At 69.2% G+C, this 108471-nt stretch carries 97 protein-coding genes; 45 read left to right on the forward strand and 52 right to left on the reverse strand.

What is annotated here, in order from left to right:
* Nucleotides 1–1694: multicopper oxidase family protein (locus tag Air01nite_RS17575; RefSeq protein WP_203703595.1), on the reverse strand; the 1694-nt coding region annotated here is incomplete at its 3' end.
* The gene (locus tag Air01nite_RS17580; RefSeq protein WP_203703596.1) at nucleotides 1691–2194 is read right to left on the reverse strand and encodes a DUF6220 domain-containing protein; all 504 of its coding nucleotides are present in this window, start codon (nucleotides 2192–2194) and stop codon (nucleotides 1691–1693) included. The genes Air01nite_RS17575 and Air01nite_RS17580, both read right to left, overlap by 4 nt.
* Nucleotides 2195–2372: 178 nt before the next feature.
* Here Air01nite_RS17580 and Air01nite_RS17585 point away from each other — a divergent pair, with 178 nt between their 5' ends.
* Nucleotides 2373–4475 carry a sensor histidine kinase gene (locus Air01nite_RS17585; RefSeq protein ID WP_203703597.1) on the forward strand — a complete coding sequence of 701 codons (2103 nt, stop codon included), beginning with the start codon at nucleotides 2373–2375 and terminating at the stop codon, nucleotides 4473–4475.
* Nucleotides 4468–5163 (forward strand): response regulator, encoded by a 696-nt coding sequence (locus Air01nite_RS17590; protein ID WP_239090769.1) that lies wholly within the window; start codon nucleotides 4468–4470, stop codon nucleotides 5161–5163. Before Air01nite_RS17585 ends, Air01nite_RS17590 begins: the two co-directional genes overlap by 8 nt.
* On the opposite strand, the gene Air01nite_RS17595 is transcribed toward Air01nite_RS17590, so the two are convergent.
* Entirely contained in the window at nucleotides 5087–5887 is an 801-nt protein-coding gene (locus tag Air01nite_RS17595; RefSeq protein ID WP_203703598.1) for a MerR family transcriptional regulator, read from the reverse strand. The genes Air01nite_RS17590 and Air01nite_RS17595 overlap by 77 nt on opposite strands.
* A gap of 115 nt (nucleotides 5888–6002) precedes the next feature.
* On the opposite strand from Air01nite_RS17595, the gene Air01nite_RS17600 reads away from it, so the two are divergent.
* Nucleotides 6003–6611 (forward strand): TetR/AcrR family transcriptional regulator, encoded by a 609-nt coding sequence (locus tag Air01nite_RS17600; protein ID WP_203703599.1) that lies wholly within the window; start codon nucleotides 6003–6005, stop codon nucleotides 6609–6611.
* On the opposite strand, the gene Air01nite_RS17605 is transcribed toward Air01nite_RS17600, so the two are convergent.
* From Air01nite_RS17605 to Air01nite_RS17615, 3 genes are read right to left on the reverse strand one after another with little or no spacing between them, the layout of a single operon-like run.
* Nucleotides 6612–7025: a Rid family hydrolase gene (locus tag Air01nite_RS17605; RefSeq protein WP_203703601.1), complete on the reverse strand. Its 414-nt coding sequence runs from the start codon at nucleotides 7023–7025 to the stop codon at nucleotides 6612–6614.
* 15 nt (nucleotides 7026–7040) lie between these two features.
* Nucleotides 7041–7595 (reverse strand): NADPH-dependent F420 reductase, encoded by a 555-nt coding sequence (locus Air01nite_RS17610; RefSeq protein WP_203703602.1) that lies wholly within the window; start codon nucleotides 7593–7595, stop codon nucleotides 7041–7043.
* 34 nt (nucleotides 7596–7629) lie between these two features.
* A complete protein-coding gene (locus Air01nite_RS17615; protein WP_203703604.1) occupies nucleotides 7630–8598 on the reverse strand; it encodes an aldo/keto reductase in 969 nt (322 codons plus the stop codon).
* Nucleotides 8599–8849: 251 nt separating this feature from the next.
* On the opposite strand from Air01nite_RS17615, the gene Air01nite_RS17620 reads away from it, so the two are divergent.
* Nucleotides 8850–9569 carry a GOLPH3/VPS74 family protein gene (locus Air01nite_RS17620; protein WP_203703607.1) on the forward strand — a complete coding sequence of 240 codons (720 nt, stop codon included), beginning with the start codon at nucleotides 8850–8852 and terminating at the stop codon, nucleotides 9567–9569.
* A 62-nt stretch (nucleotides 9570–9631) separates the two neighbouring features.
* Here the strand turns inward: Air01nite_RS17620 and Air01nite_RS17625 are convergent, their stop codons facing one another.
* A complete protein-coding gene (locus Air01nite_RS17625) occupies nucleotides 9632–11101 on the reverse strand; it encodes an alpha/beta hydrolase (RefSeq protein ID WP_203703609.1) in 1470 nt (489 codons plus the stop codon).
* A gap of 30 nt (nucleotides 11102–11131) precedes the next feature.
* Between Air01nite_RS17625 and Air01nite_RS41595 the strand changes: the two genes are divergently transcribed.
* Nucleotides 11132–11404, forward strand: a complete 273-nt coding sequence (locus Air01nite_RS41595; protein ID WP_275408207.1) for an ester cyclase — start codon at nucleotides 11132–11134, stop codon at nucleotides 11402–11404.
* 18 nt (nucleotides 11405–11422) lie between these two features.
* Here the strand turns inward: Air01nite_RS41595 and Air01nite_RS17635 are convergent, their stop codons facing one another.
* The 4 genes from Air01nite_RS17635 to Air01nite_RS17650 form a co-directional block, all read right to left on the reverse strand.
* The gene (locus Air01nite_RS17635; protein ID WP_203703612.1) at nucleotides 11423–14656 is read right to left on the reverse strand and encodes an NACHT domain-containing protein; all 3234 of its coding nucleotides are present in this window, start codon (nucleotides 14654–14656) and stop codon (nucleotides 11423–11425) included.
* A 140-nt stretch (nucleotides 14657–14796) separates the two neighbouring features.
* The gene (locus Air01nite_RS17640) at nucleotides 14797–16422 is read right to left on the reverse strand and encodes a S9 family peptidase (RefSeq protein WP_203703614.1); all 1626 of its coding nucleotides are present in this window, start codon (nucleotides 16420–16422) and stop codon (nucleotides 14797–14799) included.
* Between the two features lie 232 nt (nucleotides 16423–16654).
* Nucleotides 16655–17335, reverse strand: coding sequence for a response regulator (locus Air01nite_RS17645; protein ID WP_203703615.1), 681 nt, complete (start codon nucleotides 17333–17335; stop codon nucleotides 16655–16657).
* Nucleotides 17332–18492, reverse strand: coding sequence for a sensor histidine kinase (locus Air01nite_RS17650; protein ID WP_203703617.1), 1161 nt, complete (start codon nucleotides 18490–18492; stop codon nucleotides 17332–17334). The genes Air01nite_RS17645 and Air01nite_RS17650 overlap by 4 nt, the downstream gene beginning before the upstream one ends.
* A 170-nt stretch (nucleotides 18493–18662) precedes the next feature.
* Here Air01nite_RS17650 and Air01nite_RS17655 point away from each other — a divergent pair, with 170 nt between their 5' ends.
* From Air01nite_RS17655 to Air01nite_RS17670, 4 genes are all read left to right on the forward strand, one after another.
* Complete coding sequence (locus Air01nite_RS17655; RefSeq protein ID WP_203703619.1) at nucleotides 18663–19079, forward strand: hypothetical protein; 417 nt, start codon at nucleotides 18663–18665, stop codon at nucleotides 19077–19079.
* Nucleotides 19076–20611, forward strand: coding sequence for a multicopper oxidase family protein (locus Air01nite_RS17660; protein WP_203703621.1), 1536 nt, complete (start codon nucleotides 19076–19078; stop codon nucleotides 20609–20611). Before Air01nite_RS17655 ends, Air01nite_RS17660 begins: the two co-directional genes overlap by 4 nt.
* Nucleotides 20612–21406: 795 nt before the next feature.
* The gene (locus Air01nite_RS17665) at nucleotides 21407–24709 is read left to right on the forward strand and encodes a glycosyl hydrolase (RefSeq protein WP_203703622.1); all 3303 of its coding nucleotides are present in this window, start codon (nucleotides 21407–21409) and stop codon (nucleotides 24707–24709) included.
* A gap of 551 nt (nucleotides 24710–25260) precedes the next feature.
* Nucleotides 25261–26970, forward strand: coding sequence for a glycosyltransferase family 2 protein (locus Air01nite_RS17670; protein ID WP_203703624.1), 1710 nt, complete (start codon nucleotides 25261–25263; stop codon nucleotides 26968–26970).
* A 608-nt stretch (nucleotides 26971–27578) separates the two neighbouring features.
* On the opposite strand, the gene Air01nite_RS17675 is transcribed toward Air01nite_RS17670, so the two are convergent.
* Complete coding sequence (locus Air01nite_RS17675; protein WP_203703626.1) at nucleotides 27579–28148, reverse strand: hypothetical protein; 570 nt, start codon at nucleotides 28146–28148, stop codon at nucleotides 27579–27581.
* Nucleotides 28149–28238: 90 nt separating this feature from the next.
* Between Air01nite_RS17675 and Air01nite_RS17680 the strand changes: the two genes are divergently transcribed.
* From Air01nite_RS17680 to Air01nite_RS17700, 5 genes are all read left to right on the forward strand, one after another.
* Nucleotides 28239–28649, forward strand: a complete 411-nt coding sequence (locus Air01nite_RS17680) for a TIGR03618 family F420-dependent PPOX class oxidoreductase (RefSeq protein ID WP_203703628.1) — start codon at nucleotides 28239–28241, stop codon at nucleotides 28647–28649.
* 80 nt (nucleotides 28650–28729) lie between these two features.
* Nucleotides 28730–29464: a hypothetical protein gene (locus Air01nite_RS17685; protein ID WP_203703630.1), complete on the forward strand. Its 735-nt coding sequence runs from the start codon at nucleotides 28730–28732 to the stop codon at nucleotides 29462–29464.
* A 508-nt stretch (nucleotides 29465–29972) separates the two neighbouring features.
* A complete protein-coding gene (locus Air01nite_RS17690) occupies nucleotides 29973–30992 on the forward strand; it encodes a PDDEXK family nuclease (RefSeq protein ID WP_203703632.1) in 1020 nt (339 codons plus the stop codon).
* 125 nt (nucleotides 30993–31117) lie between these two features.
* Nucleotides 31118–33454 carry a hypothetical protein gene (locus Air01nite_RS17695; RefSeq protein ID WP_203703634.1) on the forward strand — a complete coding sequence of 779 codons (2337 nt, stop codon included), beginning with the start codon at nucleotides 31118–31120 and terminating at the stop codon, nucleotides 33452–33454.
* A gap of 217 nt (nucleotides 33455–33671) precedes the next feature.
* Nucleotides 33672–33881 (forward strand): hypothetical protein, encoded by a 210-nt coding sequence (locus Air01nite_RS17700; protein WP_203703636.1) that lies wholly within the window; start codon nucleotides 33672–33674, stop codon nucleotides 33879–33881.
* Here Air01nite_RS17700 and Air01nite_RS41600 read toward each other — a convergent pair.
* Together Air01nite_RS41600 and Air01nite_RS17705 are read right to left on the reverse strand one after the other, a co-directional pair.
* Nucleotides 33868–34002, reverse strand: a complete 135-nt coding sequence (locus tag Air01nite_RS41600) for an HflX-like GTP-binding protein (protein WP_275408208.1) — start codon at nucleotides 34000–34002, stop codon at nucleotides 33868–33870. The genes Air01nite_RS17700 and Air01nite_RS41600 overlap by 14 nt on opposite strands.
* A 260-nt stretch (nucleotides 34003–34262) precedes the next feature.
* Nucleotides 34263–35156 carry a helix-turn-helix transcriptional regulator gene (locus Air01nite_RS17705; RefSeq protein ID WP_203703638.1) on the reverse strand — a complete coding sequence of 298 codons (894 nt, stop codon included), beginning with the start codon at nucleotides 35154–35156 and terminating at the stop codon, nucleotides 34263–34265.
* A 101-nt stretch (nucleotides 35157–35257) separates the two neighbouring features.
* Here Air01nite_RS17705 and Air01nite_RS17710 point away from each other — a divergent pair, with 101 nt between their 5' ends.
* Both Air01nite_RS17710 and Air01nite_RS17715 read left to right on the forward strand, forming a co-directional pair.
* The gene (locus Air01nite_RS17710) at nucleotides 35258–36115 is read left to right on the forward strand and encodes an aldo/keto reductase (RefSeq protein ID WP_203703640.1); all 858 of its coding nucleotides are present in this window, start codon (nucleotides 35258–35260) and stop codon (nucleotides 36113–36115) included.
* Between the two features lie 16 nt (nucleotides 36116–36131).
* Nucleotides 36132–36743: a flavodoxin gene (locus Air01nite_RS17715; protein ID WP_203703641.1), complete on the forward strand. Its 612-nt coding sequence runs from the start codon at nucleotides 36132–36134 to the stop codon at nucleotides 36741–36743.
* 143 nt (nucleotides 36744–36886) lie between these two features.
* On the opposite strand, the gene Air01nite_RS17720 is transcribed toward Air01nite_RS17715, so the two are convergent.
* The 6 genes from Air01nite_RS17720 to Air01nite_RS17745 all read right to left on the reverse strand — a co-directional run bounded on the left by Air01nite_RS17720 (nucleotide 36887) and on the right by Air01nite_RS17745 (nucleotide 46959).
* Complete coding sequence (locus Air01nite_RS17720; RefSeq protein ID WP_239090770.1) at nucleotides 36887–39961, reverse strand: alpha-L-rhamnosidase; 3075 nt, start codon at nucleotides 39959–39961, stop codon at nucleotides 36887–36889.
* A gap of 155 nt (nucleotides 39962–40116) precedes the next feature.
* Nucleotides 40117–41331 (reverse strand): glycoside hydrolase family 1 protein, encoded by a 1215-nt coding sequence (locus Air01nite_RS17725; protein WP_239090771.1) that lies wholly within the window; start codon nucleotides 41329–41331, stop codon nucleotides 40117–40119.
* A gap of 1 nt (nucleotide 41332) precedes the next feature.
* Nucleotides 41333–42601 carry an ABC transporter substrate-binding protein gene (locus Air01nite_RS17730; protein ID WP_203703643.1) on the reverse strand — a complete coding sequence of 423 codons (1269 nt, stop codon included), beginning with the start codon at nucleotides 42599–42601 and terminating at the stop codon, nucleotides 41333–41335.
* 25 nt (nucleotides 42602–42626) lie between these two features.
* Complete coding sequence (locus Air01nite_RS17735; protein WP_203703645.1) at nucleotides 42627–45314, reverse strand: alpha-L-rhamnosidase; 2688 nt, start codon at nucleotides 45312–45314, stop codon at nucleotides 42627–42629.
* Nucleotides 45311–46132 (reverse strand): carbohydrate ABC transporter permease, encoded by an 822-nt coding sequence (locus Air01nite_RS17740; protein WP_203703647.1) that lies wholly within the window; start codon nucleotides 46130–46132, stop codon nucleotides 45311–45313. Before Air01nite_RS17740 ends, Air01nite_RS17735 begins: the two co-directional genes overlap by 4 nt.
* On the reverse strand, nucleotides 46129–46959 hold the full coding sequence (locus Air01nite_RS17745; protein WP_239090772.1) for a carbohydrate ABC transporter permease: 831 nt from the start codon (nucleotides 46957–46959) through the stop codon (nucleotides 46129–46131). Before Air01nite_RS17745 ends, Air01nite_RS17740 begins: the two co-directional genes overlap by 4 nt.
* Before the next feature lie 383 nt (nucleotides 46960–47342).
* On the opposite strand from Air01nite_RS17745, the gene Air01nite_RS17750 reads away from it, so the two are divergent.
* Nucleotides 47343–48383, forward strand: a complete 1041-nt coding sequence (locus tag Air01nite_RS17750; RefSeq protein WP_203703651.1) for a LacI family DNA-binding transcriptional regulator — start codon at nucleotides 47343–47345, stop codon at nucleotides 48381–48383.
* Nucleotides 48384–48400: 17 nt separating this feature from the next.
* Here Air01nite_RS17750 and Air01nite_RS17755 read toward each other — a convergent pair whose 3' ends face one another.
* The gene (locus Air01nite_RS17755) at nucleotides 48401–49120 is read right to left on the reverse strand and encodes a cyclophilin-like fold protein (RefSeq protein ID WP_203703654.1); all 720 of its coding nucleotides are present in this window, start codon (nucleotides 49118–49120) and stop codon (nucleotides 48401–48403) included.
* Nucleotides 49121–49221: 101 nt separating this feature from the next.
* On the opposite strand from Air01nite_RS17755, the gene Air01nite_RS17760 reads away from it, so the two are divergent.
* Both Air01nite_RS17760 and Air01nite_RS17765 read left to right on the forward strand, forming a co-directional pair.
* Nucleotides 49222–50103 (forward strand): helix-turn-helix transcriptional regulator, encoded by an 882-nt coding sequence (locus Air01nite_RS17760; RefSeq protein ID WP_203703656.1) that lies wholly within the window; start codon nucleotides 49222–49224, stop codon nucleotides 50101–50103.
* A gap of 204 nt (nucleotides 50104–50307) precedes the next feature.
* Nucleotides 50308–50580 (forward strand): Rossmann-fold NAD(P)-binding domain-containing protein, encoded by a 273-nt coding sequence (locus Air01nite_RS17765; protein WP_203703658.1) that lies wholly within the window; start codon nucleotides 50308–50310, stop codon nucleotides 50578–50580.
* Nucleotides 50581–51362: 782 nt separating this feature from the next.
* Here the strand turns inward: Air01nite_RS17765 and Air01nite_RS17770 are convergent.
* The 3 genes from Air01nite_RS17770 to Air01nite_RS17780 all read right to left on the reverse strand — a co-directional run bounded on the left by Air01nite_RS17770 (nucleotide 51363) and on the right by Air01nite_RS17780 (nucleotide 52936).
* Nucleotides 51363–52250, reverse strand: coding sequence for a GNAT family N-acetyltransferase (locus Air01nite_RS17770; RefSeq protein WP_203703729.1), 888 nt, complete (start codon nucleotides 52248–52250; stop codon nucleotides 51363–51365).
* 7 nt (nucleotides 52251–52257) lie between these two features.
* Nucleotides 52258–52653, reverse strand: a complete 396-nt coding sequence (locus Air01nite_RS17775; RefSeq protein WP_203703659.1) for a YciI family protein — start codon at nucleotides 52651–52653, stop codon at nucleotides 52258–52260.
* Nucleotides 52654–52762: 109 nt separating this feature from the next.
* Nucleotides 52763–52936 (reverse strand): hypothetical protein, encoded by a 174-nt coding sequence (locus Air01nite_RS17780; protein ID WP_203703660.1) that lies wholly within the window; start codon nucleotides 52934–52936, stop codon nucleotides 52763–52765.
* A 162-nt stretch (nucleotides 52937–53098) separates the two neighbouring features.
* Here Air01nite_RS17780 and Air01nite_RS17785 point away from each other — a divergent pair, with 162 nt between their 5' ends.
* From Air01nite_RS17785 to Air01nite_RS17825, 10 genes are all read left to right on the forward strand, one after another.
* On the forward strand, nucleotides 53099–53290 hold the full coding sequence (locus tag Air01nite_RS17785; RefSeq protein ID WP_203703730.1) for a hypothetical protein: 192 nt from the start codon (nucleotides 53099–53101) through the stop codon (nucleotides 53288–53290).
* Nucleotides 53287–53829, forward strand: a complete 543-nt coding sequence (locus tag Air01nite_RS17790) for a response regulator (protein ID WP_308439971.1) — start codon at nucleotides 53287–53289, stop codon at nucleotides 53827–53829. The genes Air01nite_RS17785 and Air01nite_RS17790 overlap by 4 nt, the downstream gene beginning before the upstream one ends.
* Before the next feature lie 23 nt (nucleotides 53830–53852).
* A complete protein-coding gene (locus Air01nite_RS41785; protein WP_308439972.1) occupies nucleotides 53853–53936 on the forward strand; it encodes a hypothetical protein in 84 nt (27 codons plus the stop codon).
* A gap of 188 nt (nucleotides 53937–54124) precedes the next feature.
* The gene (locus Air01nite_RS17795; protein WP_203703661.1) at nucleotides 54125–54868 is read left to right on the forward strand and encodes an SAM-dependent methyltransferase; all 744 of its coding nucleotides are present in this window, start codon (nucleotides 54125–54127) and stop codon (nucleotides 54866–54868) included.
* Between the two features lie 496 nt (nucleotides 54869–55364).
* Entirely contained in the window at nucleotides 55365–57080 is a 1716-nt protein-coding gene (locus Air01nite_RS17800) for an AfsR/SARP family transcriptional regulator (RefSeq protein ID WP_203703662.1), read from the forward strand.
* Nucleotides 57081–57178: 98 nt separating this feature from the next.
* On the forward strand, nucleotides 57179–58324 hold the full coding sequence (locus Air01nite_RS17805) for a HesA/MoeB/ThiF family protein (protein WP_203703664.1): 1146 nt from the start codon (nucleotides 57179–57181) through the stop codon (nucleotides 58322–58324).
* A 228-nt stretch (nucleotides 58325–58552) separates the two neighbouring features.
* Entirely contained in the window at nucleotides 58553–59758 is a 1206-nt protein-coding gene (locus Air01nite_RS17810; RefSeq protein WP_203703665.1) for a hypothetical protein, read from the forward strand.
* The gene (locus Air01nite_RS17815; RefSeq protein ID WP_203703666.1) at nucleotides 59758–60312 is read left to right on the forward strand and encodes a DUF3105 domain-containing protein; all 555 of its coding nucleotides are present in this window, start codon (nucleotides 59758–59760) and stop codon (nucleotides 60310–60312) included. The genes Air01nite_RS17810 and Air01nite_RS17815 overlap by 1 nt, the downstream gene beginning before the upstream one ends.
* Nucleotides 60313–60471: 159 nt before the next feature.
* The gene (locus Air01nite_RS17820) at nucleotides 60472–61002 is read left to right on the forward strand and encodes a glycine-rich domain-containing protein (protein ID WP_203703667.1); all 531 of its coding nucleotides are present in this window, start codon (nucleotides 60472–60474) and stop codon (nucleotides 61000–61002) included.
* Between the two features lie 108 nt (nucleotides 61003–61110).
* A complete protein-coding gene (locus tag Air01nite_RS17825) occupies nucleotides 61111–62481 on the forward strand; it encodes an FAD/NAD(P)-binding protein (RefSeq protein ID WP_203703668.1) in 1371 nt (456 codons plus the stop codon).
* A 3-nt stretch (nucleotides 62482–62484) separates the two neighbouring features.
* On the opposite strand, the gene Air01nite_RS17830 is transcribed toward Air01nite_RS17825, so the two are convergent.
* Genes Air01nite_RS17830 through Air01nite_RS17850 form a run of 5 tightly spaced genes read right to left on the reverse strand, consistent with a single transcriptional unit; the run spans nucleotide 62485 to nucleotide 66385 of the window.
* Nucleotides 62485–63468: a threonine ammonia-lyase gene (locus tag Air01nite_RS17830; protein WP_203703669.1), complete on the reverse strand. Its 984-nt coding sequence runs from the start codon at nucleotides 63466–63468 to the stop codon at nucleotides 62485–62487.
* Nucleotides 63446–64297, reverse strand: a complete 852-nt coding sequence (locus Air01nite_RS17835) for a metallophosphoesterase (protein ID WP_203703671.1) — start codon at nucleotides 64295–64297, stop codon at nucleotides 63446–63448. Before Air01nite_RS17835 ends, Air01nite_RS17830 begins: the two co-directional genes overlap by 23 nt.
* On the reverse strand, nucleotides 64294–64926 hold the full coding sequence (locus Air01nite_RS17840) for an HAD family hydrolase (RefSeq protein WP_203703673.1): 633 nt from the start codon (nucleotides 64924–64926) through the stop codon (nucleotides 64294–64296). Before Air01nite_RS17840 ends, Air01nite_RS17835 begins: the two co-directional genes overlap by 4 nt.
* Before the next feature lie 23 nt (nucleotides 64927–64949).
* Entirely contained in the window at nucleotides 64950–65849 is a 900-nt protein-coding gene (locus Air01nite_RS17845; RefSeq protein WP_203703675.1) for an NAD(P)-dependent oxidoreductase, read from the reverse strand.
* Nucleotides 65849–66385, reverse strand: a complete 537-nt coding sequence (locus tag Air01nite_RS17850; RefSeq protein ID WP_239090773.1) for a peroxiredoxin — start codon at nucleotides 66383–66385, stop codon at nucleotides 65849–65851. Before Air01nite_RS17850 ends, Air01nite_RS17845 begins: the two co-directional genes overlap by 1 nt.
* A 269-nt stretch (nucleotides 66386–66654) precedes the next feature.
* On the opposite strand from Air01nite_RS17850, the gene Air01nite_RS17855 reads away from it, so the two are divergent.
* The 7 genes from Air01nite_RS17855 to Air01nite_RS17885 all read left to right on the forward strand — a co-directional run bounded on the left by Air01nite_RS17855 (nucleotide 66655) and on the right by Air01nite_RS17885 (nucleotide 75783).
* A complete protein-coding gene (locus Air01nite_RS17855) occupies nucleotides 66655–67953 on the forward strand; it encodes an RNA polymerase sigma factor (RefSeq protein ID WP_239090774.1) in 1299 nt (432 codons plus the stop codon).
* Nucleotides 67917–69473 (forward strand): MFS transporter, encoded by a 1557-nt coding sequence (locus Air01nite_RS17860; protein WP_203703677.1) that lies wholly within the window; start codon nucleotides 67917–67919, stop codon nucleotides 69471–69473. The genes Air01nite_RS17855 and Air01nite_RS17860 overlap by 37 nt, the downstream gene beginning before the upstream one ends.
* 136 nt (nucleotides 69474–69609) lie before the next feature.
* The gene (locus Air01nite_RS17865) at nucleotides 69610–70131 is read left to right on the forward strand and encodes a dihydrofolate reductase family protein (protein ID WP_275408209.1); all 522 of its coding nucleotides are present in this window, start codon (nucleotides 69610–69612) and stop codon (nucleotides 70129–70131) included.
* A gap of 115 nt (nucleotides 70132–70246) precedes the next feature.
* Nucleotides 70247–71398 (forward strand): alanine racemase, encoded by a 1152-nt coding sequence (gene alr / locus Air01nite_RS17870; protein ID WP_203703679.1) that lies wholly within the window; start codon nucleotides 70247–70249, stop codon nucleotides 71396–71398.
* Between the two features lie 584 nt (nucleotides 71399–71982).
* Nucleotides 71983–73014, forward strand: coding sequence for an enoyl-CoA hydratase/isomerase family protein (locus Air01nite_RS17875; protein ID WP_203703680.1), 1032 nt, complete (start codon nucleotides 71983–71985; stop codon nucleotides 73012–73014).
* Nucleotides 73007–74389 carry a CoA transferase gene (locus Air01nite_RS17880; RefSeq protein WP_203703681.1) on the forward strand — a complete coding sequence of 461 codons (1383 nt, stop codon included), beginning with the start codon at nucleotides 73007–73009 and terminating at the stop codon, nucleotides 74387–74389. Before Air01nite_RS17875 ends, Air01nite_RS17880 begins: the two co-directional genes overlap by 8 nt.
* The gene (locus tag Air01nite_RS17885) at nucleotides 74386–75783 is read left to right on the forward strand and encodes an amidohydrolase family protein (RefSeq protein ID WP_203703682.1); all 1398 of its coding nucleotides are present in this window, start codon (nucleotides 74386–74388) and stop codon (nucleotides 75781–75783) included. Before Air01nite_RS17880 ends, Air01nite_RS17885 begins: the two co-directional genes overlap by 4 nt.
* Here the strand turns inward: Air01nite_RS17885 and Air01nite_RS17890 are convergent.
* Genes Air01nite_RS17890 through Air01nite_RS17900 form a run of 3 tightly spaced genes read right to left on the reverse strand, consistent with a single transcriptional unit; the run spans nucleotide 75778 to nucleotide 78812 of the window.
* Complete coding sequence (locus tag Air01nite_RS17890; RefSeq protein WP_203703683.1) at nucleotides 75778–76650, reverse strand: enoyl-CoA hydratase; 873 nt, start codon at nucleotides 76648–76650, stop codon at nucleotides 75778–75780. The genes Air01nite_RS17885 and Air01nite_RS17890 overlap by 6 nt on opposite strands.
* 17 nt (nucleotides 76651–76667) lie before the next feature.
* Nucleotides 76668–77666, reverse strand: a complete 999-nt coding sequence (locus Air01nite_RS17895; RefSeq protein WP_203703684.1) for an acyl-CoA dehydrogenase family protein — start codon at nucleotides 77664–77666, stop codon at nucleotides 76668–76670.
* A gap of 6 nt (nucleotides 77667–77672) precedes the next feature.
* A complete protein-coding gene (locus Air01nite_RS17900; RefSeq protein ID WP_239090775.1) occupies nucleotides 77673–78812 on the reverse strand; it encodes an acyl-CoA dehydrogenase family protein in 1140 nt (379 codons plus the stop codon).
* Between the two features lie 169 nt (nucleotides 78813–78981).
* Between Air01nite_RS17900 and Air01nite_RS17905 the strand changes: the two genes are divergently transcribed.
* Genes Air01nite_RS17905 through Air01nite_RS17935 form a run of 7 tightly spaced genes read left to right on the forward strand, consistent with a single transcriptional unit; the run spans nucleotide 78982 to nucleotide 86923 of the window.
* Nucleotides 78982–80148 (forward strand): acyl-CoA dehydrogenase family protein, encoded by a 1167-nt coding sequence (locus tag Air01nite_RS17905; RefSeq protein WP_203703685.1) that lies wholly within the window; start codon nucleotides 78982–78984, stop codon nucleotides 80146–80148.
* A 27-nt stretch (nucleotides 80149–80175) separates the two neighbouring features.
* Complete coding sequence (locus Air01nite_RS17910; RefSeq protein ID WP_239090777.1) at nucleotides 80176–81339, forward strand: thiolase C-terminal domain-containing protein; 1164 nt, start codon at nucleotides 80176–80178, stop codon at nucleotides 81337–81339.
* On the forward strand, nucleotides 81336–81770 hold the full coding sequence (locus Air01nite_RS17915) for a Zn-ribbon domain-containing OB-fold protein (protein ID WP_203703687.1): 435 nt from the start codon (nucleotides 81336–81338) through the stop codon (nucleotides 81768–81770). The genes Air01nite_RS17910 and Air01nite_RS17915 overlap by 4 nt, the downstream gene beginning before the upstream one ends.
* Entirely contained in the window at nucleotides 81767–83224 is a 1458-nt protein-coding gene (locus Air01nite_RS17920) for a class I adenylate-forming enzyme family protein (RefSeq protein ID WP_203703688.1), read from the forward strand. Before Air01nite_RS17915 ends, Air01nite_RS17920 begins: the two co-directional genes overlap by 4 nt.
* Nucleotides 83221–84246: an MBL fold metallo-hydrolase gene (locus tag Air01nite_RS17925; RefSeq protein WP_203703689.1), complete on the forward strand. Its 1026-nt coding sequence runs from the start codon at nucleotides 83221–83223 to the stop codon at nucleotides 84244–84246. Before Air01nite_RS17920 ends, Air01nite_RS17925 begins: the two co-directional genes overlap by 4 nt.
* On the forward strand, nucleotides 84243–85259 hold the full coding sequence (locus tag Air01nite_RS17930) for a ketopantoate reductase family protein (RefSeq protein WP_203703690.1): 1017 nt from the start codon (nucleotides 84243–84245) through the stop codon (nucleotides 85257–85259). The genes Air01nite_RS17925 and Air01nite_RS17930 overlap by 4 nt, the downstream gene beginning before the upstream one ends.
* On the forward strand, nucleotides 85256–86923 hold the full coding sequence (locus Air01nite_RS17935; RefSeq protein ID WP_203703691.1) for a thiamine pyrophosphate-binding protein: 1668 nt from the start codon (nucleotides 85256–85258) through the stop codon (nucleotides 86921–86923). The genes Air01nite_RS17930 and Air01nite_RS17935 overlap by 4 nt, the downstream gene beginning before the upstream one ends.
* On the opposite strand, the gene Air01nite_RS17940 is transcribed toward Air01nite_RS17935, so the two are convergent.
* On the reverse strand, nucleotides 86904–87743 hold the full coding sequence (locus tag Air01nite_RS17940; protein ID WP_203703692.1) for a TIGR03619 family F420-dependent LLM class oxidoreductase: 840 nt from the start codon (nucleotides 87741–87743) through the stop codon (nucleotides 86904–86906). The two genes, Air01nite_RS17935 and Air01nite_RS17940, sit on opposite strands and share 20 nt — an antisense overlap.
* Entirely contained in the window at nucleotides 87740–89224 is a 1485-nt protein-coding gene (locus Air01nite_RS17945; RefSeq protein ID WP_203703693.1) for a class I adenylate-forming enzyme family protein, read from the reverse strand. Before Air01nite_RS17945 ends, Air01nite_RS17940 begins: the two co-directional genes overlap by 4 nt.
* 140 nt (nucleotides 89225–89364) lie before the next feature.
* Between Air01nite_RS17945 and Air01nite_RS17950 the strand changes: the two genes are divergently transcribed.
* Nucleotides 89365–90207: an IclR family transcriptional regulator gene (locus Air01nite_RS17950; protein ID WP_203703694.1), complete on the forward strand. Its 843-nt coding sequence runs from the start codon at nucleotides 89365–89367 to the stop codon at nucleotides 90205–90207.
* An 8-nt stretch (nucleotides 90208–90215) separates the two neighbouring features.
* Here the strand turns inward: Air01nite_RS17950 and Air01nite_RS17955 are convergent, their stop codons facing one another.
* The 16 genes from Air01nite_RS17955 to Air01nite_RS18030 form a co-directional block, all read right to left on the reverse strand.
* Nucleotides 90216–90356 carry a hypothetical protein gene (locus tag Air01nite_RS17955; RefSeq protein ID WP_203703695.1) on the reverse strand — a complete coding sequence of 47 codons (141 nt, stop codon included), beginning with the start codon at nucleotides 90354–90356 and terminating at the stop codon, nucleotides 90216–90218.
* Entirely contained in the window at nucleotides 90353–90511 is a 159-nt protein-coding gene (locus tag Air01nite_RS17960; RefSeq protein ID WP_203703697.1) for a hypothetical protein, read from the reverse strand. The genes Air01nite_RS17955 and Air01nite_RS17960 overlap by 4 nt, the downstream gene beginning before the upstream one ends.
* On the reverse strand, nucleotides 90495–91775 hold the full coding sequence (locus tag Air01nite_RS17965) for a CaiB/BaiF CoA transferase family protein (RefSeq protein WP_203703699.1): 1281 nt from the start codon (nucleotides 91773–91775) through the stop codon (nucleotides 90495–90497). Before Air01nite_RS17965 ends, Air01nite_RS17960 begins: the two co-directional genes overlap by 17 nt.
* Complete coding sequence (locus tag Air01nite_RS17970; protein ID WP_203703701.1) at nucleotides 91768–92868, reverse strand: CoA transferase; 1101 nt, start codon at nucleotides 92866–92868, stop codon at nucleotides 91768–91770. The genes Air01nite_RS17965 and Air01nite_RS17970 overlap by 8 nt, the downstream gene beginning before the upstream one ends.
* Entirely contained in the window at nucleotides 92861–93688 is an 828-nt protein-coding gene (locus Air01nite_RS17975) for an ABC transporter ATP-binding protein (RefSeq protein WP_203703702.1), read from the reverse strand. Before Air01nite_RS17975 ends, Air01nite_RS17970 begins: the two co-directional genes overlap by 8 nt.
* Before the next feature lie 27 nt (nucleotides 93689–93715).
* Complete coding sequence (locus Air01nite_RS17980) at nucleotides 93716–94912, reverse strand: amidohydrolase family protein (RefSeq protein ID WP_203703703.1); 1197 nt, start codon at nucleotides 94910–94912, stop codon at nucleotides 93716–93718.
* Nucleotides 94913–94923: 11 nt separating this feature from the next.
* Entirely contained in the window at nucleotides 94924–95784 is an 861-nt protein-coding gene (locus Air01nite_RS17985; RefSeq protein ID WP_203703704.1) for an ABC transporter permease, read from the reverse strand.
* A gap of 104 nt (nucleotides 95785–95888) precedes the next feature.
* Nucleotides 95889–96830, reverse strand: a complete 942-nt coding sequence (locus Air01nite_RS17990; RefSeq protein ID WP_203703731.1) for an SDR family NAD(P)-dependent oxidoreductase — start codon at nucleotides 96828–96830, stop codon at nucleotides 95889–95891.
* Nucleotides 96827–98494 (reverse strand): AMP-binding protein, encoded by a 1668-nt coding sequence (locus tag Air01nite_RS17995; protein WP_203703705.1) that lies wholly within the window; start codon nucleotides 98492–98494, stop codon nucleotides 96827–96829. The genes Air01nite_RS17990 and Air01nite_RS17995 overlap by 4 nt, the downstream gene beginning before the upstream one ends.
* Nucleotides 98491–100653, reverse strand: a complete 2163-nt coding sequence (locus Air01nite_RS18000) for an acyl-CoA dehydrogenase family protein (protein ID WP_203703706.1) — start codon at nucleotides 100651–100653, stop codon at nucleotides 98491–98493. The genes Air01nite_RS17995 and Air01nite_RS18000 overlap by 4 nt, the downstream gene beginning before the upstream one ends.
* Nucleotides 100653–101789 (reverse strand): steroid 3-ketoacyl-CoA thiolase, encoded by a 1137-nt coding sequence (locus Air01nite_RS18005; RefSeq protein WP_203703707.1) that lies wholly within the window; start codon nucleotides 101787–101789, stop codon nucleotides 100653–100655. Before Air01nite_RS18005 ends, Air01nite_RS18000 begins: the two co-directional genes overlap by 1 nt.
* 76 nt (nucleotides 101790–101865) lie before the next feature.
* Nucleotides 101866–103011 carry an ABC transporter substrate-binding protein gene (locus tag Air01nite_RS18010; protein ID WP_203703709.1) on the reverse strand — a complete coding sequence of 382 codons (1146 nt, stop codon included), beginning with the start codon at nucleotides 103009–103011 and terminating at the stop codon, nucleotides 101866–101868.
* A gap of 91 nt (nucleotides 103012–103102) precedes the next feature.
* Nucleotides 103103–103516: a MaoC/PaaZ C-terminal domain-containing protein gene (locus Air01nite_RS18015; RefSeq protein ID WP_239090776.1), complete on the reverse strand. Its 414-nt coding sequence runs from the start codon at nucleotides 103514–103516 to the stop codon at nucleotides 103103–103105.
* The gene (locus tag Air01nite_RS18020) at nucleotides 103513–104628 is read right to left on the reverse strand and encodes an acyl-CoA dehydrogenase family protein (RefSeq protein WP_203703710.1); all 1116 of its coding nucleotides are present in this window, start codon (nucleotides 104626–104628) and stop codon (nucleotides 103513–103515) included. The genes Air01nite_RS18015 and Air01nite_RS18020 overlap by 4 nt, the downstream gene beginning before the upstream one ends.
* Nucleotides 104628–105173: a MaoC family dehydratase gene (locus tag Air01nite_RS18025; RefSeq protein ID WP_203703712.1), complete on the reverse strand. Its 546-nt coding sequence runs from the start codon at nucleotides 105171–105173 to the stop codon at nucleotides 104628–104630. Before Air01nite_RS18025 ends, Air01nite_RS18020 begins: the two co-directional genes overlap by 1 nt.
* Nucleotides 105170–106363: an acyl-CoA dehydrogenase family protein gene (locus Air01nite_RS18030; RefSeq protein WP_203703714.1), complete on the reverse strand. Its 1194-nt coding sequence runs from the start codon at nucleotides 106361–106363 to the stop codon at nucleotides 105170–105172. The genes Air01nite_RS18025 and Air01nite_RS18030 overlap by 4 nt, the downstream gene beginning before the upstream one ends.
* 107 nt (nucleotides 106364–106470) lie before the next feature.
* Here Air01nite_RS18030 and Air01nite_RS18035 point away from each other — a divergent pair, with 107 nt between their 5' ends.
* On the forward strand, nucleotides 106471–107229 hold the full coding sequence (locus Air01nite_RS18035) for an enoyl-CoA hydratase/isomerase family protein (protein WP_203703716.1): 759 nt from the start codon (nucleotides 106471–106473) through the stop codon (nucleotides 107227–107229).
* A gap of 3 nt (nucleotides 107230–107232) precedes the next feature.
* Here the strand turns inward: Air01nite_RS18035 and Air01nite_RS18040 are convergent, their stop codons facing one another.
* Nucleotides 107233–107874 (reverse strand): hypothetical protein, encoded by a 642-nt coding sequence (locus Air01nite_RS18040; RefSeq protein ID WP_203703717.1) that lies wholly within the window; start codon nucleotides 107872–107874, stop codon nucleotides 107233–107235.
* Between the two features lie 35 nt (nucleotides 107875–107909).
* Nucleotides 107910–108471 (reverse strand): thiolase family protein (locus Air01nite_RS18045; RefSeq protein WP_505606720.1); only part of this gene is annotated, 562 nt, incomplete at its 5' end.

Consider the following 108471-nt stretch of genomic DNA (forward strand, 5'->3'; position numbering starts at 1 on the left):
AACGTGTCCAGCCATAGTGGACTGCCGGTTGGTGGCCTCCCGTCGCGGGACAGCACCAGCACGTGATGACCGTGCGGGTGCATGGGGTGGGTTTCGACGCCGCGGTTGACCACGGTGATCCGGATCAGGTCGCCCGCTCGCACGGTCAGCGGCGGCACCTCTGGGAACACGCGGCCGTTGACCGTGTACGCGTAACGGAACCCGCCATTGACGAACCGCATCTGGCGATCCAGGACCAGCGTGTAGTCGCGGTCGAACGTAGTGGGCAGCTCGCCTGGCGACCCGTAGCCGAGCGGATCGAAGACCGGCGCGTCGGCGTACGCGACCCCGGATGCCGAGACTCCCTGCGGCTGGAGGGCAAGGCCGCTCGAGGGTGCGCTCTCCACAGCGAGCCCGACCTGTTGGTTGGGCATGGTGAAGGCGAGGTCGTAGCGGCCACCGGCGGGCACCCGTAGCACCTCGCCGGACACCTCGGTCGGCGCCGAGATGTCGCGGCCGTCCATCGCCACGACGCGGAAGGCCACGCCGCCCAGGGAGAACCGGTGCGGAGTCTGGTCGGTGTTGACCAGGCGCAGCCGCACCGGGGTTCCGGCCGCGACCGTCGTGTGCTCCAGCCGGTCGCTCGCGCCGACCAGCACGGCACCGTCGATTGTGTGCACGGGAACGGTCAGGTCAACGCCGGCACCCGCGGCCCGCGACACGACGAGTGTCCCGAACAGACCGCGGCGGACCGCATCGGCCGACTGTTGGTGGCTGTGATACCAGTACGTGCCCGCGTCCTCGGCGCGAAACCGGTACGTGAACGACTGGCCGGGCATGATCGCGTCCTGGGTCACGCCGGCCACCCCGTCTTCCCCGTTGGGCACGTCGTAGCCGTGCCAGTGCAGGCTCACACCGGCATCGATGTCGGCGTTGCGCAGCATCACCTCGACGAGGTCGCCCTGGGTCGCGGTCAGCGCCGGGCCGGGCAGCGAGCCGAACGTCCACGCGCGCACGACGCGCCCGGACGGCAGCACGACCTTCTGCTGGCGGGCGGTGAGTTCGAAGCGGCGAACGGCACCGCTCGATCCGGCGGGGGTACGCAGTGACGTCACCGACACGCTTCCGTGCCGCTGGGTCTCCTCGCCGCCGGAGGCCGCCGCGGCGACCGGCGCCGCGGCGACGAGCACGCACACCACCGCGAGCGCGCCCACCGCCGCGGGCCGCCCCCGCCGCCCGACGACAAGCCAGGTGATCACGGCCAGCACGGCGAGGATCGTGGCGATCGACGCCACCGCGGTCGCCCTCGCCGGGTAGCCGACCACGAGTGTCGACGCGATCCCTGCCGCGCCCGCGTACCCGGTCGTCAACAGGGCAGACCGCGCGAACGGTGACGGCTGCGCACCACACCTCGCGGCCGCGACGAGCGCCGGCCCGGCAGTCGGCGCCGCGACCAGGACCGCCACGAGCAGCAGCGGCAGCGCCAACACCACCTTCTCCTGGACGAACCACCAGCCCCGGCCCGCGAGCACCGCGACGACGACGATCCGGGCCGCGGTAGCGGTCACAGCGGCGCCGGCCAGGGACACCGCGAGCATCCCGCGCCGCCGCTGACCTTCCACGAGGCCGCCCGCGACGACGCCGGCGCCGACCCAGAGGGCCGCGATCAGGACCGTCAAGGCCAGGTCGACGGCCAGGAGCTGGTGCGTCTTCACCGCTGCCCGGCCAGATCGGATTCCCGGTCGGCGACGGCGGCGGCCCGGCCGGCGCGGGCGAAGGCTCGGGCGCGGCGGAGCAGGACGATGCTGGTCCACAGGATGGCCAAACCGTTGAGCGCGTGGAATCCGAGGACGATCTGGCCGCCCACGTTGGTGCGCTCCGGCGAGGAACCGGTGAGCGCGGCCAGGAGGAACAGGATCGTCTGGCCGGCGATGAGGGCTATCGGCAGTGCGGTGAACCCGATCAGGCGGCCGGGTGCCCGGGCCAGGGCGGCGCCGGCGACCGCCAGGATCATCAGCGCGGGCAGCACCATCCGCCCGTTGACCAGGTGCAGCACGAACTGCGACTCGTGCTCTCTCGCGGGCGCGGTGAAGACGCCGAACGCGGCGAGGTAGAACTGGACCACCACGGCGGCGAGCAGCAACGCGCAGACGACGACGTACGCCTGCCGTATGACGCCGGGCCTGCCCCGACGGTCCACCTGGTCCTCGGTCATGTGAGCCTCCAGAATGCCGGAAGGGCGCCGGCGGGTCGGCGCCCTGTTCACCGACGCTACGAAGCACTCGAGCGGTGCGGAATCAGGCGGCCCACCGCCTCGGGGCGCGGTTTTCCTCCACCCGTACCGGTGGCAGACCTCCTGGCCACCCACGCCGCGTGCCCCGACAATGAACCTCGTGCGGCCGATATCCTGGGTGTTCGCGCTGGCCGGTGCGGCCGCGCTCGGGTCGGCGGTCGTCCTCGACCTGGTGTGGGGCGATCCCGCACACGCGCTCTGGGCCCTTTCCGGGCCGGCGCCGTTCTATCTGGTCGGGCTGCTCGCTTCCTGGCACCGACCCGATCATCTGGCGGTGCGGTGGCTGCTCGCGACCGGCACCCTGTTCGCCTTCGACATCTGCCTCGGCGAAAGCCTGCTCGGGCTGGTGATCTCGACGCCGGCCGCGCCGGTGATCGTGTTGCTCCGGCTCTGGGTCGGGCTGGGGGCCACCGCGGCCGGCATGGGACTCATCGGCCTTTTCCCCAGCGGCCGGCCCGAGAACGCGACAGAGCGCGCCGTGCTCTGGACGGTCGGCGCGCAGGTGGCGCTGCTGCCGTTATTCGCCGCGGTGACCAACCCTGACCTGCTGCGCGGTGTCTATCCGGAGCCGGGACAGCTAAGGATCCCCAGCCCGGTCTACGTCGAGGAGCTCGCGCGGCTCGGCCCGGCCGCCGACTGGCTCCTGCTCAACTTCGCACTGTGGACGGCCGTGGGCTTCGCGATGCTGGCGTTGCGGTACCGGCGGTCCGCGCCCGCTCGCCGGCGCCAGATCCGGTGGCTGCTGGTCGGCGGCGCCGCCGGGTTCGTCGCGTGGTGGGCGCAGGTTTACCTCCTCTTGTGGCTGGGCCCGGACTCGGTCGCCGTCCAGGTCGGCGAGCTGGTGTTGTGGCCGTTGACCGTCGCGATGGTGCTTGGTTCGCTCCTCGTCGCGCTGTTCTACGACGGCGTGTTCGGCATCGACCGGCCGGCTCGACGGCGGCTCGCCTACCGCCTGTCGTGGACGTTGATCGGCGTGGCACATGTCTGTGCAGCCGCCGGGCTCGGCCTGCTGGCCGCCCGACTGTCGACGGCGGAGACGGCCGTCCTGGTCGCCGTCGCCGCGTCCCTCGCCCTCCTGCCGGTGCGTGGGCGCCTGCAACAGGTGGCGGACCGCTGGGTCTTCGGAGCGCGGCTGGACGGGTACGAGCTGCTCACCCGGTTCGGCGCGTCGCTGGACCAGTCGCCAGGGCCGGCGCGGCTGCTGCAGACGCTGGCCGAGACGGTCCGCCGCGGGCTGGACCTGACGTGGACCCGGGTGCGTCTGACGGCCGACCCCGCCACCGGTGCGGCGCCCGCCGGTGCCGACGCCACCGGCTTCGCCGGGACGGTGATCGCCGCGGCGGAAGAGCCCGCGCTCACGGTCGTGATCCGCCACGGGGACACCGAGCTGGGACGCATCGAGTGCGGGCCGCGCCAGGACGGCAACGTCCTGGTCGAGGAGGATCGACGCCTGCTGGGTTACCTCGCCGGCCAGGCGGCGGCCGCCGTGCACAACCTCCACCTCGCCGCCGAACTGTCCGTGCGACTGGGCCAGATCCGGCGGCAGGCGGCCGAGCTGTCCGCATCGCGGCAACGGGTCGTCGCCGGCCAGGACGCTGAGCGCCGCCGGATCCAGCGGGACCTGCACGACGGCGTCCAGCAACACGTGGTCGCGGCGACCGCCAAGCTGGGCCTGGCGCGCCAGCGGATCGGCCGCGGCGACCCGCGCGGCGAGCAGCTGCTCGCAGAGCTGTACCACGATCTCGGCCAGTTGCTGAACGAGCTGCGCGACGTCGCGTACGCGATCCACCCGCCGGTCCTGAGCGATCGCGGGTTGCTGGAGGCCGTCGAGGCACAGGCGGCGCGGCTGCCGGTGCCGATGGCCGTCCGCGCCGACCCGGCGCTGCGCGCCGTCCGCTATCCACCGGCGATCGAGGCCACGGCCTGGTACGCGCTGGCCGAAGCACTGTCCAACGTGGTCAAGCACGCCAACGCCGTCCAGGTCGACGTGTCCCTGCTCCAGCGCGGGGACCGGTTGCAGCTGACCGTCCGCGACGACGGTTGCGGGTTCGACCCGGCCGGCGCCCGTGGGCTCGGGCTGGCCGGACTGACCGACCGGCTCGACGTGCTCGGCGGAACGTTGAGCGTCGACAGTGCGGCCGGCCGTGGTACCACACTGAGCATGGAAATTCCCTTGGACAACCCGGACCCGGCCGATGCGTGAGCCGTTGGGGATCGTCCTCGCGGACGACAACTACCTCGTCCGCGAGGGCGTGCGCCGGCTACTCGAGGACTCCGGCGAGGCGGTCGTACGGGCCGCCGTCGGTTCGGCGCCGGAGTTGCTCGACGCGGTGCGCCGCATGCGCCCGGACGCCGTCCTCACCGACATCCGCATGCCGTCGCCCGGGCACGACGGCGAACGGTCCATGGAGGGCATCGACGCGGCACACGCCATCAAGGCCGATCATCCGGAGACCGGCGTGGTGATCCTGTCGCAGTACGCGGACGAGTCCTACGCGTTCGCGCTGTTCCGCGACGGCACCGCCGGACTGGCGTACCTGCTCAAGGACCGGATCGGGGACGTGCACCGGCTGCTGTCCGCGTTGCGCGAGGTCGCTGCCGGAGGTTCGGTCGTCGACCCGCTCATCGTCGAGGTGCTGGTCGCCCGCCGAGCCCGGCTGCGCGAGTCGCCGCTGTCCCGGCTCACCCCGCGCGAACTGGAAGTGCTGCGGACCATGGCGCAGGGGCGGGGCAACGCGGGCATTGCCGCCGAGCTGCGCCTGTCCGAGTCCTCTGTGGAGAAACATGTGAACGCCATCTTCGCCAAGCTCGGCCTCACGTCGGAGCAGCTCGTGCACCGCCGGGTGACGGCCGTGCTGACGTTCCTGCGGGAAACGGGCCTGAGTCAGTAGCGCCGCGCAGTTGCTCCTGGGCGAGGGCACTGGCCCGGCCGAGCACGTCGATCTGTGCGGTGTTGTAGAGCGCGACCACGGCGTCGACGAACGTCTGCTGGGTGACACGCTCGCTTTTGGACAGACGTCCGGCCGGATCGCTGAGCCACGGATAGTCGACGAGGTGCTGCGCCAGGATCGGGGCGAGCTTCTCGGCAAGGCTCTGCCGGGTCGCCTCGTCCGCGTCGGCGGGCAGCGCGTCGATGTCCGCGTTGATGGGGTCGGTGTCGGCCTCGACCAGGCGCCGCAGATCCTTCAACGCGTCGTCGTCGTACAGCTGGGTGAAGACGTGGATGAGGGCGGTGTCGGACTCGGACAGGCGTGGCGCGACAGACTCGAAGCCCGCCGGCGCGTCGGCCGGGGCGCCGTTGCGCAGAATGACGGCGATGTCGGAACGGGCCTTCCGCAATCGCTCGACCTCCGCCGACAGATCGGCGTCGATCTGACGCAGCACCTCCGTGGGGACGTCGCCGTCCGACCCGATCGCGCCGATCTGGGAAAGCGGCACCCGCAGCTCCACGAGCCGCCGGATACGCAGCAGGCAGACGAGGTGCTGGACGCCGTACTGCTTGTATCCGTTGTACCGGCGTTCCGGCTCCTCGAGCAGACCGAGCCGGTGGTAGTGCCGCACCGTGTTAACCGTGGTGCCGGCGAGCTCGGCGAGCTCCCGGGTGCTCCAGGCCACGTCGGCCCCCTCCAGCTGTCAGGCGAACCGCGACGACTTCTGTACCGATCGGTCTTCTTCTCGGCCACGCTAGCACATCTGATCCGTTCGGTACAGAAGGAGTACGCTGTCGCCCATGGAGAGCACCAGCCAGGCCAAGATCGGTCGACCGAGGGGTTTCGACGCGGACGAGGCCCTGGAACGCGCGCTGCTGGTCTTCTGGGAGCGAGGCTACGACGGCACCAGCCTCACCGACCTGACCAATGCCATGGGCATCGCCCGCACCAGCATGTACGCCGCCTTCGGCGACAAGGAAGCCCTGTTCCGGGCAGCGCTCGCCCGGTACGCGGAGGGTCCCGCCGCCTACGCGGCCCGAGCCCTCGACGAACCGACGGCGCGGGAGGTGGCGTCCGCCCTGCTGCACGGCGCCGTCCGCACCACCACCCACCCCGGTCGGCCCGCCGGCTGCCTCCAGGTCCAGGGCGCCCTCGCTGCCAGCACATCCGCGAAATCCGCCCGCGACGCCGCCGCCCAATGGCGCAACGACGGGACCACCCGCCTGCGCGAGCGGCTCCAGCGCGCCCAGGACGAAGGCGACCTGCCGCCGGACACGGACGTGGCCCTGCTGGCCCGCTACCTCATGACCGTCGGCAACGGGATCGCCGTCCAGGCCGCCGGCGGAGCCACCAGCGACGACCTGCACCGCGTCGCCGACGCCGCACTGGCCAACTGGCCGCCGGCGTAGTCAGCTGACGATTGCGGTGACACGGATCTCGACGCGCATCTTCGGTGCGCCGAGAGCCGCAACACCGATCTCGGTCCAGATGGGCGCGCGGTCGCCCATGTGCTTGCGGAACTGTTCCACCATGACGCGGTTGTGGACCGCACCGATGAAATCCGGGGAGCCGGGAATGTGGTACGAGTCCACGGCGACCACGTCGCGCCAGGTCGCCCCGGCCGTGGCCAGGGTGCGTGCGACGTTGTCGAAGGCCCGGACGATTTCGTCCTCGAGATCCTCGGGAAAGTTCCAGTCGTCGTCCCACCCGCCCTGCCCCGAGATCTCGACCCGGTCGCCGATCCGGACGGCCTGCTGGTAGTGCATGTTCGCTAGCTGCGTCTCCCCGTACCCGGGAGTGGCGAAGAATTGTGGCGCATTCATACCTGTCTCCTTGAACTACTCGCTGCGGGTCGCCCGGCGCAGGTTGCGGATGAGCTCCGCGCGGCTCTGGCCGTGCACATGGTGTTGCCACATAGGCGTGCCTGGGGAACTCCGCCAGGATTCGCTCAGCGGGCTGTTGTCGACGGTGTCGAATCCGAACTGGTCGTACAACCTGGTGACCAGCTCGACGGCCTCGGGATAGTCGCTCGAGACCGCCAGCGCCAACCGATCGTGCGCGCCTGCGGGCCGGGCCAGCGCGAACAGGCTGGGTGCCTGGATGTGGGTGAACGCCTTGGCGATCTTCGACCTGGGTAGCTGTTCCTGGCGCAGCTCGTGAACCGTCTTGCGACCGGAGTCGATCAGCGGAAAGTTGCCGTCGCGCCAGACCATGTAGTTGTTCGTGTCCAACACGATCTTGCCAGCGATCGCCTCGACCGGCAGAGGATCCAAGGGCTTGTACGGGTACGCGATGATCGCGAAGTCGCCCGCCGCCGCGGCGCCGGCGGCGTCGGCGGCGCGCGCGATCTGGCTTCCGACCTCGCCGGCGCCGATGATCCCGATGGTTGTCACAGGTGCTCCCGGTCGGAGATGGTGACGAGAGCGGTCAGCGGTCGATGGCGGCCATGTTGGCCGTGTCGAAACGATCGCCCGAGGCCGGGGAAAGCCTGTTCAGGCGGGCGATCTGGTCGGTGGTGAGCGTGACGCCGCCCGCGGCGGCGTTCTCCTCCAGCCGGTCGATCCGCGTGGTGCCCGGGATGGGCGCGATGTCGTCGCCCTGGGCGAGCAGCCAGGCCAGGGCGACCTGCGCGGGTGTCGCTTCGACCTGCGTGGCAACGGCTCGGACCTCGTCGACGATGCGGAGGTTGCGGGTGAGGTTGTCACCGGTGAAGCGCGGGTTGGTGCGGCGCCAGTCGTCGGCGTCGAGGCCGTCGAGGGAGCGGATGTTTCCAGTGAGGAAGCCGTGCCCGAGAGGCGAGTACGGCACGAAGCCGATCCCCAGTGCGCGCGTGGCGGGCAGGATCTCGGCCTCGGGGTCGCGAGTCCACAGCGAGTACTCGGTCTGGACAGCTGTCACCGGATGCACGGCGTGCGCCCGCCGGATCGTAGCCGCGGCCGCCTCCGACAGTCCGATGTGGCGGAGCTTGCCCTCGGCCACGAGTTCGGCCAGCGCACCCACGGTCTCCTCGATGGGCGTGTCAGGGTCCACCCGGTGCTGGTAGTAGAGATCGATGTAGTCGGTCTCCAGGCGCTTCAGCGATCCCTCGACGGCGAGGCGGATGTTGGCCGGGGTGCTGTCCGGCCCGGAGCGCCCGGTGTGGGAGACGAGGCCGAACTTGGTCGCCAGCACGACCTCGTCCCGGCGACCCCGCACGGCACGACCCACCAGTTCCTCGTTCGTGAAGGGGCCGTACAGCTCAGCGGTGTCGATGTGGGTGACTCCGAGATCGAGGGCACGCCGGATCGTGCGGATCGACTCGTCGATCCGGCCCGCACCGGTGTAGAACGCCGACATCCCCATGGCCCCGAGGCCGATTCGAGAGATCTCGAGGCGGCCGAACGAAGCGATCTTCATAGTGCGAACTCCCCCACTGCTGGTCGCGGACAGGGCCAAGTAGAGACCGTGTTGTCGGAACACAGGCAAGGCCACAGAGACGACCGTCACGCGCAGCCGTCGCCGAGCGCGGGCACGGTCTGTCTCCGTGCTGCGCGCCGTGTCCGCGAGCTTGACCCTGTGGTGGGGACAGGGTGTCGACTCCGTTCGACACGCGACCTTCGACCACGGGGTCAGCGTGTGACCCTGGCCGGATCGAGAGGACAGCGACGATGGCTCAGCGACCAGGCGATGCTCGCCTCGAATCCGCCACCCTGGCGGAAGATCTCCTGCTGCTCCTGTTCCAGCCGAACTCCGGCATGCGGGGCACCGGTGTCATCGCCGGTGAGAACACGCTGTACTACGTTCTGGCGGGAGCGGTTCTCGCCGATCTCGGTCTCGGCGGGCACGTGCGCACCCTCCCCGGCTGGGGCGGATCGACCCGGGTGGAGGCCGTCGCCGACAATCCCCCCGCGGACGAGGTCCTGCGGTACGCGTGGGAGTACGTCGCCGAGAAGCCTCGGGGTCTCCAGGCGACGCTCGCCACGATCGGGCCGAGCCTGCGGAGCCTGGTGCTCGACAGGCTCGTTCGACGCGGCGACATCCGTGAGTCGAGCCGCAAGGCACTCGGCCTGTTCGACATGAAGGTGCTCGAGGACGGCGGAACGGACAGGCGGGCCGGGCTGCTCTCCGCCGTACGCGAGGTGCTCGTCGACGGCGTCGAGCCGCAACCCCGGGTCGCCGCGCTTGCGGCATTGTTGTCAGGAAGCGGCACGCTGCCGCAGTTCCACCCCGGCATACCTTGGACCTCCCCCGTCATCGCCCGCGCCAAGGAGCTCGAGCGAGGCAACTGGGGAGCCGAAGCCGCCGCCGAGGCGGTCGCCCGCACCGTGACCGCGACCATCGTCAGCAACGTCGTCGTCGCGGCGGCTGTCCTCCCGCCGCCGCAGTAGAGCATTGGCCAGCGGCGGATGGGTGATCCCCGCGCTCCACCCACCCGCCGCTCCCGATCTGGTCAGCCGGCCGGCTCGGCCGGGCAGGCGAGGTCGTGGTGCGGGCGCCGGCCGGTGGTCAGAAAGGTGGTCACGGCGTCATTCGCGCACGTGTTCCCGGCGAGCACCAGGTAGGCGCCGTGTCCGCCCTGGTCGGCGGTCACCATCCTGGCCCGGTCACCGAATGCCTTTCGGAGTTCCTGTGCGCCGGACAGCGGCGTACCGGGATCGCGGAGGTTCTGCACCATGAGCACGTTCGACGGCCCTCGGTCGCCGATGCGTACCGGCCTCTCGACGGGGCTCGGCCAGTAGGCGCACGGCGTGATGTTCGCCGTGGCCGCGCCGATCAACGGGTAGGCGACCCGGTGCTCCGCGACGTCGCGCTGGTAGCCGCGGACGGACTTCGGCCAGGGCGAGTCGCCACAGATCACGTGATGCCTGCTGGACAGGATGTTGTCGGCCTTCGCCGGCGGCGGTGCGGGAGGCATCGGCTGGCCGGCGTCGAGCGCCTTCCAGATCGCGGCCAGCGTCGGCATGCCCAGGTCGCTGTAGAGGTATTCGAAGGTGATCCCGCGGAACAGTGAACCGTCGACTCCCTGGATCGGCGTCCTGTCCAGCCTGGCGGCAAGGTCGAAGTACTTCGCGCGTACCTGGCCGGGTGTGGTGCCCAATCCGTACTGCGGGTTGGCCGCGGCGAACGTCGCGAAGTCGGGAAAGCGTTCCTCCATGCCGACGGCCAGGCGCTGAAACGCGGTTCGGTCGTAGCCGCCAGACCCCAGACTGCTGTCCAGCACGATCCGATCGCTGCGCGCGGGGAACAGCGTCGTGTAGACCGCCCCGAGATAGGTGCCGTAGGAGGCGCCGAGGTATGAGATCTTCGGCTCGCCCAGCGCCTCCCGGATGCGGTCCATGTCGCGCGCCGTGTTCGCGGTGGTGATGTGGGGCAGCAGCGCGGCCGTCTCGGACGTCAGGCACTGCTGGGCGATCGTCTTGGAGATCGTGGCGTCGCGGACCACATCGGCCGCGTTGTTCGGGTACGGCAGGTTGAGCCGCGCGATCTGGTCCGGTGTCAGATCACACGTCACCGGCGCGCTGTGGTCCACGCCGCGAGGATCGAAGCCGATCACGTCGTACCGGTCGCGAACGCTCTGCGGCAGTGGATGCGGCAGAACAGGGTTGGTGAGCAGGGCCGGATAGGCCAGACCGGCGCCGCCAGGGCCGCCCGGATTGGTCAGCAGCACGCCCCGGCGCTGCGCCGGGTCCGAGCTCACCAGACGGGAGACGGCGATGTCGATCTGCCGCCCCTTCGGTTCGCGATAGTCCAGCGGCACCTGGACGATCGTGCATTCGAGCGTGGCTGCTGCGACGTCCGCCGGGCACGGCCCCCACTGCAACGCGCTCGGCCTGGTCGCTGCGGACGTCGCAGGGACTGAAGCGGTCGTCACCGCCGCGACGGCCAAGGCGAGCGCCACGTACAACGTCTTTCTTCGCATCTGACTTCCTCACTCCACAAGGACTGGTGGATGAGGGCTAGTCGAAACCATGTCGCCACCACACGGTCAAGCACGGAGTTACGCTCGCCTCGCCGACAGGGGGAGCGGCACGCTCACGGCGACCGTGTGGCAGCCCGTCTGTTCAACAAGGGCACGCACACGAAGGAATGGCTCGCCGTGCCCCCCACCGGCACGACCTTGGAGTTTGCCGAGTACTCCTTCCACAGGGTCCGTGACGGGCGCTTCTACGAGATGAACTACCTGATCGACGCCCAAGCGGTGCAGCGCCAGCTCGGCAACTGACGCACAATCATGACCACCTCACCGGTGCCGTCCGCCCTGAGCCAGGCGACCTTGCAGACGCTCGTGGCGGAACTGGTAGACGGCGCCGTTTCGGCGTAAGACGCCGCGGATGGTGTAGGCGTCGTCCAGGAACGCCTGCAGTCGCCACGGAAGTTTCTGGTCGGCCGCCAGCCACAGCCGGCTGGCGCTGTAGTGCCCATACCGACATTGCGCGGCGGCGACGACGAGCCCAGCTGACACACCGTAGGTGGCCGTCGTGCTGATCGTCGCGAGAACCGCCGCGGCCGGTCCGTAGACCGCCATCGTCCATGTGCCCGCGGCCAGACCCACGGTGACCGCCAGCCCGACCGTGGTGCGCAGGAAGGCCCACCGATCGAGGTCCAGGAGTCGACGGGGCGACAGGACCAGGTTCTCGGGCGCCGGCTTTCCTTCGGTGCCAAAGGCAACGATGGCGGCCGCCGCGCTCGTGACCCCGATGAGAAGTGCCCACTGTGGACCGATGCGGCTGAAGCTCGCACCGAAGGCGACCATGCTTCCCAGGACCGCTCCGCCGAGCACGCCGGCACGCGATGCCCGAAGGCCGGTCGACGGCCGTCGTCGTGCGTGGATCTCGAGAGACACTTTGACAGCCAGAGCCGACGTCACGCCGTACACGATCGCGTAGGCGAACCCGGCCACGACGCCGACGAGAACGGTGACGACGACGCCGACCTCTTCCGGACGGATCGCCCAATGGGCGGGACCACGGTGGCCGGTCGCGTCCGGCGTGCGGCGGCGCCACAGGTCCGAGCGGCGGTAGGAGCCGTAAAGGACGATGGCGCAGCCGGCGACGCCGTACGCCACACCCGCTGCGCCCGCGGAGAGCACGTCCAGCGCGCCGACCAGCACGCCGACCACGATCGCCGGGCCGGCGAAGCGCGTCCCGTCGAGCAGTCCGACGGGCCGGTGGTCGCTGGCGGTGTCGGGCCGGAGCCGCGGCGGGGCGACCAGGAACCAGGTGAGAAGCCCGAAGAGGACCGCGTCCGCGAGCGCGTTCGCCCATGGGTTCGGCACGTCGGATCGACCGTTGAGCGCGAGAAAGCTGAACAGTCCGGCGCTCACGCCGATCAGGACGCTCCGGGTGAGGGGAAGGCTTGCTCCGGCACGGCGGACGCCCACGCGCGCTGACCACGTCGCCAGATACCAGATCAGGAAGCCGACCGCGAATCCGTCCGCGGGCGCCAGCATCCAGCCGTGCACGACGTCGTCCTGATGGCCGTCGGCGAGCAGTCCCAGGATCATGACGAGAACGCCGACGACAACTGCGGTGGCTCCCGGTGAGGTCGTCCTCCATCGCGCGAACAGGTGGAACGGCCGGTCGACGGCGCACGGCGACCGAGGGAACAGCCGCGTGGCGATCCAGGTCATGGACACGGCGATCGCGTAGATGCCGATGAAGCCGTTCCAGTCCGGATCCCAGCGGTTGACCCATCCGTCGGCGAAGCCCCCTCCAAAGCCTTGGACGAGGGACCGCTCCGGCCGCAGCGCGCTGAGGCCGTCGACGACTCGGATCAACACGGGCGGCGCCGCCACCACCGCGCCGACGGTCAGGGCGGGCCGCAGCCCGGTGCGCACGAGTCGCAGCGGTTGCCAGCACAGCCCGGCAGCGAGGCCGGCGACGACGGCGAGGTCGTAGCTGCCGCTCATGATGCCGGCGATGTACGCGCCGAGCACAGCGACCAGCGCGGCCCGGTAGTTCCGCGAGAGATAGAGCAAGGCCGCGTAGACGGCCACCGCGGCGAGCCCGATCCGGGCCGCGTTCGTCAGGCCCCGGTTGAGGTCGTTCAAGAGCAAGCTGTACATCAGCGCTGCTGAGACCGCGGTCCAGGTCAGCGCCAACAAGGGCGTGACCACGTACGTGAGTCGCTCCCGCGTGCGCTTGCTCGCGGGCGCGACGGGCAGGTCCCACCAGGCGAGGTTCACCGAGTCCGGCCGAACGAGGCTCTCGGCGGCGAGGTAGCCCAACCACCGCCTGACGTCGCTCACCGACCAGCGCTGATGGTCGTCGTCGGGATATCGGAGGTTGAGAAACCCGTCGAGCAGGCGATCTTCGATGGCCGCAGCGTCGGTCTCGGCGAGCAGCTCGGCTGGTCCTGGCCGGCCCTGGTCGTTGTAGATGGCGTCGACCAACATCACCATCAGCGGTGTCCGCAGCACGTCGGCGATCGCCTCGCGTTGACGGACAGCGGCCGCTACCGGGTCCCATCGTTGGGTATTGCCGTCTGACCGGCGCGCGAGGTAGTCGAGCACCTGCTCGGGGTCCTGCGCGTCGAGAACGACGCCGACCGCGCCGTCGAGCGGTCCGTCGGCCACGGCGGCGAAGTACGGGTCGTGCCTGCTGCTGACCAGGAGGTATTGACCGGGTCGCAGCTCGCTGCTCAGGCGTTCGACCGCTTTGGCGGCGAGCGCCGCGGGCAGTTCGTCGAGGCCGTCGACGATGATCGCCACCCGTCCCTCGTCCAGCAGCGCCCGAGCGAGGGTCCGCCGACTGCTTCCTGGCGCCGGCACACTCAGGAAGGAATAGCTGGTGGCAAGCCATTCGGCCACCCAACTCGCGAAGTCGGTCGCGCTCGGATCCCACGAGCTCGCCGGCAACAGGACCGGAACCAGCTGACCGCTCTCGGGCTCTCGCTCGTCGAAGATCTGGTTGATCAGCGTGATCAGGAGCTCGGTCTTCCCGGACCCGACCTCGCCGAGAACCACCAGACGACGGGATGGAACCCGGCGCAGCCAGATCCGGGCAAGGTCCGGACCACTGCCGCGCAGTCCCGTGTACGAGAGAGCCCAGTGCGCGGGATCCGGTCGGTGTCGCGATGCCGCGTGGCCACCGACCTCCAGCACCCGCGCCCACGACGAGAACCCGTCGGACGGGGTCGAGGTCCAGGAGATCGGCAGGCGCCTGGCGGCCGGGTAGAGCTGCAACCGGATTCCCTCGGCCCGCCATTGATCCGCGACCGCGGCGGAGAGATCAATTGTCGCGAGATCCAGAACCTCCTGGAGTGTCCCGACTGGACGCTCGAGGGTTCGCTCTCGCGCGTCGACGACGACCGACGCCGCTCCGAAGACCACCAGGAGCGCGATCCAGACCCAGGCGGGAACCGCGACGGGAGCCTTGCTGCTGACGAGGTTGATCAGCAATGCGACGGCAGACGTCAGTGCGAAGCTGCGCAAGGCGATGACGAGCGGTGAGCCGAGGCCGCGATCCTCGCGCACGGCTCACCTCCACCCGCACACGACGTGGTCCCGAGATCGCCGAGAGTACAGAGTTCGGCCATTCGACGAAACACACGAACGAGCTACGGCCGCGACGGGCCGATGCGAATTCTCGTCATTCGCGGCGGGCGGTGCTGAAGCTAGCCGGTCAGATGCTTGATCAGGAATTCGCCGGCGTCGGAGTACGCCTTCTCCTGGTTCTTCCTCCGGATGAAACTGTGACCCTCGTCCGGGAAGACTTCGTATTGGACTTCTACTCCACGGTCGCGCAGTCGCGCCACGATCTGGTCGCTCTCGTCCTTCGGAACTCGCGGATCGTTCGCACCCTGGATGACCAGCAACGGCGCCCGGATCTGGTCCGCGTGCGTCACGGGCGACCGGTTGAGCAGGCGGGGCGCTTCTGCGTCGGGGTCGCCGATCACTGCGGTGACCAGCGACTTCCACGTCGGGGGTGCCGCCTTGGCCAGGGTGACGAGGTTGCTGGGTCCGCAGATGTCGACGCCGGCGGCCCAGTCCAGTTCCGGTAGCCGGCTCAGGCAGGACAGCACGGCGAACCCGCCGTACGAGCCGCCCATGACGGAGATGCGCGCCGGATCGACCCAATGCAGGCCACGCAGGAAGGCCACCGCGTCGGCGAGGTCGAGCAGGTCGCCACCGCCCCAGTCGCGGTTCACCTGGTCCGAGTAGGCGCGGCCGTATCCGAGCGATCCCCGCACGTTGGGTGCGAGCACCGCGATGCCGTGGCCGGCCAGGTATTGGTAGAACCCGTCGTACTGGTAACCGGGGCGCTCTTGCCACGCCGGCCCACCGTGGACCATGAGGAGCGCACCGGCCTGCCCCTCACGCATCGGCCGGTAGAGGTAGCCGGCAACGAGTTGGCCGTCCCGGGTCGGGTAGCGGATCAGCGTCGGCTCGACGAAGGTGCGCGGGTCGGCCGCAACCGGACGCGCGTCACTCAGCCATCTGAACTCTCCGAGGTCGAGGTCGATCACGGCGAGGTTCCATGGCCGCGTCGGCGTGGACATGCGCATTACCACGGAGCGGCCATCCGGGGAGATTGTCAGATCGGTTGCCGTCCCACCCGGCAGATCGGGGACGGCGATGTCCTCGCCGGTGGCAAGGTCGCGTGCGCGCAGTTGCGAGTAGCCGTCGACGTTGACGTTCCACACGAGAATTCGGCCGTCGGCCGACAGCGACACCTCTTCGACGTCCCATTCCGGATCGTCTATCCAGGACAGCTGGCCGGTCCCCGCGTCCATCCGTGCCAGCCCGGTGAACTGTCGTCCAGCGTTGGTCAGCACCAGGAAGCTGCCGCCGTCGGGCAGCCACGGCCCCAACCAGTACGTCGCCACCTCATCCCGCGGCGTGAGAAGCGTCGCCGGACCACCGTCGGTCGGGACGACGTAGACCAGGTGGTCGCTGTTGGTGGTGCGCCATTCGGAGACGGTCAGCCGGGCGCCATCCGGTGACCAGTAACAAGGAAAGACGCGCCCACCAGCCACGTCGAGCCGCCGGGAGTCACCAGTCAGCGTATTCAGCACCAGCACGTCCTGGTCGGCCGGGTTGCGCTCGTTTCCGCAGTAGGCGACCGAATCTCCGTCGGGAGAAAACGGATCGCCGAGCGCGAGGGCGTACTGCACGCCAGGGCTGTTCGTGAGGCTGAGTGGCTCGCCGCCGTCGGTGCCCACCCGGTAGAGCTGGGTCAACTCGTTGCCATTGTCGTCCGCCGTGAAAAGCAGCCACTCCCCGGACGGGTGCCACGCCACGCGACGGACCGCGGAGTCACCGTACCGCGTGAGCCGACGCGTACGGTTCTCGGAAATCCGCCGGACAGCGAGGTTGAACTGACCGTCGTCGCTGTCGTCGACGAAGGCGATCTGATCATTGTCCGACGCTATCGACAGAGCCGGCAGGAACCGGATCCCAGGCAGGTAGTCACGGTAGGAAGGCACGAACGCATCCTAGAGACACTTAGGACTCCGACCCGGACCTGCGCCTTCAGCCGTCACGGCGACTTGACGCTGCGGTGCGGGCGGCCAGCAATCCGGCCTGGGTCCGGTTGTCGCAGCCCAGCTTGGCGAGGACCTGCGACACGTAGCCCTTGACGGTCGCCTCGCTGAGCCGCAAACGCGCGGCGATCTGGGCGTTGGACAGTCCCTCGCCGAGACAGCCGAGCACGTCGGTTTCCCGCGCGGTGAGTGAGCGGATGAGGGCGAGGCGCCTGTCGTCCACGGCGAGTCGGTCGACGGCCGGCGCGAGCAGGGGGCGCGTCGCGGCCGGGGAGAGCACGGTGTGTCCTTTGGCCGCTACCCGTACCAATCCGGAGAGATCCTCTGGTGGTGTTGATTTGAGCAGGTAGCCGACGGCTCCGGCGCGCATCGCGCGGATGACGTACTCGTCGGCGTCGAACGTGGTGAGCGCGACGACGACGGGTGGGTTCGTGCGGGCGTTGATCTCCTCGGTGGCGGCGAGCCCGTCGACTCCCGGCATGCGTAGGTCCATGAGGACGAGGTCGGGTTGGTGTCGGACGACGGACTCGACCGCTGCCGCGCCGTCGTATGCCTCGTCGATCACGTCGATGTCGTGGGCGGCGCCGAGGATGGTCCGCAGGTGCGCGCACACCATCGGGTCGTCGTCGACGACGAGCACCCGGATGGGGCGGTCGCCGGGGCGGGTCATCGGGGCCGCTCGGGGCTGGCCGGCAGTGCGGCGTCGACGCGGAACCCGCCGTCGGGTCGTGGTCCGGTGTGGATGGTGCCGCCGACGAGGGTGATGCGCCGGCGCAGCCCTTCCAGCCCGTGGCCGCCGCCGGCGTCGGACAGCCCGGGGTCGCCCGGGTTTGGTGAGGCCGTGTTGTCGATGGTGAGCCGCAGGCCGTCGGGCCGGTAGCGGACGTGAACGCGGGCTTGCGCGCCGTGGGCATGCTTGCGCACGTTGGTCAGTGCCTCCTGGACGATCCGGTACGCGGTGCGGCCGATCACCGGCGACGTATGGATCGGTTGTCCGTCCTGCACCAGGTCGACGCGTACGCCGACGGACTCGGACGCGGCTACCAGTTCCGCCAGGTCCGGTGCGGGCACCCGCGCGTCGGGGCGCTCGACCACACCGCCCTCCTCTCCATGACTGGGAGCGTGCAGGAGCCGTACCACCTCACGCAGCTCGGCCAGCGCCTGCCAGCCGTTCGCTCGTACCTCTTCGGCCGCCTTCCTGGTGGCTTCGTCCGTCGCCGTGACCTCGAGCGCTCCAGCCTGCAGCACGATCAGGCTCACCCGGTGCGACACCACGTCGTGCATCTCCGTCGCCAACCGGGAGCGTTGCTCGGCCAGCGCGCGCTCGGCGATCATGTGCCGCTCTCGTTCGGCGGTCGCGACGTACGTGCCGAGAAGGGCCGCGCTCGCGGTGAACGCCAGGTTGCGTGAACCGAGCGCGCCGGACTGCGCCCACGGCACCGCCGAAAGTCCGATGAGGACCGCCACGGGTGGGACGGCGGCACGTGCGCGATTCGCGAACGCCAACGCTGCGTACGCGGCGAAAGGTGCCGTCGGCGGAAGCCACGGCACAGCGTTGAGGTCCGCACCGGTGCGCAGGATGGTGCCGGGCACCGCGACCTCCACCGCCGTCGCCAGCCCCGTCGCCGTCACCGTGAGCCAGACCGTGGCCAGCGGCGCCCGGCGGCGCCACCACAGCGACACCGCGAGGGCCAGCAATACCACCGCCGTCGCTCCGTGGTGCTGGCGCACGACCGGGGTCGGCGATCCCCACAGCGTCACGGCGCCGACGGCCACGGCGACCGACACTGCCGCCACGTCGTAAAGGATCTGCCGCTCGGTCCGCACCACACCACGGTAGGCCGCGGGCGCGGGGCGCAGTAGTCCTGGCGCACCGGACCACCAACCTTCGTCGGTGTCCGACCCCGACGTTCTCCGCTGCCGGCGGCCGGCGGTGACCGGTCGAATGAGGGAGAGCCGGCAGCGCGTGCCGGAAGGGGACAGCCGGAAGGGAGAGCATGTCCGACGACGAGCCGGCGGGCGCCCGTCATCGCCGGGAGCGGCGCTGGGCCTACCTGCCGTACCGGATCCTCATCAGCGTCGCCGCGGTCCTGGTGTTTCTCCAGCCGGTGCTCGCCGGACAATTCCTGTCCGGCACGTTCGGGTCGCTTCAGCGACACCAGAACGTCGCTGCGCTCGTCGACATGGTGCTGATCGTCGCCGCGCCCGCGGCGGTCCTGATCAAATGGCCCGGCGGCGGACCGATCTGGCCGAGCATCGCGACCGCCGCGATGCTCGGCGTGACGGCGTTGCAGAACTGGGCAGGGTTCAACCGGATACTCGGCCTGCACGTCCCGCTCGGCGTCACGATCGTCGTCCTCGTGCTGGCATTGGCGATCTGGGCGTGGCGCCCGCAGGCCGGGCGGCGACGATGACGAGGCTGAGCCGGCGCGCGTTGCTCGGCGGGGCCGTCGGGGCGGCGGTCGCGGGCACGGTGGGGGTGCCGCTGGTGTCGGGCCTGGCCGGGTCCAGCTCGACCGGGACGCTGCTGACCAGCCGGGTGCCGCTGCCTCGGCCGTTCACGGCGCCGCTTCCGGTCCCGCCCGTGCTCGCGCCCGTACGCGCCGACGCCGACACCGACTTCTACGAGATCGTCCAGCGCCCGGCGACGGTCGAGATCCTCCCGGGCGTCCCGACCACGATCTGGGGTTACAACGGCATCTTCCCCGGCCCGACCCTCGTCTCCCGCAGCGGCCGCACAACCATCGTGCGGCACCGCAACGAACTGCCTGTGCCGGTGGTGGTCCACCTGCATGGCGGGCACACCCCACCGCAACACGACGGCTACCCGACCGACCTGATCCTGCCGACCGGCACGCTCACGGGCCACCCGGACCCGTCCGGTGTCGTCGCGCGCGGCCAGCGCGACTACGAATACCCGCTGCTCCAGCGAGCCGCCACGCTCTGGTACCACGACCACCGGATGGACTTCACCGGTCCCGCCGTGTGGCGCGGCCTCGCCGGCTTCCACCTCGTCCACGACTCCGAAGAGGACACCCTGCCGTTGCCCCGCGGCGAACTCGACCTGCCGCTCATGATCGCCGACCGGTCGTTCGACGCCGACGGCTCGCTGCGCTATCCGAGCCTGGACCCCACGTTGCTGCATCGCCCGGGTGTCCAGGAGCCGTACCACGCCGGGGTACTCGGCGACGTGATCCTGGTCAACGGCGCGCCCTGGCCCATCGCTGACGTGCCGGCGGTCCGGCACCGGCTCCGCCTACTCAACGCGTCGAACGCCCGCCGCTACCGGCTATCGCTCGATCCCCCACCGCCGGGCGGCGGGGCACTGGTGCAAATCGGGGCCGATGGCGGCCTGCTCGACCGGCCCGTCGTGCATGACACCATCGAAATCGCGCCGGCCCAACGCTACGACGTGATCGTCGACTTCGGCCGGTACCGGACAGGCCAGGAGGTCACCTTGGTCAACGGCTTCGGCAGCGGTACGGCGGCCCGCGTGATGCGTTTCCGGATAGGCGCGCGCGTCCCCGACGACACCGCGATTCCAGAACGACTCTCGGAGACCGTCCCGCTGCGCCGCCTTGATGCCGTCGTCACCCGCACCATGGTGTTCCAATCGACCGGGGCGGGCTGGACAATCAACGGACAGCCGTTCGACCCGCAACATGCGGACGTGCGTCCACAGCTCGGCAGCGTCGAAATCTGGCGGCTGATCTCGGACTTCCACCACCCCGTCCACCTGCACCTGTCCGCGTTCCAGGTGCTGTCCCGCGGCACCGGCGGCCCGGGCCCCTATGACCACGGGTGGAAGGACACCGTCGACCTGCGACCCGCCGAAGAGGTCTCGGTCATCGTTAGATTCGAGAGGTACGCGGGCAGGTATGTCTTCCACTGCCACAACCTCGAACACGAGGACATGATGATGATGGGCAACTTCCAGACCCGATGAGCCACTTGGTGGTCGGCGGTGCGACGCCCTTCGATCGCATCGTCGACGACGAGGCCGGCGAGCAGTCCGTCGCGCACCGAGGCCGGCAGGCATCGCGCCCGGTCGGTGTCACTCGCCTTCTCGGCCCGCACGACGAACTATGCGAGCGATGCGCGGAACTCCCCTCGCTCGGACCCACTGGCCAGGATCGGTGTCGCCGAGGGACCACCGCAGCGACTCAACGAGATCAAATCGCTGCGATCATGGAGGAGTTGGTGGACTGCTCGCGATCTTCAATCGCGCCGACCCGCTTTCGTGCTGGGCGGACCAGGTGATCTTGAGGCTCAGGAACACCGTCCTCGGCAGACTCTAGGTCGCCGTCCCTCCGCAGGCGAGACACGTTCGAGGACGCGCAATGTGGTGTCGCGATGGGGCGTGAGGGTTCGGCACTGAGCACGCGAACACACCGTGCCAGGTCAACCAGATCCACTGTGTACGGACGCATGGTTCAGGCGAGGACTCGCTTGCCCCGCAGGCCCCGGAAACCCCGGCGCAACGTGCGAGAAACCCTTGACCAATCGCAGATGCGGCACCTACTGTCGCAGATAGAAGATCTTAAAACGTTTCAAGATCCAAAGAGTCGCAGCCACGCAGCCGATCGGCGCGCGCTGCTCCGCTGCCGCGGGCCCAGAGCGCATGGAGAACTCCGGGTCAAAACTGCTTCGCTCTGAAACGTTTCACACCTAGCGGAAGGGTAGTGCGTTGAGCGATACAACTAAGGATGCGCCGAGATTCGACAGTTCCATCTCTCGCCGGGTGGTGCTGCGTGGAGTCGCCGCAGCCGGTGCGTTGGCGGTCGCCGGGAGGGTCATTGGATCCGACCCGGCCAGTGCGGCGGAGCCGTCCGCGGATGTCGGGACCGCCTCGAGCACCAAGCATCCGGCTTTCGCACGCTTTCTGGAGGGCAAGTACGTCGACCCGGACCGTGTCTTCAGCGGCGAGGTGCGGTGGTGGCTGGGTGATGCGGCGCACACCGACGAGACCCTGCTGGAGCAGATCCAGGCTATGTACGACGGCGGGTTCCGGGGTGTGGAGCTCTGCATGCAGAACGACACCGGCGCGCCCGACGCTGTCTACGCGTACGGCTCCGCGATGTGGGCTCACAAGTGGAACTTGATGATGAACAAGCTCCTCGACCTGGGCATGAGCGTCCACCTCACCTCCGGCACCCACTGGGCGACCTCCAACGTGCCCGGCTTGGACCCGGACAGCCAGGCAGCCATGCAGAACCTCACCTTGGGCACCAGCACGGTGGACGCCGGCCAGAGCCTGACCGCTCTGCCTGCGCCCGGGGCCAACGTGCGGCGCACGGGAGCGCGATTCGTCACCGCTTACGCGTACAAGGTGGTCTCCGGCAACGCGGTCGATGCCGCGACCCGAGTCGACCTGCCGGTAACGCAGGGCGCGGACGTGTGGACACAGACCTTGAACTGGACGGTGCCCGCCGACGGGACCTACCGGGTCTTCGCGATCTGGACCCAGGGGACGTATCAGGCTTCCACCCCGGCAGCGGAGCCGAGCTACGCCACCAACTACTTCGACGTACGCGGCGTGGCGGCGCTCAGGGAGTTCTGGGAGGAGCACTACCTGGCCGATCCCGCGCTGCGGCGGAAGATCCTGCACGGCGACGTGCAGCTGTTCATGGACTCGCTCGAGATCACCCCCGGCTCGTCCGGAATCACGTGGTGGGCCGAGGACATGGCCGCGGAGTTCCGGAGGCGCAAGGGCTACGACATCATGCCCTACGTATTCCTCATGTATGGCTTGCCTCAGGTCAACGCTGTCTACAACGCGTACATCGATCGCGCCAAGGGGACCTACGACCTCGCTGGTGAGGCGAGTCGGCGCGAGAAGATCATCAATGATTTCCTCGATGTTCTCACCGACCTGTTGGCGGAGAGGATGCTGACGCCGCTGAAGGAGTGGCTCAACTCCGTGGGCATCGAGACCCGTGCCCAGATCTCCTACGGCCGCTCCTTTGAGATCTCCGAACCGATCATGGCCGTGGACTACCCGGAGGCGGAGAACTTCAACCAGTACAACCAGGTGGACATCTTCCGGCTCTGGACGGGCGGCGCCAAGCTCACGAACAAGGTGCTCTCCAGTGAGTCGGGAGCCCAGTTGCCGCAGTACGCGACGCGTCAACTGCAGGTGAAGGACTTCTACCGAACCTACGCCGCCGGCTTCCAGCGAATGATCTGGCATGTGTGGGCCGCGGAGTTCGCGTACGGCAACTACAACTGGCCCGGGTGGAGCCGCAACTTCTTCCACCCCGGCACTCGACACCCCAGTGCGCGCGACTACGACGAGTACAACGCGCACCTGGGTCGCGTCCAGCAGCTGATGCAGACCGGCAAGGCACGTTCCGACGTCGGCTTCATCCACAACAACTGGAACCAGGGCATGGCCTTCCGGGCGGAGAACAACGGAAGCAATCCCGTGGTCTCGCAGATGAACTGGCAGCAAGCCCACATGGGCGTCTACTACCGCGCCACCGAGTTGCAGGACAACGGGTACACCTACGACTACTTCAGCCCCGCGTTCCTGTTCGACGACGGCGTCTCCTTCGACCACAAGACCAAGACCATCGAACCGGCCGGCTACAAGGCGATCGTCCTTTACCAGGATTGGCTGGACGTCGCCGGCGCCAAGAAGCTCCTGGACTGGGCCAGGAAGGGCCTCAAGGTCGTCATCCTGGGCGATGCCGCCTCGCGGACGCCGTTCAACGACGACAAGGACGCCGAGCTCAAGAAAACCATCGACGCGTTGAAGAAGCTGCACACCGTCCGGACCGCGACCGTGTTCGACCCGATCGACGACTACTTCAGCGCCACCCCCGGCGGCTACCACGACGACGTCATGGCCAAGCTGCAGGAACTGGGCGTGTACCCCTACGTCGGGTACGCGCAGGAGAACCAGCAACTGCTCACCCAGACGCGCCAGGACGAGGACGGCAACCGCTACGTCTACCTCTACAACTACGACAACGGTTCCTACCGCGACCAGAGCCTTCGGCCGGAGGTCCGTGACGCACCCAACCCCGGCACGAACATCAAGACCGACATCAAGATGGACGGCGAGTTCGTCCCGTACGCCATCGATGCCTGGACGGGCGAAGTGACCCAGCTCGCGACCTACACGTGGGAGAAGGGCCGCACCGTGGTGCCCGTCGACCTCGACTACAACAACATCGCCCTGCTGGCGTTCGAGAAGGTGAATCCGGGGCAGTCGCACAAGCAGTTGCGCATCGCCTCCACCGACGCCGACTCGGCATACGCCGTCCCCGACGCGGTGATCGTCCGCGCCACTACCAGCGGGAACGTGACGACGAAGCTGAGCAACGGCAAGCAGTACCGGAGCACTGTCACCGTGCCGGCGGCCTATGACATCACCGGCTGGGACCTGACGGTCGAATCCTGGCGGCCCAACAGCACCGAGAGGGACCTGGTCCGCACAGAGACCATCGGCGATCTCACGACCGTGAATCGCCTGACGTCAACGGTCAAGACACCCATCAACGTCCACCTGGACACGCTGACCACCTGGAACAACATCCCAAGCGTCGGCAAGGCAGTCTCGGGCACCGCTCACTACGAGGCCAGCTTCCATTGGGACGCCAGGAAGGCCAGCGGCGCCTACCTCGACTTTGGCGACTCGCTGAACGAAAGCATGAAGGTCTGGATCAACGGCCGGAAGGTCGGCGGCCACGTCTCCACCAACCCGACCAAGGTCAAGAAGGACGTCGGCGGCGTCGGGAAGGCGACCATCGACGACGGCACCGGCCACCAGGTCCCCCTGGTGGGCAAGGACGAGTACACCGGCGGCATCAGCCTGACCAAGCCGGTCGTCGATGTCAGCCCCTACCTCAAGGACGGCGTCAACCAGATCGTCATCGACTACAGCTCGACTCTCCAAAATCTCCAACTCGACAGGGGCGTCATCCCCGAGCAGGTCACGCTCAGAAACTGGTGGGAAAACGATCAGGTCTACCTTGACTACGGGCCGAAGCAGGCGAAGATCGTGCCCTTCGTCGAAGTGAAGTACTCCAGCAAGCCATGAGGCGCGCTGAGCGGCGGCGGCGATGACACGACGCCAAGGTCCTCGGGCCCAGGTCTGGAAGACCCTCAGGTGGTCGATCGGCTCGTAGCCGAGGCCACGACGTTGTGCGGCTGCCGAGCTCGACCTACGCACCACCAGTTCGGGCTAAAACGAGCCGGCGCCTCGATGACCGCCGTCACCGAGGCGACGGCTCGACCTCCCGCGCCTGGCTGGTTTCGCGGTGTCGAGCCCGCCCAGTACTCGATGAGTCGATGCTCAGGCCGGTCTCATGCTGGACTCACGCACGATCGGCAGGGTCGGGGGCGTCAAGTTGCCCACGTACGGACAGGATCTCGATGGAGACCGCTCCCTCCCCTGCTCTTCTCTACGAACCTGCCGACCTGGTCGATACGGCGCCCCCGGTCCGGCAGCCGACGGATGCCCCCGTACCCGCGTCTCGCTCGTGGTCCTCTCTGTTGCCGGTCCGGCTCGAACAGACGACACAGCCGCCGCGGCGACCTTCCTGGCGGGCTCGCCTGGCAACCTGGTTCCGCTGGTGGATGCCGGGTTTGATGGTGCTGGCGTTGGCCGTAGGGCTCCTGCTGTATTCGGTTAGGTCTGCCCGCGACGTCGGTGGGGGCGAGGCCGGCGGTACGGGCTGGTGGGCGGTGGTAATCGTCGCGCATCTGCCGCTGGTTGCGATTCTGGCTTTGCTGGTCGGCGGGTTGGTCGAGCGCCTTGGTTACTTCCGGTATGGGCGGCGGCCGGTGCGCCCTGGTCGGCTGCCGGCGCTGCTTCCGACGGTGTGCGTACAACTGCCGATGTTCAACGAGCACGCGGTGGCCCGGCGGGTCATCACCGCCGCCTGCGCCCTGACCTGGCCGACGGACCGACTCACCGTGCAGGTCCTCGACGACTCCACCGACGCCGATACTCGCGCACTGGTCGAGGGGATCTGCGCCGAGTTGCGGACGGCCACCGGCGTCAAATGCACCGTGCTGCACCGCGCCGATCGGCAGGGGTACAAGGCCGGCGCGCTCGAGGCGGGACGCGGGCGTACCGACGCGGAGTTCCTGGCGATCCTCGACGCTGACTTCGTGCCGCCGCCGGACTACCTGCTGCGCGCGATGCCCCACTTCTACTTGGCCGACGGTCGGCCGGACGACGGGCTCGCGCTGGTCCAGGCGCAGTGGGGGCACCTGAACCACGACGAGTCGGCGCTGACCCAGGCCCAGTCGCTCTGGGTTGACGACCACCACACGCTGCAAATGTCGTGGCGGTCGGCGAGATGGCGGTTTGTGAACTTCACCGGCACCGCCGGGGTCTGGCGGGCGTCCGCCATCGAGGCCACCGGCGGTTGGCGGGCGGCGAGCTTGGTCGAGGACTGCGAGCTGAGCTTCCGCAGCCTGTTCGCCGGGTACCGCACCACATTCGTCAAGGAGATCGTGGTTCCGGCCGAACTGCCGGCGACGTACACGGCGTACAAAGCACAGCAGCGGCGCTGGACCCAGGGCTGGGTGCAGTTGCAGCGGCTGCACCTCGGAACGCTCGTATTCCGATTTCAATGCTCATGGGTCCGGCGAATCCATTTGCTCTACCACATGTGCACCGCTTGGCGGTGGCCCGCCTGGCTTCTCTGGATCACGCTGCTGCCCTTCCTGATCGTCCACGATCTCTGGTTCGGGGTGTTCGGTACCGCAGTGGGCGTTGGCGTCTACCTGCTGCCCACCGCGCTCTGTGGCGTGGTGGCGGCGACCGTCGCGAGCCTCGAAACGAGGCACACCTACCCTGGGCGGCGCACGCCGTCGATCCTGGCCCGGCGGGTCGGTCGGATCGTGCCGCACCTGGTGATCAACGCCGGAATGCTGCCGCATCAGTTCAGTGCGTTCTGCGAAGGGTTGTTCGGCTCCCTGTACGGCGAGTTCGAGCGGACTCCGAAGGCCGCAACCGTCATGGCGTCCACGGGCATGCCGGCCGGGGTCGAGACGAGGAGGTCCACCACTGCGAGGCGTTACGACGTCAAGGTTCACTGGCCGTACGTGCTGGCGGAGGCGTGCTTCGTCGCCCTCCATCTGGCCTGGGCGGCGTTCTTCGCCGTCCAGGGGTTGATCCTGTGCGCGCTGGGCGCGGTGGTCATGGCCGCCTGCGTTCTCGCCGTGGCCTACTTTTACGGCGATCACGCGGGCAAGGTCTGCTTTTTTGTTGACGAGAGCGCGGCAGCCGCCCGCCTCCGCGCCGCGATCCGGAAACTGCCGATTGAGCGGAGTTGCACGCGGAGCTGAGGAGTCCTGCGGCCGGAGCACCGGGCCTGGTGTGGCGGCCCGATTGCTCTTCGATGCGCACCAGCGCGGGAGAATCTGTGTCCGAGGGGCGACACGAACCGATACCCAACCCGGGTATCTGCTGGCAGGCACGATTTTGCTTCCCGACTAATGGCGCCGTCAACGTCTTGGTCCTCCGCGGACCGCACCCAAGGCCTTAAGGTCCGGTCGCTATGGTTCAGAGCGCCGGGCAGACCCACACCCGAGGTGAGTGTCCGTTGCCCCGTTGTGCTGACCATTCCTCCGCTGAGGATCGTGGCCCGTTGACGATCGCTGTGCGGCAGCAACGACGTTTGCGTTCTACGGCCGGGTCTCGACAGGAGACCACCAGGACCTGCATCTCCAGGTAGTGGCAACTGGCTCGAGAGCTAGACCTCATCGGTCCCTGCGGTGGACGCGTCGTGCCCCAGTTCCTCTACGTCGCGGTCTCGCGACCTTTGCCTTGGAAACGGCGCCCACAAGCGGCGCGACTCTTGAACGAGGCCCGGTCGGCTGTCAGGTCGAACCTGACAGCCGACCGCCTCCACGCGCCTCCCGCGCGGCCAACAGCAAGCTCGGCCAGACCGTAGTCACCCGCCGCGGAAGGCGTAGACGTAGACGCGGAGCTCAGCCGAGTTGGGAACGTGCTGCACCAGCGCGGTCACCGCGTACTGCGTTGGCAAACCCACACCGAATTCCTGGAACTTCTCCGCTGGCCCCAGCTGCCAACCCATCTTCGCTACTACCTCGTCATCCATCCAGCTGCGGCGGAAGGCGAGCGGCTTATCCTCCGAGGCGTCGCCGACGCGGGTTTTCTCAGGAACCCGGGTCATGCCGTTGCCGACCACGAGTTCGTCCATGCAGTCCACCGAACCGGTGGCGGCCAGGAACACCTTGTAGTAATAACCGAAGCCGTCATCGACAAGCGCGTACTTGAGCGAAGGGCCGAGGCACGACGGGACCGAGAGTGCCGCTCGCTCGAGACCGGTCTCAAGCAACACCCTTCCATCGTCGATCTCGTACGCCCGCGGATCACGTACCCCATCGCCGCCCCTGGCGGAGCTGCACCCAGCCGAGGCCACCACAACGGCGACACACACGGCAGCGACAACCGCCCAGCCGAGACGCGCCTTCGCCGCACGAAGCGACACCTTGTTCACCACTCCCCTGGAGGCAATCGGAGGTACAAACTACTCGGGCCCGGTCACCGACCGTTCGCCCGAGCGGATCTTGCGCTCTAGGGTGTCCTCATGCCTTCCACACCGCTACCGGCACGGGTCGTCGATCTGTTGCGGCTACCGAACCCCGCGGTCATGGCCACGGTCGCCGCAGACGGCCGCCCCGTGACCGTGGCCACCTGGTACCTGCTCGAAGAAGACGGCCACGTGACGCTGGGCCTGGACGCCAAGCGGGCGCGGCTCAAGCACCTGCACGCCGATCCGCGGGTCTCGTTGACCGTGCTCGCACGCGACGACTGGTACAGCCACGTCAGCCTGCAAGGCCGGGTCCTGTCCATCACCGACGACGTCGGCCTGCGTGACATCGACCGTCTAGCGCGGCACTACACCGGCGACGCGTACACGAATCGTGAGCGCGCCCGCGTGACCGCACAGGTCGAGATCGAACGGTGGCACGTGTGGGGCAAGCTCCGAGACCTGTGACCGGCATTCGCCACCCCACCCGTAAGACGATGTCGTTGCGGCGCTAGCTGAGCGGTTTTCGGCCGCCGGTTCACGCCTCCGTGCTTGTCGAAGCGACACCCTGGCTGGATGACCCGCTGTTCTGGCCGTTCTTCCTGCACTCGGTTGGTGGTTCTGAGACCGCAGCAGTTGCCTTCGACGCGGATCCCGCTGATGTCGAACAGTACGCGGCGGACCTCCACCACCCCGACAGCTGGCCCTTCATCGCCGTGCGACTCAGCCGTGGCCACCGCCTGTACATCCTGTTCCGCAACCACGAAGACGACGCGGGATGGGACTACCTGCTCCGCCCAGCCGGCTCCGATGACGTCACCACGTTCGCCGCGCTGGACGGAGGCTTCCAAGGACCAGGCCTCTCATGGCCGGAACTCCTCACGGCAGATGCTCAGCCGGACCCCGCACGGACCCGCTCGGAACGCCTCCTACTGCTGCTACCCACCCTGGGCGACGCCAGCGTGCCGCACGACGCCGACGAACTGATCGCCTCGGCGTTCACCGCCGTCGGCGGCCTGCCGCAGCACCGGTACAAGGTTGCCAGCGAACTACTGACCGCGAGCCGCCGTTTCTGGGGCGCTCCCGAATGGATCGAGCACGCAGACCGTCGGGTCTGCCTCGCCCGCCACAGCCCACGAGGGCCCGAGGCACCCCTGGATCGTCTTGCCCCTGACGGCCGAAGCCCTCAGCCCCGGGAACTGATTCGAGGCCTAGCCGGGCCCGCGGCTCGGCGGTCGAGTGGTGCTGGAATCATCCACCCTGACGCTGAAGGATCACGATGACTAGGTCGGGCCAAATCAGAGCGATCGATCTTATTTGCTGACAGGGCGTTCCGAGCTCGGGTCACCGCGCGGTGGTTCGCCTTGCTCGCGATGTCGGGCGCTACCTGGGTGCACCTCGTGAGCAAGCGCGGGGTGCGATGGTCGGCTTACCGTCGCGGACCGGGCGGGGACGGCCGGTGCAGCCCGGCGGAAGTCCATGCCGTAAGCCGAAGCGTGGGGGGTTCAACTCGATAACGGGCAGACGCGCTCTGAGCTGCCGTTGGGTATGGGTTCATATCGAGGGGCGACACGAACCGATACCCAGCCGGGGTATCGGCTGGCAGGCACGATTTTGCTGCCTGAATGACCGCGCCGTCAAACGCCGTTGCCACCGGGGTTCGGTATGCAGCTCAGCAACGGGTCAGGTCAGAGTCCGCCGCATACCGGCGAGTCGCGCGATCCCATCGCAGCCATGGCAAAGCGTACGGCGGAGTGACGTCTGGCGTGGACGGTCCTACAGTGACTCGCCATGGGAAGCGAGACGGTGTTCACTGTCGACGGTGTGACCTCAGCCCTGGCCACGTCGGTGACGATGGCCAGCGAAGAGCTCCAGGAACGCAAGCACCTACAGCAGTGGATCATCGATCATCCCGAGGTTCTCGGCTTGGACATCAAGGTCGTGACCATGGAATACGACAAGTGGGTGACCGCCGGTGGGGCTAAGGCCCTAGATCGTCTAGACGTCCTAGCCGTCGACCGCGGCGGCCGCCTGGTCGTGGTCGAGCTGAAAAGGGATCGCGCGGAGGCTGCCGTGACCATGCAGGCCATCAACTATGCAGCGATGGCGAGCCGGTTCAGCTTGGACAATCTCGCCGATGCCCACGCCGCCTTCCTGGGTTCTGAGATCTCTCGGCAAGAAGCGCTGCAGCAGCTTGTCGATTGGGCGGACACGATTAACGACGACACCCTTGCCCCTCCCCGCATCGTCCTGGTTGCCGGCGACTTTGGCCCATCGATCACAAACACCGCACTGTTCCTCCACAGCCAGGGCCTCGATATTCGGTTGATCAAGTACCAGCTGTACCGGCTGGCGTCGGGCCATCTGGTCTGCACCACCTCACAGCTGATCCCGGTCCCTAACGCCGAGGATTACATGGTCCGCCCACGCTCCAGCGACATCAGCAAGGCCGTCGCCACGGCAGCGCAGACCCGCAAGGAGGAGATCTGCAAACGCCTGGTCGACGCGAACGCCTTCGCCCTGGGCGCAACGTTGTCCATCGTCGTCCCAGACAAGGTCGGCGAGGACCGCCAGACAGTCAAGGAATGGCTAGCGGAGAAGCCCACTCGATCGGTCGTCCACTGGACGCAGGACCCGAAGCTGCCGGTGAAATGGGCCGAGGACGGCGAGCCCTATAACTGCACCACGCTGATCCGGAAGATCATCGAGGCAGCTACCGACAGCCCTCCCCAGACCTACCCGTGGGGCGTTCGCTGGATCTGCGACTCCACGGGCAAGAGCCTCAACCAGCTAGCCGATGTCTTGCCCTGAGCACCATTACTGCGCTGGACGGCGACGCTTGGGTGCGCGACCAGCCGGCAGGGCCGGATCACGCCAGAGCTCCGCCACCCAGCCGACAACCTGCGCCACCGCCTGAACCCACGGAGGCTGGGATCGTGATGAACCAGGTCGCCCCGGTTACGCAGTTTGACCCGCGACGGGACGCGAAAGAGCAGCTCCTCGAGGCGTCACTCAACCGCCGAGTCCTCGACTGCCGCTCGGCCGGCCAACGGCATCGACTCGCTGCGGACGACATTCGGAGCGCCTGCCTCCAGGCCGACAACCTTGACCCTTTCGGCCTGCGAGTAGCCCACGCCAGCATCGACGGGGCACTGGATCTCCGAGGTACTCAGATCAAGGTGGGGCTCTGGTTCACCTCATGCGTCTTCGCCCAGCCCGTGCGGCTCGACGGAGCCGAGCTGCACGAGTTGGTCATCGCCGACGACCTTGGCGACCGACCCTTCGTCGGATCACCGTACCGATCAGAACTCCCCGGACTCCTGGCCAACGGCGTGCGCATCCGCCGAGACCTAATCCTGTCCGGCACCGTGATCACCGGCGCGCACCGCACCTCGGCCTCGCTTACCCGCAGCTCCGCGATCTGGCTGACCGAAGCTGACATCGGCGGCCGGCTTCTGGCCATCGGTACTACCATCAACGCCACTGGTGACCGGGCGATCCAGGCAGACCGGACCCGAGTCGGTGGTGACGTCCGGCTCGTCCGAGGTTTCACCGCTACCGGCGAGGTCCGCCTGCTTGCCGTGCAACTCAACGGTTCGCTCGATCTAACGGCCTCTTCGTTCCTACCCCGAGACGGCCGGGCACTCGACATCGCCGAAGCCAGCATCGGCGGCAGTCTCTTCCTCCTCGACGACCCAGACTTGAACCTCCGGCCACGGATCCACGGCCGCCTGGAACTGGGCCGAACCACCATCGGCGGACGCCTGCACATCCGCAACGCGGACCTACGCGCACCAGCTCGCGGCGTCGGCCTGCACGACTACAACAACGTGGAGACCTACGGACAGGTCGCCATCCTCGGCCAAGGACTCGCCGTGGCCGGAACCACGAGGATCGAGGGAGACACGATCATCCGCGGGGCTGTCGCGCTACACGGCGCCGACCTCAAAGGCGGACTGCACGTCGGCCACGCCGAGATATGGAACCCCGGTGACATCGCGCTCGACCTTGCCCAAGCAACCATTGGTGCCGGCGTAGCCGCACCTGGACTGTCGCTTCAGGGAACCGCGCAACTCGCCAACGCCACGATCCGCGGACCGCTCAATCTGGACGATGCTGAGCTGAGCCACCCGTACGACCGTCGCTGCGTCGTCGCCGTCGGTGCACGCATCGACGGCGACGTGACATTACGCCGTGCCAAAGCCAGCACCGGATACCTCAACCTGCGCGGATCCTCCATCGCAGGGGTCCTCGACGCCCAAGGTGCAATTCTCGACAACCCCGGCGACAAGACCATCAACCTCCATCAAGCCCGCGTAGCCGGCAGCGTCCGCCTCTGCGCGGGCTTCTCGTCCTCCGGCCTGGTAGTTCTCAACCGCGCCACCATCGACGGGCGCCTGCGCTGCGGCGACGGAACATTCGCCTGGTCGCGAACCGCTCCGACGGTTCCCGGCTCAGAACCAAACCCTCGCAACTCTGCCTTCGAAGCGATCTCCGCCGTCGTCAGGGGCGGCATCGATCTGCGATGGCGCGTCACCGCCGGCGCCGTCGACTTCACCAACGCGCAAACCAGCTTCCTCGCCGACGACCCAGCCACCGACTGGCCCCCAGAGACATACCTCGGCGGCTTCGTGTACGAGAGCTTCGCGCCAACTGATTGGCGCCGCGGCCACGGCGAGTGGGATCCCGACGTCCGAGCCCGATGGCTCGCAACACTCACCCCCGACGACCCCCAACCGTGGAAGCAAGTAGCGCGAGTCCTGCGAGCTAACGGCAACCCCAGCGGCGCCGAACGAGTCCTCATAGCGCAACGCCGTCACGCACGGCGCCGTCTCGTCGCCAAACACGGCTGGCGGGGACGGACCCTGCTCGACCTACTCGCTGACGCCACCGTCCGATACGGGCACCGGCCACACCGCGCCATCCTCGCCGTCATCGGCCTCATCGCCGCCGTGGCAATAACCCTCACCCCAGCCACAGCACGAAGCTGGATGGTCACGACCCGCCCCGCCCAAACAGCAACCATCATCGACGCCAACTACGCCCGGACCGCCGCAGCCCGATCGCCGTGCTCCGCCGCCGGGGCCTGCTTTCAGCCGATCCTCTACGCCATCGACACCGTCATACCCATCCTCGACCTCAAACAACGCTCGGCCTGGCAGCCGAGCCGCCACGTCGCGTGGCTCCAACTCGGGCTGGACGCTGCGGCCATTCTCGGCTGGATCGCCTTCACAGTCTTCGCCCTGTCATTCACACGCCTAGGACGCCAATGAGCATGGCATCCTGCCAGCACGTATGTGGAGCGCCCAACAGTGCCTGGAGCGAGTTGAAGTATTCGACCACTGAAATGGGTGGAGTCACCTGGAGTGAGATCCGGTTCCTCCTTGGCGCGCCTGAGTTTATCGTTCCGTTCTTTGGTGCTTCATGATGAAGTGGTGTTGTTACATATTCGAAGATCTTGCCACATGTGCTGGCAAGGCTGGTCTGTCCGTGATCGTCGTCGCGCTAGGTGATCAAGATTCGTTCATGCTGCAAGCGAGGGCTGTGGACGCGGGTACGCAGATGCCAAATGTGCCTATCAAAATCTACACAATGACGCAGCAGGCGATCTTCCATTGCCCGGGCTGTGGGGTGCGCCTCGACAAGTACTACAAGAAATCGACAGAACAGCTAAGAAGGGAAGATCTCAACAAGCGTTAACATGGTCGCTCAGGTAGTTGATGAAAACGACGGCGTCGGCGTTGGTATCCACGCAGGTTTTGGCGATCTCTTCCAGCTTGCCCGAACCGACGAGATAGCGATGAGACAGAGGTGCCGTCATCAAATGCACTCCGCCGTCGGAGACGCCTCTCGCGCTGGACATGCCGCTGGACCACGTGTCCGCCTAGTTGCGCGACCCGTTGCTCCAGGGTGTCGAGACGAGCCTGATGATCACGTTCTCTGGCCGAGAACAGGCCGACCAGGACGACGTGGCGGATGGCGGTCACCTCGCCAGCTTCGCAGGGCAGCGTCTTGAGCCGAAACAGGGGATCAAAGGCCTAAACGCCCATGGGTCCGCGGCACGACCGGGACACCACCTGGCTAGTTCGCGGTCCGGTGCTGTTCGTCGGTCGCGGTTTCCGACCGGGGGCTCCAGCTCGCGAGGAAACCGATCGCCTCTGCGGTCGGGCTGGCGGGTTCGTAGGTGTAGGTGATGATGGTGAGCCCGGGATCGCCGGGCAGGTGGAGCGCTTCGCCGGTGAGCTCGAGCTCACCGGCGACCGGGTGGTGCAGTCTCTTCGTGGCGGTGTGGTGCAGCTTCACGTTGTGGGTGGCCCACCACGTGCGAAACTCCTCGCTACGGGTGCTGAGCTCGCCGACCAGGTCGATCAGGCCGCGGTCGTAGGGGTTGCGGCCGGCCTCGGTGCGCAAGGCGGCGACGCAGTCGGCGGCGACGGTCTGCCATTCGGCGTAGAAGTCCCGTGAGCGTGGGTCGAGGAAAAGATACCGGGCCAGGTTGACCGCCCGGCCTTCCGGAAAGGCGCCGGTGAACAGGGCACGGCCCAGCCGGTTGGTGGCCAGGATGTCCATGCGCCCGTTGCGGACGTAAGCGGGGGTGTGGATGGTGTCGAGGATGCGCCGCACCCCGAGACGCACGCCGGTGCGGTTCGCAGTGTGTCGCGACGCCGCTGCCGGGGCCCGGCCCGCGGCGGTGTTAGCTGTATCGGCCAGGTCGAACAGGTGCGTGCGCTCGGCCTCGTCGAGTCGCAGCGCCCCCGCGAGGCTTTCCAGTACGGAGTTGGAGACGCCGGTCAGGTTCCCGCGTTCGAGGCGGGTGTAGTAGTCGGTGCTCATCCCGGCGAGCATCGCGACCTCTTCCCGGCGCAGGCCCTTGACCCGCCGCCTGCCCCCGAAGAGCGGCAATCCGGCCTGCTCAGGGGTGAGGCGTGCGCGGCGGGTGGTGAGGAAGTCGCGTACCTCGTCCCGGTTGTCCACGAGATCGACCGTACGGCGCGGACGCCGCCACAGGGAGGGTCTGGCATTACCGGGGAAGCCCGCCACTGCCTCCGGCACAGAAAGTGGGGTTTCGTGATCCCATGACCTCACCCGACCACTTGATCACGCTTAATAATGGCGTACGGATGCCGATCCTCGGATTCGGAGTGTTCCAAGTTCCCGAGGAGCTGACAGAGCAGGTCGTGTCCGACGCCCTCGCCGCCGGCTACCGCTCCGTCGACACCGCCGCCAGCTACGGCAACGAGGCGGCGGTCGGGCGAGCGATCGCCGAGAGCGGGATCCCGCGCGGCGAGCTGTTCGTCACGACCAAGATGTGGATCCAGCACACCGGCGAGGTCACCGCCCGGCGGGAATTCGACAAGTCGCTCGAGCGCCTCGGCCTGGATTACGTCGACCTGTACCTGATCCACCAGCCCCTCGGGGACTATTACAGCTCCTGGCACGCGATGGAGAAGCTGCACGGCGAGGGACTGGCCAGGGCGATCGGCGTGTCGAACTTCCATTCCGACCGGCTCGTCGACCTCATCACGCACAACGAGATCGTCCCTGCGGTCAACCAGATCGAGACGCACCCGTTCTTTCAGCGGCGGGCCGACCAGGACGTCATGCGCGAGCACGGGGTGCAGATCGAATCGTGGGGCCCGTTCGCCGAAGGGAAGAACGACCTTTTCGACAACCCCACGCTGGCGGCGATCGCCGACGCGCATGGCAGTTCGGTCGCCCAGGTGGTCCTGCGCTGGCTCATCCAGCGTGGCGTCGTCGTCATTCCGAAGTCCGTCCGCCGTGACCGCATGGCCGAGAACCTCGACGTCTTCGGCTTCACCCTCACCGACGACGAGATGACCCGCATCGCCGCCCTGGACACGGGCCGGACCGCATTCTTCGACCATCGCGACCCCGCCATGGTGACCTGGCTCGGCGGCCGCCGTGTCGACTGACCTGCCGCGCAGGGCGGTGCTCGCCGGTGCCGTGCTGACCGCGTTGAGCGGCTGCCGCTCGTCCCGCCAGCCAGGCAGTGAACCCGGCCCGGAACGGCGCGGCCCGCGGTCCGTTCTGGTCGCGTACTTCTCACGGGCCGGCGAGAACTACTGGAATGGCGGCCGCCGGCGCTTGACGATCGGCAACACGCAGGTCGTCGCCGAGACCATCGGCGAACTGATCGGTACCGACGTGCACCGCATCGACGCCGCTGATCCGTACCCCGACGCCTACGACCCCACGGTCGAGCGAAACGTGCGGGAACAGCGAGACGACGCCAAGCCGGCGATCGCGAACCTGCTGGCCTCCATAGACCGCTACGACACCGTGCTGTTGGGCAGCCCGATCTGGAACGTCCGCGCGCCAATGATCATGTCGACGTTCACCGAAGGCCTCGACTTCACCGGCAAAATCGTGCACCCGTTCACCACGTACGCGATGAGCGGCCTCGGCACGACCGAACGCGACTACGCCGCGACATGCCCGGGCGCTACCCTCGGCGAAGGCCTGGCTGTCCGCGGCGAGGAGGCTACCGCCGCTGGCCCTGCCGCCGAGGCGTGGCTGCGCCGCATCGGCCTCAAACCCTAAGCAGAACAGAGATCGCCAAGCGGCCGGACTTGGTCGTACGGCAGTCGAGCCGCTGCGCTGACTAGCAGCCGGGGCGGTTGCCGGCGAGATCCCGTCCATCAGCGACCTCACCGGCAACCGCCGGTCTGTTACGTCACCGGCACCTATGCGGCGGTGAAGGTGAACTGTCCGGAGGGAACGGTGAAGACGGTGTAGCCACCGTCGACCCGTTCGAACCGGGCCCGGGCCGGTGTGCGGACGGACTGCCCGTCTCCGGTCGGCACCCATACCTCCGCTGTGGTGTTCGTCGGAACGGTGATCTTCAGTTCGAACAGCCGGTCGGATTTCGTCCAGGCGCTACGGGCGAAGCCCTTGGCGGTCTTGTAGGTGCCCTTGGCGTAAGTCAGGTCACCGACCGCCTTCGGTTGGAATACCAGCTTGTCGTAGGCCACTGAGCCGGTCGCGGACCGGATCCCGGCGATACCTGACTGGAACCACTCCTCGATCTGCGCAAGGATCATGTGGTTCTTAGAGCTTCCCCGCGTCCATCGCTCGCCGATCGTGGTGAAACCGCCGGGGTTCTCCGGTGTGGACGCCATGAAGTAGCCGTAGCTCGGGTAGTCGTCCTCCTGAAGGAGGTCCCAGAGCACGTCGTCTCGGCCTGCCGCCGCGAGGCTGCGGACGATCGGTGACATGCCGATGGTGCCGCCGCTGAAATGCGGGCCATTTCCTTCGGGGTGGAACGCGTAGACGTTGTCGACCAAGTAGTCGACGACGCTCTGGCGCCTGTCCGCCGGCACGAGTCCGGCATCGAGCGCGAGTGCCTGCGCAGCCTGCGTCGCGCCGGCGGTGCCGGCATTGCCGGTCGCGGTGTAATGCCCGACCGTGTCGTTGAAGAACGCCACGTTGAACGCGTCCTTGATCTGCCCGGCCAGTGCGGTGTACTCCGCGGCGTCGGCGGTGTGACCGGTCAGCTCGGCCATCGTCGCCATCTTGGTGATCATGACGTAGTAGCCCCACGTACCGGTGATCCGGCCCGAGGTGTCCTCCGCCGAAACCCAGTCGGTGAGGGCGGCGTCGACGATGTGGGCGTTCTCGCCGGTGCCGACTTTCTGCCGCTGGATGTAGTCGACGAACTTGGTCATCTGGTCGTAGTACGTCGCCATCGTCTGTGTGTCGCCGTACAGCTCGTACAACATGGCCGGCACCAGGATGATCGCGTTACCCCAGTTGATCTCGTCCCCGAACCGGCCTGTGTAGCCCCAGTCGTAAACCGGGGTCTTCAACGCCACGTTGCCGGCCATCGTGGTGTCGGCGATCGACTGTCCTTCGACGAGGTGGTGCATCGAGGTGCGCAGGTAGGCGCCGACCTCGTAGTTGCGGTGGATTGAGCCCATCGGCATGGTGTAGTCGGCCGGGTAGGACAGCTTCTCGCGGCCGGGGCAGTCGGTGAAGACCGACATCATGTTGCCGGCGAACGAGTAGCGGGCCATCGTGTGGATACGGTTGATCCGCGCGTTTGAGGTGGTGAACTCGCTAGCCGCCGGCGTGGACGCCTGGAGCCGGACGCCGGTGACCAGGTCGCGCGTCGGAACGTATCCCTCAGGTAGGCCGGTGACCTGGACCCATTGCATGCCGAAGTAGTTGAACAGGGGATGCCATTTCTCGCCCTTGGGGGCGCCATAGGCGGTATAGGTGTTGAACAGGTCGCTGCCACGTCCGCCCGGCCCGAGCGAACCCTGGTTGACAGTGCCGTCGGCGTTGAGTGACTCCGCCGGTGCCACCTTGATGGTGGTACCCGCTGGCATTTCGGCGAGCTTGATCTCGGGCCAGCCGACGATGTTCTGGCCGAAGTCGAACACCCACGTGCCGGGTACGGGGTTGGTGACGGAGACCGGCTTGAACCGCTCGTGTTCGACGACCGGTTCGGCGGCCCGGGCGACCAGTCGCGTGGCCAGGTTGGGCGGCGGGGCGATGCCGGCGCTGACCCATTCCGTGGGGGTGCCGTCGCGCCGCTTGGCGGTCGGGCCGAGGTTCGATCCCGCCTCGTTCCAGCCGGGCTGTTCGCGCCGGGCGTCGTAGTCGGCGCCCGAGTACCAGGCGTCGGTGACAAGCGCACCGAACGAGGTCCGCCACGACCGGTCGGTGACGATCTCCGAGCGGGTGCCGTCGGTGTACGTGATCTCCAGCCGGCCGATGAACCGTGGCGTCACGGCCGCGCCGGCCGACGCGTCGCTTGCGGCTATGTTGTTGCCCGAACCCGTGACCTTTGACCCGGTGGCGTGGACGGTCGAGAGGCCAGGGGTGAACGAAATTCCTGTGCCGTCGGCGCCGGCGGTCCCGATCCCGGTGATGATGCGGGACTCGAGGCGGTCACCGCCGCCACCGGTGTCGACGTTGACGGTCCCGCCGACGTGGTAGCCGGTAACGCTGGAGACCTTGACCGTGGTAGCGCCGGCGGGCGCGTCGGCGACGAGAAGGCCGTTGCCCTTGAGCTGGCTCTGCCACCACGAGTACGGCGAGGTCCGCCCGACCGTCGGGTTGGTAACGCTGCGCCGCACATACGCCGTCCCGTTGCCGAGCTCGACGCCGATCGTGTTGGCGCCGTCCCGAAGGGCCTTCGTGACGTCGTAGGTGCGGAATTCGCTGGATAGCTGGTAGTTCGAGTTGCCTGGGGCGAGCACCTCGTCAGTGATCTCGCGGCCGTTGACGGTCGCGTGGTGCAGGCCCACACCGGAGAGGTACAGCTGGGCGTCGGCGACTCTCTTGCCGCGCGGCACAGAGAACTGCCGGGCGAACACGGGCAGCGGCTGGTTCTCCGCCCGGTCGGGGTAGTCGATCCACCGAGCGCCGCCCCAGTCGCTCTGGCTCAGCAGCCCCATCGACCACGTGGCCGGCTGCGACCAGTCCGACAGGCGCCGGCCGGCATCCCAGACCCGCACCCGCCAAGCGACGGTGGCCCGGGAACGCAGCTCCTCGCCGAACACCGCGCGCTGCTCCGCGCTGTTGACCTTGCCAGACGCCCAGATCAGCTTCCCGGCCTCGAGCTTGCCCGCGTCGGAGGCGGCCTGGATCTCGTAGCTGGTCTGCCGGTCGCCTGGGCAGGCCACTGTCGCGCGCGGGCGGTAGCAGGGGTGCGCCGCGGCGCGCCGGGTCTCGGCGATCTGCCAGGTCAGTGTCGGCCTGGGGTTGTCCAGCCCCAGGGGTGAGTCGTATCGGCCGTCAACGGCGAGGTTCACGACCTCGACGTCGCCGGAACTCGCGTGCGCGGACGCCCCCATGGTGAATGGGGGCGCTACGAGGGTCAAGGCTAGACAAGCACCTACCACCGCGGTCGCCGTACGTCTGTTGATTGGCACCCGTTCTCCCTTCCTTGCCGGTCGGTTCTGAACAGTCAGGCGGTACTCGGCTCGCGCAGCGCGGCGAGCCGTCCGGTGGCCGCGACCCGAGCCAGCGCATAGGCGCTGGGCTTGGGCACGCGCGCGAAGTCGTCGGCCCTGTCAACGGCGACAAGGCCGAACGTGGGTCGGTAGCCCTCGCTCCACTCGAAGTTGTCGAAGGCGGACCAGTGCAGGTAGCCGCGGACGTCGACGCCTTCAGCAAGGGCTTGGGCGACGGCACGCAGATGACCCTCGATGTAGTCGATGCGTTCGCGGTCGTCGCCCGTGGCGATGCCGTTCTCCGTGACGAACAACGGCAGCCCGGTCCGCTTGGCGGCATGGTGGAGCACCTGCCGCAGCCCGTCGGGGTGGACCGCCCAGCCCATCTGGGTCAGCGCGAACTCCGGTGGTGGCGCGGCGAACCACGTCGGTGAGCCCGGGTCGACCCACTGCTTGCGGTAGTACTGGACTCCCAGCCAGTCACCAGTGAGCCCGTCGAGGTAGCGGTCGACGATCTCGTACTGCATGAGCTCGTGCAACGCGTGGCAGGCGGGGTCGTCGCGGATGGGCGCCAGCAGCGGCAGCTGCACGCACAGGCCGGGGCTTGCGGTAGGGGCCACCGCACGGATCGCGTTGACCGCTTCGTGGTGCGCGTCCACCAGTACGCCACCGACCCGCTTCCACAGCGCTGGGTTTGCGACGGCCGGCGGGTGGTAGCCCTCGAGATAGCCGTGCAGGGCCACCATCTGCGGCTCGTTGATGGTGCAGACGAAGGGCATGAGATCGCCGAGCGCCGCGGCGACCTCCCGGCAGTAGCGGCCGAACACCTCGACCGCGTCCGGTGCCAGCCACCCGCCCCGCGCGGCGAACCAGCGGGGCAGGGTGAAGTGATGCAGGGTCGCGAAGGGTGTCAGGCCGACGTCGAGCAGCGCCGTGAGGACGCGCCGGTAATGGGCCAGCGCAGCGACGCTGAACTCCCCCGCCGCCGGCTCGATCCGCGACCACTCCACCGAGAGCCGGTGGGTGTTGTGGCCCAGCGAGTGCAGCAGCACGAAATCCTCGGCGTACCGGTGGTAGTGGTCGATCGCGTCACCGGACGACTCGACCGCCGCCGATCCAGGATCGTGTTCGAAGTCCCACCAGTCGCAGTTGACGTTGCCACCCTCCACCTGGTGCGCCGCGGTCGCGGCGCCCCAGTGGAAGTCGGCGGGGAAGTCAGCGTCGCTCACGTCAGGAGCCGGCCTTGTAGTCGCTATCCATCGCGGCCAACACCTTGTCCGGTGTGGACTGTTTGCTGAAGATCTCCTGCAGGCCGCTGAGCATGGTCTGCTGGACCTTGGCGTTAGGCCAGAGCTGGTCCATGAACGGCACTGTGCGGTTCTTGTTGATGAAGTCCGCCAGCTCCGTCAGCGACGGGTCGAGGGCGAACCCGGTGTCGGCGAGGGCCGGCACGCCGCCCTGCTGCTTGACGTAGAGGTTCATGCCCTCGGGAGACATGACGAAGTTGACGAACTTGAGTGCCAGGTCTTTGTTCTTCGCCTTGGCGTTGACGCCGTACCCGGCGCCGGCGGCGGCGGGCATCACGAAGCTGGCCGGGTTGTCGGTGGCGGGCAGCGGCTTGATGGTGAACTTGCCGTTCGGGTTTTTCTTCTTGAGCAACGCGATTACCCAGTTGCCCTGCACGAGGCCCAAGGTCCTGCCGGTCGCGGCAAGCTCCTGGCTGGCCTCGTAGCTGGTGCCCAGCGGGTTCTTCTGGAAGCAGCCCGCCTTGTCCATGTCCTGGTACTTGGCCATCGCCGTGGTCCACGGCGAGTTGGCGAAGGTCGCCTGGCCGGCCTGCATCTTCTTGTCGAAGTCGCGGTCGTCGGCGTAGACGGTCGTGGCGACCAGAGCGTAGAGGACGAGTTGGGTGACCCAGTTGTCCTGGATGCCAAGTGCGAACGCCGGCGTGCCCTTGCCTGCCGCCGCCCGGCAGAAGTCGAGCAGCTGGGTCCACGTCTGCGGCGCGGTGAGGCCAGCCTTGCTCAGCGCCTCTTCGTTGTAGACCGCGCCGATCCCGTTGAGGCCGAAGATCGCGTTGTACGTCTTCCCGTCGTACTGCGCGACGCTCTTGACAGCGTCGGGGTACTTCGCGGCCCATGCCTGGTCGGATAGGTCCAGCAGATAGCCGGGCTTGGCCAGGACGTAGGTGGCGCCGGGGTTCCCGTTGCCGGGCCACACCGACAGCACATCCGGTGCGGTGCCCGACGCGAGCTGGGTGCGGATCTGCTGCTGGTACTGGTCAGCGCCGCTGGTCGTGAAGTTGACCTTGACTCCAGGGTTCTTCGCTTCGAAGGCCTTGATGACCTCTTCGACCGATCCCTGGTCGACGGAGGCGAGGGTCAGGGTGTTGTCCTGAGCCTTGTCGCCCGAGGCGGCGTTGGTGCCGCCACTACACGCGGCCGCCAGCGTGAGGGAGACTGTCGCCGCGGTCAGGGCCGCCAATTTCGATCTTTTCATCTGCTCTCCCGTTATGCCCGTTCACTCAGTGGTTGAGGGACTCGGCGCCCTGGTACGCGGCGCTGAAGGTGTAGCGCCCCGACGCCAACTGCACGGCTACTCCCGCGGCTGACGGCTGGACTGTGCGTACGCCCGGCTGGTCGGCGGCCGGGCGGCCGCCTTCCTTGACGGTGGCCGGGTCAGAGGTGGGAATTTCGAGGATTGCGGTGCTGCCAGGCGGGACCGCGACGGTCACCGTGATCCGGCCGTTCCTGGTCGACCAACCACAGGCGACCGTGCCGCGGACCGTCTCCTGCTGGGCGCGCGCCCAGCTGAGCCGGCCGCCGGGAAGGGGTCGCAACAACAGCTCCCGGTAGCCGACGGACGTGGATGTCTGGTCGATCCCGGCGACCCTGCCGTAGAGCCAGTCGCCGACGCTGCCGAGGCTGTAGTGGTTGAACGAGTTCATTGCCGGCGACTGGAAGCCCCCGTGCTGGGTCCAGCCGTCCCAGCGCTCCCAGATCGTCGTGGCGCCGTTCCGGATGGAGTAGCCCCAGCTGGGGAACTCCTCCTGGTGCAAAAGCGCGTACGCCAGGTCCGCCCGACCGTGGTCGGCCAGCACCGGGCACAACAAAGCCACTCCCAGAAAACCGGTGGTCAGCCGCATTTCGCGTTTCTCGATGTCGGCCGCGAGGTGGTCGACTGCGGCCCGGACGAGGTTCGCTGGGAGCAGGTCGAACGCGAGGGCGAGCAGATACCCGGTCTGGGTGCTGCCATCGACGGTCCCGTCGTCGCCGACGTAGGAGTCGATGAAAGCGGCGCGGATCGCGCCGCGCAGCCCGCGGTACTCGGTGGCGACGTCGTGATGTCCGAGCACCTCGGCCGCGTCCGCGACGATCTCAGCGCTGCGGGCGAAGTAGGCCGTCGACAGGACGTCGCGTGGTGTGGTCGCGTCGACCTGGAGCCAGTCGCCATACGAGTTGCCGGTGCGATGCCGCCAGCGCAGGTCCGGGTTGTGCCGCCGGATGTGGTCGACCCAGGCCACCATCGACGGAAACGAGCGTTCCAGCGCCACACGGTCGCCGTAGCAGCGCCACAGATGCCAGGGAATGATCACTCCGGCGTCGCCCCAGGCGGGTGCGGCCTCGCGGTCCAGGGCCATCACCGGTGCCACGTCGCGGAAGGCGCCGTCAGCGTCCTGCCCGTCGACGACGTCGCGCAGCCAGCGGGCGAAGAATCCGGAGACGTCGGCGTTGCGGCTGGCGGTGGGCGCGAAGATCTGGGCGTCGGCGAGCCAGCCGAGCCGCTCGTCGCGCTGCGGGCAGTCGCTCGGGACGGCCAGGAAGTTGCCGCGCTGCCCCCACGTGATGTTCGACTGGAGCTGGTTGACCAGGGAGTCCGAGCATTCGAAGGTGCCATCGAACGGGGTGTCGTTGTGCAGCACCCGGGCCACGACCTCGGGATCGCCCGCGAGGTTGTTGATCTCGACGTAGCGGAACCCGTGCACCGTGAACCGTGGTTCGAACACCTCCGTTCCACCGCCCGCGGCGACGTAGACGTCGGTCGCGTCGGCGCGCCGCAGGTTGTCGAGATACAGCTCCCCGTTGTCGAGCACCTCGGCGTGCCGGACGACGATCGCTTGTCCGGCGGCGGCGGCGCGGACGGTCAGCCTGATCCGGCCGACCAGGTTCTGTCCGAAGTCGACGATCGTGCGGCCCGAGGTCCGGTGATGGTTTGCGACCGGCCGGATCTCACGGGTGACACGGATCGGCTGATCCGGCTCCGCCACCAGCGGGCCAGGCTCGGTGTCGTCGACGATGACCGGGGCGAACCCGGTGTTCGACCCCGTCGGCGCGTCCCAGCCCGGGACGGCGTGGCGGGCGTCGACGTACTCTCCCATCAGCAGGTCCGCGGCACGGATCTCGCCGGGGCGCTCGACCCAGCCGGCGTCCGTGGCGATCACCTGTCGCGATCCGTCGGCGAAGTCGACGACGAGCTGGGCCAGGAAGCTCGGGTGATCGCCGTAGTGCTGGGCGGGGCGCCGCGCGTCGAACCCGACGTAGCCAGACCACCATCCGTCGGCCACGACCGCACCCAGGACGTTACGCCCGCCACGGAGCAGGTCGGTCACGTCGTAGGTCTGGTACTGGATCCGGTGGTGGTACTCGGTCCAGCCAGGTGACAGTTCCAGGTCGCCGACCCGCCCGCCGTTGAGCCGGGGCTCGTAGACGCCACGGGCGGTGGCGTAGAGGCGGCCGCGGACCGGGACACTGTCGAGGTCGAACTCGCGGCGCAGCTGCAACGGCGGACGGCTTGGCTCGTCGTCGTCGGTGGGCGGGTCGACCTGCGGCAGCCGGGCCGGATCGCGGCCGATCCACACAGCGCTCCAGTCGCCCCGGTGCAGCAGACCCGTCTCGAACCAGCTCTGCGCCGACGCCGGGCCTTCCCCACGCTCGTCCCAGATCTCGACGCGCCAGTGGTAGCGGGTCGCTGACTGCAGGGCCGGCCCGTCCCAGGTCGCCTCGAGGTCCTCCCCCGTGCGCCGGCCGGTGTCCCAGAGCAACCGGCGCGGGTCGTCGAGGTCGCTCGGGTGAGCGGCAACGGTGAGCCGGTAGGCGCCTTGGGCCGCGGCGCGCCGGTCGGCGCGCAGCTTCCAGGACAGCCGCGGATAGGCGGCGTCCAGTCCGAGCGGTTCAGCGCGGTGTTCGGTCCGCAGACCGTAGGGGTGCGTCATCCCTTGAGCCCTCCGGCGAAGCCGTTGATGATGCTGCGTTGCAGCGCGAAGTAGACGATCAAGATCGGGATCATGCTGATCAGCAGCGCGGCGAAGATCAGGTTCCAGTCGGAGACGTACTGGCCGACGAAGCCGGAGATGGCCACCGGGACGGTCTGCTGCGTGCTGCCCGACAGGTACAGCAGTGGCGTGAAGAAGTCGTTCCAGATGCTGACCGCGTTGAGCACGATGGCGGTGACGGTGATCGGCTTGAGCATCGGGAAAACGACGTGGCGGAAGCACTCCCAGGACGTGCAGCCGTCGATCGACGCGGCGTCCTCGAAGTCGCGTGGCAGGGCGCGTAGAAAGCCGATGTACAGGAACGTCGTGAACGGCACCTGCAGGCCCGAATAGAACAGAACCAGCGCCCACGCACTGCCGAGCAGACCGAGATCACGCATCGTCTGGTAGAGCGGGAGCGCGGCGAGCTGGAAGGGCAGCATCAGCCCCAGCATGATCAGGAGGAAGACACCGCGGGACCAGCGCGCGGTGACCCGCGCGAGGGGGTACGCGGCCAGCGACGAGATCGCGACGACGATCAGGACGCTGACGACGGTGACCAGGGCGCTGTTGGACAGCGCGCCGCCGAGCGCGCCCTGCTGCCAGGCCTGGGTGAAGTTGTCGAGGGTCGGTGCCAGCGTCGGCCGCAGCGGTGACGACGTGTCCGAGGGTGGGCGGACGGCGAGGTTGACCAACACGTACACCGGGAAGGCCACGACGAGGGCGATGCCGATCATGACCAGTTCGAGGCCGAACGTTCGCCGGGTGTAGCGGTTCATGAGGCCGCCCTTTCGTTGCGCGCCAGGACGAAGTACTGGCTTGTGGAGGCGACCGCGACGACGACGGTGAGGACGACTGCGAGGGCGATGCTGTAGCCGAACTCGCCGAGGGTGAAGGCGTCCTTGTAGATGAGGGTGGACAGGGTGTCGGTGGCGTGGCCGGGTCCGCCGCCGGTCAGCGCGTAGACCTGGTCGAAGAGCTTGATGCCGCCGATGATCGAGAGCATCAGGTTGATCGTGAACGCGGGTGCGAGCAGCGGGCGGGTGACCGACCAGAAGCGACGGACGGGTCCGGTGCCGTCGATGGCCGCAGCGTCGTAGATGTCCTTCGGGATCGACTGCATGCCGGCCAGGAAGATGACCATGGAGTAGCCGCCGAACTGCCAGACGATCACGCCGACGATCGACCACAGGGCAAGGTCCGGGTCGCCGAGCCAGTTCTGCTGCCAGGAGTCCAGGCCGACCGCACCGAGCAGGCTGTTGACCGCGCCGTCCGGGGCCAGCAGGTTGCGCCACAGGTACGCGGTGACGATCGGAGTGATCACCGCGGGTGCGAACAGGAAGACCCGGAGCAGGTTCCGGGACTTGATCATCGTGTTGACGCCGAGCGCGAGCGCGAGCCCGAAGCCGTTCTGGATGATCGTGATCGAGACGGCGATCAGCAGGGTGTGCCAGATCGCCTGCCGGGCGTCGGGGTCCCGGGTCATCTCGACGAAGTTGTCGAGCCCGACGAAGGAGAAGCTCGGGTCCAGGCCGTCCCAGTCGGTGAAGGCGTAGTAGACGCCGCGGGCACTGGGCACCAGGACAACGAACGCGAACAGGACCATGGCCGGCGCGACGAACCACCAGGGTGGGCCGCTGCGCGGACGGCGTGACGGAGTCGCGGCCGGCCCCGGTTGCGCGGTCCGGACAAGCGCATCGGCTCCTCGGACAAGTTCATTGGAACGTTTCATATGGAACGCCAGCCAATCCCTCGGTTCGCAACCCGGAGTCCCCCCTGCTTCGGCTACCTGGTAGCGGCTCCAGCAGCGGGCGTAAGGATCAACCACTGTCGTGGGTAACGTTGCCCAAATGTTTCGCCCGACCCTAGAAGTTCACCGGAACGACGTCAAGGGTCTTGTCCAGCACTGCCTTGCTCCGTAACCTCACGCGGACAGCCGCCGACGCGTCTTGCACTCGGCAACGTTTTCCACATCGTGCGGAGGTGGCCATGACGCGGCCGGTCCAGCAACGACGGGTCACGATCGTCGATGTCGCCCGGCACGCTCAGGTCTCGACCACCGCGGTGTCGAAGGTCCTCCGCAACGCATACGGCACCAGCCCCGCGATGCGCGACAAGGTCCACCAGGCGATCGCCGACCTCGGCTACCGGCCCTCCGCCGCCGCCCGCGGGCTCCGCGGCCAGACCTACACACTCGGCGTGATGGTCCCGGACATCGCCAACCCGTTCTTTCCCGAGGTGCTCAACGGCGTGACCAACCGGCTGAACGACAGCGATTACCAGGTCCTCCTCGCGCCGGGCTGCGCCGGCGAGAAGGCTGAGGCGAAGACGATCGACTCGATGATCGACCGCAGCATGGACGGCATCATCCTGATCGCACCGGTATCACCACGCGCCCATCTCGAGCATGTCGCCGGCATCGTTCCAACCGTCATCGTCGGCCGGCACGCTCGCAGCACCATCTTCGACACCGTCGCCGACGACGACATTGCCGGCGCCGCCCTCGTGGTCGACCACCTCGTCAGCCTCGGGCATCGGCGGATCGCGCACATCGAGCACCTGGAGACCGAGCCGTCCTGCATCGAGGAGATGCCCAACATGGTCCGCGCCGAGGGCTACCGGCTCGCGATGCGCCGCCACGGTCTCGAGGACCAGATCGACATCGTCTCGACGACCTACACCCAGGCCGGCGGCTACACCGGCGCGCGCGAGCTGCTCGACCGGCCACGGCGACCGACGGCCATCTTCGCCGGCGCCGACATCGCCGCCATGGGCGCCTTGGAGGCCATCTCCCAGGCAGGCCTGTCCGTGCCAGACGACATCTCCGTCGCCGGATATGACAACACCACGTTCGCGGCCTTCAGTCAGGTCTCCCTGACCAGCGTCGACCAGGCCGGCTGGCAGATCGGCGCCGACGCCGCCCGGCTGCTGGTCGAGCGGATAGCCCACCGCGAACGCCGTTCATCCCAGATCAAGCTCTCCCCCACCCTCGTGGTCCGCGGCACGACCGGGCCACCACCGGCACGCTAACTGGCTAGCCGATACCGTTACCGCAGAGCTCTGCCCGTCGAATCGCATCGCTCGGCGACCGCCTGCTCGATTCTTTGGTCCCGAATGCCAAGGCCACGGCCTGTCCGCCTTCGTTCTTCCCGTTCCGCTGCTACCGCAGTGGTGCAGCGGCCCGTACCAGCGTCGCTCGCGATGGTGCCCTGGTGTCCTGGTGAAGGGGACTGCCGCAGTCCGGCGTGCTGATCGAGCTCGGGTTCGGCGGCCCCGGCGACCTGGACCGTGACCTGCCCACCGGCGTCGGCAAGCTGATCGATACCGGCGTCGAGGACGCCGAGGAGGGCAAGGCCCGGGTCAGGCACCGTCTGGCCGAGGTCGTCGTAATAGAAGGCGATCACGTCCGTCGTAGGCCAGAAGTAGATCTCTCCCGGCTTGGGATCGTGGATCGTCCTGACGTCCTCGACCGACAACGGCCTTGGCAGTCTCCCGGACTTTGCCTGCCCCCACACGTCCTTCAGCTGAACGGTCAGCGGCAGCATCGCAGCGAACTCCCGTGCAGCCGGGGTGTCGGTCAACGTCGCAGTGAGTACGTGGTCACCAAAACGCAGCACCACCGCGACCCGGCCGGCGGCGCCCGGCTCCGCCGACGGTCGTCCGACCCCGACAACGTCAGGGCCGACCGGGACTGAGCAACCAGCCAGGACGGCAACCGCCATCAGGGCAGCTGTGCGGCGGATCCACCAGGAGACGGTCGAGATCATGGATGCAGCACACCGAGCCGCGACATCGCGAGGAAGTCACTGACAATGGGTGTACTCGCAGTACATCCCATCTACCCGCGGCCCGACGTACCGTCGGAGTCGTGGACAACCGAGTCGAGGTGCGGGAGTTCCTCACCTCACGCCGCGCAAAGATCACTCCGGAGCAGGCCGGCCTCCCCGCCGCTGGGCAACGTCGCGTCCCCGGGCTACGACGCAGCGAGGTCGCGGCGCTGGCGGGAATGAGTGTGGAGTACTACGCCAAGCTCGAACGCGGCTTCCTCGCCGGCGTCTCCGCCGGCGTCCTCGACGCGGTCGCCCGCACCCTGCGGCTCGACGACGCCGAACGGGCCCACCTGTTGCGCCTGGCCCACGAGGCCGACGGCAGCAGCGCCGTCGCGCGCCCTGGCCGCCATCCGAAGCAGTGGACGATTCGCCCAGGATTGCAATGGTCACTCGACGCCATCACCGCACCGGCCGGCGTCGGAAACGACCGGCTGGACCTGCTCGCCGTCAACCACCTGGGCCGCGCGTTGTTCAGCGACCTCTACACCGACCCGCACCGTCCACCCAACTTCGCCCGATACACCTTCCTCGACAGCGCAGCTCGCCAGTTCTACCCCGATTGGGAGCTGGCCGCCGACACTACGGTCGCGAACCTGCGCACCGCCTCCGGCAAAGACCCTTACGACAAGGGTCTCCACGACCTCGTCGGTGAGCTGTCGACGCGCAGCGACGACTTCCGCCGTCGCTGGGGCGCCCACAACGTGCGCACCCACGGCTCCGGCGTCAAGCACTTCCACCACCGCATCGTCGGTGACCTCACCCTGGCCTACGAAAGCCTGGACCTGCGAGCCGAGCCGGGCCTGACCATGACCATATTCTCGCCTGAGCCCGACTCACCGACCGCCCAGGCCCTTACGCTCCTCGCCTCCTGGGCCGCCACCTCCAACACCTCCGACATCTCCAACGAGGTCTCCGCATGACTACGATTGCCCTCGTCGGAGCAGGTCCCGGGCTCGGCGCCGCCGCCGCGCGGGCGTTCGGTGCCCGCGGTTTCAGCATCGCTCTGATCGCCCGCAACTCGGAGCGCCTCGACAAGCTCACCCTCGGCCTTGCTGACCGAGGACTGACCGCACGCGGCTGTCCATCAGGTGTTGCCCGAGATGCGGCAACTCGGACGAGGGACGGTGTTGTTCGTGAACGGCGGTAGCGGCGCCCGACCCAACCCTAAGGTCGCCGGAACGTCGGTCGCTTTCGCAGGCGAAGGTGCGCTCGCCAGGATGCTGCACGAGGTTCTCCGCGACGAGAACATCCATGTCGCACAACTGATCGTCCCTGGCGCGATCACCCGCGGCCACCCCACGCACGACCCGGACGCGCTGGCCGCCACTCTCTGGCAGATGCACACCGACCGCGAAGACTTCCGCGTATTTGCCGAGCCGATGGACATCCCCACCTGACCACGACCCCGAACGTGGCACGTACCCGCAGGCCGGACGCGGCTATCGGTTCACCCACGCTCGGTGAAGTCAAGGCATCGTCGTGGCGACAGTTGCCGTCGGGCTCTCGTTCGCACTACGCGCTCGGGAACCCAACACGCCGCCTTAAAAGCCTGACCGCGACGATGAGGTGCCTCAGCACCTCGCAAACGCGGAGCCCGGATCGGTGCCGTATCTAGGAAGTCGAGCTGACACCAGTCGTTCGGCGCCTGCGCCCGACGCGTCGGCGAAATCCCCCGGCTGGAGCAAGCGACCCTTCTGCGGTGGTTCGAGTTCGTGAGCCGCGCGAAGTTGACCGTCGACGCCGCTTGAAGGCGCTGTCGCCGCAAAGCGTCTGAGTTACGTCGCCAGGCGACTGCCCGGCGGCCCTCACGAGCCATACGGTTAGGCGTGCGCCTGGTGGGTGCTCAAGGGCCGGAAGCGATAGTAATCCCGGATCGGCTGGAGCCGGTGCGGCGCGCGACAGCCGGTAAGGGCCCAGGCAACGCGGGCCTGCGATTTTGCAGAGGGTGCCACCTTTGCCGCGCCGGACCCGACCACCGCCCTACCAGCTCGGCTCTCTATCCAGCACGCCGCGCAGATTGACCATCCTGCAGCGCTTGCTTTCGGGGCCTTGGCGCTGGTTCGGCGCTGCGTTCACTATGGACCCTCGTCGGTCCGGCCAGCCCGGGCGGACGGCCGGTCGGCGGAGCCACCTGCTCGTTCGACCGACGGCGGCTGCCACGGTTATGCACAGAAAGGCATCATCGGTTACCTATGGACGAGACGCTAAGGTGCTTCTCGAAGCAGAGCTGGTTGTACGGTGAGCTGAGGTAGGCCGGGATCTCCTGGTATCCGGACCCGCGGTACAACGCGATAGCTTCGCCGAGGCTGCGGTGGGTGCCTAACCGGAGGGTGCCTATGCCGTGCGTGGCCGCGTCGGCCTCGATGCCTTTCAGCAGGCGCCGGCCGAGACCGAGGCCGCGGCTAGCTGGGTGGGTCCACAAGTGACGGACTTCGGCGATGCCGGGTGCCAGTCTGACCCACATGCCGCAGCCGACTGGTCGGTCCTGCTCGCAGGCGAGAATGAGGGTCTCGTCGAGATCGTCGGGCCGCGTCAATGTGGACTCGTCGTAGCCCTCAGGAAATCGCTCGACCAGCTCTGCAGCGTACTGGCGCAGGCACTGACGCGCTCGCGCATCGTCAGCGGGAGCGGGGGCGATTGTGATGGTGGCCAACCGCAGGAGCCGCTGGACCTGACGTTGCGCAGCCACCAGCTCGTCCTGCTGATTGGGACTGAGACCGGCGAGTAGAGCGGCGACTGCGGCCCGGCAACGCTTGTCGAGGGCGGCTCGTTCCTGGAGGCCCGCGTCGGTGAGTTGCACAATTCCGGCCCGCCCGTCGGCAGGGTCCGGTGCGATGCGCACCATGTCCTGCTTCTCGAGAGTCCGCAGCAGGCGGCTCAGGTATCCGGAGTCGAGGCCGAGGCGGTCACGCAGATCCCGCACGCCGACACGGCCACGGATCTCCCAGAGCAGCCGGGCCTGCCCTAACGGCCGGTCGAGGCCGAGGTACTGGTCGGTTAGTAGCCCCAGCAGCTCGCTGTAGTACTGGTTGAACTCCTGCACCCGTTCGATCACGTCGGTTCCCACGCCGCTGCTATTTCTGACCCGGGTCAGAAAATTTGGGCCCGAAGTGTAGTTCGCCGGTCGTCGAAACCCGACGAATCTCGCACTTCGCCCCGGGTATCGACGGCAGCCTCCTGGCCCACTCGACGGCCTCGTCGCGTGAAGACACATCGAGCATCCAAAAGCCCTCAAACAGTTCCGGCGTCTTCCCGTACGGCCCGTCGGTCACGACTCGCGTGCCGCCGCCGAGGTCGACCACCGCGCCATCTGCTGGGTCGCCCAAGACTTCGGCCGCGACCATGACACCTGCGCGGATCATCTCTCGGTTGACCCTTCCCACGGAGGCGAGCATCTCGTCGAGTGGGGTTTGGACCATCGTCTGGCGGGTCTGGTCGGTGCCACGCAGGATGAGCAAGTATCTCGCCAATGTCTTCTCCCTCTCGACGTCACGGCTGTTCGAACTCGATGACGTGCCCTGCCCTGACTCTTCGCGATGCACATCGCCCGGTCGGCGTTGTGCAGGACGTCTGACGACGTCAGGCGGCCGCCGAATCCGTGATCGCCAGACCCGAACTCGCGCTGACCCACAGGTCCGCACCGCACCGGATGACGGCGCGTGGCAACGCGAGCGGCGTCAGAGCCACCATCAGCCGCAACGGCATCCCCAGCCGATAACGAAGCCGCGCTTTCGGATCGGTCCTCGAGTTCATGAATAGACGGTAGGAAGCCGCCCGCTCCGGCACATCCGCCCGCAAGCGTCACCCTCCTGAGCGGCCGTCGCTTGAAAGCGACATCACCGACGCTCGTCGACGTACGCGGGAAGGCGTTTCTGCTCATACGGTTCGAACAAGCGACGACAGAAGGGACACGACATGACGGCAGTAGGCAAGCGAAGCACCGCGCTGGTCGTCGATGTCGGCCTGAGCGCTCTGATCGTCGAGGCCCGAGTCCAGTGTGGACGTCAACTGGTGGTGGTTGACATTCAGGACGGTTCCCTCAACGTCTACGCCGGCCCGCGCGGATGGCCGATTCGTGCGACCCTTTCGGCGAGGTCCGCGACGTGATCCGACTGCTTGTCGTCGACGACCAGGAGCTCGTCCGGGCTGGCCTTCGGGCACTCGTCGAGAACACCGACGACATCACCGTGGCTGGTGAAGCCAGGCACGGCCGCGAAGCACTGACACAGGGACGCAGGCTGCGACCTGACTTGTTCCTGATGGACCTGAAGATGCCGGTCATGGACGGAATCGCCGCCACGGCCGCGATCCGGACCGATCCAACGCTGCGAGACACCCCGGTCCTCATCCTCACGACCTTCGACGATCAGGACGATGTCCTCGGCGCCGTACGCGCGGGAGCGACCGGCTACCTCCTTAAAGACATGGAGGCGGACGCGCTCCGCGCGGCCGTCCGGACCGCCGCCGCGGGTGAGTCGCCTGTCACGCCGTCCGTGGCAAAGCAGATGATGACCCAGCTCGCCCGCCTCTCGTCGCGCCCAAACCGCAGCCAGGAACTGGCTAGCCTCACCGATCGGGAGCGAGATATCCTCGCGCACGTCGGCCGCGGTCTGTCCAACGAGGAAATTGGACGCGCATTTTCTTGAGCCCCGACACCGCGCGTACCTATGTGGGTCGCCTGTTGACCAAGCTCGCGGCACGTAATCGGGCCCAGCTGGTCGTGCTGGCACATCGCGCGGGGCTGGTGGACTAACTGCGCGGATTGGCGAACAGCCGCGTCGCGTCGTCAGGGTACGGGCGGAGCTCACCTCGTCCCGCCTGTCAGAAGCGGCGGGAGCTGCGTGTGTCCCGCTCTGCACAGGTGGATGGCCCGAAATGCAGACCCGCCTCGATCGCCTTTGGACGTACACGCCCGTCGCGGCCCGATGTTTGACTTGCCTGATGGATCGTCAACTGCTCAGCAGCATCGCGCACACCCACCATCCGATCGCGGCTCCGATTTCCGAGGTGAACGTCAATAGGCTCCTGCACCGCACTAACCGGGACCCGGCGGCGCGTGTTCTCGATCTCGGCTGTGGTGAGTGTGCGTGGGCGTTGCAGGCGCTGGCCCACTTCCCCAGCGCGCATGCTGACGGGGTCGACGTCAGCCGGTACGCCCTTGGCCGAGCCCGCGCCGCCGCAGCCGAACGCGGCCTCGCCGACCGGCTGACGCTGCACGAACGCGACGCGCGCGAATTTGTGTCAGACCGCGCCTACGACTTGGTGCTCTGCGTCGGGTCGACGCATGCCTTCGGGGGATTCGCCGGAACACTAGAGATGGCTGACCGATACGTTCGTTCCGATGGCGTCCTGTTGATCGGCGAGAGCTTCTGGCAGGTTCCGCCGACGCGAGCCGCCTTGACGGCGCTGAACGCCAACGAACAGGACTACACCGACCTCGCCGGCCTGATCGACCTGGCCGAAAAGGTCGGCTGGAGTCCGGAGTACGCGCATGTCTCCGACGCCGCCGAGTGGGATGACTACGAATGGTCCTGGACCGGCTCGCTCACGAGCTGGGCTCTCGACAACCCCGGCCATCGCCACTCGGCAAAGGCCCTGGCTGTCGCCCGGGAACACCGCGATGGCTGGCTGCGGGGGTACCGCGGCGTCCTGGGCTTCGTGACCTTGGTGCTGCGCCGCGGATGACATCGCCGCGAGTGCTCAGGTTGTCACAGCGAAGGGGATCCGACGAGCTATGCGCTCGCCGCTCTCGGCGACTTCTTCACGGGCTGATCGATCCAGCGCCGCCCGGCGTCGCTCGTCGACGTAGGCAACTCTGAAACCTGTCGCTCACAAGCGACAGCGACGTATGTCTCCTCGCCGATAAATTCGGCGAACGCAACGAGTCACCGATTCACGCGTACTCGAATCATGCTGGCTAGCTTCACGACCGCAGGCGATGCGTTTGGCGAGCCAGCTCAGGTGCGCACGATGCCCGGCGTCCTGGCCGTGCGGGTCCTGACGTCATTCCGGACGCCACACCGGTTCCCCGTTCCCGGTGTGGCGTCCCCTGCGCACCGGGGTTTGCGCGAGCAGTCGAGAGCACCCGCGAGGAAACTTCATGCGATTCAGGATCTTGGGTTCGGTTCAGGCAGCGATCGGCGATCAGCCGCTCCACCTAGCCAGACGCCAGGTGCGGTTGATGCTGGGGTTGCTCCTGCTGGAGCCTGGACAACCCGTCGCGGTCAGGCGGCTGGCGGACCTGTTGAGTGGCGATCGGCCTCCGCAGAATCCTCGAGCGGTCGTCCAGACCACGGCCGCGCGGCTGCGCCGCGCGCTGGCGCCCGGCGGGTCCGCGGTCCGGCTGATCAGGCTTGGCGAGGGTTACGCGCTGCGAACCGACCCGAACAACGTTGACGCGTACCGGTTCCGCGAACTGCTTAACCGCGCTCGCGCCGAGCCCGATCCGGAAGGTCGTGCCCGGCTGAGTCGTCAAGCGCTCGGACTGTGGCGCGGTGAGCCGCTCGGAGACGTCGCGTCCGACGAGCTACGAAATCGGACGGCAGGGTTCCTGGTGGAGAGCCATCGGCAGTTGATCGAGCTGCGAATCGCGGCGGAGTTGGAGCTCGGCCGTCATGAGGAGCTGGCGGTCGAACTGAGCCGGCTGATCGAGCTCCATCCGTGCGACGAGCAATTGACACGCCACCTCATGGTGGCGCACTACCTCGGTGGTCGTCGCCAGGACGCGCTGAACGCCTACCGTCGCCACCGGAACACGATGACCCAGGAGCTGGGCCTGGATCCTGGTGCGGAACTACGGGAACTGGAGAGCGCGATTCTCCGCGGGGACCAGTTGGCCTCTCTGCCAACCGTCGTGTCCCCCGCGGACCTGTCCGAACCGTCTCGCCCGGCCGAGGATGTGCGACAGTCACGCCGCACCATCCGGGCATTGCCCGCCGTGACCGCGGACTTCGTTGGGCGGGAGGCCGAGACGAGGAGCCTCTGCGAACGGGTCGCCGGCGCCCCCGGCGTCCAGGTGTTGGCGATCAGCGGCGTGCCCGGCGTCGGCAAGAGCGCCTTCGCCCTGCGGGTGGCTCATCTGCTCGCGCCGCGGTTCCCACGAACCCAGCTCTACCTGGATCTCCTCGGGGACGCCAGGCCGCTATCCAGCATGGCAGCGCTTGGTCGACTCCTGCGCATGCTGGGTGTGCCTAGTGCGGACATCCCCGCCGAGCAGGGCGAACGGGCCGCGATGTATCGGGCTGAGGTCGCTGACGGCGGCTGCCTGCTGGTGCTCGACAATGCGTCGGCGGCGGCCCAGGTGCGCCCGCTTCTGCCGGGCTCCGGTGCCGTCGTCGTGGTGAGCAGCCGCCGAATGCTGACGAACTTGGACGGCGCCCACCAGCAACGCTTATCACCGTTGACCGCGCCGGAGGGGGTCCGGCTGCTGGCCGGCATCGTCGGCCAACACCGTGTCGAGTGTTCCCAGGACTCCGCGCGCGCGGTGGTCGAACGATGCGGCCTGCTCCCGCTCGCGATTCGGCTCTTTGGCGCCCGGCTCGCCGAGCGGGTGCATCTCACGCTGGCCGAGGCGAGTGAGCAGCTTGCCGAGGCGGACGATCGGCTCGACCTGCTTCGACACGCGGACCGCGATGTCCGGACCGGCCTTCTGTCCACACTGCGGACGGTCGATCCCACGGCTCAGCTACTACTGCGCACCATGGCCGCGCTGGACGTGGAACGTTTCCCGGCCGCGCTCCTGCGCACGCTTTCCGCGGCGGAGGGAGCGGCCGTCGACGCGGCCATCGCCGAGCTCGTCGAGGCGAACTTGGTCGAGCCTGACGGAAGGGACCCGTTCGGCGAGTTCTCGTACCGCCTCCACGAGCTCGTTCGGCTGGTCGCGCTGGAGCCCCGCTAGTCGGTGGAAGTCAGACGGAACGCGAGTGGAAAGTCGTTGGCACGATCACCGCCCCATCCTCTGTGGCAGTAACGCCTTTCTTCCCGGAGGTTGTCGACGTGCTGCCCCAGCTCAAGGACGTGGCCTGGAAAAGGTCCGGTGCCGACGTCCAGGTCGTGTACGACCTGCGTGAGTCCTTCGTCGTCACCGATGCCAACGGCACGTTCGAGACGCTTCTCGAACTGCTCCGGGAGGGTGGCCGCGGGATCGAGGAGCTGGCCGCGGCCCTGTCCCAGCGCAGCGGCCGCGAGGTGCCGGTCGACGACGTCGAGGCCGCGATCCAGGCGCTGGACGGTCACCGCCTCCTTCAGAACGGCGAGCGACTGGGGCGGCCGGGCGATACAGCCAACGATCGGCACTACTCGAACGTCGCCTTCTTCGAGTCGTTCGCCACGCTGGCGCGCAGCAACACAGACCTGCACTCGCGGATACGCCGTAGCCATGTACTCGTCCTCGGCACCGGCGGGCTCAACTCGACCACCATCCCGCATCTTTGCGGCCTCGGCGTCGGTCGACTGACGCTGACCGACCGGGACGTGGTCCAGCCACGCAACTTCGCCCGCCAGTACCTCTACCGGTGGCGCGACCTGGGCCGAAGCAAAGTGGACGCGGCAGCCGGCTGGGTGCGGGAATTCGACCCGGACGTCCGGGCGCGGGCGATAACGGCAAGCATCGATGGACCGACCGACGTTCTCAGGCTGCTCGACGAAGTCGCGCCAGACATCGTCATGTCCGGCGTGGACAGTCCCGACGGCGTCGACGACTGGGTCGACGGGGCCTGCGTGACAAGGGGCGTGCCCTACGTCCGCGCCGGGCTGTGGGTCACCCAGGGCATCGTGTGGTCGGTCGACCCTGGCCGGAGCGCATGCCGTGGATGTGTGCGGATCACCGCCGAGGAGGCCCGGGCAACAGCCGTCGACGACTCCGCGCTCGCGTTGGCGGGTATGGACCTGTTTCGGGCCAAGCCCCGGACCAACCGGGCCATCGGTCCGGTTGCCGGTCTCCTCGGGTCGTTGGCGGCGTTCGAGGTGGTCCGCTACCTCACGCGGTTCGAGTCGCCGGTGTACGCAGGCAACCCGCTCGAGGTCGACTTCGCCGCCGGTTGCGCCATGCGAACGGTGGCCTGGCGCAGGAACGCCGGGTGCGCATGTGCAGCCACCACTGTCGGCAGCCAGCCACGCCCCACAGCGGATGCGGCCGGCTGACCTAGCCACGGCAAGCGAAAGGAGGCGAGAGAGTGAAGATCGAGATTCGGCGTGTCGAAAGCGCGCGGCTGACCGCGAACTTCCCAGGCCCCACCGACACCTGACGAAGGCGCCGGCGGGCAACAACGGTGGACGGCCCTGGCTGCGATGGCCAGGCCGTCCACCCCGAAATCCTGGGAGGTTCTCATAGGCGAGCAATCAGAGACGAGCGCGGAGGTGCCGGCGACGGTGCGGTTGCTCGTGATCGCCCCGGACGGCGACGAGTTCATCCTCGGCCGGAACGACCTCGGCGTGTACGTCGCGGTGCCTGAGCCTGGCGCCGTGTTCGTGCGTGCGCTGCAGGACGGTTGCTCGCTGGCGGATGCGACCGCTCGGGCTGGCGCGACGGCGGGGGCCGAGGTCAACGGAGGTGAGTTTCTCGACGGTCTCCGGGCGGCGGGCCTCCTTGACCGCCAGCGTGCCGGCGGCACGTCGCAGACTGCCGAATCGGCGGACGGCGACGGACGTTCGATCCGCTGGTTCGAAGGAATCAGTCCGCGGACCGCGCGCGTCTTCTTCGGCCGGCCGGCCTGGGCATTGTATGTCGGCGCCGCTGTGGCCGCCGCGATGGTGCTCGCGACGCGGCCCGCGTTGCGGCCCTCCTACAGCCACGTGTGGTGGCTGCCTGACCCTTTGCTCTCCCTGGTGACGTACGTGCTGCTGGGTTTCGTCCTCGCCGCCCTCCACGAGGTGTGGCATTGGCTGGCCGGGCGGTCCGCGGGTGTGCCCGCGGCTTTCCGCATCAGCCGGCGCGGTGCCTATCTCGTGTTCGAGACGGACCTCAGCCAGATTGTCACCGTCAACCGGACGGCGCGCTATGGCCCGTTCCTGGCCGGCATGGCGTTCGATGTCACGGTTCTGGCCGGCGCGCTCGCGGCCCGGGCCGCCTACGGCTCCGGCGTCGTGGAGATCCCACCTTCGCTCGACCGCCTGCTTGCAGCGGTCGTGCTGGCGCTGGTCATCGGGATCGTGTGGCAGTGGTCGGCGCTGTTCCTACGCAGCGACGGGTACGCCGTGCTGGCGAACGCGCTGAGATGCCACAACCTCTTCAGAGCCACCGTGCTGACGACGAAGTGGCGGATCTGGGGTCTGTCGGGCGAGGAAGCGGCCGAGTTCGGTGCGATCGGTCCGCGCGACCGCGCCGTCGCCCGCTGGTTCGGGCTCGTGTATCTGCTTGGGATGATCGGCACGTTGTGGGCCATCCTCATTTTCGCGCTCCCCTTCCTGCTGTCGACGGGCGCCTGGGTCAGTGCCAACCTGGCCGCCTACTCGCTCTCCTCCGTCGCGTTCTGGGAGTCGCTCGCTGTACTCGTCTACCTCGTGGCCGGCGTTGTCGGGCCGGCCGTCATCGCATGGCGCGAACGCCGGCTGCGGCGGGCAGGAGCATTGCTGTGATGACTCATCCGCACCGCTGGTGGTGGCGGATCGCGACCGTTCTAGCGGTCGGGGCCGCGGTGGCCACAGTGTCCGTCGGGCCCTGGCGCGTCTACGGCAGGGCGACCAGCGCTACGGCCGACACCGACCCGCCGTCCTGTCCGGTCGGCGAGACGCTGCCCATCATGGACAGCCCGCACATCAGCCAGGCGGAGGCGTCCGACGTCCGGTACTCGTCTGAGCCTCCGACATCGGGACCGCATTTCCCCTTTACCGTCACGCCTGGTGTCTACGAGGACTCGGTGCCTGACGCGTTGATCGTGCAGGCGCTGGAACTCGGTGATGTAGCGGTGCTCTACGCGCCGGCGACTCCGCCTGATCTGATCGGCAGCATGCGGCGGTTCGCCCGCACCCACCCGGCCGATGTGGTGATGGCGCCACATCCTGGCGTCCACAAGGGCGTCGCGCTGACGGGGTGGGGCTGCCTTCTGCGAATGTCAATGTTTGACGAGGCAACGGCCACGCTGTTCGTTACGCAGGTGGCCGGGCGATATGTGCATGGCTGGGCGCGGTAGACGTTGTTCGCCTCTCGACGTATCCGGCGACCCGAAGAAACGCTCCCCGGCGACAGCGGCGACAGGACGTTCCTGTCTAGCGTCGTGGCTGAGCACATCGGGGCCGGAGCCGCAACGCGGCGGACGACGAGAAGTGGAGTGGTAGCCGTGGGAGGATCCATGACGGCGACGAGGCGCGAACCAGCCGAGTCGCTGACCGAATCACTGATCAGCGCCCGCATGTGGGACCTGCTCCGTGAGGAGTTCCCCGACCGGTCGCCGGCGGCGCTCGGTGTGCAGGTCGAGGAGTGCTTGAGGTTCCTGAGCATCGCGTCCGAGGTCGGCGGGTGCTTCATCCCGCTGAGCAAGGAGATCGACGAGATCTGGCACGCCCTGGTGGTGCAGACACGCTCGTACGCGCAGCTATGCGAGCGGCTGCCAGGCAAAGCCTTCGTGCACCACGAGTCGTTGAAGCTGTCCGCGTACGCAGAAACGGTCGGGCGGTCGGCGGCGGTGCGCGAGTTTGTCGCCTGGATCCCGCGGTACGTCGGCCGCTTCGGGGACTTCACCGAGGAGCGCGCGCAGTACTGGCGCGTGTGCACATTTCTCCGCGTCGAACTCGGCCTGAGCTTGCGGGAGATCAACGAGATGGGTCGGCGCATGGCCGCCGGCAACGACAACCAAGAGGAGGAACACCGTGTCAGCGTCTGAGGAAACTATGACGACGGAGAAGCTCGAGAAGCTCATCGAGGCCCGCTACTTCGAGCGGTTCATCAAGTTCGGTGACGAGTTCGACTTCTGCTGGGGCTTTGTGGAGCGGTGACCATCGTCGGGCCACGCTCCCACTCCCGGTGGGGTGCCAGGCTGGCCGATGCTCGGGCCCAGGAGGCGTTGCGTCTCCTGGGCCCGGACCCCGCCAACTGGGTGACATCCTCGACCGGCGTCGACCGTGACGTTGCCGTCGTCGGCGGCGGCCAGTGCGGCGTCACCATCGCGTTCGCTCTGCGTCGAGCGGGCATCCCGAACGTCACCGTGGTGGACGCGGCTGATCCAGCGGACGTGGGTGGCTGGCGGACCACGGCGCGCATGCGGGTGCTGCGAACGCCCAAGGACCGCTCAGGCCCCGAGATCGGCATCCCCGCGCTCAGCTTCCGGGCATGGTACGAGGCCGTGCACGACGTCGACGCCTTCAGCGCGATCGACAGTATCGCGCGGACCGATTGGGCCGACTACCTGACCTGGTTCACGAGTCAGGTCGGGGTCGGTGTTCGACACCGAACCCGCCTCACAGACATCGAACCCGCTGACGGAAACCTGCGTCTGCACCTGGTCCACGACGGGACAGCGCGGCTGGAGACCGTTCGTAAGGTGATCCTCGCCAATGGGGTCGAGGGCACGGGCGGCCCGTTTCTGCCGCCCGCGATCAGCGCGCTTCCACGCCACCTTCACGCACACACCGCGGACCGGATCGACTTCGACCAGCTCGAAGGGGCCTCGGTCGGAATCCTCGGATCGGCGTCGTCGGCGTTCGACGCCGCTGCCACGGCACTTGAGGCGGGCGCGGCGGAGGTCCATCTCTTCTGCCGGCGACCGGAGCTGGTCATCGCGCGGCCGAACGGGACCTCGCCGCATCCCGGCGCCGACGAGGCCTATCACCTGCAGTCCGACGAGTACCGATGGGCAACATGGATGCGCGCGCACCGTGGCGGCGCCAGCGTGCCGGCGGAGGCGGTGCGACGGGCCACCATCCATGATGGATTCCGGCTTCATGTCAACGCCGGATGGCGAAGTGTCCACAGTGATGGCGGCCGAGTGCGTGTCGAGGCCGACGACGGGACATACCGGTTCGACTTCGTCATCGCCGGCACCGGTTACCAGTACGACCCGCACACGCGTCCAGAGCTGCGCCGTATCGCCGGCGACATCGCACTGTGGCGGGACCGCTACCTGCCCGCCGCCGGAGCCTCGTCTCGGCTGAACGCCTATCCGTACCTGGGGGCGGGATACGAGCTGTGTGAGAGGCGGCCCGGCACGGCGCCATGGATTGCGGACGTGCACTCGTTCAGCGCCGCGGCCAGTCCGAGCTTCGGGCGAGTTGTCGGTGACATCCCGAGCCTGAGCGCCGGCGTCCCGCGGCTCGTGCGAGCGATCGTCCGCGACTTCTATCGTCCGGGCCTGCCGGAGCGGTGAGGCCTACCTGTCTCGCAGGAGGTCCGACAGGAGCGACCACGAGACATTGCTGCCTGACAGCAGTACACCAACGAGGCCATCGACCAACCCGTCGGCCACGTCGGCCTTCACTCCGGCGACGGCGATCGCGCCGGCCGGTTCGACGATCACGCGCAGGTCGCGTGTAACGGCCGCGAGTGCGGCCAGGGTCGCGTCGTCACTGACTGTCCTGACCCGTGCGCCGGCCGAGCTGATGATCCGAAGGTTGAGCTCGCCTGGCATCGGCGCGGTCAGTGCGTCCACGATCGTGCCGGTGCCCCGATGACTGACTGGGCGGCCGGCGTCGAGCGAAGCTGCCAGCGTCGCTGTGCCGGCGGGCTGCACGCCCATCAGTTCGATGTGCGGGGCCAGTGCCTGCGTGACAACGGCGGCGCCGGCCAACAATCCGCCTCCGGAGCACGGGACGTAGAGCCGGGTGAGGTCGGGGCATTCCGCTAGGAGCTCGAGAGTCGCGGTGGCCGCGCCGGCGACCACCATCGCATCGTCGTAGGGATGGACAAACGTCAGGCCCCGGGCCCCGACGAGACGCCGGGCGAGATCGAAGGCCGCGGCCGCGTCGTGGACACCGTTGGTAACGACACTCGCGCCGAGGGCAGCGGCGGCCGCCTGCTTCTCGCGTACGGACGACTCGGCCATGACCACCGTCAGGGCGCAACCGTGGACCTGGGCCGCGTAGGCGGCGCCCAGCGCGGCGTTGCCGGCGCTCACGGTGATCAGCCCGCGGTCCTGCTGGGCCTGGTCGAGTGTGCGGATCCGATTGAGCGCCCCGCGCACCTTGAAACTTCCGGTTACTTGCAGCGACTCGGCCTTGGCCAGGATCGGCACACCCACCCAGCTGTCGAGGATGCGGGACCTGAGCACGGGCGTACGCACGACGTGGGGCGCCAACGCCGTCGCCGCTTCGTAGACGTCGGCGAGGCTTGGGTCAGATGGTGGCAGCGTCGACACTGTAAACCAGCTTCCCGGCCCACGGGTCGCGGGCTGTCAGTGTGTAGGTCATTGGTGCGCTTTCGGTTCCGAGTTCGACGATCGAGGCTCGCGGGCCCAGCACCGCAGTGAGTTGCGTCGCCCTGCCCGCCAGGTCGATGCGCGTAACGATGCCAGGTGCGACGTGCACGGGCACCCCACGCAGACTCCCGGACATGTCGTGATGGACATGTCCGCAGAGCACGGCGCGCACGTCCCTGGCCGCGACAGCGTCGGCGAGGGCCGCGGGATTGCGCAGCAGCAGGCGCGACAACGGGTGCCGTTCGAGCGCGATCGGGGGGTGGTGCAGGGCGACGATCGTGCCGCGAGGCGCGTGCGTCTTGAGTAGATCGCGGAGCCACTCGACCTGGTCGGGTTCGATGAGGCCGTGGCCGGAACCGGGCACCAAGGTGTCCAGGGTAACGACCCGCAGACCCGCGATCTCGCTGACGGCCGCGCACGCGCCGGCGGGACCGCGGCCGGTGGCGACGTCATTGCCGTCTGCGCCCAGGTGGCCGCTGCCGAAGATCTCGATGAAGGCCGGCCGCCGGTCGTGGTTCCCGGTGGTGTAGATGTGCGGCACATGCCGTTCGGCGGCGAAGGCACCGATGACGTCGCGGGCCCGGCGGCAGCCTTCGACGGATCCGTCGTCGGCGATGTCGCCGGTAGTCAGCACGAGGTCGAGGTCGTCGACGTCGCGAGCTGTCGCCATCATGAGATCGAGCGCCCGCGCGGCGTCGACTCCGTCTTCGTCGTATCCAGTGGCGGTGAGGTGCGGGTCGGAGAGGTGGAGGATGCGGAGGTTGGTCACGAGTCGTTCCTTCGCGATGGCGGTCGGACGAGGCGGTCGACGATGTCGACCGGGTGGTCGGCGACGAGGGGCGCGTCGTCCAGCGCAGCCGTGGCCCCCCAACGCGCGTGAATTCCCGTCGCTCCTGCGCGTCGCGCGCACTGGATGTCGACGAGCGCGTCGCCGACATAGGTGGTGGCGGACACGTCGACTCCCAGACGTCGGCAGGCCAACCGCAGCCCGGCCGGGGATGGTTTCGGAGGGGCGTCGTCGCCGCAGATCACCGCCGCGAACCGGCCGCCGAGCCCCGCCGCGGACAGGGCCAACTCCGCTACCCGCCGGGCGGCACTGGTGAAGATGCCCAGCCGAAATCCCGCCGCGAGTTCGTCGACCATCTCCACGACGCCGGGGAATGGCCGTACCGCCGCCGCAGCCGCCTCGAAGTTGCTGTAGAAGCATTCGACGTCGTCGCCCGCGACCGGTCTGCCGAGGAAGTGCGCCAGGACGGCCGGTGTCGGCCCGACGTGCCAAGCGGCGATGACCTCTTCAGGCGAAACTTCTCCGCCGCCTCGCGCACGGATGGCGGCGCAGTATGCGGCTGGCGTGAGCGTCATCGTGTCGAGCAGCGTGCCGTCGAGATCGAACACCACAGCCCGCCCGGAACGGTTTCGGATCATGCCCAGTTCTCGTTCCCTGTCGGTGCTCGAGTGGCGTGGCGCGCCGCGCCGATGTGCGCGAGCATCGCCGTGTAGTCAGCTCCGCCAAGTCCGGCCGCCTCAGCGTCGCGCAGCCAACTGCGGACTGCGCGGGCGAACCTGACGTCAACACCGACCGCTTCGGCGGCCTCGACGACGAGATCCGCGTCCTTGCGCGCCATCGCCAACGCGAACCGCGCGGGGAAATCGTCCTTCTCGAGGGCGGGGCGGCGCCGCGCTGCCTGGGCCGCGAGTGGGGTGAGCCCGAGAACTCGCCACGTGACCTCACGCGGCAATCCGAGTGCCTCGGCCACCGCGAGATCCTCACCGAGCAGGCCTACGGTGCCGAGCAGCGCGAAGTTGGCGACGAGCTTGGCTGTCGCGCCGCTGCCGAGCGGACCGACGTGCACCGGTTCACCAAGCTGCGACAACAACGGCTCCAACCGCGTGACAACCTGGTCAGGACCGCCGACCAGCAAAGTCAAACTGCCGGTCTCAGCCTCTGACAGGCTGCCCAATACGGGTGCGTCCACCAGCGCCGCACCCTCAGGCAGTAGCCCCGCCACGCGCATGACCGCCGCTGGGCCGACCGTCGACATGTCAATTACCGTCGCACCGCCGGAAAGGCCAGCCGCCACACCCTCCGGTCCGTCGACGACATCGCCGACGGCCGCAGGATCCGCCAGCATCATGAACACCACATCGGCGCCGCGGACCGCCTCCGTCGGCGTCGCGGCAAGACGCGCACCTCCCTCGACGAGGGGTTGCGCGCGCCCGGGCGTGCGATTCCAGACGGTGAGGCGGTGGCCTGCCGCAAGCAGGCGACCGGCCATGCGGGCGCCCATCGCGCCCGAACCGATCCAGGTTATGGCCGTCATCAGGCAAGGCTCCCTTCGCTGGTCAGCCAGGTCAGCACCTGCCGGGCATGCCGGTCGGGCTCCGCGATCGGGTGGAAGACGTGTTCGACGACGTCACACTGGATGATCAAGGTGAGCCGTTGGTAGACCGTCAAGGTTCCCGCCTCGAATGTAGGCAGGCCCAGGGCATGACGCAGGGCGAAGGCTGGGTCAGCGAGCATCGCGAACGGCAGGTGCAGCCGATCGACCAGCTCCCGCTGATAGCCGCGGCGCTGGGCGGACAGCCCGAACACGCGAGCGACGCCGGCCGCGCGCAGCACATCGTGGTGGTCCCGGAAATCGCAGGCTTGTGCCGTGCAACCTCGGGCGCCGGGTATCGTGTCCCACCCCGGCGGCAGGTCGACGCCCGGTTGGCCGTTCAGCGGGTACACATACAGCACGGTCCGTCCTGGACCCAGCCGGGCGAGGTCGACCGACGGGCCGGCCGTGGACCGCAACAGCACTGACGGCATCCGGACGCCGACGAGGCTCGCTACAAACGTGCGATTTTCTTCCACGGACAGCCCATGGCTCCTATATCCGTTGGGTGACCCGGTTGGCACCACCAACCTGGCCTCGACGCTATGGCCCGCGGCTTGTCCCGTCCGCCGCCTCCGGGCGTAGATCGGGTCTCCTTTCGACGTACGCGTCGTTCGAGACTGTCGCCGCGCAGCGACGACGATGATGGGGAGGGCGACCTAGCCTCGTGACAGTGGGCGTCCAACGAATCTCGCAGCCCGACCGAACGAGTAAGGCGCGGCACCTCGCGGACGCGGTCGAGAACGCGGTGACCGAAGCGCACGTGCGCGAATGGGCCTTCGTCCTCGCGGCAACCGCTCGCGTAGTCGGCGATCTCGACCTGGCCGAGGAATGCGTGCAGGAGGCCTACCTCGCCGCGCTCGAAACGTGGCGTCGGGACGGCGTGCCACGCAAACCGGGCGCGTGGCTGACCGCCGCCGCGAGGCGGAAGGCACTCGACGCGATACGCCATGAGAAGGTCGTACGGGCGAAACTGCCCCTGCTCGTGGAACCGCAGCAGGCGGAGCTCGACTTGCCCGACGACTCCCTGCCCGACGAGCATCTGCGGCTCGTCTTCACCTGTTGTCATCCGGCTCTGGCACTTGAAGCCCAGGTCGCGTTGACATTGCGACTGGTGTGTGGGGTATCCACCGCCGACATCGCACGCGCGTTCCTGGTGAGTGAGTCCACGATGGCCGCCCGAATCACCCGCGCCAAAAGGAAGATCGGTGCAGCGGGCGTCCCATACCGGGTGCCCGGCGTGCAGGAGCTACCCGAACGCCTGGACGCCGTGCTCACGGTGGTCCATCTGTTCTATAACGCCGGCCATACCGCACCCAGCGGCACCGAGCTCCTGCGCGTCGACTTGGTCGAACGCGCGCTGCACCTGGCGCGGATGCTGCACCAGGCGATGCCCGACCAGCCAGAGGTCCGTGGGCTGCTCGCCCTCCTGCTACTCACCGACTCACGCCGTGGCACTCGTACCGACGCTCAGGGCCGCCTCCTGCGGCTCGAGGACCAGGACCGGACCGCCTGGGACCGCACAGCCATCGACGAGGGGCACCGCCTCGTGGAGGAGGCGCTCAGCGACGGCCGGATCGGCCGCTACACGCTCCTGGCCGCGATCGCGTGCGTACACGCCAGAGCCGTGACCTTTAGCGACACCGATTGGTCGCGGGTGGTTCGGCTGTATGACGTGCTGCTCACCATCTGGCCCTCGCCGGTGGTCGCGCTCAACCGCCTTATCGCCGACTCGATGCTCCACGGGCCGCGAGCAGGACTGGTTGCCCTGGACGCGCTCGTGGGCGACGGAACCCTGGCCAGCTACCACTATGTGCCGGCGGTGCGCGCGGACCTGTTGCGCCGGCTCGGCGATCGTGTGGCAGCCGCGGCCGCCTATCGCGAGGCCTTGGCGCTGGTCGGCAACGACGCCGAACGGGAGTTTCTCGCGACTCGGTTGGCTGAGCTTGTCGATTCCGGCGCGGTTCGCCCGTCGGAAGCTAGAGGATCGACATTCGAAGGAGAACCGCGATGGAGCCCACGCGCGCGACCCGACGCGAGTGGCTAGGTCTAGCCACCCTGGCCCTACCCACCCTGCTGTTGTCCGTGGACGTCAGCGTGCTTTACCTCGCCCTCCCGCAACTGGCCGGCGATCTGGGCGTGGATGCCACCCAGCAACTCTGGGTGCTCGACATCTACTCGTTCATGCTGGCCGGTTTCCTGGTCACGATGGGCACTCTCGGCGACCGGATTGGTCGGCGCCGGCTGCTGCTGATCGGCGCCGCCGCGTTCGGGGTCATGTCGGTCATCGCCGCCTATGCCAACGATCCGGTGACGCTCATCGTCGCCCGCGCGTTGCTGGGCATCGCCGGCGCGACGCTGATGCCGTCGACCATGGCCCTCATCCGCAACATGTTTTCCGACCCGAAGCAGATGGCCACGGCCATCGGAGTCTGGTTCAGCTGCTTCATGGGCGGCATGATGGTCGGCCCACTGGTCGGGGGCGCGCTGTTGTCGACGTTCTGGTGGGGATCGGCTTTCCTGCTTGGCGTACCGTTCATGCTCCTGCTCCTGGTGGCCGGTCCGTTGCTGCTTCCTGAGTACCGCGACGCGAACGCGGGACGCTTGGACCTGGCGAGCGTGGCGTTGTCGTTAGCCGCGATCCTGCCGGTCATCTACGGCCTCAAGGAGCTCGCGCGAGACGGTTGGCAGACCACCGCCGGCGTCGCCGTCGCGGGCGGCGTGATCGCCGCGATCGTGTTCATCAGGCGCCAGCGTCACCTGGCCAGCCCGTTGCTGGATCTGCGACTGTTCGCGAACCGCTCGTTCACGAGTGCTTTGGGCACCGGGCTCGGGTTGGGCATCGTCATGGCTGGTGTCACGTTGACTTCGACGCTCTATCTGCAGACCGTGCGCGGCCTGTCGCCGTTGCAGGCCGGGCTATGGCTCATTCCGCAGACGATCGCCATGGCGGCCGGCTTGATGGCAGCGCCCGTCGCCGCCCGTCGTGTTCGTCCCGCTCTGTTGATGTCAGGCGGTCTCATCGTCGCTGCGGCAGGCTTGTTCCTCCAGACTCGCGCCACGGTCGACGGAGGTCTCACGCCGGTCGTGCTCGGACTCACGATGACCAGTCTGGGCATCTCCCCGACCATGGCCCTGACGATGAACCTGCTGCTCGGATCCTCGCCGCCGGAGAAGGCCGGTTCAGCGGCCTCCCTGTCGGAGACCAGCGGCGAGTTCGGCGTCGCGGTGGGCGTTGCCACTCTCGGGAGCCTCGCAACGTTCGTCTACCGCGACAACGTCACAGCTCCGCCCGGCACCTCCGCGGAGGTCCAAGACACCGTAGAGAAAGGCATCACCGAGGCGGCCGTGGCCGCAGCTGCCCTGCCGGAGCCGCTCAGTGGCCAGATCCTCGATGCCGCTCGCACCGCCTTCACGGCTGGCCTGACCACCGTCGCAGCGGTCGGCGCGATCGCCTTCCTGGTGTTCGCCGCTCTGGCCGCAGCGGTTTTCCGCCGGGTTCCCCCGACCGCCGAGGTGGTGGAATCGGAGTCGCAGCCGGACCCGGAGGTTCGGGCACATTCGTAGGAAAAGTAGTCGTTGCTTTTCGGCGTACAGGCGCCGGAATCTGTCGCCTCGAAGCGACAGCAAGTAGGTATCCCCACATTCTAGGCTTGTCTACGCGACGCTCTTCGGAGCGACGTGTTAGGCGTTATGCTCGCAATTGGAGAGTCATGAAGATCGACCCGGTCAGCGAATCCTGCTCGGCCGCACAACCTTTGAAATGATGCGCTCGTACTGGCCACACGTCACCGACCCGGTCAACACCGTTGCCGCGACCCTAAACAACGGAAAGAAGTACGTCGCAAGCAATACCCTCAACGACGCCGATACCGCGTGGGGTGACACCACAATGCTGCGCGGGAACGTCATCGAACAGGTACGCAAGCTGAAGGAGACGCCCGGCGGCGATCTCCAGGTACACGGCAGCTGGCGTCTTGCACGCAACCTGCACGACGCCGGCCTGGTCGACGTCTACCGGCTGGTCCAGTTCCCCGTCCTGGTCGGCTCCGGCAAGCGACTTTTTGCGCACGGCGTCGCACCGGCGACCTACCAGATCGCCGAGTCCCGAGCCCTCCACGGAGGCAAGGGCGCCACGCTCCTGACGCTCCACCAAACCACGTTCGGCATCGCCGCAGTCGGCGAATTCGAGGTCCGCGACGGCAAAGAAGCCGTCGCCTCTTAAACTCCGCAAGCTCTGCTGGCAGCACGTCGGCGCCACACCGAGCCTCCTTCCCCAAGGCCCACTGTGGCGTCGTCCGGCTGCCCAAGGCCGGCGGTTCCAACATGCGAGGAGGTCCGTGGTGAGGTGGCAGGCCGAAGTTCGCGTCAACCTCGACGCTATCCGCGACAACGTGTCGAGATTGTGCGCCAGCACGAACGCCGCAGTAATGGCGGTCGTCAAGGGCGACGGCTACCGGCACGGGATGGTCGAGTCGGCGAGAGCCGCACTCTCAGGTGGCGCGACGTGGCTCGGCGTCACCACGCTCGACGAGGCGCTCGCTCTGCGCCGTGCCGGCATCACCGCGCCGGTGCTGGCCTGGCTGTTGTCCCCCGGGCTCCCGCTGCGCGAAGGCATCGATGCGAGCATCGACTTCGGCGTCGCCACCGTCGCTCAGCTCGACGAGATGATCAAAGCCGGAGCTGAGGCCGGCAAACCGGTTCACGTCCATCTCAAGGTCGACACCGGACTGAGTCGGGGCGGCGCCACCATGATGGACTGGCCGCTTCTTGTGCACGCCGCCGCACAGGCCGAGGCAAGGGGAACCGTCCGGGTCGCGGGGGTATGGAGCCACCTTGCCGCAGCCGACGATCCCGGCCACGAGACGATCGACGCCCAGCTCGACGCGTTCCGGGAGGCGCTGTCGATCGCCGCGCGACACGGTGTGCACCCAAGTCTCAGGCACATCGCCAACTCGGCGGCGACCCTCACCCGCCCCGACGCTCACTTCGACATGGTCCGCGCCGGTATCGCCATCTACGGGCTGTCGCCCGTCCCGGGCGAGCGGTTCGGTCTGCGACCGGCGATGACCGCTCGGGCCAAGGTCATGCTCTCGAAGCGGATTCCCGCCGGCACCGGGGTTTCCTACGCTCACACCTACACCACCACGGGCGAGACGACGGTCGCGGTCATCCCCCTCGGTTACGCCGACGGCGTGCCGCGCCACGCGTCGAATGTCGGCCCAGTCAGGCTCAACGGCCGGACTCATACCATCGCGGGTCGGGTCTGCATGGACCAAGTGGTCGTCGACGTCGGCGACCTCCCGGTCTCCCCAGGTGACGTCGCGACGCTCTTTGGACCCGGTGATGACGGCGAACCCACCGCTGACGACTGGGCGGCCGCAGCCGACACGACGAACTACGAGATCGTGACGCGCTTCGGAAGCGCACGGACTCGCAGGGTCTATGAAGGATCCACGCTGGACCAGGACCCACCGATTGCCCCATCGTGAGTTTCTTCCGATAGCTGACCGCCACATTTGACGAGGGTCTTCAACGGGACCATCGTTTGGCGCTGGTTGACACTGCGTTCCGCCTCAGACTGCCCGAACCTCGACTGGGTCCGTACGTCCCTACACACCGCCATGACCGACCTTGGCTTGCCATTGCGGGTTCACTGTCGAGCTGGATCTACAGAAACAGAATCGCCGGGGCCACGGCCCCGGCGTGCGAGTTTGATCGATACTGGTTGGTGTCCGAGGGGCGACACAAACCGATACCCAACGGGGGTATCAACTGGCAGGGACGACGCTGCTACCCGACTAGCCGCGTCGTCAACGCCGCGAACGGCTGACGGACGCTGAGGGCACCGATGATCTGGCCCGGAAGTCTTGGCGGGTCCACCGGGGCGCAGCACGGCATTCTCTTCCTCGACGAACAGGTGGCGGCCAGAGTTCAGGACCCGCCGTTCCGGCAGGGAATGGACGTTGCCCTTGATCGAGTAGTCGTGGTCGCCCCGAGATGGTGATGGCGAGGCGGGGTCAGCAGCAGATCGGCTTCTAGGCTGCTGTCGTCCCAGGTCAGTAAGCTGTCCTCCGTGGTACCGCCGCCTGGGCCCGGCCTAACCGAGCTCGAACTGGACGAAGAAGGCCGACCCTCGCGGCCGCTGCGCATCCTCGACCTGGACGCGCTCTCACCCGATCAGGTCGGCGAGGCCACCGAAGCGGCCACCCTTGGCACGCCGGCCCTGGTCGGGGTTACCCGTGTCCGACCAACCGAGTCGACCGACCCTCTGCTGGAGGCGCTCACCTGCACGTTGGTCGCGGTGCCCAACCTGACCGATCGTGACCTCCCCCGCACCTGCGTCACGGTGCCCGACCTGGACCGGGCCGTCGCCGCCCTGCGCGCCACCGCCGAAGCCTCGCCGTGCGCAACACTGACCCTGGTCGGCCTGCTGCGGCTGACCGCCGAGGCACGAGTTGCCGATGGGCTGCTCGCTGAGTCGCTCGCGTACTCGATGCTGCTGGCCGGACCGGAGTTTCTGGCCTGGCGCGAGCGCACCCCGAGGCGAGCCATCCCGCCTGCCGCCGAACCCGTCCGACTGTTCCGGGTCGGCGACACGCTGCACGTCGTGTTGAACCGGCCGGACCGGCACAACGCCTTCGACCGGGGGATCCGGGACGGCATCGTCGAGGCGATGGGGCTGTGCGAGCTCGACGACTCGATCTCCGCCGTCGAACTCTCCGGCGCCGGGCCTTCCTTCTCCAGCGGTGGCGATCTTGACGAGTTCGGCACCACTCCGCACGTGGCCGCCGCCCACCTGATCCGGCTGCGGCAGAGCGCGGGGTATTCAGTGCATCGGGTGGCGGACCGGGTCCGGGCGGTCGTCCACGGCTCCTGCATCGGCGCCGGCATCGAGGTCCCCGCTTTCGCCGGTCGCCTCGACGCCAGCGACGACGCACGCTTCCAGCTTCCCGAGTTGCGCATGGGCTTGGTGCCCGGTGCCGGCGGTACGGTCAGCATCACCCGGCGGGTCGGCCGTTGGCGCACCGCCTACCTCGCCCTGCGCGCGGAGCCGGTGGATGTGACGACAGCCATCGCGTGGGGCTTGGTGGACTCGCGTGTCTGAGGCGCGGCCCGGCCCGCTGACCGGGCATCGGTTCGACGTCGCCGGTGCCGGCCCCGCCGCGGTCCGCGCCCGCGACCTGCTCAGCCTCCTCGGCACGGCGCCGGATGCCGGCTCCGGCCTCACCATCGACCTCGCCGGGGCGCCATCGCCCCTGACGGACTGGGCCGCGTCCGGTGCCATGGCACTCACCGGCCGTGCGGACGGTCCGGCGCTCGTCGCGCCGGGCGAGCCCGCTACGGCGGTACGGGCGGCGCTCGCGGTCTTCGCCGGGTTGACCCGGGCCCGCACCGGCCGCGACCCCGACCTGCCTGGGCCTGGGCTGCTCGCGGAGCGGGCCGCCATCGCCGGCTTCACGAGGAAGGGCCCGATCTCCTGTGGCGGCGCGTTTCGCCTGTTGTCCACAATAGATGGATGGCTCGGCATCTCTCTCCCCCGCGCCGGCGACCTCGACCTCGTGCCGGCGTTGACCGAGGGTCGAACGGGTACGGACCCGTGGGCCGACGTGGCGGGCTGGGCGCGGCGGCGCGGGACTGTCGCGGCGGCCGACCGAGCCCAACTGCTCGGCATCGCGGCCGCTGCCCTACCTCGCGGCAGCCCGGACGACGAACAGCTGCGCCACCGCAGACAGCTCGCTGGCTCCGACCGTACCGCCGCGATTTTCACTCGGGGCGGACCGCGCGCCGGCCGTGGCGCGCCCCTCGTCGTGGACCTCACCTCGCTGTGGGCGGGGCCGCTCTGCGCACACCTGCTCGGTCGGGCCGGGGCCAAGGTGGTGAAGGTAGAGGGAGTACGGCGTCCGGACGGCGCGCGTGCAGGGCCGCGCGCCTTCTTCGACCTGCTGCACGCGGGTCATGCCGCGGTGGCGCTGGACCTGACCGAGCCGAGCGGCTTGGCGGCGCTCAAAGCGCTGGTGGGGCGCGCCGACATAGTGCTGGAGGCGTCCCGGCCCCGCGCGATGCGGCAGCTGGGGATCGACGCCGAGCAGGCCGTCGCGAACGGAACAAGCTGGGTGTCGATCACAGCGTACGGCCGGACCGGCCCCTGGCAGCACAGGGTCGGCTTTGGCGACGACGTGGCCGCGGCCGCCGGTATGGTCGTCCGCGAGGGCGGCAAGCCATTGCCGTGCGGGGACGCGATCGCCGACCCGTTGACCGGTGTGTACGGCGCGGTGGCCGCCGCCGCGGCGCTGCTCGGCGAAAACGCCTGGCTCGTCGATATCGCCATGCGGGACGTCACGATGCTCGCCGCCCAGGGGCCGGTCCACCCGCCCGGTGATGTGGAGGTCAGCGCCCCGGTCGCCCGCCAGCCCACCGCCGCGGCCCACGCGCTCGGCGCGGATACTGAGGTCGTGCTGCGCCGGCTGGGTCTGGCGTGAGCTTGTTTCTCGGCAACGTCCAGGTCGACGGCCGACCGGCGGCGGTCCGGATCGCGGCCGGCGTCGTCGTCGCCGTAGAGCCAGACCTGGAACCCGACTCCGGGGACGACGTCGTCGACGGCCGCGGCGGTGCGCTCCTTCCGGGCCTGCACGACCACCACCTGCACCTGCTCGCCACGGCGGCCGCGGCCTCCTCGGTCGAGTGCGGCCCACCGAGCGTGGCCGACGCTGACGGTCTCCGGCGGGCGCTGGCCCGGATGTCCGCGAAGCTGCCGAAGGACACGTGGCTGCGCGGCGTCGGCTACCACGAACAGGTCGCCGGCGACCTGGACCGGCGGAGGCTGGACGCTCTCCTACCTGACCGGCCGCTGCGGATCCAACATCGCAGCGGCGCCCTGTGGATGCTGAACTCCGCCGCCCTCGCACTCGTCTCACCCGCCCTTGACGACAGTGCCGACGTGGAGCGGGACGACAGCGGGGCACCGACCGGCCGGCTCTGGCGGTACGACGCGCGGCTGCGATCCGCGATCCCGGGTGCCCCACCCGACCTGAATGCCGTGGGCGCGCGGCTCGTCTCGTTCGGAATCACCGGTGTCACCGATGCCACGCCGGATCTCGACCAGGGGTCGGTGGAGCTGCTCACCCGTGCGGTCCTGCACGGCGGCCTGCCGGTCCGGCTCCAGCTGCTCGGGTGGTCCGATCCGGCCGGGCTGCCGCGGACGGTGCGGATCGGCCCGCGAAAACTCCTGCTGCGGGACCACGATCTGCCCCGGCTCGACGAGCTGGTCGAAGCCGTCTCCGCCACCCACCGTCAAGGGGCCCAGGTGGCTGTGCACTGTGTCTCCCGCGAGTCGCTGCTGTTGACGCTCACCGCGCTGGAGCAGGCCGGTTCGGTTCCGGGCGACCGGATCGAGCACGCCGCCGTGGTGCCGCACGAGGTCCGGTCCTGGATCGCAAGGCTCCGGGTACGGGTGGTGACGCAGCCCGGATTCATCCGCGACCGGGGTGACGACTACCTGACCGACGTGGCTGGCGACGACCTGCCCTACCTGTACCCGTACGCGTCGTTGCTCGGCGCCGGCGTGCCTGTGGCACCGTCGAGCGACGCGCCGTACGGCGAAATCGACCCGTGGGCCGCGATGGCGACCGCCGGTGACCGACTGACCCGGCGGCGCAGACTGATCGGCGCTGATGAACGGGTCCCGGCCGGTACCGTCCTGGCCGGGCTCCTGTCCCCATTGGACACACCCGGCGGCCGGCCCCGCACTGTCCGTCCTGGCGTGGCCGCGGACCTATGCCTGCTCGGCGAGCCGCTCACCCGGGCACTCGCCGAACCGCACGCCGGCCTGGTCCGGATGACTATCACCGGCGGCGTGGTGCGCTACGGGTCATGACCCGCCCGTCGCTCGGGCGGCGTCGCGCATGGACCTGGCGTCGTGGCCGGCCAGCGAGTCCCGTCCGACCTCGGCGTTGTGGGCATGTGCCAGATGGTGCAGGCCAAAGGCGGCGTCCATGCCGTCGCGCATTCCCATCAGGTCCTCGGCCTGGTTGACCGCTCGCTTCGCGAGCGCCAGGCCGAGCGGTGGCATCGCCGCGATCCGGGTCGCGATGTCGAGGGTCTCCGCCTCCAGGTCGGCTCGCGGGACCACCCGGTTCACCATGCCGAGCTCATGGGCACGGTGCGCGTCGATCCGCTCACCGAGGAAGAGAAACTCCTTGGCCTGTCTGGCACCGAGGGCCCACGGGTGGGCGAAGTACTCCACTCCGGGGATGCCCATCCGCAGCACGGGATCGGCGAAGAACGCGTCGTCTGCGGCGACGATGAGGTCGCAGACCCAGGCCAGCATGAGTCCACCAGCGATGCAGGCGCCCTGCACCGACGCGATCGTCGGCTTCGGCAGTTCCCGCCATCGACGGCACATTCCGAGGTACACCTCTGACTCGCGGGCGAACCGGCTTTCCGCGCCGGGGCGGCCGACGTGGTCCCACCACAGTCCGGCGCGGCGCTGGAAGGTCTTGTCGACGTCCCGCTCAGGCGTGCCGATGTCGTGCCCGGCGCAAAAGTGCTCACCGTTGCCCCGCAGCACGATCACGGCGACCTCGCCGTCGTCCGCCGCGCTGTAGAAGGCGTCGTCGAGGGCGTACGTCATGGCTGAGTTCTGCGCGTTGCGGTAGCGAGGGCGATTCAGGGTGACGATGGCGACCGGGCCGCGCCGCTCGTACCGCACCACGTCCTGCGCCTGCCCTGGTTGATCTGTCATCGTCGCCGCCTTCCTCGTCACCGCACCAGGCCGAGCGACCGGCCCACCTCGCGGCGGTGCCAGCCGGCCCCGCCCCACGCCTCCGCGAGCGCCCAGGTGCGTTTCAGGAACAGGTGCAGTTCGTACTCGACCGTGTACCCGAGCGCACCGTGGCATTGGAGCGCGGTCCGGGCCACCGCCGATGCCGCCGTGCCCGCCAGCGCTTTCGCCATCGACACGTCCCGTCCGGCGTCCGATGAACCGGTCGCCATGCTGTACCCGGCGGCCAGTACCGCGGGCTCGGCGAACTCGATCCGCACCAGCGCCTCAGCCAGCGCGTGCTGGACGGCCTGGAAGCTGCCCACCGGAGCGCCGAACTGGCGACGGTCAATCACGTGCCGTACCGCCATGTCGAGCATCCGGCGCCCGAGCCCGACGAGTTCGGCGGCGGTGCCCAGGACGGCACGCCGCCAACCTCGCAGCACTTCGGGCCCGTCGGCGATCGGCTCACCGACCGGTCCGGTATGACGGACCAGACCGCGGGTCGGGTCCACCGAGGCAAGGGACGCCAGGTCACCCGCGTCGATCGGGGTCAGGTGGACCGAGCCGGCCCCACCCCACCCTCCACTGAGGACAAATTCCGCGGTGTGGCCGTGTGGGAACTTGCCGGTGGTGGCGGGGTCGGCGGCGATCGTCAGCTCACCCCGGAGTATCGACGCGAGGATCGTCCGGTGCTCGGGCAGTCCGGCGAGCAACGGACCCGCCAGCGCGATCGCCTCCGTCGCGGGAAGCGGGAGGGCGACCCGGCCGGCCTCTATCAGTACGGCGACCATCGAGACCTCGTCGAGCCCGAGTCCGCCGTGCTCCTCCGGCACCAGCAGGCCCAGTGCGCCGATCTCGCCGAGCCGGCGCCAAAGGCCCGGCAACAGTGGTCCGTCCGGGGCGGAGCGCAACACCTGGGTGGAGCACTCGCGCTCGAGCAGGGACCGGATGACGGAGCGGAACTCCTCCTGCTCGGCGGAAAGTGCGAAATGCATCGGCGCCTATCTCCTGGGCAGGCCGAGCAGGCGCTCGGCAACGATAGTGCGCTGGATCTCGTTGGTTCCGGCGTAGATCGGCCCGCCCAGTGCGAACTGGTACCCGCGGCTCCACGGACCGTCCAACTCGCCGTCGGCGCCGATCAGTTCGAGCGCGGTGGCGTGCAGCCGGATGTCCAGCTCAGACCAGAAGAGCTTGTTGAGGCTCGACGCCGCGCCAGGCTCGTGCCCGTTGAGGATTCCGGTGATCTGCCTGAGCGTGAAGAGTTGGTACGCCTCGGCTGCCATCCACCCCTGCACCACCTCGTCCGCCAGCCGCGCGTCGAGGTCGTCGCCGCCGCTGGCAGCCAGGTCGACGAGGCGCCGGGCGGTCTGCCGGAACCTTCCCGGCGAGCGCAAGGTGAGGCCGCGCTCCGACCCTGTCGTCGCCATCGCCACCCGCCAGCCCTCGTTCACCCCGCCGAGCACGGCGTCGTCGGGCACGAACACCTCGTCGAAGAAGACGTCGGCGAATCCGTCGTCGCCGTCGAGCCGGCCGAATCCGCGGACCGTGACGCCCTCAGAATGCAGCGGCACGAGGAAGTAGGTGAGCCCGCGGTGCCGTCCCGCCTCAGGGTCGGTGCGGAACAACCCGAACAGGTGGGTACAGAACGCTCCTCGCGTCGTCCACGTCTTCTGACCGGTCAGCCGCCAGCCGCCGGCCTGCTCGTCCCGGACCGCCCGACTGCGGATGGAGGCCAGGTCGCTGCCGGCCTCCGGCTCGGACCACCCCTGGCACCACACGTCCTGCGTGGCCGCCATCCGCGGCAGGATGCGGTCCTGCTGCTCTTGCGTGCCGAAGGCGAACAAGGTCGGGGCCAGCAGGAAGATGCCGTTCTGAGTGACCCGTTGTGGCGCGCCCGACCTGTAGTACTCCTCTTCGAAGATGAGCCATTCGACGAGCGATGCGTCCCGGCCGCCGTAGCGCTTGGGCCAGGAGACCACCGCCCAGCCGGCGTCGAAGAGCTCGCGCTCCCACTGCACGTGCAGGGCGAAACCAGCTGCCGTGTCGCCGGATGGCAGGGGTGGGTCCGGACGGTGCGCGGCGAGCCACTCCCTCGCCTCCGCACGGAACGCCGCCTCGGCCGAGGTGTCGCGCAGGTCCACGTTGACGTACCCCCACCGGGCGGTGACTTCCAGATTGTGGAGACCCTATCCACTTCTCTGCGGACCCGTCAATCCCGCACTTCGGGGCTTGACCCGGCGGCGTCAGCCTCCGTAGCTTCCACAATATGGAGGCAACTTTCGCACACCGTGGGTGGGGGGAGGTGCCGGTTTGGACTTCAATCTGAGCGAGACCCAGTTGGCCCTTCGCGAGTCCACCCGGCAACTCTGCCAAGGCTTCGACTCGCCCTACTGGCGCCGGATAGACGAGGAGAAGATCTTCCCAGAAGAGTTCGCCAAGGCGTGCGTCGCGGCCGGCCTTCCCGGCACGATGCTCCCCGTCGAGCTGGACGGGGTCGGACTCGGCGTCACCGAGGCCGCCATCGTCCTCCAGGAGATCGCGGCGAGCAACGGCGGGCTCGACGCCTGCTCGGTGGTGCACATGGGCATGTTCGGGCTCAACCCGATACTCGTGCACGGCAACGAGGAGCAGAAACGGAAGTACCTGCCGGCGGCGGCGCGCGGCGAACTGGATTCCTGCTTCCTCGTGACGGAGCCCGACGCCGGGGTCGACACCACCCGGATCACCACGACAGCCCGGCGCGAGGGCGACACGTACGTGGTCAACGGCCGCAAGGTGTGGATCAGCCGGGCCGCCCAGGCCGAGTACGGACTGCTGCTGTGCCGTACCGAACCGTACTCGGCGGTGGAGCGCAAGACCGATGGGATGACGCTGCTCTTCATCCCGATGCGCGTGCCCGAGGTGATCATCACTGAGATCCCGAAGATGGGCCGCAACGGAGTCTCCTCCAACGAGGTGGTCATCGACGAGCTGCGGGTACCGGTCTCGTGCCGGATCGGCGAGGAGGGGCACGGCTTCCGGCACCTGCTCGACGGGATCAACCCGGAACGCATCATGATCGCGGCGGAGGCGGTCGGCCTCGGACTGAACGTTGTCCTGCGCGCCGCGGCGTATGCGCGCGACCGCGTGGTGTTCGGCCGTCCGATCGGCCAGAACCAGGGAGTCCAGCTCCCGCTGGCCGACGCGTACTCACAGCTCAAGCTGGCCGAACTCGCCACCTACGAAGCAGCCTGGCGGTACGACTCCGGGCTGGACTGCGGTGCACAGGCGAACATCGCGAAGCTGCGCGCCACGGAGGCGGCCCACTACGCGGTCAACGTCGCGTTCGAGACGTTCGGCGGGTACGGCTACGCCAAGGAGTACGACATCGAACGCTTCTATCGGCAACTGCCGCTGACCCGGGTCGCGCCGGTCACCAACAACCTGACGAAGGCCTTCATCGCGACCCAGGTTCTCGGGTTGCCGAAGTCCTACTAGCCAATCGACGAAGGAGCGGGAGTGGAGATGCGCGGCGCGGTCGCCATCGTCGGGATCGGCGAGACACCGGTGGGCAAGGTCCCCGACCGATCGAGCACGCAGTTGCACGCCGACGCGATCGAGTCGGCCGTGCGCGACGCCGGCCTCACGCTGGCCGACATAGACCTGCTGATGACGGGTAACTCCCGGCCGCGGCCTTACCTCTACCACGCCGAGATGGTGGCGGAGTACCTCGGCATCCGTCCGGCGCACTGCCTGACGGTCAACACCGGCGGCTCCACGTCGGCCGCGCTGATCCAGTACGCGGCGGCGATGATCGTGACCGGTCAGGCAGAGGTCGCGGTCATCGCGAAGGCGGACAACCTGGCCACCGGGATGGGCCGGCAGGCGACGATCGAGTCGATGGCGACGATCGGACACCCGGAGTTCGAGGCGCCGACCGGCCTGCTGATCCCGGCGCTGTACGCCCTCGTCGCCGCCCGCTACTACCACCGGTACGCCATCAAGCCGGAACATGTCGCCGAGGTGGCTGTCGTCGACCGGGCGCACGCCGCACTGCACCCGACCGCGCAGTTCCGCAAACCGCTGACGGTCGACGACGTGCTCGGCTCGCGACTGATCGCCGACCCGCTGCACATGCTCGAGTGCGCGGCGGTCTCGGACGGCGGCGCCGCGTTCGTGATCACGTCCGCGGCCCGCGCACGGGACCTGCGCCAGCCACCGGTGTACCTGCTCGGCATGGGCGAGTCGCACCCGTTCGAGCACGTCTCCCAGGCTGCCGAGCTGAGCGAGACGGGCGCGGCGGACTCCGGTCGCGCCGCGTTCGCCGCGGCCGGCTGCCGTCATGAGGACATCGACGTCGCGATGGTCTACGACGCGTTCTCGTTCATTCAGCCGATGCAGTTGGAGGACCTCGGCTTCTGTGCCAAGGGCGAGGGGGGCGAGTTCGTCGCGGCCGGCCATACCCGGCTGGGCGGGCGCTTGCCCACGAACACGCACGGCGGTGTGCTCTCCCACTCCCACGCCGGCAAGCCCAGCTCCCTCTTCATGGTCACAGAGGCGGTGCATCAGTTGCGCGGGATGGCCGGCGACCGACAGGTCCCCGGTGCGCGCACCGCCCTGGTGCACACCGAGGGCGGCATCCTCGCTTCGCACTGCACTGCGATCTTCTCCTCGGAGGTGCCCCAGTGACATCCGCCGTGCCACCGGCTCCCGCCAAGCCGCTGCCCGTGCCGGACCAGGACAGCGCCGGGTTCTGGAGCGCCGCCGCAGAGCACCGGCTCATGGTGCAGCACTGCGACGACTGCGGCGCCGACCAACTCTTCCCGCGGCTGGTCTGCGTGCGTTGCCACGGCCGCGCGGTACGGTTGCGACCCGCCGCCGGTACCGGCACCGTCTACTCCTGCACGATCGTCCGGCGCGCGCCCAGCGCGGCGTTCGCCGCCGACGTGCCGTACGTCGTCGCGCTGGTCGAACTGGCCGAGGGACCCCGGTTGATGGTGAACCTCGTCGGATGTGCCCCCGAGGACGTACACATCGGCATGGCCGTACAGGTCCAGTTCGACGACGTCGCCGAGGGCATCTCGCTGCCACGATTCCGCCCCATGGACGCCCAGCCGTGAGTGTGCCGCTGCTGCTGGAGATGGCGGCCGAGGCCTTTCCCGACCGGCCCGCGCTGCGCGCGCCCGACGGCACACCGCTGACCTTCGCGGCGTACCGGGACCGGGTCGCGGCGGCGGCACGCCTGATCCGGGGGCGGGACGTGCGCCGGGTCGTGCTGCTTTCCGAAGCCACCGCTGCCCTGCCGGTGGCGCTCTTCGCGGCGGCCTGGGCCGGCCTCCCGTTCGTCCCGGTCAACCACCGGCTGCCCGCCGACCGCGTCGGTGAACTCCTCGATCGGCTGCCCGACGCCTGCGTCGTGTCGGCCGCCGGAGTCGCGGCGCCCTCCGGTCTGACCACAGTGGACGACGTCGAGTTGTTCACCGCGCCGCCCGCCGACGACGGGCCCGCCGGCGCCGACGCCGACGACACCGCCGTCGAGCTCTTCACCAGCGGTACGACCGGACCGCCAAGGCTGACCGCGCTGACCCACTCGAACCTGTTCAGCTACGTCACCAACACCGTCGACCTCGGCGCGGCCGCCGCGGACGAGGCGCTGCTGCTGGCCACGCCGCCCTTTCACATCGCCGCCGTGGCCGCCGTGCTCACCTCGTGCTACGCGGGTCGCCGGATCGTGCCGATGGGCCGGTTCACCTCCGAGCGTTGGCTGCGCGCCGCCGCCGAGGAACGCGCCACCCACGCGTTCCTGGTGCCGACGATGCTGGCGCGAGTGCTCGACACCCTTGACCGGGATCCTGACCTGGCCGCGCCCGCCCTGCGCAGCCTCGCCTACGGCGGTGCGCGGATGCCCCGGCCCACGATCGAGCGTGCGCTGCGCGCGTTCTCGGAGACCGACTTCGTCAACGCTTACGGCCTCACCGAGACCAGCTCCACCGTTGCCGTGCTCGGCCCCGACGACCACCGGGCCGCCGCGCTCGGCGATCCGGTCGCGGTCGAGCGCCTCGGATCGGTGGGGCGGGTGCTGCCCGGCGTCGAGGCGCGCATCGTCGACGTCGGCGGCGAGCCGCTGCCGATCGGCGCCTCCGGCCTGGTCGAGCTGCGTGGCGCGCAGGTCGCGCCCGGCGGCGGCGCGGTGGGCGGCTGGCTGCGTACCGGTGACACCGGTCGGATCGACGCCGACGGCTACCTGTTCCTCGGCGGTCGGGCCGACGACGTCATCATCAAGGGCGGGGAGAACATCGCGCCGGGCGAGATCGAGGACGTCGTCCTGCGGCATCCGTCCGTCGCCGCCGTGGCCGTGGTAGGCATCCCGGACCCCGAGTGGGGCGAACGGGTGGCCGCCGCCGTCGTCCCCCACGCGGGCACCGTCGAGCCCGAGGCGATCCGGGAGTGGGTCCGGGGGCACCTGGGGTCGTTGAAGACGCCGGACTTGGTCCGGATCCTGGGCACGCTGCCGGAGACGGCAACCGGCAAGATCCCTCGCTCCGCCGTCCGCGATCTGCTGGCGGCCCGGTGACCGCCCAGGCGCCGGCCCTTCCCCCGGTGGAGCGGGTGCTGCCCGGGGTCTGGGCGATTCCACTACCGATGACCGGCACCGGCCTGGCCTACGTGCGGGTCTACACGATCGAGGCGGACGACGGTTTCTACCTCGTGGACGCCGGTTGGCCGAGCCCCGCGGCGCTGGACCTGCTGGCGGCGGGGTTCGCCGCCGCCGGCGCCTCGCTCGCCGACCTACGCGGTGTCCTCGTTACCCACATTCATCCCGACCACTACGGGCTGGCGGCGCACATCCGGAAAGCCACGGGCGCGTGGGTCGCCCTGCACCCAGCCGACGCCGCGATCATCGAAGACCGGTACGGCGTAGACGGGAATCGTGTCGCGCTGACCCGGCAGTGGCTCCGCGCGGCCGGCGTGCCGGACGGCAGGGTGACGGAGCTGACCACCGCGATGCTCGCTGGCCCCGGCGACATCGAGATCTGCCTCCCGGACCTCGAGCTGGAGCACGGTGAGCGGGCACCGATACCCGGCCGGGAGCTCGTCGCTGTTCACTCGCCCGGGCACACCCCCGGTCACCTCATGTTCGACCTGCCTGCCGAGGGAGCGGTGTTCGCTGGGGACAACCTGCTGTCCCGGGCGACGCCGAACATCTCCTACGGACCGCACACGGACCCCGATCCCCTGTCGGACTATCTGCACTCGTTGCTGGCGGTGGCCGACCTGGGCCCCCGGGCCGCCTTCCCGGCCCATCAGCAGTTCATCGCCGACGCCGCGGGGCGAGCCAAGGAACTCGTGAATCACCACGACGAGCGGCTCCAGGAGGTGCTGATGGTGCTGCTACGCGGCGCCGAGACGGTGTACGACGTGTGTGGCGAGCTCACCTGGCGCCACCGCCTGGACAGGTTGCCCACCTATCTGGTCCGGGCGGCGCTCGGCGAGACCCACGCGCACCTGCTGCGGCTCGCCACGATCGGCGCTGCCACGGTCTCGCCCGGGCCACCGCAGCGCTGGGCGGCCGTACCGGTGGCGGAGGCGCCATGATCTGGGTGGTGGGGGCCGGCGGCATCGGCGCCGGCATCGCGGCCCGGCTCGCCGGCGCGGGCGAGGACGTCGCCGTCTTCGACGACTGGGCCGACAACGTCGACCACATCCGGCAGCACGGTCTCACCCTGGAACATCCGGGCGGGGTGCTGCATACCCGGCCAACAGCCATCCGTCTCTCCGACCCGGCCGCGCTGGCCGCGGCGACGACGCCGGATCTCGTCCTGCTCGCGGTGAAGTCGGACCGTACGCGCGAGACGCTGCTCCGGCTCGTCGACCGGCTGCCGTCGCGGTGCCCGGTGGTGTCGCTGCAGAACGGCCTCAACGAGCCGGTCATCGCCGAGGTCGTGGGGCCGGCCCGGACGGTCGGCGCCGTGGTCCGCTTCGACGGCGCTCTCCTCGGTCCGGGCCGGGTCACACAGCAGCGGTCCGACGGCGATCTGGTCATCGGCGCCATCGACGGTGCGACGGCCGGCGTGGTCCCGGGGGTCGCCGACCGGCTGCGCGCGGCGCTGCCGGTGGTCGTCTCGTCGGACATTTGGGTGGAGCTGTGGAGCAAGCTCACCCGCAACTGCCTGCTGAACCCGGTCTCGACGCTGGTGGGGTTGGGCCTGGGCCGGATGGCGGCCATACCCGCGGTGCGGACGGTCTGCCTGCGGGCCGGGCTCGAGGTGGTCGCGGTGGCGCGCGCCAACGGCGTCGCGACCGAACCCGCCATCATGTACGGCCCTGACGTGGAACGGTTGCTGGTCGGCGATCCCGATGAGGTGCGGGATTTCCACGCCGCGTTCGAGCGGACCTACGCGGCGTTCCCCGACCTCAAGCCGTCGATGCTCCAGGACGCCGAGAAGGGGCGGTCGGTCGAGGTCCGCTGGCTGAACGGCGCGGTCGTCGAGGCCGGGACGCGGGCCGGGATCGCCACCCCGGTCAACCTGGCCCTGACCGAGCGTGTGGAGGAACTGGTCCGCGGCGTACGGACGCCGGGAGTGCACAACCTGAAGGGGCTTACGTGAGTACGGAAATCACGGGTTACGCCCGTCTCGTCGACGCGCTCGAATGCCTCGGCACGCGCGAGATGTTCGGCGTGATGGGCGTGGGCAACATGCACATGGTCGGTGAGTTCGCGAAGCGCGGCGGCCGGTACGTGGCGACGCGGCACGAGGCCGGCGCGGTGAACATGGCCGACGGCCAGGCACGTACCACCGGCGGGCTGGGCGTGTGCACGGTCATCCAGGGCCCGGGCCTGACCAACGCGATCACCGCGCTGACGACCGCGGTCCGCTCCGCCTCCCCGGTCCTGGTCATCACCAGCGAGCTGCCGCTGGGTCGCCGGCCAGCCGGACAGGCGATCGAACAGGAGCCACTCGTCACCGCCACGGGTGCCACGTACCTCCGGGTAACCGACGCCGATCCCGGGGCGGCGCTGATCGAGGCGGCCGAGCTGGCGCTGCGCGAGCGCCGGCCGGTAGTGCTGAGCGTGCCCGGCGCGGTGCAGCGGCGGACCTGGCCGCCGGCGCCGCTGGCCGCGCCGGCGGTGCGCCTGCACCGGGTGCCCGCGGCCGAGGCCGACGTGACGCTGCTGGCGCGGCTGTTCGCCTCCGCCACGCATCCGGTCGTGGTTGCGGGCCGGGGCGCGCAGTGGTCCGGTGCCGGCGACGCGGTGGCGGAGCTGGCCGAACGGACCGGCGCGCTGCTCGGCACCACGGCGCTGCTCAAGGACCGGTTCCGCGGCCACCCGGCCGACGTCGGCGTGGTTGGTGGCTTTTCCCATCCGCTGGCCCGGGATCTGCTCGGCGCCGCCGACCTGGTGGTCACGCTCGGCGCTTCGCTGAGCGTGTGGACGATCGCCCGGGGTGGGCTCTTCCCCCGCGCCACGCTCGTGCAGTGCGACCACGACGCCGACGCGATCGGCGGGCAGGCGCGGCCGGACCACGGGATCGTCGCCGACGTGCGGGCATTGGTGGAAGCGCTGCTGCCCCGGCTGCCGGATCCGGACGAGGCACCGGCGCGGTGGGCCGCGGAGGGAGCCTTCGACCGGCTGGCAGCGCGCAAGCCCGACGACGATGTCGTCGACGGCAGCGACGAGGACCGGCTCGACCCGCGGACCGCGGCCATGGTTCTCGACCGGACGCTGCCCGCCGACCGGGTGCTGACCGTGGACGGCGGGCACTACATCGGGTTCCCGACGGAGTTCATCGCGGTGCCCGATCCCCGGCAGTACCAGTTCACACTGACCTTCGGCGCGATCGGGCAGGCCCTCGGCGTGGCGATCGGGGCCGCGGTCGCGAAGCCGGGGCCGGCACACGTGTGCGTGATCGGCGACGGCGGGCTCGCCACGTCCATCGCCGACCTGGACACGGTGGTGCGGGAGGCGGTCCCGCTGCTCATCGTCGTCTTCAACGACATGGCCTACGGCGCGGAGATCCACCACCTACGGCACGAGGGGCTGCCGGACGAGATCGCGCGATTCACCGGTCCGGACCTGGTGGAGGTGGCCGCCGGCTTCGGTTGCGACGCTCGGCGGGCCGCCACCGCCACCGAACTGACCGACGCGGTCCGTGGCTGGTCCGGCGATGCCCCGTTGCTGATCGACGTGCCGATCGACGGGCTGCTCCTGGCGCACTGGTATGCCGAGGTGCTCGACCCGCCGCGGCAGCTCACCAGGCGTACCGGCTGAGCAACGCCGCGAGCTGGTCGCGCACTTTCTCGGCCGGGCCCGCGGGCGGCGGCACCAGCACCCTCGTCGGGGCCAGCGCCCGCAGCAGTTCGCGGTGCTCGGCCCGGGTGGACGCGCCCAGCGTCACGGGCAGCCGGGCGGGATCGCCGCCGTAGCGGGCCGCCTGCTCGCGGTAGTACGGCACCAGTCGCGCCGCGTCGGCGAGGCGGGCCGGGAGGAAGCCGGCGCCGAGTCGCGCGGCGCGACGCGCGGCGACGGGCGAGCTGCCGCAGATGTGCAGTGGCACCGGGCGTTGGACGGGCGCCGGGCGGACCCACCCACCCGCCTGCGGGTGTGGCCGCTCCCCCCACAGCTCCCGGAGCGTGTCGAGCTGGGTCTCCACGAGCCGGCCCCGCCCGGCGAATTGGTGGCCGGTCGCCCGGAACTCGTCCTCCGCCCAGCCGACCCCGATCCCGAGCTCGACCCGGCCGCCGGAGAGCATGTCGAGGGTGGCCACCTCCTTCGCGGTCACCGCCGCGTCGCGGAGCGGCAGCACGAGCGCGGCGGTGCCCAGCCGCACGTCGCTGCTGTGTGCGGCGAACCAGGTGAGCCAGAGCAACGGGTCAGGTACTGGCTGCTGGTCCGCGAGGACGTCAGGTGTGCGCCGGTCGGGTGGGTAGCGGCGGGCCTGCCGCATCGCCGGCGTCACCACCACGTGCTCGACTGTCCACACCGACTCGACACCGAGTTCGGCGCACGCGAGGGCCAGCGCCCGCGCACCCTCCGGGGAGGCGAGCGCGCCGACGTTCGCGTACATCACACCGACCGGTGGCGCGCTCACGCCCCTACCCCCTCTCGTAGGCGCTGTTTGAGCACCTTGCCGGCGGCATTGCGGGGCAGCGCGTCGACCACCTCGACCCGACGCGGGCACTTGAAGTCCGCCAGCAGCGTCCGGCAGTGCGCGATCAGGTCGTCGACGGTCGGGGTCGGTCCGACCGCGCTGTCGCTCAGCACGACCACCGCGTACACGTCCTCGCCGAGCCGCGGGTGCGGCACGCCGATCACCGCCGCCTCGAGTACCGACGGGTGGGCGTGCAACGCCCCCTCCACCTCGGCGCTGGCCACGTTGTGCCCGCCTCGCACGATGATGTCCTTGCGCCTGTCGACGTGGTAAAGGAAGCCCTCCTCGTCGACGCGGACCACGTCGCCGGAGCGCAGCCAGCCGTCCGTGAACGCCGCCGCGGTGGCTTCCTCGTCACGGTAGTAGCCGGCCATGACCGACGGGCCGCGCAGGAGAAGCTCGCCGGTGCCGCCGGATCCCACGTCCGCGCCGTCCTCGTCGACGACGCGGACGCGGGTGAACGGGCCGGCGCAGCGGTTGCCGATCGACCCCAGTCGCGTCAACGCGTACTCCTCCGGCAGGTAGCAGCCACCCGGCCCGGCCTCGGTGAGCCCGTACGTCTGCATCAACCCGGCCGAGGGCACCGCCGTGCGCAGCCGCTCGATCAGCGCGGCGGGCATGCTGGCCCCGCCGTAATCGAGGATGCGCAGCGAGCCCAGCGAGGCCCCGGTGAGCGCCGGACTGTCCAGCCAGTATGCGTAGATCGAGGGAACGGCGACGTACACGGTCGCTGCGACCTCGGCGATCAGCGCGAGGCTCGCCGCGGTGTCGTAGTCGTCGACGACGACGCAGGCGCCTGCCCATAGGCAGGACAGCGCGTTGAAGTGCAGACCCGCCCCGCTGGTGATCGGGAAGGGGCTCTGCAGCACGTCGTGCGGGGTGAGGCGGAAGGCGTCGCTCCAGCCGATCGCGGCGGCGAGCGAGGAGCCGTGGGTGTGCAGGACACCCTTGGGACGCCCGGTCGTGCCGGAGGTGTAGAGCAGGTTCGCCGGATCGGTGTCGCGCAGGCCACCGACCGGTGGCGCCGGCGTGCCGCGCAGCGACGAGAGCGGGTCGGCGTCGTCGAGGATCACGACGTCGCAGGGCGCCGCGGCGACCCGGTCCCGCTGCTGGGCGCCGGCGAGCACGAGACGGGCCCCGCTGTGGCGCAGGATGTGCTCCACCTCGGGCGGCGCGAGCCGCGCGTTCACGGGTACGTTCACCGCGCCGAGTCGCAGCACGGCGTGGTAGACGACGAGCGCGTCGGTACCGTTGCCGTTGTCGAGAACCCAGCCCACCCGGTCGCCGCGCCGCACGCCGGCCGCGGCGAGCGCGCCCGCGACACGCCCCGCGGCGGCGTCAAGGTCCTGGTAGCTCAGCGTGTGGTAGGAACCTCTCCCAGAACGCCCGACAACCGCCCTGGCGTCGGGAGTCCGCTGCACGCGAGCCGCTAGGAGGGAGGGGATGGTGCGCCACGCGAACTCAGGTGGTAGTGGTATAGGTCTCATCGATTAGCCTCAGCAGTCCACGTTGTGAAATATACTTCCACCTCATGGCGAGACGGAAAGTTGGCGGGGGAACAATGACCAAAGAGGCGGATGCGCTGCCCACCGGCGACGGGGCTAACGGCGCCGAGCGAGGCTCCCAGGCGATCCACCGGGCGTTGCAGCTCCTCAAGTGCTTCACCGTGGAGCGCCCGACGGTCTCGTTGACCGAGCTGACCCGGCAGACCGGGCTGACGATGCCGACCGTGCACCGGATGGTCAAAGCCCTGCAGAGCAGCGGTTTCCTGGTGCAGGACTCGGTGACCAACCGCTACAGCCTCGGACCGGCGGTGATGAACCTGGCCCGGGTGATGATGCACCGGTCGGCGAACGAGGACCTGGTGACGGCGTCGATGCCGTTTCTGGAAGAGCTGCGTGAGATCACGAACGAGACCGTCGGCCTGCACTGCCCCACCGACCAGGCCCGGTACTGCGTAGCGGAGCTGGTGAGCCGCCAGCCGCTGCGCCTGAGCACCGGCGTAGGGCACATCTACGAGCTGTTCATCGGCGCCACCGGCCACGCCATCCTGGCTTTCTCGGCCCCCGGCACCGTCGACCGTGTCCTGAGCCGGCTGGAGCAGGCCGACCGGGTCGACTACCCGGAGGTCGAGATCCCGACCCGCAAGCAGTTGGAGGACGATCTCGCATCGATCCGCCGCCAGGGGTACGCGATGAGCCTCGGCGAGGTGGTCCCGAACGCGACCTCGATCGCGGTGCCGATCCTGAGCGACCAGGGCGTCGCCATCGCGGCGGTCAACGTGACCGGGCCCGCGGACCGGTGGACCCGTGCGTTGATGGAGCGGCACGTCCCTGACCTGATCGAGGCGGCGAAGCAGATCTCGACCCGGTTGGGGTACCCGGGTAGCCATAACCTGGCGTGACCGCCCGCTCAGTCCGACGCGGGCAGCGGTTTGGCCACCTTGATCTGCATCTGCTCGCCGCAGCAGGTGACCGAGCCGTCGCCCGCCTTGGTGCAGAGCACCTCCGCCGCGCACCGTGCGCACTCGTACCGCTTTCCGATCAGGTTCACGCCGGCCTCCGACCACTCGTCAACGGGGACATCGCCACCTCGCAGCAGACCAGCGCCTGCGCGGGTGGGCGTACCACCACGACCTCGGTGCCGCATCGCTCGCAGCGCACCCTGCTGCCGACCCGCACGGGCGTGTCGTCACGTATCTCCGCCATCGTCCTTCTCCTCGTCCGTCCCGAGCATCCGCTCGCTGATCACGCCGCGACGCCTTAGCTCGTCGATCTCGTCCGGGCTCATCCCCAGCCGCTCGCGCAGGATCTCCTCGTTGTGCTCGCCCAGCAGTGGCGAGCGGAAGCGATGTGCGAGGCGCACCCCGGCGTCGCGGCTGTCGCCGTACCGGAACGGCCAGGTCGGGTAACGGCGGATCCCGCTCAACGGGTGCTCGATCGACTGGTAGTACCCGGTCGAGGTCAACTGCGGGTCGCCGTACATCGCGGCCGGGGTGAGCACCTTCGCCGCGGGGATCCCCGCCTGCTGCAGCAGCGCGGCTGTGGCTGCCGGGTCGCGGTCCCGCGTCCAGGCGAACAGCCACCGGTCGAGCGCGTCGTGCTCGGCCTGCCGTCCATCTAGAGTGGATAGTCGTTGCGCGGGCAGACCCGGCGGCTCGCCGACGATCGCCACCAGCCGCTTCCAATCGGCCTCGTCGCGGACCGTCAGGGCGAGCCACTCGTCCTCCCCGCGGCACGGGTAGACCCCCTGCGGCGCGAACTCGGCGGACCGGGAACCCGTGCGCCCGAGCACCTCGCCGGTGAGCGCATGGTGCAGCACCGGCTCCGGCGTCATCGCGGCGACCACCTCGGCCTGCACCAGCTCGATCAGCTGACCCCGCCCGGTGCGCTCCCGATCCTGCAGCGCGGCGACCAGCGCAACAGCGCCGTGCATCGCGACCAGCGGATCGGCGTAGCCACCGGGGCCGAGCGGCGGGCCGTCCGGGTCGCCGGTGATCCAGCCGATACCGCCGGCGTACTCGAAGGAGTTGCCGAAGCCGACGAACTCCCGCCACGAACCTTCCAGGCCGTACCCGGGCATCCGGACCATCAGAATCCGCGGGTTGAGGGCGGCGAGCGCCGGGTAGCCGAACCCGAATTGCTCGACGACCCGGGGCGAGAAGTTCTCGATCACTACGTCGGCGTCGGCGACGAGCCGCTCGAACACCGCCCGCCCCTCGTCGGTGCCGAGATCCAGGGTCAGCCCGCGCTTGTTGAGGTTGGTCGCCTGGAACAGGCCACTGAGCTCGTACCACCGGCTGCCCTGCTGCGGGAAGGCGGCGAGGAAGCGGAACCCGTCCACCCGGCGCGGTCCCTCCACCTTCAGCACGTCCGCGCCCATCGCGCCGAGCAGGCTGCCCAGGTACGGTCCGGCCCAGAAAGAGCCCAGGTCCAGCACCCGGATCCCAGCGAACGCGTCCCGCTCAGGCATCGGCGTGCCTTTGCCGAAGCGTCGGCGCGGCCCCGAGGGCCCCGGCCGGGACGTCGCGGAGGCGGAACGGTGGTCCTGGATGCAGCCCGCCGTCGGGCGCGGCCACGAAGAATCCCCGCTCCCGGAACGGCGGAAGCTGCGGCGCCGTCGCCCCGGTGGTTATCGGGGCCGCGGGTACCCGGAACGCCTGGCAGAGCTCCACCGTCTCGGCGACGGTCAGCTCGGCGAACCACGGCCGCACCGCGGCGTAGAAGGCCGCCATGTCCCCTCGGTCGTAGCGCATCTCGACGTACCGGTCGGCGTACTCCGGAACGCCCAGCAGCGTGCACAGGTCGTGCCAGTGCTGTCCGGTCAGGCAGTTCACCGCGACCATGCCGTCGGCGCAGGGCATGGGCCCGGGGATGTACGCGGTGTACCGGGTCTGGGTGTACCCCAGCTCGACGAGGGTTTCGCGACGCAGCATGTCGAACGCGACGGTGTTGAAGATCGCCGACATCCGGTCGACCAGCGCCCGCACGGGGGGTCCGTCCGCTTGCGACCGCCACCCGGTGAGGCCGGCGACCGCGACGTACGTCCCGGCGGCGTACTCCCCCAGCCGGCCGCCGACCGGCACCGGGTCGCCGTCGGCCCGCCCGCGTGGTGACACCCAGCCCGCCGCGGCCTGCAGCACGAGGTCCGACGCCTGCCACTGCCCGTACGGGCCGTCCGCCGCGAAGTCGACCAGCCGGACGACCGTGCCGGTCCGCTCCGCCACGGCCGCGTCCAGCCCGGCGACAGCGCCCAGCCCTTCGTCGACGAGGACCACATCGGCGTCCGCGCACAACGCGGCGACCAGGGCGTAGCCGTCCGGGCCGGCCGTGTCGACGGTGAGCGACGACTTGCCCGCGTTGAGGTAGCGGAACAGTCCTCCGGTGCCGGCTGACGTGCCGTTGGGCGCACGCCGGCGCAGGTGGTCGCCCGCCGGCGGCTCGACCTTGTGTACCTCGGCGCCGAGCAGCCGCAACAGCCGGCCGGCGTACGGGACGGCGATGTCCTGGCCGATCTCCACCACTCGTACGCCGCGCAGCGGTCCCTCGGCCGGTTCCTCAGCCACCGACCGCCGGTCCGGTCAAGAGGTGGCGGATGTGCTTGACGGCCAGGCCTGCCTCCGGGGCGGCCATGTCGTCGATGCTCCGTGGCCGCCCGAGTGGGACCTTGAAGTCCTCGATGACGTGGCCGGGGCGGGTGCCCATCACGATGATCCGGTCGGAGAGCAGGACGGCTTCGGCGACGCTGTGGGTGACGAAGACGACCGTCTTGCGGTCCTGCTCCCAGATCCGCAGCAGCTCGATGTTGAGCACGTCCCTGGTGAACGCGTCGACCGCGCCGAACGGCTCGTCCATCAGCAGGATGCGGCTGCCGGCGGCCAGGGCCCGTGCGATCGAGGCGCGCTGCCGCATGCCGCCGGACAGTTCCCGGGGCAGTTTGTTCTCGAAACCGGCGAGCCCGACCATCTGGATCAGCTCACGGGCCCGCTGCTCGCTGTCGCCGCGGCTCCGCCCGGCGATCTCCCCGGGCAGCATGACGTTCTTCAGGACACTGCGCCACGCGAGCAGGACCGGGCTCTGGAAGACCATTGCCACATCGGCGTGCGGTCCCGTCACCGGCTTTCCGTCGATCGAGGCGACGCCGAGCGAGGCCGGGTAGAGACCTCCCATGATCTTGAGCAGCGTCGTCTTGCCGCAGCCGCTCGGGCCGACCAGCGAGACGAACTCTCCTTCCCGGACCTCCATGTCGATGTCGCGCAGTGCCAACACCCGCTCTCCGGAGCGAGTCTCGTACACTTTGGACAGACCCTCGACGGTGATCAGTCCCTTGGGCGCCGGCCGCTCCTGGGTGTCGGACCGGCTGCGCTGCTGGACCACGTCGGGCACTCTTCCTCCTCCTGCCATCGTGCCGGGTCAGGACCGCGCGGCGCCGGCGACCGGGAAGCGGAACAGCTCGACCGCGTTGCCGTGGGTGATCAGGTCCGCCTCGCCGGGGTCCAGGTCGCGCAATTGGCGGTGCAGCACCTCCTGGGTGTCCGGCCAGGTGGAGTCCGGGTGCGGATAGTCGGACTCGACCAGGATCCGATCCACCCCGATGCGGTGCCGCTGCTCGAACCCGGACGGGTCCTCCAGCGAGCTGAACCAGAAGTTGCGCTGCACGATCTCGGCCGGGGTGAACTCCTTGCTGGCCCAGCCGCCGGCGTACCCGGCGTGGTTCTGGTCGACGCAGTAGCGCAGCCGGTCCAGCATCGAGGGCACCCAACCGATCCCGCTCTCGGCCAGCATGATCTTCAGGTCCGGGATACGGACCGGGAGCATCGAGTAGAGCCAGTCCACGAGGGCGACGCTCGAGTTCAGCGGGAAGAGCACCGTCTTGGTGTCCAGTGGCGCATCCGAGGCCGCGCCGAGGATGTACGACGCCGACCCGACGTGCAGGCACACCACCGTGCCGGTGTCGGCGCAGGCCTGCAGCAGCGGATCCCAGTGTCCGGTGTGGACCGACGGAAGGCCCAGGTGCTCGGGGTTGTCCGGGAAGGTCACAGCGCGGAATCCGCGCTCGGCGTTGCGCCTGATGTAGTCGGCGCCTTCGACCGGGTCGCGCAGCCACGGGATCTGACAGGGGATGATCCGGTCCGGGTACGGGCCCGCCCAGTCCTCCAGGTGCCAGTCGTTGTACGCCTCGAACGCGACCCGGCCCAGTTCCGCGTCGCGGCTCAGGGAGAAGCGGTAGCCGCCGAAGCCGGCGAGCTTGGACGGGAAGCACAGCGACGCCGCGATGCCGTTGGTGTCCATGTCCCTGATGCGCTCGCGGATGTCCCAGCAGCCCTGCCGCATCTGGTCGAACCGCTGCGGGTCGAAGCCCGCGTTCGTGATCTCGAACCCGACCGTCGCGTGCACGCTCATGTTGGGCAGCAGCTCGCCGTCGTACAGCCAGGCCTGCTCGCCCGAGGCGTCCTCGACCACTCGCGGCGCCCGGTCGGCGAACGCGGCGGGGACGCGCCCCTCGAAGGTGGTCGGTGGTTCGACCACGTGGTCGTCGACCGAGATGACCGTGTAATGCACTTCACGCGGCTCTGGCTCAGGCAGCCTGCGGGGCATCGTCTGTGTCATGGTGCGTCTCCTCAGCCTTGCCAGTAGATGATCTTTTTGCGCAGCCAGGTGATGAGCATGTGTGCCGCCATGCCCAGCGCGGCGAAGATGATGAGCAGTGCGAAGATGTCCTCGGTCCGCAGCTGGACCGAGAACTGCTGGATGAGGAACCCGAGCCCCTCACGCGAGCCGAGGAACTCCCCCGTCACCGCGCCGAGGATGGCGAAGACGAGCGCCAGCTCGAGACCCGCGAAGATGTACGGCAACGCGGTCGGTAGCCGGAGTTTGACGAACGTCTGCATCCGTGAGGACCGCAGCGAGCGCATCAGCTCCTCGGACTCCACGTCGACCGCTGTGAGACCGGCGTAAGCGTTGACCATGACCGGGAAGAACGCGAGGATGGCGGCGATGATGATCTTCGGCTGGGAGTCGAAGCCGAACCAGATCGTGAGCATCGGCACCAACGCGATCTTCGGGAACGTCTGGAACGCCACGATGTACGGGTGCAGCACCCGCTCCATAATGGATGAAGCTGCCAGCAGGCCGCCGACCAGCACGCCGAGGACCGTCCCCGCGGCGAAACCGACCAGCGAGTTCCGCACGGTGTAGATGAGATGGTCGGTGTAGCGGCCCTCTTGCGTGTTGCGGATCAGGGCCTGGATCACCTCGGCGGGAGGCGGCAGGACGAAGTCGGACAGGTTCCACCACTTCACCGCAAGGTGCCAGGCGACCAGCACGAGCACCAGGACCGCCGGCGAGAGCAACAGCTCCGGCCGCCGACGCAGCAGGCTCGGCTTCGCCATGGGCCGGTTCAGGAGGGCGTCGGCGGCGCTGGCCGGCGCAGCGGTGGTCCGCTCCGCAGGGTCGGAGACGGTTGGCGGGGTTGGACTCACGGCTCTTCCTTTCCGCTGCTCGGCCCGGGTCTCGAGGGATGCCACCCGACCCGACATCCGCATTGTGGAAGCGCATTTCACGCTATCAACCGGGTTTCGCAAGGTCAATGGACGGACGGGCGGCCGCGCCGGGCCTCTCCGGTGGGTCCCCACAGGTCGGCGGCTGCCGCGACGACGTCGTCGGCGGCGTAGCCCTGGCTCAGCCGGTCGGCGAAGGCCGGCTCGGCGAACGCGGCCGCGAAGGCCTCCGGCGTCCAACGACCCGCCGCGGCGTCCGCGGTGGCGGCGAGGACCGGCGGCGCCAGCACGCCCACACGCGGCCCGTAGCTGATGAAGACGTTGCCGCTGACTGGCGCGGACGCGTCCGAGGCCAGGTAGACCACGAGGGGGGCGACGTGCCCGGGTGAGAGTCGCTGTGCGTCCTCGGGCCGGTCGGCGAAGATCGGCGAGGTCATCGCCGTCGCGGCCCGCGGGCAGATCGCGTTGGCTCGTACCCCGTATGCCGCGCACCCCTTCGCTGTCGAGACCGTCAGCGCCACGATCCCGGCCTTCGCCGCGGCGTAGTTGGGTTGTCCCGCCGGCGCGTTGAGAAACGCTTCGGAGGCGGTGTTGACGATCGAGGCCCGAACCTTCCGCCCCGCCTTGGCCTCCGCCCGCCAGTGCGCCGTGGCCCAGCGGGTGGTGCAGAAATGGCCGCGCAGGTGGACCCGAAGCACATCGTCCCACTCCCGCTCGGACATCGTGAAGACCATCCGGTCCCGCACGATCCCGGCGTTGTTCACCAGCACGTCCAGCCGGCCGAACCGGCGCACCGCGCCGTCGACCAACGCGCCGGCGGCGCCGAGGTCAGCGACGTCCGCGTGATCGGCGATGGCCTCGCCGCCGGCCGCGACGATCTCGTCGACGACCTCCTCCGCGGCGGTGTCCACGTCGTTGACGACCACGCGCGCGCCGGCGGCGGCGAGCGCCAGCGCCTCGGCCCGGCCGAGCCCGCGACCCGCGCCGGTCACGATCGCCACCTGCCCGGCGAGATCCACGGCGGTCACGACCCGCCTCCGAACGCGGTACCGGCCAGGTCGAGCACCGCGGCCCGGCCGTGCCGCTCGAAGAGCCGGGTCCAGGCCTCCCGCGCGGCTACGTCGAACTCGCGGAAGTCGTCGGTCCCGGGCGACCGCCACCACACGGGCTCGTCGACCTCCCATCGGTCGGCCACGAGAGTTCGCTTGTTTACCTTGTTCGTCGCCGTCATCGGCAGTCCGGTCGTGAGTCGCACAAAGCGCGGCACGGCCTTTGGCCCGAGGTCGGGCTGTTCGCCGAGCCACCGCTCGAACGCGCCGGGGTCGAAGGGTCGGTCGGCACGCCAGTGCAGCGCCACCATCAGCTGGTCACCCGCGGCCGGATCCGGCACCGGGTAGACCGCGAGGTTGACGACGTCCGGGTGGCGCAGCAGCACCCGCTCGATCCCCGCCAGTCCTAGGTTCTCCCCATCCACACGCGCCCAGTCGCCACGGCGGCCGGCGAAGTAGAAGAGCCCGGACTCGTCCTGGAAGGCAAGGTCACCCGTCCAGTACCAGCCGCCGCGAGTGCGCTCGCGCTCGGCCTCGGGATCCTTGTAGTACCCCTCGAACGAGCCGAGGCCGCCGGCGTTGACCAGCTCGCCGACGCATTCTTCGGCGTTGCGGACCCGGCCGTCAACGATGACGGCCCGCGGGCGCTCACGCCGGGTCGCCGGATCCACCACCCGTTCGGCACCGCTGCCCCGGCCCAGCACGCCCGGCGGGTCGCCCGGGCCGCGGGCGAGGGTCACCCCGCCCTCCGTTTGTCCATAGTGGTCGAAGACCAGACAGCCGAACCGCTGCCCGAACGCGACGATGTCGCGCTCGGCCCCCTCGTTGCCGAAGACCGCCCGAAGCGGATTTTCGGCATCGTCGGCGCGCTCGGGTTGGGCGAGCACGTAGCTCAGCGGCTTGCCGACGTAGTTGGCGTAGGTCGCGCCGAACCGGCGGACGTCCGGCAGGAATCCGGACGCGGAGAACGACCGGCGCAGCGCGATCGCGGCGCCGGTGGTGAGCGCCGGCGCGAACCCGGCGATGATGGCGTTCGAGTGGAAGAGCGGCATGCAGATGTACACGACGTCGTCCGGGCCGAGCGCCACGCGGTCGGCGACCTTCTTCCCCCGGCGCACGATCGCCCCCTGCGAACTGCGCACCGCCTTCGGCTCGCCGCTGGTGCCGGAGGTGAACAGCAGCAGGTACAGCGAGTCCGGGGGAACCGGCGGCGCCACGGACCGGACCGTCCTGTTCGGCTGAGCAGCGTCCAGCCGGTTCACCTCCAGAATCGGCACGCCGAGGTCGATCCCGGACAGCAGCGGCGCCAGCGAGGGCTCGGTGACCACGAGCCGGCAGTCCGCCAACCGGGCGTCCCGCGCCAGCGCCGCGCCCCGGCGGGTGGCGTTGAGGCCGACGACAGTCGCTCCGCACAGGGCGGCCCCGCAGAGCAGGAAGAGGTGCTCCGGAGTCGTTTCGAGCAGGGTGCCGACGTGTAGCGGCTCCGATCCCTCGTACGCGCGCAGCACGTCCGCCCACCGGTGCGCCTCTGTCACCACCTCGTCCCAGGTCCACCGTTGGTCCTCGAAGAGCAGGCCGGTCCGGTGGTCGCCGGCGCGGGCCAGCACGAGGTCGCGGACGCTCGTCACCGCTTCGCCGCTCACGGTAGGTCCCTGGGCAGGCCGAGCAGCCGTTCACCGATGACGTTGCGCATGATCTCGCTGGTCCCTCCGCCGATGCTGAGCCCCCGGGTTTCCAGAAACGCGTGCTGCCAGTGCCGCGCGTCGACGCCGTCGCCTAGACCCGCGCTGCCGAGCAGGTCGAGACCGAACGCCGCAGTGTCCTGCCGGTGCCCGACGCTGACGAGCTTGCGGACCGTCGGGTCTGGACCGGATGCACCCTCCCGTCGGGCGTGCGCGGCACGCGCGCCGAGCGCCCGGACGGCGTACTCCGCCGCTGCCAGCCGGCCGAGCCGGCCGATCGAGGTGAGGTCGAGGTCCGCCGCACGCGCGGTGGCGAGCACTCGGTCGAAGCCCCCGTCCGCGAAGGCCATGGTGCTCATCGCGGTCCGCTCGGCCGCGAGCGACAACCGCACCAACCGCCATCCACCGTCGACCTCGCCGAGCAGCAGGGAGTCGGGTACGAACACGCCATCGAGGAACACCTCGTTGAACCTGGCCTCCCCGGTGATCTGCCGCAGGGGGCGGACCTCGACGCCCGGCTCGCTCATCGGGACCGCGAAGCAGCTGATCCCCCGGTGCCGGGGACCGCCGCCGGTCCTGGCCAGGCAGAATCCCCACGTGGCCGCGTGGGCGCGCGAGGTCCAGACCTTCTGGCCGTGGAGGCGCCATCCGCCCTCGACCCGCATCGCCCGGGTCGAGAGGCTGGCCAGATCCGATCCGGCCCCGGGCTCGCTGAACAGCTGGCACCATTGCTCCTCGCCCGCGAGGATCGCCGCGATCATCCGGTCGCGCTCCACGGTGGCCGCCCCGTCGAGCAGCACCGGCAGTATCCAGCGAGCGATGCCCAGTTCGGGCGGCTCGATGCCGTTCTCCCGCATGGCCGTCGCGATCTGAGGCGCCTGGTGCGGTTCAGCCCCGAGCCCCCAGGGCGGTGGAAGCTCCGGTGCGACGAGTCCTTCGGCGGCCAGCGCCGCCCGCTGGCGCTCCGGCGCCACGCCTGTGCAGCGGCGTATCGCTGCGCGGGTCTGCTCCCCCACCTCGCCGCCACCCGACGCCGGCGCGGGCAGGCCGTCGGTGAGGCAGCGGCGGCCGAGTTCGGCGGCGCGGTCGCGGGTGGCGGCCAGACGCTGGTTCACCACCGCACGCCGCAGGTGCAGGTGAGCGTCGTGCTCCCAGGTGAACCCGATGCCGCCGAGGATCTGCAAGCAGGAGCCGGCGCCGGCGACCGCAACGTCCGGGGCGAGGGTTGCGGCCGCGGCGACCGCGACCGCGCGGTGCGGTGCGTGCCAACTGCGCGCGGCCTCCCACACGAGGGCCTTGACGGTCTCCCGCTGCACGAGGAGGTCGGCGCACTTGTGCTTGACGGCTTGGAACGCGCCGATCGGTCGGCCGAACTGCTCGCGGGCGATCGCGTGCGCGGCCGCCGTACGCGTGCACCAGTCCACGGTCCCGGCCGCCTCCGCCGCGCACAGCAGGCCGAGAGCGTCGGCGACGGAGGCCGACAGCCCGGATGGGAGCAGTCGGTCTCGCCCGAGCCGGGCGTCGACGGTACCCGTCGACATGGGCCGTGCCCCGTCGAATGCCGGCAGCGGGCCGGTGGCCACCTCTCCCCGCCTCAACAGCAGCCACTGCGCCTGCGCCGGTTCATCGCCGGCGACCGCGCGGACGAGGAACAGGTCGGCATCGACCGGACCGAGGAGCAGCGGCAGCTCACCTCGCACCAGCAGGTCACCGTCCGGGGCTGGCGTGAGCTGTGCCGCGCCGTCCACCGCGACGGCCACCGTGGACCGCCCGGCGCCGATCTCTGTGCAGACCTCCGACGCCAGCGGGTGATCCAGGTGGTCGGCGAGGGCCAGGGTCGCGAGCAGCCCGGCGAAGTACGCGCCCGTGGTCAGCGCGGCGCCGAGATGTTCGGCGACGATGGCGAGGTCGAGCGGCTCACCGCCCTCACCTACCGGCTCTGGCAGGTGCGCGGCGAGAAAACCCCGTTCGGCCAGGTCGCGCAGCGGGTCGGCGACCTGTCCGCCGGCCAGGGCCGTGCGGGGGCGTTCCGGGCCCGCGTGCCGCCGGGTCCAGCTCTCCAGGGCGCCGGCCAACAACTTCTCTTGCTCGGCACGCGGGTTCACCGCAGCGACGGCCATTACAACAGCTCAAGAATTGTTCCGGTGGCGAGTGCGCCGCCGGCGCACATCGTGATGAGGGCGTACCGGCCGCCGCGCCGCTCCAGCTCGTGTAGCGCGGTGACGATGAGTCGGCTGCCGGTGCTGCCGACCGGATGGCCGAGCGCGATCGCACCGCCGTTCACGTTGAGCCGGTCCGGGTCCGCGCCGGTCGCCCGGAGCCAGGACAGCGGTACCGCCGCGAAGGCCTCGTTCACCTCGAAGATATCGATGTCGGAAAGGCGGAGGCCGGCCTTGTCGAGCACCGCCGCAGTCGCCTCCACCGGCCCGTCGAGCAGGTAGTACGGGTCGGCGCCGACGAGCACGTGGGCACGCAGCCGCGCCCTCGCCCGCAGACCTCGTGACTCGGCCAGCGCCCGGTCCATCCAGAGCACCGCCGCGGCGCCGTCGGAGAGCTGCGACGAGGTGCCCGCGGTGTGCAGTGCGTCTTCGCCCAGCGGGCGCAGCCCGGCGAGTGCTTCCCGGCTGGTCTCCCGCAACCCCTCGTCCCGGGTCACCGGCGCGGCCCCGTCCGGGCCTGGCACGGCGATGACCTCGCGTTCGAATCGGCCCTCCCGCCACGCCTCCTCGGCCCGCCGCTGCGAGATCAGCCCGAACGCGTCGAGGTCCGCGCGGGTGAGCCCGCGACGTTCGGCGATCCGTTCGGCGGCCACGTACTGCGTCGGCATGTCCCACGGCCAGTCAGGCGGGCGCGGCGTGTGTAGGCCGGCGGGCTTGTTCGCGTGCAAGGCGACGGTACTCATCGACTCCACGCCGCAGCCGATTCCGATCCCGATCATCCCGGCGGCGATCTGCGCGGACATCATGGCGTTCGCCTGCTGCCCGGACCCGCACGCGCAGTCGACCGTGACGGCGCCGACGTGCGGAGGGAGCCCGGCGCCGAGCCACGCGTTGCGCGTGACGTTGCTGCTCTGCTCGTTCGCGGTGGTGACGCAGCCGCCGATGAGCAACTCGACGTCTTCGGGTTCGACGGCGGCACGGTTCAGTACGGCTTGCAGCGGCGCGGCCAGGAGGGCGGCCGGGTGGACGCCGCCCAGCCCGCCGCCGCGCTTGCCGATCGGCGTGCGCAGCGCCTCCACGACAACGGGCTCGCTCATGCTTCGTTCTCCCCAAAGTGCGTGCTGCCGGGTGGACCGGCGCCGACGGCGCGGGTCCACCCGGTCAGCGGCGGTGCTAGAAGGACGGTGCCTGGTAGGTGCGGGCGAGTTCCTCGATCGGCTTCGGATCGAAGTCCTTGGCGACCTCGTTGAGCAGCGTGAGGTCGCGCCAGCTGTCCAATGCGATGTCGCCGGGGACGAGGCTGGCCTGCTTGAGCGGTTCGATGCCGCGTTCGAGCGCGTCGTCGGAGGTGAACCCCAGCGGCGTCTGCGGGTAGCCCGGCGGCTTCGAGTTCTTCATCCGCTCGTCGACGATGGCGCGCGCCTTTTCGAACGCCTCTTTGTCGTTGTCGGCGGCGGGCTTGGACTCCGGGTAGAGCTTGAGGGCGATGGCGGTGGCCTTGTCCGGCGCCGCCAGCGCGAACACGTACCCCTTGAGGATCGCGCGGATGAAGCGCTTCAGGACATCCGGCCGCTTCTCGATCATCGTGTTCGTGGCGACCAAGGTTCCGGGCGGCAGCAGGTCCTTGTCGAACTTCGTGTCGAGGCGGTGGGAGGGCAGGCCGGCGTTGTTGAACGCGACGCCGTCACTGTCGATGCCGCACCAGGCGTCGATCTTCTTCGACCGCAGCGCCTCCGCGACGGCCGCGAGCCCGGAGTTGATCGGCACCTGCTCGATCTGGTCGGCTTGTACGCCGTCGAGCCGGGCCGACTCGAGGCAGTAGATGGCGGTGCCGGTGCCGATCGAGGTGACGCCGATCCGCTTGCCGGCCAGGTCGGCCGGTGACTGTGCCGGCCCGTCGTTGGCGACGAAGATGCCGATGTTCGTGAAGGCGGTGAAGAACACCGACTTGGTCACCGACTTCTTGCCCGCGAACACGACCTGGCTGAGCGTCGCGGGCACGCCGACGTCGAAGCGCCCCGTCTCCATCTGCGCCAGGGCGATCTCACTGTTGGTCTGGCCGCTGGCCTGGATCGTCACGTCCAGGCACTCCTCGGCGAAGAACCCGAGCTCCTGGGGCACCTGGGCGTAGGCCACGGAGCCGAGGCTCACGTTCGCGGCGGCGAGGATGTAGTTGACCTTATCGACGGATTGGCATTTCGCGGTGTCACCGGACGCGCTCTCGTCCTCGCCACCTCCGCACCCCACAACTGCGGTGGCGAGCACGAGGCAGGTCAGGCCGGCTAAGGCTCGACTGCGCCGGCTTCGAGTCACGTTCATAGTGATCACCTCCTCTTTCCACATATTGGAATGGGCTTTCGCATTGCAGAAGTTATGGCCTTGATCACAGGGTGTCAAGGCCCGCGGTGACCTATTGACGGATCTCCAGCCGCGCGGTTCCGCGGGCATGCGCACCTCGGCTGTTGCGCCCTTCGAAGCGCACGGTCACCGCCGCACCGGTCTCCCCGGTGACGCTGTCCACCACGTCGCCGGTGAGCCGCATGACGTCGCCCGGGTAGTTCGGCGCGCCCAGACGCAGATCGATTTCGTGTATCACCGCCCGCGGACCCGCCCAGTCGGTGAGGTAGCCGCTCACCAGGCCCGCGGTCGTCATGATGTTCATGAAGACGTCCGGTGAACCCGCCCGTACCGCAGCATCGCGGTCGTGGTGACCCGCATAGAAGTCGCGGGAGGCGATCGCCCCACAGACGATCAACGTGGTGGTGACGTCGATCTGCCTTGCCGGCAGCGGCGTCCCGACCGCGAACACCGCTCCGCCCGTCACAGCGCTCCCCCGCTGCTCCGCGCCGCGAGCGAACCGCCGAGCGACGCCAGATGCTCCGCCGCCCCGCCGAGAGTGAACTCCAGCGTCTTGAACCTGAAGAAGTAACGGTGCAACGGGTAGTCGAGGTCAATGCCCACCCCTCCGTGCAGGTGGTGCGCGGCCGAAATGATCCGGTGGCCACCATCGGTAGCCCAGAACCGGGCCACCGACACGGCGTCGCGCGCATCCTCGCCCTGGTCCAGCAGGCTGGCCGCCTTCCACAGGGTCCAGGTCATCGCCTGCAGGTCGATGAAGGCGTCCGCCGCCCGGCTGGCGACCGCCTGGAAGGAGCCGAGCGGGCGGCCGAACTGCCAGCGCTGGGTGGTGTAGTCGGCCGTGAGCGAAAGCGCGGCGTCGGCCGCACCGCAGATCTCGGCAGCGCTCAACACGAGGTGGTAGGAACGGGCCCGAACGAGCAGCGCCGCCCCGACCTCGCCGCCGAAGACGTCAGCCTCCTGCAGCAGCGGACCCTCCACCGCCACCCGGGCGCAGACCTCCGCGCCACTGGTCCGCACGGGCTCCACCACCACGCCGGGATGGCCCGGTCGCAGCAGGACTGCCAGCTGCGCGCCGTCAGGGTCGACGGCGGCGACCAGCAGGCGGTCGGCGACCGTGCCGTACGCCACGAACGGCAGGATTCCGTGTGCGGTCCAGCCGCCCTCGGCCGGCTTCAGGGCGATGTCCGGCGTCGCCTCGACCGTGCCGGCCACGGACGGCAACACCACCGCGCTGCCCGCCGCGACCTGGGCCAGCAGCTCGCTGGGCCGCTGTGCCGGAGGCAGCCCCGCCAGCGCGAGGGCGGCCGCCAGCGCGCCCGACAGCGGCACCGGGGCTACGACGCGGCCGGCCTCCCGGGCGACCAGGCACGCTTCGAGCGCGCCGCGAGCCGTCCCGCCCACCTCCTCCGGCAATGCGATGCCGAGCAAGCCCGCCTCGGCGAGGACCCGCCACAGCCCGCCATCCCAGCCGGACTCGGGCAGGGCGGCCAGCCGCGCCGGCGTGACAAGGTCTCTGAGCACCTGCCGGGCCAGGTCCGCGACCGCGGTCTGGTCCTCGTCGAACGAAAAATCCATCACTCTCCCCCGCTCACCCGCGCCGGACGGAACCGCAGCGTCACGAAGTCGACGGCACCGACCGGCTCGCCCGCGGCGTCGATGTAGCGCATCTCGGTCGTCACGAAGTAGCCCTCGCCGAGGGCGGTCGACTTCCGGGGCGACACCGACCGGATCGTCGCCTGGTAGTGCACCCGATCGCCGACGGTGAGGTACCGCACGAAGCGCAGCGTGCAGCCCGTCGCGACGACAGAGGTGTAGCCCGCCTCGGCGAGCACGTCGACGAGCTCTTCCTCCGCGTTGCCCGGCTCGGTCGCGGTAGGGAACCGCCGATCGTGGTGCGTCCAGGACTGGAGCATCGCCGGTGGCGCCACGATCTGGCCGAACGGTCCGGACTCGGCCCAGTCAGGGTCGGTGTACCCCGGGTTCTCGTCACCCATCGCCTGGCACCAGTGGCGGATCATCGGTGCGTTGACCGCGTCCGCAGCGACCCGCGGCGCCCCACTCGTCCGGCCGACGAAGGCCAGCAGGCGCGCGTGCAGCTCGTCAGTCACGAGGTCACTCACGCCCGCACCACCCGATCCAATCGCCGGGCCACCCGCGGCATCCCGAGGCCGGCCCGGGCGACGATCTCGCGCTGCACCTCGTTCGTCCCCCCGCCGAAGGTGTTGATCACCGCACGGCGGTATGCGAACTCGAGCGCGCCCCATGGCGACTGACCCCGGGCGCCGTCCGCCAGCAGGCTCTCCGCGCCGACCACCTCCATCAGCAGCCGGTAGACCTCCAGCACTGTCTCGGTGCCGAAGACCTTCACGGCCGACGCGTCGGCCGGCGCGACCTCGTCCCGGCCCACCTCCCACGCCACCCGGCAGTTGAGCAGGTGCATCGCCTCGACCAGGGCGTGGCTGCGGGCCAGGTTGCGCTGTACCCAGGGAATATGGATGACCGGCCGGCCGTCCCGCTCGGTCGCGCCGGCCCACGCCAGGACCTCCTCGTGCAGCCGGATCGCCAGACCGCCGAACCCCGCCATCGCGATCCGCTCGTGGTTGAGCTGGGTCTGCATCAGCCGCCAGCCCTCACCTTCCACACCCACCAGCCGGTCCCGCGGCACGCGCACGTCCGTATAGGTGGTGATGTACGTGTCGTACGAGGCCAGGGTGCGGATGGGCGCCGCGGTGAAGCCGGGCGCCGAGGTGTCCACGATCAACACCGAAATGCCCCGGTGGTCCCGGGTAGCGGGTTCCGTGCGTGCCGCCAACCAGATGTAGTCCGACGCGGCGCCGCGGCTGGTGAAGACCTTGGTCCCGTTGACGACGTACTCGTCCCCGTCCCGGACCGCCTTGGTGCGCAAGGACGCCAGATCGGTGCCGGCCTCAGGCTCGGTGTAGCCGATCGCGAAGTCGATCTCGCCGCGCAGGATCGCCGGAAGGAACAACGCCTTCTGCTCGGCGGTGCCGTAATCCATGAGCGTCGGCCCGACGGTGTTCAAGGAGATCATCGGGATCGGTGCGCCGGCCCGCTGCGCCTCGTCGTAGAAGATGAACTGGTCCATTGCCGGCCGGCCCTGCCCGCCGTACTCCACCGGCCACCCCAGGCCGAGCCAGCCGTCGGAGCCGAGGCGACGGATCCAGGCCCGATAGCGGGGACCGTGGTCCTCCCAGCGCAGGTCGGAGAACTCGCCTTCCAGATGCGTCCGGAAGTAACGGGAGAGCTCGGCGCGTAGCTGTCGCTGCTCGTCGTTGTAGGTAAGGCGCATGTAGACCGGCCTTTGCCCTTCGACTTGTGAAAGTTGACTCCGTATTGTGGAAGCAGCTTAGGAAGCCTGGCCCGAGCCCGTCAACAGCCGCAACCGGAGGAGATCCGATGCACCGCAGCTTCGAGGAGTACCGCACCGCGTACCAGCACCTCGCGATGGACCGCCGCGACGGCATCCTCGAGCTACGCCTGCACACGGACGGTGGCCCGCTGGTGTGGGGAGCCGGACCACACACCGAGCTCGGCTGGGCCCTGCGGGAGATCGGCGGCGACCCCGGCAACCGGGTCGTGATCCTCACCGGGACCGGGACGGAGTTCATCGCCCGGCTTGACGACAGCTGGGTGGGACCGATGACGCCGCCGAAGTGGGAACGCATCTACACCAACGGCAAGCGCCTTCTCGCCGCTCTGCTCGACGTCGAGGTGCCGGTCATCGCGGCGGTCAACGGCAAGGCCACCGTGCACGCCGAGCTCGCCGTGCTGTCGGACATCGTGCTGGCCACACCGGAGACCGTGTTCTCCGACGCGCCACATTTTCGCTTCGGCACCGTGCCCGGCGACGGCGTCCACGCCGTCTGGTCCACGCTGCTGGGCGTCAACCGCGCCCGCTACTTCCTCCTCACCGGGCAGCGCCTGTCCGCCGCCGAGGCCAAGGATCTGGGCGTGGTCAACGAGGTCGTCCCCGCCGGCGAGCTCCTGCCGCGGGCGTACGAACTCGCGGAGAACCTCTGCCGGCAGGACGACATCACGCTGCGCTACACCCGGGAGGTGATGACGGAGCCGCTGCGGCGCCTCGTCGCCGAGCGGGCCGGCCACGGCCTCGCCCTTGAAGGTCTGGGCGCGTTCGCCACCTGGCCCGCCGGCTGAGGATCAGGAGTCGTCGGCAGGCCCGTCGCCGACGAAGTCCGCGGGGGGCGGCCGATCCGGGTCGTCCCGGTAGACCCAGTGCTGCTCGCAGCCGTCGTCGCCCTTCCAGCGGCACCGGTGGACCTCGACCCGCAGCAGGTTCTCGTCCGCGGCCTTGTAACCCTCGAAGCAGCCCGACTCGAACGCCCCGGTGTAGCGCGCGTTCTCCGGTTGCGCCTCGCTGTAGTAGACGCACTCGCGGCGCCGCACCACACAACGCCCCTCGTCGTGCTCCGCGTACAGCGCTGCGGCGTGTTTCGGCCCGCGGATGCTGTGCACCAGATCCTGGTAGAGCGCCATCATCCGGGCGCTGCCCGCGCCATCCACACCGTGCGCCTTCAGCAACATGGCGTACCCGCGGCCGCCGTACCTCCGGCCGATCTCACGTGCGATCTCCGTGGCCTTCTCGACGCCGACGATCTCCTCGGCAATGCTGTAGAACGTCTGGAAGTTATTCTCGATCTGCCGGCTCATGCTGTAGACGAGATGGTCCACGGTCAATTCCTCGATCGGAATCTCGTACCGGTCCATCCGCTCGCGTTCCTGCGTCGTCAGCCGCTGCCCCGGATAGAAGAGCAGCGGATCGTTCGCGTACGGCTCCTGCATTCTCTCGTTCTCCTCCCGCTTGGAGCCGCTCCGGCCTATACCCGGAGCAGCACCGCGTTGCCTTCACCGACGCCGCCGCACATCGTCACCAGGCCGATACCGCCACCCCGACGGCGCAGTTCGGCGACGATCGTCATCACCAGCCGCGCTCCGGTCGCGCCGGTCGGGTGGCCGAGGGCGACGGCGCCCCCGTTGACGTTGGTCCGCTCCCGCAACTCGGCCGCCCGAGCCGGGTCGCCGTCGGCCAGCCGCAGCGTGGTGACGAGCGGCACGGCCGCGAACGCCTCGTTGACCTCGATGAGGTCGACGTCGGTCAGGTCCACGCCGCAGCGGTCCAGAACTCGCCGGGCGGCCACCGCCGGGATGGACGCGATCTGCGCCGGAGGTCCCGCCACCGACACCACACCGAGCACGGTAGCCAGCGGTCGAAGGCCACGCGTGCGGGCGAACCTGGCCGCGGTGACCGCGAGCATCGCCGCTCCGGTGCTCAGCCCCGGCGCGTTGCCCGCAGTCACGGTCGCGCTGCCGTTCACCGTGGGCAGGGCAGCGAGCCGCTCCAGAGTGGTGTCCGGGCGCGGTGACTCGTCGGCGTCGAGT

Source organism: Asanoa iriomotensis, from assembly GCF_016862515.1.
In the GTDB taxonomy this organism is placed as follows: Bacteria; Actinomycetota; Actinomycetes; order Mycobacteriales; family Micromonosporaceae; genus Asanoa; species Asanoa iriomotensis.

Coding starts and splice junctions, on each gene's coding strand:
- Air01nite_RS17895 (WP_203703684.1), bottom strand. CDS start 77,666: ATGCATTTCGCACTTTCCGCCGAGCAGGAGGAGTTCCGCTCCGTCATC.
- Air01nite_RS17820 (WP_203703667.1), top strand. CDS start 60,472: ATGACGGCGACGAGGCGCGAACCAGCCGAGTCGCTGACCGAATCACTG.
- Air01nite_RS17930 (WP_203703690.1), top strand. CDS start 84,243: ATGATCTGGGTGGTGGGGGCCGGCGGCATCGGCGCCGGCATCGCGGCC.
- Air01nite_RS17735 (WP_203703645.1), bottom strand. CDS start 45,314: ATGACGCACCCCTACGGTCTGCGGACCGAACACCGCGCTGAACCGCTC.
- Air01nite_RS17785 (WP_203703730.1), top strand. CDS start 53,099: ATGACGGCAGTAGGCAAGCGAAGCACCGCGCTGGTCGTCGATGTCGGC.
- Air01nite_RS17755 (WP_203703654.1), bottom strand. CDS start 49,120: ATGATCTCGACCGTCTCCTGGTGGATCCGCCGCACAGCTGCCCTGATG.
- Air01nite_RS17580 (WP_203703596.1), bottom strand. CDS start 2,194: ATGACCGAGGACCAGGTGGACCGTCGGGGCAGGCCCGGCGTCATACGG.
- Air01nite_RS17815 (WP_203703666.1), top strand. CDS start 59,758: ATGACTCATCCGCACCGCTGGTGGTGGCGGATCGCGACCGTTCTAGCG.
- Air01nite_RS17600 (WP_203703599.1), top strand. CDS start 6,003: ATGGAGAGCACCAGCCAGGCCAAGATCGGTCGACCGAGGGGTTTCGAC.
- Air01nite_RS17780 (WP_203703660.1), bottom strand. CDS start 52,936: ATGAACTCGAGGACCGATCCGAAAGCGCGGCTTCGTTATCGGCTGGGG.
- Air01nite_RS17845 (WP_203703675.1), bottom strand. CDS start 65,849: ATGACGGCCATAACCTGGATCGGTTCGGGCGCGATGGGCGCCCGCATG.
- Air01nite_RS18040 (WP_203703717.1), bottom strand. CDS start 107,874: ATGCAGGAGCCGTACGCGAACGATCCGCTGCTCTTCTATCCGGGGCAG.
- Air01nite_RS18005 (WP_203703707.1), bottom strand. CDS start 101,789: ATGAGCGAGCCCGTTGTCGTGGAGGCGCTGCGCACGCCGATCGGCAAG.
- Air01nite_RS17795 (WP_203703661.1), top strand. CDS start 54,125: ATGGATCGTCAACTGCTCAGCAGCATCGCGCACACCCACCATCCGATC.
- Air01nite_RS17980 (WP_203703703.1), bottom strand. CDS start 94,912: ATGACACAGACGATGCCCCGCAGGCTGCCTGAGCCAGAGCCGCGTGAA.
- Air01nite_RS17645 (WP_203703615.1), bottom strand. CDS start 17,335: ATGACCCGCCCCGGCGACCGCCCCATCCGGGTGCTCGTCGTCGACGAC.
- Air01nite_RS17605 (WP_203703601.1), bottom strand. CDS start 7,025: ATGAATGCGCCACAATTCTTCGCCACTCCCGGGTACGGGGAGACGCAG.
- Air01nite_RS18030 (WP_203703714.1), bottom strand. CDS start 106,363: ATGCGCCTTACCTACAACGACGAGCAGCGACAGCTACGCGCCGAGCTC.
- Air01nite_RS17670 (WP_203703624.1), top strand. CDS start 25,261: ATGGTGCTGGCGTTGGCCGTAGGGCTCCTGCTGTATTCGGTTAGGTCT.
- Air01nite_RS17625 (WP_203703609.1), bottom strand. CDS start 11,101: ATGCGAAGAAAGACGTTGTACGTGGCGCTCGCCTTGGCCGTCGCGGCG.
- Air01nite_RS17655 (WP_203703619.1), top strand. CDS start 18,663: ATGTCCGACGACGAGCCGGCGGGCGCCCGTCATCGCCGGGAGCGGCGC.
- Air01nite_RS18000 (WP_203703706.1), bottom strand. CDS start 100,653: ATGGCCGTCGCTGCGGTGAACCCGCGTGCCGAGCAAGAGAAGTTGTTG.
- Air01nite_RS17620 (WP_203703607.1), top strand. CDS start 8,850: ATGGCTCAGCGACCAGGCGATGCTCGCCTCGAATCCGCCACCCTGGCG.
- Air01nite_RS17680 (WP_203703628.1), top strand. CDS start 28,239: ATGCCTTCCACACCGCTACCGGCACGGGTCGTCGATCTGTTGCGGCTA.
- Air01nite_RS17690 (WP_203703632.1), top strand. CDS start 29,973: ATGGGAAGCGAGACGGTGTTCACTGTCGACGGTGTGACCTCAGCCCTG.
- Air01nite_RS17800 (WP_203703662.1), top strand. CDS start 55,365: ATGCTGGGGTTGCTCCTGCTGGAGCCTGGACAACCCGTCGCGGTCAGG.
- Air01nite_RS17965 (WP_203703699.1), bottom strand. CDS start 91,775: ATGCCTGAGCGGGACGCGTTCGCTGGGATCCGGGTGCTGGACCTGGGC.
- Air01nite_RS17890 (WP_203703683.1), bottom strand. CDS start 76,650: ATGACAGATCAACCAGGGCAGGCGCAGGACGTGGTGCGGTACGAGCGG.
- Air01nite_RS17745 (WP_239090772.1), bottom strand. CDS start 46,959: ATGGTCCTGTTCGCGTTCGTTGTCCTGGTGCCCAGTGCCCGCGGCGTC.
- Air01nite_RS41600 (WP_275408208.1), bottom strand. CDS start 34,002: ATGACGGCACCTCTGTCTCATCGCTATCTCGTCGGTTCGGGCAAGCTG.
- Air01nite_RS41595 (WP_275408207.1), top strand. CDS start 11,132: ATGAGGGCTAGTCGAAACCATGTCGCCACCACACGGTCAAGCACGGAG.
- Air01nite_RS17910 (WP_239090777.1), top strand. CDS start 80,176: ATGCGCGGCGCGGTCGCCATCGTCGGGATCGGCGAGACACCGGTGGGC.
- Air01nite_RS17750 (WP_203703651.1), top strand. CDS start 47,343: ATGACGCGGCCGGTCCAGCAACGACGGGTCACGATCGTCGATGTCGCC.
- Air01nite_RS17730 (WP_203703643.1), bottom strand. CDS start 42,601: ATGAAAAGATCGAAATTGGCGGCCCTGACCGCGGCGACAGTCTCCCTC.
- Air01nite_RS17860 (WP_203703677.1), top strand. CDS start 67,917: ATGGAGCCCACGCGCGCGACCCGACGCGAGTGGCTAGGTCTAGCCACC.
- Air01nite_RS18035 (WP_203703716.1), top strand. CDS start 106,471: ATGCACCGCAGCTTCGAGGAGTACCGCACCGCGTACCAGCACCTCGCG.
- Air01nite_RS17660 (WP_203703621.1), top strand. CDS start 19,076: ATGACGAGGCTGAGCCGGCGCGCGTTGCTCGGCGGGGCCGTCGGGGCG.
- Air01nite_RS17740 (WP_203703647.1), bottom strand. CDS start 46,132: ATGAACCGCTACACCCGGCGAACGTTCGGCCTCGAACTGGTCATGATC.
- Air01nite_RS17615 (WP_203703604.1), bottom strand. CDS start 8,598: ATGAAGATCGCTTCGTTCGGCCGCCTCGAGATCTCTCGAATCGGCCTC.
- Air01nite_RS17960 (WP_203703697.1), bottom strand. CDS start 90,511: ATGGCGGAGATACGTGACGACACGCCCGTGCGGGTCGGCAGCAGGGTG.
- Air01nite_RS18010 (WP_203703709.1), bottom strand. CDS start 103,011: ATGAACGTGACTCGAAGCCGGCGCAGTCGAGCCTTAGCCGGCCTGACC.
- Air01nite_RS17590 (WP_239090769.1), top strand. CDS start 4,468: ATGCGTGAGCCGTTGGGGATCGTCCTCGCGGACGACAACTACCTCGTC.
- Air01nite_RS18020 (WP_203703710.1), bottom strand. CDS start 104,628: ATGGATTTTTCGTTCGACGAGGACCAGACCGCGGTCGCGGACCTGGCC.
- Air01nite_RS17710 (WP_203703640.1), top strand. CDS start 35,258: ATGACCTCACCCGACCACTTGATCACGCTTAATAATGGCGTACGGATG.
- Air01nite_RS17950 (WP_203703694.1), top strand. CDS start 89,365: ATGACCAAAGAGGCGGATGCGCTGCCCACCGGCGACGGGGCTAACGGC.